The following is a 114,026-nucleotide window of genomic DNA, read 5'->3' on the forward strand; positions in this document are numbered from 1 at the left end:
TGAGCACGATCATCGCCTCGGGCCCCATCACCAGCGCCAGGGCATGCTTGAGGGTTTTCAGCGCCGCCGGGCTGAAGCGCTCGCCGAGCGGATCGAGCGCCGCGTCGATCAGCGGTGAGCGGCGGTTCTGGCGCGCCGGCAGGACGGCATCGGCCTCGCCACGCGCACTGAGTTCCAGCGACTGCGCGAGCATCATGCGCAGCGCGACCTCGTTGGCCCGGGTCATGGCATGCAACGCATCGTCGACGCGCTCCAGCCGGGCCACGGCATTGCCGGCGGGCGCACCGGCGAGGATCTGATCGGCCTGCGGCGTATCCACGTCGATCGAGGCTTCGAGGTACAGCCCCTCGATCTTGGGGAAGTAGCGGTAGGCCGTGGCGCGCGAAACCATGGCCTGCGCCGCCACTTCCTCCAGCGTCGGCCGCCCGCCCTGGCGAATCAGCTCGGCGGCGGCCTGCAGCAGCGCCTGGCGCGTCCGCTGCTTCTGCTGATGGCGCAGATTCGACTGGGTCATTGCGCGGTTCCGGACGGCGACAGCTGCTGCTGGATGGCGGCCAGGTCGACCCAGACGTTCTCACGGCTGATCTGCCCGGCGGCGGAAAACTCGATGACGTGCAACAAGCGGAACGACAGCGGCCGCCCGTGCCCCTCGATACCGAACGGGCGACCCGGCGCGCAGCCGCTCCAGAGCGCGTCGTCCACCATGAAGTTCGGCCCATAGAGACGCCGCAGCGACTTGACCTGGCCGTCCGACAAATCGGCGAACAAGGCTTCGTAGAACGGCCGGGCGCCCTCGCGGCCATGACTCGGGCCAGCCGGCCAGCCGACGATGTCGTGTTCGACGTCGGGCGCGAGGGTGGCGAGAACGCCGGCGACATCGTCGCGCGCCTCGAAGCCGAAGTGTTCGTCGATCTTGCGCGCCATTTCTTCGCGTGAGAGTGCCATGGAAAGCTCCTTTCTTGCGTTGGTGACAGACTCAACTCATGAGACAAAAATCTCATTACGATAATTTATGGTCACCAACCGAAAAAATGCAAACGCCGTCCGTCCGCGCGCCGACGCACGGTGTGACAGCCGTCCGTGGGGAAGGGAGCAGTGCGCGACAAGCGCGGCCGAGGCGACGGATGGGCCGGCGGCTAAACCAGTACCTGGCGGGTACTGGCGATCAGCGCATGGACCCGGCGCACGACCTGTTCCTCGGTGGGGGTTTCAGGTCCGCGACCGCGAGGACAAGGCAGGCTCGGCGTGGTCCCGAACAGCCGGCAGATCAGCGGGCGCTGGTCATAGACCTCGCAGCCCTTGGGACCGAGGTGCACGCAGTTCCACTCGGCCAGGGCGGCCTCATGCTCGGCGGCGCTTTTCACGGGTAATCGCGACATTTCCTCGGACGATGCGGTGACCGGGCCGCAGCAGTCGTGGCAGCCGGGTACACAGGAGAAGTTCGGAATCTCCCGGCGCAGCTGGTCGATCTTACGGCTGTTGCAGCTCATGCAGGCACCTCGCTTGTGGGGCGCGAATTATACCCGCTCGCCCCCGGCAACCCTGCACGGCAAAGGAATTTCCGTTCGCCGCTTGTCTCCGCCGGGGCGCCTGCAGGCGTTGCGCGCAGCCACTGCGTCAACCGGCCAGCGAACCTGACGCGGGGAAGACCGTATAATCCCCCGCCGATATCCGGGGAAGCGCCCCGCCCTGTCCACGCCCGAGCCTTGAAAATCGCCATGTCCAAGCCCTTGCTTCAGCCGTCGGGGACATTCCCGCCGGCCAACCTGCTGCGTCGCGGCGCCGCGATGTTCTACGACTTCCTGCTGTGCGTGGCACTGATGATGGTGGTCACGCTGCTCTATCAACAGGTGCTGCTGCGCCTGATCCTCGGCGGCGACAAGTTGCGCCAGCTCGCCGACCAGGGCGGCCTGATCGGCGATCCGCTGCTCTCCAGCCTGCTGTTCGTCAGCCTGTTCGCCTTTTTCGCCAAGTTCTGGACCCACAAGGGCCAGACCCTGGGCATGCAAGTCTGGGGCGTCCGCGTACAGAACCGCGACGGCACGCCGATCAGCCTGATGCAGGCACTGCTGCGCTTCGTCATCGCCATCGCCTCCTGGGCCTGCTGTGGCCTCGGTTTCCTGTGGATGCTCTGGGACAAGGACAAGCGCACCTGGCATGACCGCTATTCGGAAAGCGTGGTGGTGCAGATTCCCAAGGACGTGCGCAAGAACAGCCAAGGGCGGAACTGAAGCGGAACGCCTTGTCCCATGAAAAAGCCGGCTTACGCCGGCTTTTTCTTTGTAGCGCCATGAATCAACGGCGAATGTGCCTGATCCGGCTCACCCCGCCCGCTTCAGCAGCAAGGCGCCAAGCACCGCGCAGACCGCCGCGGGCACCAGCACCGCCAGCAACGGCGGGAAGTTGAACACCTGGCTGGACGGCCCGAGCAGGTCCTGGGCGATGCGGAAGGTGAAGCCCACCAGCACGCCGGTGAATACCCGCTGGCCAAGGGTCACGGTGCGCAGCGGACCGAAGATGAAGGAGATCGCCATCAGCACCAGGGCGGCGGTGACCGCCGGCTGCAGCACCTTGGTCCAGAACGCCAGCCAGTAGCGGTTGGTGCTCAGCCCCTGGTCCTTCAGGTAGTGGATGTAATCCCAGAGCCCGGTAATCGACAGGGCTTCCGGCTCCATCACCACCGTATTGAGCAGTTGCGGGCTGAGCTGGATGTTCCAGGGCTCGGTCGGCGCCGTCCGCACTTCGCTGCGCTTCTCCTCCGGGTGCAACAGCGTGGTGACCACCTCTTCCAGTTGCCACTGGTTGTCGCGGAATACCGCGCGCTTGGCGAAGCTGGAACTCTGCAGGCGGTGCTGCGCATCGAAATCGTAGCGGGTCACGCCATACAGAATGCCTTCCGGCTGTACCGCGTTGATATGGATGTATTCCTGGCCCTGGCGGTGCCACAGGCCGTTGCGCGAACTCAACGCGCCGCCACCGCTCTGCGCCAGGGCCCGATCGCTCTGCGCCGTGCTTTCGGTGTAGGGCACCACGTACTCGCCGATCAGGATGCCGACGAACATCAGCACCAGCATCGGCTTCATCACGGCCCAGACGATGCGCGACAGCGAGACGCCCGCCGCGCGCATGACGGTCAGTTCGCTGTTGGTGGCCAGGGTGCCAAGGCCGACCAGGCAGCCGATCAGCGCCGCCATCGGCAGCATGTCGTAGATCTTGCCGGGCGCGCTCAAGAGCACGAACTTGATGGCCGCCGCCAGGGTATAGCTCTGGTCGAGCGCCCCCAGCTGGTCGATGAAGTTGAACAACAGGGCCAGGCCGACGATCACGCCAAGGACCGCGAGAATGGCGACGAAAACGGTGCTGCCGATGTAACGGTCGATCTTACGCATGCTTGTGCTCCTTGCCGGAGCGCGTGCGCGACGCCGCCCACTTCAGACTCAGGGGTTCCCAGAACGCCAGCAGCAGGCCGATCGCCAGGAAGATCGCATGGACCCACCAGAGGCCGAACGCCATGGGGAGCTTGCCCTTGTCGAGCATGCCGCGCGCGGTGATCAGCAAGGCAAGGTACGCCATGTACAGCAACACTGCCGGCAACAGCTTGAGGAAGCGGCCCTGGCGCGGGTTGACCTTGGACAGCGGCACCGCCAGCAGGGTGACGACGAACACCAGCAGCGGAATCGACAGGCGCCACTGCAGCTCGGAGCGCATGCGCGGATCGCTGCTGCCGATCAGCTGGCTGGTGGGAACGGCGTCACGGTCATCAATCTCGCTGCTGACTTCCGGCTTGGGCAGCAGGACGCCATAGGTGTCGTACTTCACTTCGCGGTAGTCGGCCTGGCCCGGCGTGCCGTCATAGCGGTAGCCGTCCTTGAGGATCAGGTAGCGGCTGCCGTCCGGGTGGATCTGCTGCACGCCGCTGTCCGCGACTATCACCGAAAGCCCGCGTTCCTGGCCGTTGCGCGGCGGGTTCTTGTCGGAGATGAAGACCCCGCCGAGCTGCGTGCGGTCATTCGACAGGCGCTCGCTGTAGGTCACCCGGCTGCCATCCTTCATCGACTGGAAGCGCCCCGGCGCCAGGGTGTCGAACTCGGTCATGGCGTCCTGCTTGTTGAGGATCAACTGCATCTGCGCGATGCCGTTGGGCGCCAGCGACAGGCTCAACCAGGCCACCAGCAGCGAAACGACCAGCGCCGGCGCCATGCTGTAGGCCAGCAGGCGCTGCTGGCTCATGCCGGTGGCGGTCAGCACGGTCATCTCGCTGTCGAGATAGAGACGGCCATAGGCCAGCAGGATGCCCAGGAACAGGCCCAGCGGCAGGATCAGTTGGAGGAACCCGGGCAGGCGCACCCCCATGATCATGAACAACGACCCGGGATCGAGCATGCCTTGCGCGGCTTGCGCCAGGTACTTGATGAAGCGGCCGCTCATGATGATCACCAACAGCACGGCGCTGACTGCGCTCATGGTGACCAGAACTTCGCGGGAGAGGTAACGGAAGACAATCAAACCGGGCACTCCAGGGTTGTCACGCTCGGGCGGCTACGCTCAAACTAGCCGCCGTGAGGCACTACCGGTCCGCGAGCCTGCGGTCCGGTGAAAAATACGCGGCATTATCCTGCGATTCGCCGGGCCTGTCACTGCACAGACGCCAAGCCGTACACGCAGCCCCGCCCGCCATTCAGACCCTTCGTCCTGGGGACACCTTGCCATGGAATTCCTTGTAAAAAGCGCTAGTCCGGAAACCCTGAAGACCGCCACCCTGGTCGTCGCCGTCGGCGAAGGCCGCAAGCTCGGCGCCGCCGCCCAGGCCGTGGACAGCGCCAGCGGTGGCGCCATCGCCAGCCTGCTCAAGCGCGGCGACCTGGCCGGCAAGGTCGGCCAGACGCTGCTCCTGCAGAACCTGCCGAACCTCAAGGCCGAGCGCGTCCTGCTGGTGGGCGCCGGCAAGGAGCGCGAACTCTCCGACCGCCAATACCGCAAACTGGTTTCCGCGGTGCTCGGCAATCTGAAGAACCTGGGTGGCGGCGACGCCGTTCTGGCCCTCGGCGAACTGACCGTCAAGGGCCGCGACGCCCATGGCAAGGCGCGCCTGCTGGTGGAAACCCTGGCCGACGGCCTTTATGTGTTCGACCGCTTCAAGAGCCAGAAGGCCGATGCGCCCAAGCTGAAGAAACTCACCCTGCTCGCGACCAAGGCCGAGGCCGCCGCCGTGGAGCGCGGCGCCAAGGAAGCCCAGGCCATCGCCAACGGCATGGCGCTGACCCGCGACCTCGGCAACCTGCCGCCGAACCTCTGCCACCCGAGCTTCCTGGCCGACGAAGCCAAGGCCCTGGCCAAGGCCTACAAGGGCCTCAAGGTGGAAGTCCTCGACGAGAAAAAACTCCGCGAGCTGGGCATGGGCGCCTTCCTCGCCGTGGCCCAGGGCAGCGATCAACCGCCGCGCCTGATCGTCATGCACTACAACGGTGGCGAGAAGGACGAGGCGCCCTATGCCCTGGTCGGCAAGGGCATCACCTTCGACACTGGCGGCATCAGCCTCAAGCCGGGCCTGGGCATGGACGAGATGAAGTTCGACATGTGCGGCGCCGCCAGCGTCTTCGGCACCTTCCGCGCGGTGCTGGAACTCGGCCTGCCGATCAACCTGGTGGGCCTGCTGGCCTGCGCCGAGAACATGCCCAGCGGCGGCGCCACCCGCCCCGGCGACATCGTCACCACCATGAGCGGGCAGACCGTGGAAATCCTCAACACCGACGCCGAAGGCCGCCTGGTGCTGTGCGACACCCTGACCTACGCCGAACGCTTCAAGCCGCGCGCGGTGGTGGATATCGCCACCCTCACCGGCGCCTGCATCGTCGCCCTGGGGGCCAACACCTCGGGCCTGATGGGCAACAACGACCTGCTGGTGCGACAACTGCTCAAGGCCGGCGAAAGCGCCGACGACCGCGCCTGGCAACTGCCGCTGTTCGACGAGTACCAGGAACAACTGGACAGCCCCTTCGCCGATATCGCCAACATCGGCGGGCCGAAGGCCGGCACCATCACCGCGGGCTGCTTCCTCTCGCGCTTCGCCAAGAAGTACCACTGGGCGCACCTGGACATCGCCGGCACCGCCTGGATCAGCGGCGGCAAGGACAAGGGCGCCACCGGCCGCCCGGTGCCGCTGCTGACCCAGTACCTGCTGGACCGCGTGAAGTGATGGCATTGCGCGATCGCGCGAAGGGCACGCCGGCATGACGCGCGTGGACTTCTACGTCATCCCCAGCGCCGATCCCGACGCGCGCCTGACCATCGCCTGCCGCCTCGCCGACAAGGCCTGGCGGCAAGGCATGCGCGTCTACCTGCTGTGCGCCGACGAGGCCCAGCGGGACACCCTGGACGCCCGCCTGTGGAGTTTCCGCGGCGAGGCGTTCGTCCCGCACAACGCCGCCGAGGAGGATGCCGAGACAGCGGTGATTCTCGGCCTTGGCGCACCGCCGGCCGGACAGAACGACCTGCTGATCAACCTGACCCTGACGGTGCCGGCCTTTGCCCGCGAGTTCGCGCGCATCGCCGAGCTGGTGGTCGAAGAACCCGCGATCCGCCAGGCGGCGCGGGAGAATTTCCGCTACTACCGCGACCAGGGCTATCCTTTGCAAGACCACCGCCTGCCGCGCCTTTGAGAAGGCCTCGCCCGTAAAATGGAAAGCCGCAAGCCACCACACAACCCCGACCACCTGCTGGACGACCTGGAGTCGATCCACGACCTGCTGGGCGAAGCGGACAGCGAACCGCCGCTGCTCACCGAATCCTTCGAGCCCGACAACATCCCGCTGCTCCACGACGTGGTCAGCCCCGCGGCACGCCCACCGCAGGCCCCTGCGACGGCTGCCGCGCCGACAGCGCCAGCGGCGCAACCGGCCCGGCCGGCCGTGCCGCCGGTCAACGAGCAGGCGCGCCTGGACAGCGAACTGCGCGCCGCCGCGCAACTCATCCTGCAGGACGTCATCGACGACTTCGTGCCGCAGATCGAAGCCGAACTGCGCCGCCGCCTGGAAGCCCGCCTGCAACGCCTGCTGAGCCAGCGCAAGCCCTGACGTCAGCCGCGGGATGGCGCTGAGCGACATGATGCCCGGCGTCTCCGCCTGGCGCCGGGCGCTCGCCCAGCCGCCATTCCATGCCGCGTTGCAGCGCCTCGACGCCCGCCGGCCGTGGGCGCTTCGCGCCGGGTGGCCGGAGGGCCGCGCCAGCCGTTATACTCCCCGGTTTTCCGTCTTCTAGCCGCATTCAGGGTCCCGCCGCGCATGGACAAGACCTACCAGCCCCACGCCATCGAAACCTCCTGGTACCAGACCTGGGAGAAGAACAACTACTTCGCCCCGCAAGGTTCCGGCGAGCCGTACACCATCATGATCCCGCCGCCGAACGTCACCGGCAGCCTGCACATGGGTCACGGCTTCAACAACGCCATCATGGACGCGCTGATCCGCTACCGCCGCATGCAGGGCCGCAACACCCTGTGGCAGCCGGGCACCGACCACGCCGGCATCGCCACGCAGATGGTGGTGGAGCGCCAACTGGCCGCCCAGGGCGTGGCGCGCCACGACCTCGGCCGCGAGAAGTTCCTGGAGAAAGTCTGGGAATGGAAGGAGCAGTCCGGCGGCACCATCACCCGGCAGATCCGTCGCCTGGGCTCCTCGGTGGACTGGTCGCGCGAGCGCTTCACCATGGACGACGGCCTCTCCGACGCGGTCAAGGAAGCCTTCGTGCGCCTGCACGAGGACGGCCTGATCTACCGCGGCAAGCGCCTGGTCAACTGGGACACCAAGTTCCACACCGCCATTTCCGACCTGGAAGTGGAGAACCATGACGAGAAGGGCCACCTCTGGCACCTGCGCTACCCGCTGGCCGACGGCCACAAGACCGCCGATGGCCAGGACTACCTGGTGGTCGCCACCACCCGCCCGGAAACCATGCTCGGTGACAGCGCGGTCGCCGTGCACCCGGAAGACGAGCGCTACCAGGCCCTGATCGGCACCTTCATCGACCTGCCGCTGGTCGGCCGACGCATTCCGATCATCGCCGACGACTACGTCGACCGCGAGTTCGGCACCGGCTGCGTGAAGATCACCCCGGCCCACGACTTCAACGACTACGAAGTCGGCAAGCGTCACGACCTGCCGCTGATCAACATCTTCGACAAGGACGCGGCGATCCTCGCCAAGGCCCAGGTGTTCCACCTCGACGGCAGCGTCAACGCCGAGTTCGACGCCAGCCTGCCGGCCGCCTACGCCGGCCTCGACCGCTTCGTCGCGCGCAAGCAGATCGTCGCCGACTTCGAAGCCGCCGGCCTGCTCGAAAAGATCGACGACCACGCGCTGAAAGTGCCCAAGGGCGACCGCTCCGGCACCGTCATCGAGCCCTGGCTGACCGACCAGTGGTACGTCTCCACCAAGCCGCTGGCCGAACCGGCCATCGCCGCCGTGGAAGACGGCCGCATCCAGTTCGTGCCCAAGCAGTACGAGAACATGTACTTCAGCTGGATGCGTGACATCCAGGACTGGTGCATCAGCCGCCAGCTCTGGTGGGGCCACCGCATTCCGGCCTGGTACGACGATGCCGGCAACGTCTATGTCGGCCGCAACGAGGCGGAAGTGCGCGCCAAGCACAACCTCGGCGACATCGCCCTGCGCCAGGACGAAGACGTTCTGGACACCTGGTTCAGCTCGGGCCTGTGGACCTTCTCCACCCTCGGCTGGCCGGAACAGACCGAATACCTGAAGACCTTCCACCCGACCGACGTGCTGGTCACCGGCTTCGACATCATCTTCTTCTGGGTCGCCCGGATGATCATGCTGACCATGCACCTGATCAAGAACGCCGACGGCACCCCGCAGGTCCCGTTCAAGACCGTCTACGTGCATGGCCTGGTGCGCGACGGCCAGGGCCAGAAGATGTCCAAGTCCAAGGGCAACGTGCTCGACCCGCTGGACATCGTCGACGGCATCACCCTCGACGAGCTGCTGGAGAAACGCACCAGCGGCATGATGCAGCCCAAGCTGGCGGAGAAGATCGCCAAGCAGACCAAGGCCGAATTCCCCGAGGGCATCTCCAGCTACGGCACCGACGCCCTGCGCTTCACCTTCTGCTCGCTGGCCTCCACCGGCCGCGACATCAAGTTCGACATGGGCCGCGTCGAGGGCTACCGCAACTTCTGCAACAAGCTGTGGAACGCCGCCAACTTCGTCATCGAGAACACCGATGGCCAGGACACCGGCGTGAATGACGAGCCGGTCGAGCTGTCCTCGGTGGACCGCTGGATCATCTCGGCGCTGCAGCGCACCGAGCAGGAAGTCGCCCGCCAGCTCGACGCCTTCCGCTTCGACCTGGCCACCCAGGCCCTCTACGAGTTCATCTGGGACGAGTACTGCGCCTGGTACCTGGAACTGGTCAAGCCGGTGCTGTGGGACGAAAACGCGCCCATCGAGCGCCAGCGCGGCACCCGCCGCACGCTGATCCGCGTGCTGGAAGTGGCACTGCGCCTGGCACACCCGTTCATGCCCTTCATCACCGAAGAAATCTGGCAGCGCATCAAGGCCCAGGCCGGCAAGAGCGGCGACACCCTGATGCTGCAACCCTGGCCGGTGGCCGACCTGGCGAAGATCGACGCCGCCGCCGAAGGCGACATCGAGTGGGTCAAGGCGCTGATGCTCGGCGTGCGGCAGATCCGTGGCGAGATGAACATCTCCATGGCCAAGCGCATCGACCTGGTGCTGGCCAACGCCTCGCCGGAAGATCACCGCCGCCTGGCCGACAACGAGCCGCTGCTGATGAAGCTGGCCAAGCTGGAGTCGGTGCGCGTGCTCGACGCCGGCGAAGAGCCGCCGATGGCCGCCACCGCCCTGGTCGGCGACATGCAGGTGCTGGTGCCGATGGCCGGGCTGATCGACAAGGCCGCGGAAATGGCTCGTCTGGACAAGGAAATCCAGCGCCTGGAAGGCGAGGTCAAGCGCGTCGGCGGCAAGCTGTCCAACGAAGGCTTCGTCGCCAAGGCCCCGGCCGAGGTGATCGAGAAGGAACGCGCCAAGCTGGCCGAGGCCGAACAGGCCGTGACCAAGCTGATCGAGCAGCGCGAGAAGATCGCCAGCCTCTGAGGTTGGGTTCTGCCTCTGCAACGGCGCCTTCGGGCGCCGTTCGCTTTTCTGCGCGGTAGCATTCCGCCAGGGAATGAAGTCTGGAATAAAGGTCGCTTGGCGCGCCCCGCGCTTTGCACCGAAGATCGGCACGCCGGGCCGTCCCCGAGGCTCGTCGGCCCTCAGCGGGGGCGGCCCCGGCCAGCCAGCCACAGGAGCCTGAAGTCCATGTCCGACCTTCCCGTCCGCAACGGCGGCCAGATTCTCGTCGATGCCCTCGCGGGCAATGCGGTAGACACCGTCTACTGCATCCCCGGCGAAAGCTACCTGCCGGTGCTCGATGCCCTGCACGACGCGCCCGGCATCCGCACCATCGTCACCCGCCACGAAGGGGCCGCCTCGAACATGGCCGATGCCTACGGCAAGCTCACCGGGCGTCCGGGTATCTGCTTCGTCACCCGCGGGCCGGGCGCCACCCACGCAGCCAATGGCGTGCACACGGCGAAGCAGGATTCGACGCCGATGATCCTCTTCATCGGCCAGGTGGAAAGCGCCTTCAAGGGCCGCGAAGCCTTCCAGGAAGTCGACTACCGGCAGATGTTCGGCGGCCTGGCCAAGTGGGCCACCGAGATCGACGACATCCGGCGCATCCCGGAAATCGTCGCCCAGGCCTTCAGCGTCGCCCAATCCGGCCGCCCGGGGCCGGTGGTGATCGGCCTGCCGGAGGAGGTGCTGTTCGGCTCCGCCGCGGTCGCCGACGCAGCGCCCGCGCGCATCGCCCAGGCGGCGCCGGAAGCCAGTGCCCTGGTGGAACTGCGCGAACGCCTGCAGGCAGCGCGCAAGCCGCTGCTGATCGTCGGCGGCAGCGGCTGGAACGAGGCCGCGCGGCAGGCCCTGCAAGCCTTCGTCGAGGCCAACGGCCTGCCCGTGGCGGCGTCCTTCCGCCGCCAGGACCTGTTCGACAACCGCCATCCAAACTACGTCGGGCAACTCGGCTTCGGTGTCGCGCCCAGGCTGGCCGAGCGGGTGCGCGACAGCGACCTGCTGCTGGTGCTCGGTTCGCGCCTGAGCGAAACGCCGACCGCCGGCTACACCCTGATCCAGAGCCCGCGGCCGACGCAAAGCCTGATCCACGTCCACCCGGACAGCGAAGAACTCGGCCGGGTCTACCAGGCCGACCTGCCGATCACCGCCAGCATGCCGGCCATCGCCAGCGCCCTGGCCAGCCTGGAACCGCTCGCCGACCGCCCGTGGGACGCCTGGACGGCCGCCGCGCGCGCCGACTACCTGGCCTACTCGACGGCGCCACAGCCCAGCGCCGAACTGGCCGGGGTGGACCTGGCGGCGGTGGTCGCGCACCTCAACGAGGTGCTCCCCGACGACGCGGTGATCAGCAACGGCGCCGGCAACTACGCGGTCTGGGTGCACCGCTTCTACCGCTACCGCGCCGCCCGCAGCCAGTTGGCCCCCACCAACGGCGCCATGGGCTACGGCTTCCCCGCCGCCATCGCCGCCAAGCTGCGCCAGCCCGAGCGCAGCGTGGTCTGCTTCGCCGGCGACGGCTGCTTCATGATGTACCCGCAGGAACTGGCCACCGCCGCGCAATTCGGCGCCGCGCTGATCGTCATCGTGGTCAACAACGGCATGCTCGGCACCATCCGCATGCACCAGGAGCGCGAATACCCCGGTCGCATCTCCGCGACCGCACTGGCCAACCCGGACTTCGTCGCCCTGGCCCAGGCCTTCGGCGCCCACGGCGAACGGGTCGAGCGCAGCGAGGACTTCCCGGCGGCCTTCCGCCGCGCCCAGCAGTCGGGCAAGCCGGCGCTGATCGAACTGCGCACCGATCCACGGCAGATCACCCCGCAGGCGCGCCTGGAGTGAAATCCCCCGGCCCGTGCCAGCACGGGCCTGCTCACTGGCCACGGCTTCGCTAAGCTGCAACGGATCGAGGCGTTGCGTCCGCCCCCGGCGGGCGAATGCCCAGCGCGTCCTGGCTAGGGAAAAGCATGAATCCACAACTGCTCTGGGTCCTGTTGCTGCTCGCCGCCACGGTGAGCCTGTTCATCCTCAACCGCCCGCGCATGGACGTGGTCGCCCTGCTGGTACTGGTCGCGCTGCCGCTGAGCGGCGTGCTCAGCGTGGCGGAGTCCCTCGCCGGCTTCGCCGACCCCAGCGTGGTGCTGATCGCCGCGCTGTTCGTCATCGGCGAAGGCCTGGTGCGCACCGGCGTGGCCTTCCGCATCGGCGAATGGCTGACGCTCAAGGCCGCCAACGACGAGACCCGCCTGCTGGTGCTGCTGATGCTGGCGGTGGCCAGCCTCGGTTCGGTGATGAGTTCCACCGGCGTGGTGGCGATCTTCATCCCGGTGGTGCTCAACGTCGCCGCGCGCATGCAGGTAGCGCCGGCGCGGCTGATGATGCCGCTGAGCTTCGCCGGCCTGATCAGCGGCATGCTCACCCTGGTCGCCACGCCCCCCAACGTGGTGGTGCACAGCGAACTGGTGCGCGAGGGCGGCGCGGGCTTCGGCTTCTTCAGCTTCACCCCGATCGGCCTGGTGATCCTCGCCATGGGCGTCGCCTACATGCTGCTCGCCCGGCGCTGGCTGGGCCGGGCCGAAGAGGAGCCGGGCAATGCCGCCCAGCGCCGCTCGCTGAGCGACCTGATCCGCGACTACCGCTTGGCCGGGCGGGAACGTCGCCTGCGCATCCGCGCCGACTCCCGGCTGGTCGGCCTGAGCCTGGGCGAGGTGCAGTTGCGCAGCCAGCGCGGCACCAACGTGGTCGCCATCGAGCGCCAGGCGCGGCTGCGCGCGAAGATTCTCAGCCCCAGCGCGAACCTGCTGCTGCAAGCCGGCGACGTGCTGCTGGTCGACCTGTTCGCCCCCGGCAGCGACCTGCTCGCCCTCTACCACGAATACGGCCTGGAACCGCTGAGCCTGCAGGGCGACTACTTCAGCGAGCGCGCCCATGAGGTGGGCATGGCCGAAGTGACCCTGCCGCCGGAATCGGCGCTGCTCGGCAAGAGCGTGCTGGAACTGGGCTTCCGCAGCCAGTACGGGCTCAACGTGGTCGGCCTGCGGCGCAACCGCGAGGCGCTGGTCGAGGGCCTGCTCGACGCCAAGCTGAAAGTCGGCGACACCCTGCTGGTGGTCGGCACCTGGAAGGCCATCCGCCAGTTGCAGGGCCAGGGCCGCGACTTCCTGGTCCTGAGCCTGCCGGCCGAAGTCGACGAAGCCGCGCCAGCGGCCAGCCAGGCGCCGCATGCGCTGCTCAGCCTCGGCGTGATGGTGCTGCTGATGGTCAGCGGGGTGGTGCCCAACGTGCTGGCGGCGCTGATCGGCTGCCTGCTGATGGGCGCCTTCCGCTGCATCGACATGGACAGCGCCTACCGGGCCATCCACTGGCAGAGCCTGGTGCTGATCGTCGGCATGCTGCCCTTCGCCCTGGCCCTGCAGAAGACCGGCGGCATCGCCCTGGCGGTGCAGGGCCTGGTGGCGCTGCTCGGCGGCGCCGGCCCCTACGCGGTGCTCGCCTGCCTGTTCCTGCTCACCGCGCTGATCGGCCTGTTCATCTCCAACACCGCCACCGCCGTGCTCATGGCCCCGGTGGCCATCGCCACGGCCAAGGCCCTGGGCGCCTCGCCCTACCCTTTCGCGATGATCGTCGCGCTGGCCGCCTCGGCGGCCTTCATGACGCCCATTTCCTCGCCGGTGAACACCCTGGTGCTCGGTCCCGGTCACTATCGCTTCGGCGATTTCGTGCGCGTTGGCGTGCCTTTCACCGTTCTGGTGATGATCGTCAGCGTGTTGCTGGTACCCTGGCTGCTCCCGCTGCATTGATCCCCCGCCACAACAAGGAAGGTCCATGGACGTCAGCAAGACCAAAAGCAGTTTCTACCGTCGCCTCTATGTCGCCTGGCTGATCCACAGCGGCGCGGCGAGCAGCGTACCGGCGCTGATGGAGGCCACCGGCATGCCCCGGCGCACCGCCCAGGACACCCTGGCGGCGCTGGAAGAACTGGACATCGACTGCGTGTTCGAGCAACACGACGGCGAACGCAACAACGCCGGGCACTACCGCATCCGCGACTGGGGCGCCATCGACCCGCGCTGGATCGAAGCCCACCTCGGGCGGATCAAGGCGGCGCTGGGCTATCCCTGAAGCGCCGCAGCGCCACGGCAACGGCGGATAACGCCTCCGCCGTCATTCGCCCGCGGCAGGCGCCCTCCATGCCCTGCGAGCACGCGCCGCGACAGCGCAATCGACGCCCGCGCCTGCAGCGCAGCCCTGCGCAAATATGGGAAAATCGTCGCCCGCTCCCCTGCCCCGCCGCCCGCCATGTCCAAGCCGCCGAAACGCCCCGCTCCGAAAACCCAGCCGCTGCGCGACCCGGCGCAGAAAAAGCCGGATCTGCTACACCCGCGCAACCGCCACCAGGGACGCTACGACTTCCCCAGCCTGATCGCCGTCAGCCCCGAACTGGGTGCCTATGTGATCAGCAATCCCTACGGCAAGCCGAGCATCGACTTCGCCGACCCACAGGCGGTACGGGTGTTCAACCGCGCCCTGCTGAAGGCGCAGTACGGCATCGCCCATTGGGAGATACCCGCCGACTTCCTCTGCCCGCCGATTCCCGGCCGCGCCGATTACCTGCACTACCTCGCCGACCTGCTCGCCGAGGACAACGCCGGCAGCGTGCCGCGCGGCCCCGCCGTGCGCCTGCTGGACATCGGCGTCGGCGCCAACTGCATCTACCCGCTGATCGGCCACCGCGACTACGGCTGGCGCTTCCTCGGCTCCGACATCGAGGCGGCCGCGCTGGCCTCGGCGCACGGCATCGTCAGCGGCAACCCGGGCCTTGGCGAGGCCATCGAACTGCGCCAGCAGCACGACGCCCGGCACATCTTCCATGGCCTGCTGCACGCCGACGAACGCTTCCACGCCAGCCTGTGCAACCCGCCGTTCCATGCCTCGGCGGACGAAGCCCGCAGCGGCAGCCGGCGCAAATGGAAGAACCTCGGCAAGCTCGACCCGGCGCGCAAACTGCCGCTGCTGAACTTCGGCGGGCAGAGCAACGAACTCTGGTGCGAAGGCGGCGAGATCGCCTTCCTCAAGCGCATGGCGGCGGAGAGCAAAGACGTCGCGTCCCAGGTGCTGTGGTTCAGCTCGCTGGTATCCAAGGCCGGTAACCTCGACGACTTCCGCCGCGCCCTCAAGCAGGCCGGCGCGCGGCAGATACGCAGCGTGGACATGGCCCAGGGCCAGAAACAGAGCCGCTTCGTCGCCTGGACCTTCCACCAGCCCGAGCAACGCCGGGCCTGGTATGGCTAACGGATGAACTCGCGGCTGACCGCGCGGAACAGCTCGCTGCCGGCGCGCTCCAGCCACTCGAAGGCGACCATTTCGCGGTTGACGATCACCGCCCCGGCCTGGGCCATGCGCTGCAGCGCCAGGGCCTTGTCCTCGGCGCGCCGCGATCCGACCGCCTCGGCCACCACGAACACCTCGCGTCCCAGCGCCAGCAGGCCGAGCACCGTCTGCAACACACAGACATGCGCCTCGCTGCCGCAGACCACGAACTGCCGGCGCTCGCCGCCGGGCATCTGCAACAGGCCGGGATCGGCCAGCGCGGAAAAGGCGATCTTCTCCACAATGGCCGTGGCCGGCAGGCGCTCACGCAACGCCCCCAGCGTCGGCCCCAGGCCCTTGCTGTACTGCTCCGTGGCCAGCACCGGCACACCGATGCGCTGCGCCACCGCGAGCAGCCAGACGCTGTGCGCGAGCATCGCCTCGGCCTGGTCGATGGCCGGATAGAGGCGTTCCTGGATATCGACGATCAGCAAGGCCGAATCGTCTGCGCGGATCAACATGGCGGGCTCCCGGCGGAAAAGGCGGACCCTCACTATGCAAGCGCGACTGCCCGGCGTCCAGGCGGCACGCCGCAGCGTTCGCGGCATGGGCGTCGCTTCGCTCAGCAAGGCAGCCGCGTAGGATGGGTTGAGCCCGCGAAACCCATGCGGTCGCCCGGCTGCCAAGGTGATGGGTATCGCTGCGCTCAACGCCATCCTACGAAGCCCAGCCCACAACCATGCGGCACCCGTAGGATGGGTTGAGCGCGCAGCGCGATAGCCATGCCGCGCTTTGCCCTCGAATGCCCCGTTGCCGCTGCGTAAGAAAAAGGCCCCGCGAGGGGCCTTTCTGGTTTCCGCGGATCGTCTCAATGCCCCGTGCCATCGCCACGGCGGCTGGTTTCGAAGAGGAACCAGGTGCGCTGTTCGGTCTGGTCGATCCAGTTCTCGATCAGGCTGGCGGTGGCGATGTCGTGGTAGTCGTCGCACAGGTCGTGCACTTCGCGCATGTAGACGGTGAGGCTTTTGTTGTCCTGCTGCAGCTCGGCGAGCATGTCCAGCGGCTGCACGTACTCGGCGTCGTTGTCCGAGATGCGCTTGTCGCGAGCGATGTGGCCGATGGAGCGGATGGTGTTGCCGCCGATCTTGCGCACGCGCTCGGCGATCGGGTCGGTCATGGCGAAGAGTTCGCTGGCCTGATCGTCGAGCAGCAGGTGGTAGTCGCGGAAGTGCGGACCGCTGACGTGCCAGTGGAAGTTCTTGGTCTTCAGGTACAGGGCGAAGACGTCGGCGAGCAGGCGGCTGAGCGCGGCGCTGAGGTCACGGGTGGCGTCCTTGCTCAGGTCGGACGGGGTGGCCAGGGCCGACGCGCGGCGCGGTGCCGTTGTGGCCTTGACGGCGCTGGCCTTGCTGGCGGGTTTGGCCGCCGCCGGCTTGGCAGCGGCGGGCTTGGCGGCGGCGGTCTTGGGCGCTGCGGGCTTCTTCGGAGTCGACGCGGGTTTCTTCATGGCAGATCACCTCAACGGGTTCGGATTACCTGTCGTTGCCGCCCCTGTGGGTGCCGCTCCATGCGGCCCGGGACGAGCCGGATGCCGCTCCTGCGCTGGCGCTGGCCGGCGAAGCGTGCGCACTTGAGCCTATCTCGCCTTGCCTCCTTTTCAAGTGAGGCAAGGCGCGAGCGCTGCTTTCAGCGAGCGTCCTCGGGGCTCAGGGTTTCACCGCGTAGCGCCCATCCAGCCGGCTGTAGCCCATGCCCACGCCCTTGTGCACCTTCAGTTGCACCGGGATGCGCTCCTTCAGGGCTTCGACGTGACTGATCACACCGATGCTCTTGCCGCTGGCGTTGAGGCTGTCCAGTGCGTCGAGCGCCACTTCCAGGGTTTCGCCGTCGAGGGTGCCGAAGCCTTCGTCGAGGAACAGCGAGTCGATGCTGGTCTTGTGGCTGACCAGGTCGGACAGCGCCAAGGCCAGCGCCAGGCTGACCAGGAAGCTCTCGCCCCCGGAAAGGGTGCGGCAATCGCGGGCGACATCGCCCTGCCAGGTGTCGATGACTTCCAGCTCCAGCTCACCGTCGCTGCGCCGTGCCAGTTGGTAGCGGCCGTGCAGGCGCTGCAATTGGCGGTTGGCCAGGTGCACCAGGTGATCGAGGGTGAGGCCCTGGGCGAAACGCCGGTACTTGGCACCGTCGGCCGAGCCGATCAGGCCGTTGAGGCGCTGCCAGAGGTCGTTGACCGCCTCCTGTGCCTGGATTTCCGCGAACAGCGCCTGTTGGCTGGCACGCCGCGCGTCGTCGCTCTGCAACTGCGCGCGCAGCTCGCCCTGGCGCTGGCCGAGGGCGCGCAACTGCGCGGCCAGGGCCTGCCCCTGCGCGTCCAGTTCGGCCAGTTCCAGCGTTGTCGCCGGGGCCGCGTTCAGCGCCTGCACGGCTTGCTCGGCGGCGGCGCGCAGGGCCACGGCTTCAGTCAGCGCGGTGTCCAGCTGCGCCTTGAGCTGGCCGAGGCGCTGGCGTTCCGCCTCATCGAGCAGGGCGCCGCGGAACGCCGCCAGGTCGGCGAAGGGGCTGTCGCGCAGGGCCTGCTGCCAGGCGCCCTCGCGTTCGGCGAGTTGCTCGCGCCGTTGTTGCAGCAGTTCGCCTTGGCGCTGCGCTTGTCCGTGCAAGGCATGCTCGCGGGTCTGCGCCGCGGCCAGTTCGGCCTCGGCGGCGCTCAGGCGTTCCTGCGCATCGTCGCAGGGCGGCAGCTCGGCCAGCGCGTCCGCGCCAGTGGCCTGCCAGCGCGCCTGCCATTGCGCGGCCAGGGCGGCGGCGTCCTGCCAGGCCCGTTGCGCGTCGCGTTCGCTGACCTGCAACTGCTGGTCGCGCTGCTGGGCCTGCTGCCAGTGCCGCCATTCACGCTCGCGTTCGGCCAGCCAGGCGACGCCATCTTCGGGCAAGGCGCTGGCGAAGCCGGCGAGGCTGGCAAGCAGGGCCGCCGCCTGTTCGTCCTGCGCCTGCTGCACCTGCGTCAGGCGCTGCTGTTGTTCGCTGTGCCGTTGCTGCGCGTTGTCGCGGTCGCGTTGCAGCAATGCCAGTTGTTGTTGCGCGGCGGCCGTGGCTTTCTCCTGCGCCTCGCGGGCCTGGCTGGCGCCGTGCAACGCGGCCTTGCCGGCGTCGATGGCGGCCAGGGCGCCGTGCAGTTCGGCCAGGGCCTGTTCGTGGCGCTGGATGGCCACGGCCAGGCCGGCGCCATCGCCGATGGCCAGGTCCTGCTCGGCCACTTGCCGTTGCCAGTCCTCGGCCAACTGGCGCTGTTGCGCCTGGGCCTCGTCCAGTTGCCGCTGGGTCGCCTGGGCCTGGGCATCGAGCGCGGCCAGTTCGTCGCGCAGGGCCACGCCGTCGCTCTCCAGGCGAGCCAGGGCGGCGCGCGCGGCGTTCAGCGCCTGCTGGGTTTCCGAGACATCCAGTGCCTGGTAGGCGGCAATCGCCGGGTGCTCGTGGGAGCCGCACAGCGGACAGGCCTCGCCCGCTCGCAGGTGCGCGCGGTAGGCCTCCAGGGCCTGGATGCGCTGTTCCTGTTCGAGCAGTTTTTCCTTGTCGCTGACCTGCTGCTTGAGCGCCTTGTAGCGCTCGCGCAGCCCGCCGATCTCGCTGTCTTTCTGTGCCTTGCCGTGGATCAGCTCGGCCACCTGCGGTTGCAGACGGGCGACCTGGGCGGCGGCCTGCTCGCGTGCGCGCGCCAGTTGCTCCAGGCGGTCGAAGACGCGCCCTTGCTGTTGCAGGGCCTGCCAGCGCTGGCGCAGTTCGGCTTCGCTGGCGCCGCCGCAGAGGGCTTGCAAGGCCGCCTGCTGGCGGGCCTCGTTCTGCCCCGCGGCGTCGAGCCGGGCCTGTTCTTCGCCGACACGCTGGTGTTGCGCGGCCAGTTGAGCGTCCAGCGCGGCGATCTGCGCGGCCAGTTGCCCGGCCTGTGCCTGCGCCGCCGTGCGTTCCGCGCCGAGTTGGCGCTGCCGCGCGAACTGTGCCTGCCAGCCGCCGAGTAGTTCGCCCAGGCGCGCGTGCTGGGGATTGGCCGCCAGTTGCGCCTGGAGCTGCCGGCGTTGTTCGGCCAGTTCGCTGGCCGCGCGCTGCCGCTGGCTGGCGAGCTGCGCGCTGAGGCGGCTGGCATGCCACAGGCCGCGGCTGACCTGCGCGGCGCTGTCGCCTTGTTGCCGGTGGATATCGTCCAGCGCACGCTGCTCCTGCTGCAGGCCGTGCAGTGCGTCCTGCCAGGCGTCGTGCAGCGGTTGCAGGCGGGTCGCCGGCTCGCTGGCGGCCAGCCGCTGCAACTGCGCCGCGGCCGCGTCCAGCGCCTGGCGCGCGGCACTTTCGCGGGCACCGGCCTGCTGCCGCTGCTGCTCGGCGCGGACCAGGTCTTCGCGCCAGCGCCGCTGCACGTTCAAGGCCTGCTGGCGCTCGCCCAGCGGCGCCTCCTCGGCGAGCAGGCGCGCGGCCTCGGCCTGCAGCTCGGCGCGTTGTTCGGCGCTGAGCAGCTCGACGCCATCGGCGCGCGCGCGCAACTGGTCGAGGGCGGCCTTGGCATCGCGGCTGCGCTCGAACACCCGCTGCGAGATCAGGCCGTAGATTTCCGTGCCGGTCAGCTCCTCCAGCAGCTCGGCGCGCTGGTTGGCGCTGGCTTCGAGGAAGGCGGCGAAACCGCCCTGGGCGAGCAGCATGGACTTGGTGAAGCGCTCGAAGTCGAGGCCGGTGAGCTGCTCGGTCTGGCGCAGCTTGTCGTTGATCTTGTCGGTGAGGATTGCGCCCTCGCCGCCGGCGCTGTCGATGCGCGCCAGCTCGACCTTGGGCGCCTGCAGCGCGCCGTCGAGCTTGTCGCGGGCGCGGCGCTGGCTCCAGAAGGCGCGGTAGCGGCGGCCCTTCACCTCGAACTCGACTTCGGCCAGGCAATCGGCGGTGTGCCGGGTCATGAGTTCGTTGCCGCTCTGCGACAGCGTGCTCATGCGTGGCGTGCGGTGGTAGAGGGCCAGGCAGATGGCGTCGAGCAGGGTGGTCTTGCCGGCGCCGGTGGGCCCGGTGATGGCGAACAGGCCGTTGTCGCGGAACGGTTCGGCGCTGAAGTCGATCTTCCATTCGCCCTTCAGCGAGTTGAGGTTCTTCAGGCGCAGGCTGAGGATTCGCATCAGGCCTCTCCTTCGCGCAGTTCGGCGAGCACGTCGCGGTACAGCCCGCTGAGGGACTGGCGCAGCGCCGGTTCGAGGGTTTCCGCGTCGAGGCGCTGGGCGAAGACGTCTTCGGCGGAGAGTTCGTCGAGGGTTTCGCGGGCCTCGCTGAACAGCCCGGCCTGGACGTTGCCGCGCTCGCGGCGGGTACGCAGCACTTCCACCGGCAGGTCCGCGCAGAGCGCCTCGATGCGCACCTGCAGATCGCTCAGGTAGTCGTCGGCGCGAACCAGGACTTCGACCCACACCGGCCGTTCGGGCGTACCCAGGCGCGCCGCCTCGGCCAGTTGCGCGGGCAGGCTTTGCAGGTCGCCGGCGATGGATTGCAGGGCCTGGAAACACGGCACCGGCAAGGCCGTCACCGCGCGCAGACCGTTGTCGTCGAGATCGACCAGCAGCACTTCCTTGGCCTGCCGCGCTTCGTCGAAGCTCAGCGCGATCGGCGAGCCGCAGTAACGGATGTGCTCCAGCCCGCCGACCTTCTGCGGCCTGTGGATATGTCCGAGGGCGATGTAGTCGGCCGCCGGGAAGGCGCTGGTGGGAAAGGCTTCCAGGCTGCCGACGTAGATTTCCCGCACCGACTCGCTGGCGCTGGCGCCGACCGTGGTCAGGTGCCCGCTGGCGACGATCGGCAGGCGCCGGCCAAGCGTTTCGCGGCGCGCCTGGGCGTGGGCGAACAGCGCCTGGTAGTGCGCCTGGATGGCCTGTTGCAGGGCCAGTTGCTTGTCCTGGGCGCTCTGCCCGGCCTGGCTGGCCAGCAGGTCGCGCGGGCGCAGGAAGGGAATCGCGCAGAGCAGCGCGCCGGGCTCGCCATCGCGGCGCGGCAGTGACAGCAGCTGCGCGTCGAGGTCGGTGCTGGCGGCGGCCACCACCTGGGTGCCGAGGCAGGCCAGCAAGTCCTTGGACTCTTCCAGCACCGCCACCGAGTCGTGGTTGCCGGCCAGCACCACCAGGCTCGCGCCGGTAGCGCGCAGGTCGACGATGAAGCGGTTGTACTGCTCGCGGGCATAACTCGGCGGCGCGCCGGTATCGAACAGGTCGCCGGCGATGATCACCGCGTCCACCGCCTGCTCGCGCACCTGCCCCACCAGCCAGCGGCAGAAGGCCTGGTGCTCGGCCTCGCGGCTCTTGCCCATGAAGTGCTGGCCGAGGTGCCAGTCGGAGGTGTGGAGAATGCGCATGCGGTCGGTGCCCGGAGCCTGGAAGCAAAGGCGTCGATGATACCCGCTTCCGCGCGCCGACGAGGCACGCCGCGGCGCCGCCGGTTAGCGCCCGGCCAGGCGGCACGCGCGGCCAAGCTCGGGTAAACTGGCGGCTTTGCGCCCTGCCGCGGCGCCCCACCCTTTCCCACGCCAGAGTCCGAGATGCCGATTCGTCACGCCATCGTTCACCTGATCGACAAGAAGCCCGACGGCAACCCCGCCACGCTGCATGCGCGCGAGGCCGAGCTGGGCGATTCCCAGGCCATCGAAAACCTCATGGCCGACCTCAACGAGAGCTACAACGCCAAGCCGAACAAGGCCTGGGGGCTGTTCCAGGATGAGTCCGGCGCCTACCCGTTCAGCGGTTGGCTGAGCGAATACCTGGATGGCGGCAAGGATTTCGTCGCTTTCAGCCGCCAGGCCGTGGAGCACCTGAAGAACCTGATGGAAGAGTCCAACCTCTCCACCGGCGGCCATGTGCTGTTCTGCCACTACCAGCAAGGCATGACCGACTACCTGGCCGTGGCCCTGCTGCACCACAGCGAGGGCGTGGCGGTGACCGAGGCGCTGGAAGTGACGCCGTCGCGCCACCTCGACCTCGGCCAGTTGCACATGGCGGCGCGCATCAATATCTCCGAGTGGCGCAACAACAAGACCTCGAAGCAGTACATCTCCTTCATCAAGGGCAAGGGCGGCAAGAAGGTCTCGGATTACTTCCGCGATTTCGTCGGCTGCCAGGAAGGCGTCGATGCGCCGAGCGAAACCCGCACCCTGCTCAAGGCCTTCAGCGACTTCGTCGAAAGCGAGGACCTTCCGGAAGAGAAAGCGCGGGAGAAGACCGACACCCTGGTCGACTACGCCACCAGCCAGGCGCGCATCGGCGAGCCGATGGCCCTGGACGCGCTCTCCGAGCTGATGGACGAGCAGCAACCGCGCGCCTTCTACGACTACATCCGCAACAAGGACTACGGCCTGGCCCCGGAAATCCCCGCGGACAAGCGCACCCTCAACCAGTTCCGCCGCTTCACCGGCCGCGCCGAGGGGCTGTCGATCAGCTTCGAGGCGCACCTGCTGGGCAGCAAGGTGGAGTACGACGAAGAGCGCGACATGCTGATCATCCGCGGCCTGCCGACCCAATTGCACGACCAGCTCAAGCGCCGCAAGTAAGTGCGGGCCCTTGCGCCGCAGGATGGGCTGGGCGCACAACGGCGGATAACCGCGCGGTTATCCGCCCTGCGCCGGCGCTTCAGCGCGCCTCGATGCGGAACCCCAGGCGCGGGAAGTGCACATGCACGACGCCGGCGCGCGGGTCTTCGCGGCGCAGGATGATCTCTTCGCTGCCGACGTGCAGCAGCTCGCCCTCCACCGCATCGACACCGTAATCGGTGGCGGCGACGGCCACGCGCTGGCCGGCGCTGAAGCCGTTGGGATCGCTGAAGGTTTCTTCCGGCAGTGCCGCCGGCTGGCTGTCACGGGCCACCCGCAGCGCTTCCTCGGCGCTCATGTCGCTGTGCGCGCCGTGGCCGAAGCCGAGCACCCGGCCGAGCCAGGCCGACAGCGCCGGATAGGCGTCCACCAGCGGCGCGGTGACCGGCGTGCCACGCACGAACCACAGGCAGTGGGCCAGGGCGAAGTCAGCCAGCGACGGCTCGCCGAAGAGGAAGTCGCCCTCCTCGCGCGCCAGTTGCTGCTCGACCCGAGCCATGAACACCGGCCACTGCTGGCGGGCGATCTCCGCCGGCAGTCGGCTGGCGCTGCCGCCGCTGAACAGCTGGCTACGGTCGGCGACGAAGGACTTGACGAATTCCGGCGGCAGCTTGCCGAAGCGCACGGCGATGGATTCCGGCTGGAACACCAGGCTCACCGCGTGCTGGAAGATCACCGAATCGGCCCACTGGGCGAAGGCGGCGACAGTGAATTCCTGCCCTTCGGGGAACAGCGCCGGGGTGGCCTTTTCCTGCTCCAGGCGACGGGCGATCAGCGCGGTGTCGCAATAGACGTCGGCGCCGACCTGCAGCACCGGGGTCTTGCGGTAGCCGCCGGTGAGGGCGACCAGGTCGGGCTTGGGCATGATCGGCGGGATCTGCACCGAACGCCAGGACAGCTGTTTGAAGCCCAGCAGCAGACGCGCCTTCTCGGCGAAGGGGGAAGTCGGGTAGTGGTGCAGGATCAACTCGGACATGCGCGGGCTCCGTTGAATGGCGAGAGGGCCCTCAAGCTTACCCTTGCCGTCAGCCGCGTCCTACCCACTCAGGCGGATGACGCCTCATCCATGGCACTGATCGGCACGCTCACGGCGGCGCCTGCCAGCACCAGGCGCTCCTTGGCCGGCTTGCCCAGCGCCTTGATCGCCCGCTCACGGCGCAACGCATCGCCCTTGCCGGCACAGGCTTCGATATACACCAGCGCCTGGGCCGGGCTGGAGTGGAAGAAGCGCGCGCCGCGCCCGCTGCGATGCGCCTCGAAGCGCCGCTGCGGGTCGTCGCTGATGCCGCAGTAGAGCGCACCGTTCTCGGCGCGCACCAGGTAGACGAACCAGGGCCGGGGTTGCGCCGTGCTCATGACCAGACCCGTTGCTGCATGCGTTCGCAGTAGGCGACCAGCCGTTCGTATTCGCGCGCCATGTGGTTCAAGGGCGTTTCCAGGGTGGAGAGGATCAGGTTGGCGAGTATCCCATAGGCCGCCGCGTCGGCGCTGCAGGGCTGCGCACCGCCGAAGAAGGGCACGTCGCCGAGCAGGCCGTCGAGGGCTTCGAGGTCGCGCTGGGCGAATTCCAGCAGTTCGTCGCGGCTGTGCGCCATCAGCCCGACGCCGGCCAGCTGGCCACGGATCTTGCGCCGCACCAGGGCGCCCAGCAGCGGCCGCAGCGGCGCCGGGATGCCGCGCAGGAGCACCGGCGCGACCTGCTTCCAGCCAGGCCCGTCGATCCAGCGGAAGTACACCAGCAAGGGCGCCAGGTGCTGGTCGCAGAGGCGCGTGATGGCCACCGCCCAGCCACGCCCGCGGGCGTCCAGGCCGGCGTCGAGATCGAGGGCGTAGCGGCGCTGCAACGCCTGGATGATGACTTCGCTGTCAGCGATGACTTCGCCATCGACCTTGATGAACGGCAGCTTGCCCTTGGGCCCCTTGCGCGGGTCCATGACGTGCTGCACGTGGTACTCCAGGCCGGCCAGACGCAGGAAGGTCTCCAGCTTCAGGCAGAAGGGGCTGATATTGGGGACGTTGAAGGCGGGCGGGAACTGGAACAGGGTGATCATGGCAGTCTTCCTGACGGAGTCGCCTGTCATTTAAGCCCATGGCGCCGACCACGGCGAGCCTTAAGCGCCGCGTATCAGACGCATCCGATAGCAATCGACCGATGGTTCTCATGCGCGCTCCGCGCCAGCGGCCAAGGCTCGGCCCGTGCCTGGAGGGCCGCCAGCCCGTTCAGCGCCTGGCGCCGGCTCCGGCGCTCAGACCAGCCACTCGGCGACGGTGCGCCACAGGCAGATACCGATGAAATAGGCCGAGGAGGCGAACCACAGGCCCAGCAGCCAGGGCACGTCGCTTGGATGGTGGAGGATCAGCAGGGCGCTGCTGAGCATCCAGGCGAAGGTCACGGCGATGTTCAGCGCCATGTACTGACGCACGCGGAAGGGATGCAGGAACTTCATCCGCGTCAGGGTCAGCGCGGCCAGCGCCAGCACGGTGATCAGGCAGACCCAGGCGCCCGGTTCGAGGACGAAGAAATACACCGCCACCACGTTCCACGCCGCCGGGAAGCCGACGAAGTAGTTGTCCTGGCTCTTCATGTTGACGTTGCAGAAGCAGAACAACGACGACACCAGGATGACCCCGACGGTGAGCAGCTCGGTGTGCGCCGGCAGCGGCACGTAGCGATAGATGAAGATCGCCGGGATGAAGACGTAGGTGAGGTAGTCGATCACCAGGTCGAGGGTGGAGCCGTCGAAGTGCGGCAACACCACCTTGACGTCGAACTTGCGCGCCAGGGTGCCATCCAGCCCGTCCACCAGCAGCGCCACGCCGAGCCACAGCAGGCAGGCCTGCGGGCGGCTGTCGACCAGGGCCAGCAAGGCCAGCAGGGCCAGGATCACACCGCTGGCGGTCACCGCGTGGGCGCTCCAGGCCTTGGCTTTGCTGATGTTCAGCGGGGAAAGGGTCAGGCTCACAGGCATATCTCTTCAGTCGGACGGCGAATCGAGCTACTTCAACGTATAGCCCATCCATGGGACTCCACGGTACGAACCCCGACAGATCGGGACAAGGATCCGACGACCGAGTTCAGCCCGTGGGCGGGCGCCGATACGCCGGGTGGAGCGGGCGCGGCGGGGCGAAGGGGCAGGATACGCCGAAGCGCCGGGGGGATGGCAAATCCCGGGATGAGCGTGGCGCCGCGAAAGTCGCCGACGAACGCGCGGCGCCCTGCCCGTTCCGGGACCGGGCGCCGGAGCGCGCGACTCAGTGCAGGATCTGGCTGAGGAACAGCTTGGTGCGGTCGGACTGCGGGTTGTCGAAGAACTGGTCCGGCGCCGCCTGTTCGACGATTTCGCCCTTGTCCATGAAGATCACCCGGTTCGCCACGGTGCGCGCGAAGCCCATCTCGTGGGTCACGCAGAGCATGGTCATGCCGCTCTGCGCCAGGCCGATCATGGTGTCGAGCACTTCCTTGACCATTTCCGGGTCGAGCGCCGAGGTGGGTTCGTCGAACAGCATGATCTTCGGCTTCATGCACAGCGCGCGGGCGATGGCCACGCGCTGCTGCTGGCCGCCGGAGAGCTGGCCCGGGTACTTGTTGGCCTGCTCCGGGATGCGCACCCGCTCCAGGTAGTGCATGGCGACTTCCTCGGCCTGGCGCTTGGGCATCTTGCGCACCCACATGGGCGCCAGGGTGCAGTTCTGCAGCACGGTGAGGTGCGGGAACAGGTTGAAGTGCTGGAACACCATGCCCACCTCGCTGCGGATCGCCTCGATCTGCTTGAGGTCGTTGGTCAGCTCGGTGCCATCGACGATGATGCTACCCTGCTGGTGCTCCTCCAGGCGGTTGATGCAGCGGATGGTGGTGGACTTGCCGGAGCCGGACGGCCCGCAGAGGACGATGCGCTCGCCCTGCTGCACGGTCAGGTTGATGTCCTTGAGGACGTGGAACTGGCCGTACCACTTGTTCACCCCCTTCATCTCGATCATCACGTGATCGCCGATGGCCGGAACGCTCTTCTTGCTGGCTTCAGACATGATGACGAACTCCTAACGACGCTTGTGGCCAGTGTCCAGCTTGCGCTCCAGGTACTGGGAGTAGCGGGACATGCTGAAACAGAAAATCCAGTAGACCAGCGCGGCGAACACATAGCCCTCGGTGGACATGCCCAGCCAGGCCGGGTCCGCGGTGGCGCGCTTGATGCTGTTGAGGAAGTCGAACAGGCCGATGATGATCACCAGGCTGGTGTCCTTGAACAGCGCGATGAAGGTGTTGACGATGCCGGGGATCACCAGCTTCAGCGCCTGCGGCAGGATCACCAGGCCCATGGTCCGCCAGTAGCCCAGGCCCATGGCCGCGGCCGCTTCGTACTGGCCCTTGGGAATGGCCTGCATGCCGCCGCGCACCACCTCGGCGATGTAGGCGGCCTCGAACAGCACCACCATCACCATGGCCCGCAGCAGCTTGTCCAGGTTCAGCCCTTCGGGGAGGAACAGCGGCAGCATCACCGAGGACATGAACAGCACGGTGATCAGCGGCACGCCGCGCCAGAACTCGATGGTGGTGACGCTCAGCACCTTGATCGCCGGCAGCCTGGAGCGCCGCCCCAGCGCCAGCAATATGCCGATCGGCAAGGCCCCGGCGATGCCGACGGCGGCGATCACCACGGTCAGCATCAGGCCGCCCCACTGGCTGGTGGCTACCGTCTCCAGGCCGAGGAAGCCGCCGTGCAGCAGCCAGAAGCTCACCAGCGGCAGGGCCAGCAGGTAGGCCAGGGCGTATTTCAGCTTCTGCGGGAACTTGCGGATGAATATCGGCGCCGCGCCGACGATCACCAGCAGGACGTTGAGGTCCACGCGCCAACGCAGTTCCTCCGGGTAGAAACCGTACATGAACTGGCCGAAACGGGTGCCGATGAACACCCAGCAGGCCCCGGCCCACGTGCAATCGGCGCGGCTGGCGCCGCTCCAGTTGGCCTTGATCACCGCCCACTCCAGCAGCGGCGGGACGATCAGCCAGACGACGTAGAGCCCGACCAGGGTCAGCAGGCTGTTGAACCAGTTGGAGAACAGGTTGGCGCGCAGCCAGCCGACCAGGCCCACGCTCAACGCGGGCGGCGGCAGATCGGGCTTGAAGGTGTGGGTTGCCATGTCAGCCTCCTATCGCTCGATCAGCGCGATGCGCTTGTTGTACCAGTTCATCAGCAGCGAGATGGAAATGCTGATGGCCAGGTACACGCTCATGGTGATGGCCATGGTCTCGATGGCCTGGCCGGTCTGGTTGAGCACCGTGCCGGCGAACAGCGAGACCATGTCCGGGTAGCCGATGCCGGCGGCCAGCGAGGAGTTCTTCGCCAGGTTCAGGTATTGGCTGGTCAGCGGCGGCACTATCACCCGCAGCGCCTGCGGGATGATCACCAGGCGCAGGGTCTGCCCGGGGCGCAGGCCGAGGGAGCCGGCCGCCTCGGTCTGGCCGTGACTGACCGCCTGGATGCCGGCGCGCACGGTCTCGCCGATGAAGGCGGCGGTGTAGATGGACAGCGCCAGGACGATCGACACCAGTTCCGGGATCACCACCCAACCGCCACGGAAGTTGAAGCCCTGCAGCACCGGCACTTCCCAGTGCAGCGGCGTCCCCGCCAGCAGTATGGTCAGCGCCGGCAGCAGGATCAGCGTGGCGAAGCCGCAGAGGAACACCGGGAAGGTCTTGCCGGTGGCGTAGAAGCGCACCTTGGCCCAGCGCCAGAGCACGGCCCAGGCCACCAGCGCGAGAAGGATGGCGATGAGGAATGCCGGCAGGTCGTCGGTGGCGATCGGCGCCGGCATCTGCATGCCGCGGTTGTTGAAGAACAGCAGATCGCCGACGCTGATGCTTTGCCGCGGCCCGGGCAACTGGGCGAGCACGGCGAAGTACCAGAAGAAGATCTGCAGCAGCGGCGGGATGTTGCGGAAGGTCTCGATGTACACCGTGGCGATCTTGCGGACCAGCCAGTTCGGCGACAGTCGCGCGACCCCGAGGAGGAAGCCGATGACCGTGGCGAAGACGATGCCGATCACCGTCACCAGCAGGGTATTGAGCAGGCCGACGAAGAACACCCGGCCATAGGTGTCCGACTCGCTGTAGTCGATCAGGTGCTGGGAAATGCCGAAGCCGGCGCTGTTCTTGAGGAAGCCGAAGCCGGACTGGATACCCCGGTGGGCCAGGTTGGCCTGGGTGTTATCGAAGAGGAACCAGCCGAACGCCAGCACCGCGACGACCGCGACGATCTGGAAAGCCCAGGCGCGCACCTGCGGATCGTTGAGCGACAATCCCTTCGGGCGCCGGGCTTTGACGGAATTTTGCATGGAAGCCCTCTCGGAAGGCTCCCGCCCGCCACGGGACCACGCCCATGCCGCGCCGGGAGGCTTCGCGTCGTTCGAAACAGGGGCCGGCGCCCCGACTCCGGGCGCCGGCGCGAGGGATCAACGCACCGGCGGTGCGTACTGCAGACCACCCTTGTTCCACAGGGCATTGAGGCCGCGCTTGATCTTCAGATCGCTGCCCTCGCCAACGTTGCGCTCGAAGACTTCACCGTAGTTGCCAACCTCCTTGATGATTTTCACCGCCCAGTCCTTCGGCAGCTTCAGGTCCTTGCCATAGTCCCCTTCGGCGCCCAGCAGGCGGTTGACGTCGGGGTTCTTCGAGTTCTTCGCCATGTCCTCGACGTTCTTCGAGTCGATGCCCATTTCCTCGGCATTGAGCATGGCGAACAGGGTCCAGCGAACGATGTCGAACCACTCCTCGTCACCCTGGCGCACGGCCGGGCCGAGCGGCTCCTTGGAGATCACTTCCGGCAACACCACGTAGTCGTCCGGCTTGCCCAGCTTGATGCGCTGCGCATAGAGCTGCGACTGGTCGGAGGTGAGCACGTCGCAACGCCCGGACTCCAGCGACTTGGCGCTCTCGTCGGAGGTGTCGTAGGTGATCGGGGTGTACTTGAGGTTGTTCGAGCGGAAGTAATCCGACAGGTTGAGTTCGGTGGTGGTGCCGGCCTGGATGCACACGGTGGCGCCGTCGAGCTGCTTGGCGCTGCTCACGCCGAGCTTCTTGTTCACCAGGAAGCCCTGACCGTCGTAGTAGGTCACGCCGGTGAAGTCGAGGCCCATGGCACTGTCGCGCGAGCTGGTCCAGGTGGTGTTGCGCGAGAGCACGTCGATCTCGCCGGACTGCAGGGCGGTGAAGCGTTCCTTGGCGGTCAGCGGGGTGAACTTGACCTTGTTGGCGTCACCGAAGACCGCGGCGGCGATGCCCCGGCAAACGTCGACGTCGATGCCCTTGTACTGGCCCTTGGCGTCGGTGTAGGAGAAGCCCGGCAGACCATCGCTGATACCGCACTGCACGTAGCCTTTCTTCTGCACCGCATCCAGGGTCGCGCCCGCCTCGGCGAAGCCGCTGATGCCCAGCACGCCCAGGGCAGTCAGCATGGCCAGAGTGGATTTCACCATCTTCATCGATCACCTCCAATAGCTCTTGTAGTGGTTGGAGTCCCGGCCCACCCGCCCTCGTGAGGCGGCCGCACGGCTACCCTCGCCGCGCATCGAAGTGGAAACCTCAGGTGAGTCTAGTCGGCTCTGCGAATGCGTACCGCTCGGCGCCAACCCTCTCGCCACGCCCGCGGATCGCGCGGGCTGGACGCCTATCGGGGGCCCGCGCGCAGGCGCCGGCCAGTGCAACCGGCCGCCGCGTTCCCGCCGCCGGCACTGGTTTCCGGATGGGGGTCGGATAGAGTGTGGCGCCAGCGGGAACGGCGCGGCCTGGTGGCGGAGACAGCAAGCGCCATACCAGAATGCGTCGCCGTGCCGGTTTCCCTGCTCGTCAAGCCATGCCGCGCGGGCCAGGTGAGCGCCTTTTCGCAACCTTGTCCTCAGACTGTTCATTCACAGCGCTCCCTGGCGGAGCGCCCGCCCCATCCTGGAGCCCTCGATGACCCAGCCCTTGCTACTCGAACCCACCCAGCCCGCCGATTCGTGCGTCATTTGGTTGCACGGCCTGGGCGCCGACCGTTACGACTTCGAGCCGGTGGCGCGCCTGCTGCAACGCCTGTTGCCGGCCACCCGCTTCATCCTGCCGCAGGCGCCGACCCGCCCGGTGACGGTGTTCAACGGCATGCCGGTGCCGAGCTGGTACGACATCAAGGCCATGGCGCCGGCGCGGGCCATCGACGAAGACCAACTGGAGGCCTCGGCGGACGGCGTGAGCGCGCTGATCGAAAGCCAGCTGGCGGCCGGTATCGCTGCCCGGCGCATCATCCTGGCCGGCTTCTCCCAGGGCGGCGCGGTGGTGCTGCACAGCGCCTACCTGCATTGGCCGGGCGAACTGGGCGGGGTGATGGCACTGTCCACCTATGGGCCGACATTCAGCGCCGGCATAGCGCTGCCGGAAAGCAAAAAGCAGCTGCCGGCCCTGTGTTTGCATGGTACCTACGACGACGTGGTGGCGTTCGACATGGGCCGCGCCGCGTACGATTTCCTCCATGCCCAGGGTGTGGACGCGCAATGGCGCGACTACCCCATGGCGCACGAAGTGAGCAACGAGGAAATCGGCGACATCGGCGCCTGGCTCCGCGAACGCTTGTGAGCATCCCCCAACAAGCGAGAAGCCATGAGCATTGCCAGTCTGCGTGATATCGAAGCCCTGGAATCCGTTCCGCTGGAGCAGCGCGACCTGCCCGCCAGCACCTACGAGTTGCTGCGCCGCTCGGCGGCGCGCCACGCCGGGCACAGCGCCCTGCACTTCCTGCTGCAGGGCCGCGCCGACGAAGAGCCGGTGCGCATCAGCTACGCCGAGCTGTTCGCCCGCGTCACCCAGGCTGCCAATGCCTTTCACCGCCTGGGCGTGCGCCCGGGCACGGCGGTGTCCTTCCTGCTGCCCAACCTGCCGCAGACCCACTATGTGATCTGGGGCGGCGAAGCCGCGGGGATCGTCAACGCGATCAACCCGCTGCTCGACCCGCAACACATCGCCGAGCTGGTGCGCGCCGCCGATTCGCGGGTGCTGGTGACCCTGGCGCCCTTCCCCGGCAGCGACCTCTGGGACAAGGTCGCCGCCCTGCGCGACGAATTGCCGGAGCTGAGCGCGATCCTCTGCGTCGACCTGGCCAACTACCTGCCCGAGCCACAGCGCGCCGCGCTCAAGGCACAGCGCGGCCCGCTGCCGGCAGGCGTGCTGGACTTCGACGAGGCGCTCGCCGCCTGCCCGGACGACCACCTGGAGAGCGGCCGGGTGATCCACGGCGACGAGGTCGCCTCCTATTTCCATACCGGCGGCACCACCGGCACGCCCAAGCTGGCGCCGCACAGCCATGCCAACGAAGTGGCCATGGCCGAGATCATGGGCCTGAACGCCGATTACGCGCCGGACGACGTGCTGCTTTGCGGCCTGCCGCTGTTCCACGTCAACGGCGTCATGGTCACCGGCCTGGCGCCCTTCCATCGCGGCGCCCAGGTGCTCTTGCCGGGGCCGCAGGGCTACCGCAACCCGACGCTGATCGAACACTTCTGGAAACTGGTCGAGCGCTACCGGGTCAGCAGCTTCAGCGGCGTGCCCACTATTTATGCTGCGCTGCTGCAGGTGCCCAGCGACGGCCACGACCTCTCCAGCCTGCGCTTCGCCCTCTGCGGCGCGGCGCCCATGCCGGTGGAGCTGATCCGCCAGTTCGAGGCACGCACCGGACTGAAGATCATCGAGGGCTACGGCCTCACCGAAGGCACCTGCGGCACCAGTTGCAACCCGCGCGGCGGCGAGCGGCGGCCGGGCTCCATCGGCCTGCGCCTGCCCTACTGCCAGGTCAAGGTGGCGCTCCTCGACGGCGACGGCCGCTACCTGCGCGACGCCGCGGTGGACGAGATCGGCAACCTCTGCCTGAAAGGCCCGACGGTGTTCAAGGGCTACCTGCAGAGCGACAAGAACAAAGGCATCTGGGTCGACGGCGAGTGGTTCAACACCGGCGACCTCGGGCGCATCGACGCGGACGGCTACATCTGGCTCACCGGACGCAGCAAGGACCTGATCATCCGCGGCGGCCACAACATCGACCCACAGATGATCGAAGAAGCCCTGCACCGCCACCCGGCGGTGGCCATGGCCGCCGCGGTGGGCAAGCCGGATGCCCACGCCGGCGAACTGCCGGTCGCCTATATCCAGCTCAAGCCGGGCGCCGAGGTCAGCGTCGCCGACCTGCTGGAACATGCCGCGCGGCATGTGCCCGAACGCGCGGCGGTGCCCAAGGACATCTGGCTGCTCGACGCCCTGCCAGTGACGGCGGTGGGCAAGACCTTCAAGCCGGCGCTGCGCATGGACGCGATCCGCCGGGTGTTCGAGGAGGAAACCCGCACGCTGCAACCACGCCCGCGCATCGAGGTGGTCAGCGACGAACGCCACGGGCAGAAGGCGCAGTTGTTCGTCGGTGCCCTGGACGCCGCCACGCGCGCCGCGCTGGCGTCCCGCCTGGGTGCCTTCGCGGTGCACTTCGAACTGCTCGAAGGGTGATCGACGCGGCGGGCCGACCGCTGGTCGGTCCGCCGCGGGTAGCGAATTGCCAGCCCGCGAAAGTCAATAATACTGAGACTCCGTCTGTACGAAATGGACTACGGAGAGTCATCGTGCACAGCCTTGATTTCCATCGAAAGCCGTCGTTCTCATGAAAGCGGTGCAATGGCAGCAGGACATCCAGCAACTGCGCCAGTTGCGCCTGTTCCAGAATGTCACCGCCACGGCACTGCAACGCTTGCTGAAGGGATTCCGCGCCTGCGAGCTGGAATGCGGCGAAGTGCTGCTCTCGCCATTCAACCGCAATCACTACCTTTATCTGGTCCTACAGGGCCAGTTGAAGGTGTACCTGGGCTCCCTCGACAACTCGCCGGTATCGACCCTCGACGTTGGCGACTGTGCCGGTGAAATCAGCTTCATCGACCACGAGTACCCATCCGCCTATGTGGTGGCGACCCAGCCGAGCACGCTGCTGCGCCTGCACCGCGAGTCCCTGCTGAGGCTGTTCGAGCAATCGCCGCCAGTCATGCAGAACCTGCTGGAAGTGCTCTGCGAGCGCGTCCGCCAGGGCAACCGGATCATCCTCAACACCGAGCAGAACGCCAACATCGATACCCTCACCGGGTTGTTCAACCGCCGCTGGCTGGAGCACATCTTCGACCGCGAGAGCACCCGCTGCGCCTTCAGCGAGCAACCGCTGTCCATGCTCATGCTGGATGTCGACCACTTCAAGGAATACAACGATCGCCACGGCCACCTGGCCGGCGACTACGCCCTCTGCCTGGTCGCGCATACCCTGCGCAACCAGTTGCGGCCCAAGGACAGCATGGCGCGCTTCGGTGGCGAGGAATTCGTCATCCTGCTGCCGGAAGTGTCCAGCGACGAAGCCCGGCAGATCGGCGAACGCCTGCGCCTGAGCCTGGCGCAGATCGACTCCTTCTATTCGCCGCTCGGCGTGCTGCCCGGCGTCACCGTGTCCCTGGGCCTGGCGCAGATGGCCAGCCAGGAAAGCCTGCCGAACCTGCTGCAACGCGCCGACAGCGCCCTCTATAAGGCCAAACAGCGCGGCCGCAACCGCCTCTGCGAGTGAGCGAGCGCGCCTCGGCGCGCCCTGCGCGGGGCTTTTCCGGGCGGTGGCGAGCATAGATTTCGCCTGGCTGGCAACTTGCTTTACACTGACGGCCGTTCATTCCTTAATCACTACGAGATCACCGTGCTCAAAGCACTCAAGAAAATCTTCGGCAAGGCCGACGCCCAGCAGCCCGCGGCCACTCCGGCCACCCCCGCGCCCTCCTCCGCCGCGCCTGTCGCCAGCGACGAGCAGCGCCCGCGCAAACCGCGCACTCCCCGCCCCGAAGGCGGCAATACCGAAAAAGCCCCGCGCCCGCCCAAGGCTGAAAAGCCGCGCGCCGAGCAACAGGACAAGAGCGAACGCGCCGACAAGCCGCGCGAGAAGACCGCCAGCGACAAGCCGCGCCGCGAACGCAAGCCCAAGGCGCCGGTGGTGGACACCTGGAAACTGGAAGACTTCGCCGTCGAACCGCAGGAAGGCAAGACCCGCTTCCACGACTTCAAGCTCGACCCGCGGCTGATGCACGCCATCCACGACCTCGGCTTCCCCTACTGCACGCCGATCCAGGCGCAGGTGCTCGGCTACACCCTCAAGGGCCAGGACGCCATCGGCCGCGCCCAGACCGGCACCGGCAAGACCGCCGCCTTCCTCATCTCGATCATCACCCAGCTGCTGCAGACCCCGCCGCCGAAAGAGCGCTACATGGGCGAGCCGCGCGCGCTAATCATCGCACCGACCCGCGAGCTGGTGGTGCAGATCGCCAAGGACGCCGTGGCCCTGGCCAAGTACACCGGGCTGAACGTCATGAGCTTCGTCGGCGGCATGGACTTCGACAAACAGCTCAAGGGCCTGGAAGCGCGCTACTGCGACATCCTGGTCGCCACCCCCGGCCGCCTGCTGGACTTCAACCAGCGCGGCGAGGTGCACCTGGACATGGTCGAGGTGATGGTCCTCGACGAAGCCGACCGCATGCTCGACATGGGCTTCATCCCGCAAGTGCGGCAGATCATCCGGCAGACCCCGTACAAGGGCGAGCGCCAGACCCTGCTGTTCTCCGCGACCTTCACCGACGACGTGATGAACCTCGCCAAGCAGTGGACCGTCGACCCGGCGATCGTCGAGATCGAGCCGGAGAACGTCGCCAGCGATACCGTCGAACAGCACGTCTACGCCGTCGCCGGCAGCGACAAGTACAAGCTGCTGTACAACCTGATCGCACAGAACGACTGGACCCGCGTGATGGTCTTCGCCAACCGCAAGGACGAAGTGCGGCGCATCGAAGAACGCCTGACCAAGGACGGCATCAGTGCCGCGCAGATGTCCGGCGACGTGCCGCAGCACAAGCGCATCAAGGTCCTGGAAGGTTTCCGCGAGGGCAAGATCCGCGTCCTGGTCGCCACCGACGTCGCCGGCCGCGGCATCCACGTCGACGCCATCAGCCACGTGATCAACTTCACCCTGCCGGAAGATCCGGACGACTACGTGCACCGCATCGGCCGTACCGGCCGCGCCGGCAGCACCGGCACCTCGATCAGCTTCGCCGGCGAGGACGACGCCTTCGCCCTGCCGCCGATCGAAGAACTGCTCGGGCGCAAGATCAACTGCGAAATGCCGCCCACCGAGCTGCTCAAGCCGGTGCCGCGCAAGCACTGATCCGCCCATCCGGGTGAACGAAAAGGCGAAGCCGCAGGGCTTCGCCTTTTTTCGTTGCGGCACGACGAGCGGCGTACACTGGCCGCACGCCAAGCCGGGAAAGGAGCCCGCCGCATGTCCATCCGCATCGAAACCGAGGATCTCGCCCGCGCCGTCAGTGCCGGCGTGCTTCAGCCAGGCCAGGACCAGCGCCTGCTGGAATTCCTTCGCCAGCAACCGGAAACCCGCGCCAGCTTCCAGCTGGCCCATGTTGCCTACTACTTCGGCGCCGTGCTGATCATCGCGGCCATGGGCTGGCTGCTCAACGAGGCCTGGATGGGCATCGGCGACGTCGCCCTGCTGCTGGTCGCGGGCCTCTACATGGCCCTCTTCACCCTGGCCGGGCGCAATCTCTGGCAGCGCGGCCTGCCGATTCCCGGTGGCTTGCTCGGCGCGGTGGCGGTCAGCCTGACGCCCCTGCTGGTCTTCGCCGGCGAACGGCTCATCGGCCTCTGGCCCTTCGACGACAGCCAGGGCGACTACCACAGCTACTACCTCTGGGTGCAGAGCGGCTGGCTGGCGATGGAAGTGGCGACCCTGCTGGTCGGCCTGGCGATGCTGCGCCTGCTGCCCTTCCCCTTCATCGTCATGCCGATGGCGATCGCCCTGTGGTTCATGTCCATGGACCTCAGCGAGGCGCTCTATGGCAGCGCCTTCAGCTGGGAAGAGCGGCGCTGGGTATCGCTGTGGTTCGGCCTGCTGGTGATCCTCGCCAGCCTCTGGGTCGATGGGCGCACCCGCCGCGACTATGCGTTCTGGGGCTACCTGGCCGGGCTCGCGGCCTTCTGGGGCGGCCTGAGCCTGATGGACAGCGGCAGCGAATGGGGCAAGGCCGCCTACGGGCTGATCAACCTCGGCCTGATGGGCCTCGCCGTGCTGTTGCGGCGGCCGCTGTTCATGGTCTTCGGCGCCCTCGGCGTGGCCGGCTACCTCGGCTACCTGTCCTACGAGGTATTCCGCGACTCGCTGCTGTTCCCGGTGCTGCTGACCCTGGTCGGCCTGCTGCTGATCGCCCTGGGCATCGCCTACCAGAAGCACCGCGACAGCCTCACCGCGAGCCTGCGCGCGCGCCTACCGGAAAGCCTGCAGGCATTCCTCCCGGCGCTGCGCCGCTGACGCCGACGGCGCTTGCTGGAAAATACTTAAAAGTCCAGAATGGAAAAATTATTCCATCCTGGAGTCTCGCCATGTCCGCCAGCACACCCCGCGTCATCCACCAGGCCGAAGCCGAGCAACTGCTGCAACGCATCGACGTGCGCCAGGCCATGCGCGACATGTTCCGCGAACTGGCCAGCGGCCAGGCGCTGCAGCCGCCGCAGCAACAGGTGGAATTCCCCGCCGGCGGCGGCGACTTCATCAACTACCTCGGTGTGCTCGCCAGCCAGGGCGTGTACGGGGTGAAGACCTCGCCCTACCTGGTCCGCCAGCCGAAAGCCCTGGTCACCGCCTGGAGCCTGCTGATGTCCATGCACAGCGGCCAGCCGCTGCTGCTGTGCGACGCCGGCAGCCTGACCACCGCGCGCACCGCGGCGACCACCGCGGTGGCCGTGGACGCCCTGGCCAAGCCCGAGGCGCGCGGCCTGGCGATCATCGGCAGCGGCGCGGTGGCCCAGGCGCACCTGCGCTATGTCGCGGACCTGCGCGACTGGCGGGACATCCGCGTGTTCTCGCCGAACCTGAACGCGGCGAAGGCCGCGGCCTTCGCCGCCATCGACCGGCGCGCGCGCGCCGCCGCCAGTCTCGATGACGCCGTGGCCGAGGCCGAGGTGATCCTCCTCTGCACCGCCTCCGGCACCCCGGTGCTGGACCCGGCGCGCCTGGCCAATCCAGCGCTGATCACCTCGATCAGCACCAACGTCGCCCACGCCCACGAAGTGCCGCCGGCCACCCTGGCGCAGATGGACGTGTACTGCGACTACCGCGCCACCACCCCGGCCAGCGCCGGCGAAATGCGCCTCGCCGCCGAGCGGCACGGCTGGGACAGCGCCGCCATCCGCGGCGACCTGGCGGAACTGCTCAGCGGCGCCGCGCCGCGCCCGGACTACCGGCGCCACGCCTTCTTCCGTTCCATCGGCCTGGGCCTGGAAGATGTCGCCCTGGCCAATGCCCTCTACCATTTGTCGCAGTCCTGAGCCGTCCACGGAGCCAGTCATGATCGAAGCGGACTTCCTCATCATCGGCGCCGGCATCGCCGGCGCATCCACCGGCTACTTCCTCTCGCGCCACGGCAAGGTCGCCGTGATCGAACGCGAGTCGCACGCCGGCTACCACTCCACCGGGCGCTCGGCGGCGCTCTACACGGTGGCCTACGGCACGCCACAGGTGCGCGCGCTGACCGCCGCCAGCCGCGCCTTCTTCGACGCGCCGCCGGCGGACTTCGCCGAGCACCCGATCCTCAGCCCGCGCGGCGAGCTGACCGTGGACTTCCAGGGCGACGCCGAAGAGCTGCGCCGTCAGTTCGACAGCGCCCGCGCCAGCGTGCCGGAGATGCAGTGGCTCTCCGCCGACGAGGCCTGCGCCCTGGTGCCGGTGCTGCGCCGCGACAAGGTGCACGGCGCCATGCTCGACCCGAGCGCCGCCGACATCGATACCGACGGCCTGCTGCAAGGCTACCTGCGCGGTATCCGCCGCAACGGCGGCAGCCTCCATTTCGACAACGAAGCGCTGGCCATCGGCCGCGTCGACGGCCAGTGGGAAGTGCGTGCCGCGCAGCAGTGCTTCCGCGCCCCGCTGCTGGTCAACGCCGCCGGCGGCTGGTGCGACCAGCTCGCCGAACTCGCCGGGGTCGCTCCGCTGGGCCTGCAACCCAAGCGCCGCGCAGCCTTCCTCTTCGCCCCGCCGGAAGGCCTGGACAGCCACGCCTGGCCGGTGCTGGTGAGCCTCGACGAATCCTTCTACTTCAAGCCCGACGCCGGCATGCTGCTCGGCTCGCCGGCCAACGCCGACCCGGTCGAGCCGCACGACGTGCAGCCCGAGGAGCTGGACATCGCCCTGGGCATCTACCAGATCGAGGAGCACACCAGCCTGAGCATCCGCCGCCCCAGCCACGTCTGGGCCGGGCTGCGCTCCTTCCTCCCCGACGGCGACCTGGTGTCCGGCTACGACACCCAGACGCCCGGCTTCTACTGGGTCGCCGGCCAGGGCGGCTACGGCATCCAGACCTCGGCGGCCATGGGCGAGGCCAGCGCCGCGCTGATCACCGGCCAGCCGCTGCCCGAACACCTGACCCGCCACGGCCTGAGCGCGGCGCTGCTGTCGCCGGCGCGACTGGCCGGCTGAACCGTGACAGCCGGGCGGCGCATGCGGCACACTCGCCTGCGCCGCCCGCGCGGCGGCCCCTTGCGAGAGCCCAGCGAATGACCCGCACGCCCCACGACCCGCTCGACAACTACAAGGCCATCGCCGATGGCATCGCCACGCTGTTCTTCCCGCATGCCGAAGTGGTCATCCACGACCTCGGCACGCAGCGCGTGGCCTACATCGCCAACAACATCTCCAAGCGCGAGATCGGCGACGACTCGGCGTTGGAGGACATGCTCGAAGGCGACAGCGACGAGCGCACCATCGGCCCCTACGAAAAGCTCAACTGGGACGGGCAGAAGATCCGCTCGGTGAGCAGCGTGCTGCGCGACCCCAAGGGCAAGCCGATCGCCGTGCTGTGCATCAACCTCAACATCACCCTGTTCGAGACGGCCAAGGCCGCCCTCGACCTGTTCCTCTCCTCGAACAAAGTGATCCCGCAGCCGGACGCGCTGTTCCGCGACGACTGGCAGGAACGCATCAACACCTTCCTCCACGCCTGGCTGCGCCAGCGCCAGTTGGGCCTGAACCTGCTCACCCGCGAACACAAGCGCGAACTGGTGCTGGCCCTGCACGCCGAGGGCGCGTTCAAGGGCAAGAGCGCCGCCAACTACGTGGCCAACGTGCTGAACATGGGCCGCGCCACCGTCTACAAGCACCTCAAGGAACTCAAGCAAGAGGTCTGAGCGCCTGCCCCGTCCTAGAGCGGCGCGCGCCCTGCACTAGGGATCGAGCGCCGCGGCGCCGGACGCTTCCCACGCTGCTATGGGTGTCCACCGCATAGCCCGGTGTGCGCCGGCCAGGAAGAATCCGCCGCCTGGCACGCACCGCGCAGTTCGTCGCGGCGTGACCACGGCTGGCCGGGATTCCGGCCGCGATCTTTCATTGGGGTAACGAAGGCTCACGCATCATGACCGACATGCACGTACTGACCGCCGCGGAAATCGACCAGGTATCCGGCGCCGGCATCATCAAGGATCAACTCGCCGCACTGGGCAACAAAGTGGGCGGCGCCCTCTATGGCAAGCTCAGCAACACCTTCGCGGTGAACCTGCCGCTGATCGGCGAAGTGTCGCTGAAGAGCGTCCTGCCCGACCTGGGCGCCGGCTTCGGTTCCGCGATCGGCTCGCTGATCGGCAGCAACATCGAGAACACCCTGAAGAACATCCCGTTCCTGAACAACATCTTCGCCTCGGTGCTCAAGTAAGGCACTCGGCGACGACAGAGCCGGCCAGCGCCCTCGCGCGTCCCGAAGGGACGGCGCGGGGGCGTCGGCCGGCGCTTTTTTGTGGCGGCGCGGCTCAGTCGCCGTAGATATCGCTCTTGAAGTACTTGCCTTCGATTTCCTTGTACTTGCCGTTGGCACGCAGGGCGTCGATGGCCGCGTTGAGCTGATCGACCAGCTCGCCGTTGCCCTTGTGCACGGCGATGCCGGCGCCCTCACCGAAGAATGCCGGGTCCTTGAACGCCGGACCGACGAAGGCGAAGCCCTTGCCGCGCGGGGTGTCGAGGAAGCCGAACTGCAGCGGGATGGAATCGGCGAAGGTGCCGTCCAGGCGCCCGGCCAGCAGGTCCAGGTAGATTTCGTCCTGGCTGGTGTAACGCACCACGTTGGCGCCGGCCTTGGCCAGGACCTGGGTGGCGAAGGTGTCGGCGGTGGAGCCGCGCTGCACGCCGATGTTCTTGTCCTTGAGCTGACTGAACTGCGCGTCCAGTTGACTGCCTTCCTTCATCACCAGGCGGCCCGGGGTGAAGTAGTACTTGTGGGTGAAGTCCACCGAACGCTTGCGCTCGTCGGTGATGGTGATCGACGACAGCGCGGCGTCGATCTTCTTCACCTTCAGCGAAGGGATCAGGCCGTCGTACTCCTGCTCGACCCACTGGCACTTGCGCTGCAACTGCGCGCACAGGGCGTTGCCGATGTCGTAGTCGAAGCCGGCGATGCCGCCCTCGGGGGTCTTGAAGGCGAAGGGCGGATAGGCCGCCTCGATGCCGATGCGCAGCGGCGCCTGCTCGGCCTGGGCGGTAGCGGCCAGGGAAGCCAGGAGCAGGCTGCCCAGAAGGGATTTCAGGTTCATCGATGCAACTCCGTAACGGGGTGGTTGGACAACCTCCCGGCGCCGGCCGAGCGCGCGGCGAGCCGGGAGCAGCGGTACTTCATGGGCAGTCGAAACCTAATCCGGGGCGAGGCGGCGCGCTGCGGGCAGCGGCGCCGGACGAATGACCCTGGCAAACGGTCTTGTCGTTATAAGCCCCGCCCGTGGGTGGGGCGAGGCTGAAATGAACATAAAGTCCAATCTGGACTAAAAAGTACATAACGTCAATCACCCGAACACCCGCTCCCAATACCCGAGCCCGGCCGACCCGTCGGATGGGCCAAGCGCGCAGCGCGATACCCATGCGGGGCGGCGCGTCTCAGCCGCCGCTCATGTTCATGAAGCGCAGCACTTGCACTTCGCCATGGGGGGAAAACACGTGGCGCGCCGGTTTGTCTCGCAGGGCGCCATGGATGGCGTCGAGCAGCGGCTGGTCGTGCAGCGGGTGGCGGCGCAGCAGGGCGCGCAGGTCGAGCGCGTGCTCGTGGCCGAGGCACAGCAGCAGGCGGCCGTCGGCGCTCAGGCGCAGGCGGTTGCAGCTGGCGCAGAAGTTGTGCGTGTGCGGCGAGATGAAGCCGACGCGCGTGCCGGGATGCCGCGCCAGGCGCAGGTAGCGCGCCGGGCCACCGCTGTGCTCGGTGCTGTCGAGCAGTTCATGCCGCGCGGCGATGATGGCGCGCACCGCGTCGCTGGAGCAGACGCTTTCCCCGCGCGCGCGGCCGACCTGGCCGAGGGGCATTTCCTCGATGAAGGCGATGTCCAGGCCGTGCTCGATGGCGTAGTCCAGCAGGGCCGGCACTTCATCGTCGTTGCGCCCTTTCATCACCACGCAGTTCAGGCGAATGCGGGCGAAGCCGGCGGCCTGCGCCGCGTCGATGCCGGCCAGCACCTGGCGCAGTTCGCCGTTGCGGGTGATGGCGCGGAAGCGCGCCGGGTCGAGGCTGTCCAGGCTGATGTTGAGGCGCGCCAGGCCGGCCGCGTGGAGCCCCCTGGCATGCCGCGCCAGTTGCGCGCCGTTGCTGGTCATGCACAGTTCGCGCAGGCCGGGCAGCGCCGCCAGGCGCGCGCAAAGGTCGACGATGCCGGGGCGCACCAGCGGCTCGCCGCCGGTCAGGCGCAGCTTGCCGACGCCGCCGGCGACGAACAGCCGCGCCACCCGTTCGATTTCTTCCAGGCTCAGTACCTGCTGGCGCGGCAGGAAACGCATCTGCTCGGCCATGCAGTAGACGCAGCGGAAGTCGCAGCGGTCGGTCACCGACAGGCGCAGGTAATCGATGCGCCGGCCCTGGCCGTCGATCCACTCGGACATGCTCCGTTCTCCCAGGCAGTCGCTGCCGCTTCAAGCCACCCGGCGTTTCTGCCGGACGATCTGGTAGCGCCGCCCGAGGTACCACACCGGGGCGCTGACGATGTGCACCAGGCGGGTGAAGGGGAACAGCACGAAGAGTGTCAAACCCAGCGCCACGTGCAGCTTGTAGACCAGCGCCACCGGGGCGATGGCCTCGGCGGCGGCCAGCGGCTGCAGGGTGACGACGGACTGCGCCCAGGCGCCCAGCAGCAGCATCACCGAGCCGTCCAGGTGGTCGGTCGAGGCGACGATGGTGGACAGGCCGAGGATCAGTTGCGCATAGAGCACCAGCAGGATCATCAGGTCCGAGGCATTGCCGCTGGCGCGCACCCGCGGGTCGTTGAGGCGGCGCAGCAGCAGGCCGCTGAGGCCGATGAAGCAGAGCACGCCGAACAGGCCGCCGGAGACCATCGCCAGCAACTGCTTGTTTTCCGTGCTGATCAGCAGGTGATAGAGCGAGGGCGGGGTGAGCAGGCCGACGAAATGACCGGCGAGGATGAACAGCACGCCGACATGGAACAGGTTGCTGTACAGGCGCATGCCCTTGTGGCTGAGCATCTGGCTGGAGCCGGCCTTCCAGGTGTATTGCGCCAGGTCGAAACGCGCCCAACTGCCGACCAGGCAGATCAGCAAGGCGACGTAGGGATAGACGCCAAACATCAGTAGATCGATGGACATGATCGGACTCCTCAGCGGGTGGCCCGCGGGTGCGTCTGCGGCACCGGCTGGGCGACCCATTGCAATGGTTGCTCGACGCCTGCGGGCTGGCGCCGGGGGCTTGCCGACGGGCAGCCGGCGGCGGGATCGGTGAAGCTCACCGGGGTTTCCTCCCAGGCGCGGTCGAGGGCTTCGAGGCTGTCGTCGACCGCCTCCTGCTGCGCCTGGTAGCACTGCCCGGCCAGCTCGGGAGCGACCCCGGCGAGCGCCAGCAAGGCCTCGAACGCCTGTGCGTAGAGGCTCTCGCGCTGCGCCAGGCGTTGCGCCAACAGGGCCAGGATGTGCGCCACTTCGACCAGCCCCTGGCGCGCCGCCTCGGCGTCGCCGAGGGCGAGGAACTCCAGGTACAGCGGCAGGTAGTCGGGCAGCTCGTTGGCATCGATGGCCAGGCCGGCGGCGCTGTAGCGTTCGAGCAGGTCGACCATGGCCTGGCCACGGTCGCGGGACTCGCCGTGGACGTGCTCGAAGAGCAGCAGCGACAGCGCGCGGCCGCGCTCGAAGAGGCTGTCGTAGCGCTCCTGGACGTCCAGCAGGTCGCCCTGGCAGAGCGCGTCGAGCAGCGCGGCGAGGCCGTCGCGGCGGGCTTCCGGCAACTCGGCGGTACGGATCAGCGCGTGCAGCGCCAGGCTTTCCGCGCGCACGTCCGGGCTCGGATAGTCGAGCAGCAGGGCGATCAGCTTGAGCACTCGGGATGGGCTGGGCATGCGCGTCACTCCTGTATCTGCACGGTCTGGATGATGTCGCGCTGGTCGCTGGGCTTGCCGCCGAACAGGTTCAGCGCGGAGTTGCCGGAGCAACCGTTGCCGAAGCTGAAGCCGCAGCCGGAACGCTCGGCGAAGGCATCCGAGAGGGCTTCCTCGCGGTGCGCGCTGGGGATGACGAAGCGATCCTCGTAGTTGGCGATGGCCAGGTAGCGGTACATCTCCTCGACCTGCGCCACGCTCAGGCCGACGCGTTGCAGCACCGCCAGATCCTCGCGCCCTTCCACCTGCTGGCAGCGCTTGTAGGCGCGCATCGCCAGCAGGCGCTTGAGCGCCAGCAGCACCGGCGCGGTGTCGCCGGCGCTGAGCAGGTTGGCCAGGTATTGCACGGGGATGCGCAGCGATTCGACGTCGGGAATCATGCCGTCGCTGCCGATGTGCCCCTCGTGGGCGGCGTTCTGGATCGGCGACAGCGGCGGCACGTACCAGACCATCGGCAGGGTGCGGTATTCCGGGTGCAGCGGCAGGGCCAGTTGCCAGTCCACCGCGAGCTTGTACACCGGCGACTTCTGCGCCGCCTCGATGACGCTGTCCGCCACGCCGTCCTTGCGCGCCTGGGCGATCACCGCCGGGTCGTGCGGGTCGAGGAAGATCTCCAGTTGCTTGCGGTAGAGGTCGCCCTCCTCCGCGCAACTGGCCACGTCGTGAATGCGATCGGCGTCGTAGAGCAGCACGCCGAGGTAGCGGATGCGCCCGACGCAGGTCTCGGAACAGACCGTCGGCTGGCCGGCTTCGATGCGCGGGTAGCAGAAGATGCACTTCTCGGATTTGCCGCTCTTCCAGTTGAAGTAGATCTTTTTGTACGGGCAGCCGGAGATGCACATGCGCCAGCCCCGGCACTTGTCCTGGTCGATGAGGACGATGCCGTCTTCCTCGCGCTTGTAGATCGCGCCACTCGGGCAGGAGGCCACGCACGCCGGGTTCAGGCAGTGCTCGCAGAGGCGCGGCAGGTACATCATGAAGGTGTTTTCGTACTCACCGTAGACGTCCGCCTGGACCTGCTCGAAGTTCTTGTCCTGGCGGCGCTTGGCGAACTCGCCGCCGAGGATTTCCTCCCAGTTGGGGCCCCACTCGATCTTCTCCATGCGCTGCCCGCTGATCAGCGAGCGCGGCCGCGCCACCGGCTGGTGCGCGGCGCTCGGCGCGCTGTGCAGGTGCTGGTAGTCGAAGTCGAAGGGTTCGTAGTAGTCGTCGATCGACGGCAGGTCGGGGTTGGCGAACAGGTTGCCGAGCACCCGCAGCTTGCCGCCGATGCGCGGGCGGATGTCGCCGGCCGGCGTGCGGACCCAGCCGCCCTTCCATTTGTCCTGGTCTTCCCAGGCCTTCGGGTAGCCGATGCCGGGTTTGCTTTCGACGTTGTTGAACCAGGCGTATTCCACGCCTTCGCGGCTGGTCCAGACGTTCTTGCAGGTGATCGAGCAGGTGTGGCAACCGATGCATTTGTCGAGGTTCAGCACCATGCCGACTTGCGAACGAATTTTCATGGCGTCTCTCCTCAAATGTCCTGGGGCAGCGGGCGCGGCAGGGCGTCGCCGCCCAGGCCGCCATGCAGCGGTTCGTCGAGCCAGTCGACGCGGGCCATCTTGCGCACCACGACGAATTCGTCGCGGTTGCAGCCGACCGTGCCGTAGTAGTTGAAGCCCCACGCCTGCTGGGCGTAGCCGCCGATCATGTGGGTCGGCTTGAGGACCACGCGGGTCACCGAGTTGTGGTGGCCGCCACGGGTCTGCGTGGTCTCGCTGCCGGGCACGTTCACGATGCGCTCCTGGGCGTGGTACATCATCACCATGCCGTCCTTCACCCGCTGGCTGACCACCGCGCGGCAGGTGGCGGCGCCGTTGGCGTTGAACACCTCGACCCAGTCGTTGTCGACGATCCCGGCACGCGCCGCGTCGTGCTCGCTGAGCCAGATGATCGGGCCGCCGCGCGACAGGGTGAGCATCAGCAGGTTGTCGCTGTAGGTGGAGTGGATGCCCCACTTCTGGTGCGGGGTGATCCAGTTGAGGACGATCTCGCGGTTACCGTTGGGCCGCTTGTTCAGCAGGCTCTCGGTGGTGCGCGTATCGACCGGCGGCCGGTAGCTGACGAAGCCTTCGCCGAAGGCCTGCATCCACGGGTGGTCCTGGTAGAACTGCTGGCGGCCGGTGAGGGTGCGCCAGGGGATCAGTTCGTGGACGTTGGTGTAGCCGGCGTTGTAGCTGACGTGTTCGTCTTCCAGGCCGGACCAGGTCGGGCTGGAGATGATCTTGCGCGGCTGCGCCTGCAGGTCGCGGAAGCGGATTTTCTCGTCTTGCTTGGGCAACGCCAGGTGCGCGTGCTCGCGCCCGGTGATCGTCGACAGCGCCTGCCAGGCCTTCACCGCCACCTGGCCATTGGTTTCCGGGGCCAGCGAGAGAATCACCTCGGCGGCGTCGATGGCCGTTTCGATGCGCGGGCGGCCCTGGCTGACGCCCGGCTCGGCGACGCGCTGGTTGAGGTCGCCGAGCAGCGTCACTTCCTTCTCGGTGTTCCAGCCGATGCCCTTGCCGCCGTTGCCCAGGGTGTCCAGCAGCGGGCCGAGGGCGGTGAACTTCTTGTACAGGTTCGGGTAGTCGCGCTGCACCAGGTGCAGGCTGGGCATGCTCTTGCCCGGCAACGGCGCGCAGTCGCCGGCCTTCCAGTCGCCGCCGCCGTAGGGTTGCGCCAGTTCGCCGGGGGTGTCGTGCAACAGCGGCAGGGTGACCAGGTCCTGCTCCACGCCGAGGTGGCCGACGGCGACGGCGGAGAAGCGCTTGGCGATGGCCTTGTAGATCTCCCAGTCGCTCTTCGCTTCCCAGGCCGGGTCGGTGGCCGCCGACAGCGGGTGGATGAAGGGGTGCATGTCGGAGGTGTTGAGGTCGTCCTTCTCGTACCAGGTGGCGGTGGGCAGGACGATGTCCGAGTAGACGCAGGTGGAGGACATGCGGAAGTCCAGGGTGGTGACCAGATCGAGCTTGCCCTCGGCGCCCTGCTCCACCCAGTCGACCTCGTGCGGGCGCGGGCCGCCGGCCTTGCCGAGGTCGTCGTTCATCACCCCGTTCTTCGCACCGAGCAGGTACTTGAGCATGTACTCGTGGCCCTTACCCGAGCTGCCAAGCAGGTTGGAGCGCCAGACGAACAGGTTGCGCGGGAAGTTCTGCGGGCTGTCCGGCGCCTCGCTGGCGAAGCGCAGGCGGCCGTCCTTCAGCTCGCGGACCACGTAGTCCTGCACCGACAACCCGGCCTTCTCGGCGGCGGCGGCGAGGCGCAGCGGATTGCGGTCCAGTTGCGGCGCCGACGGCAGCCAGCCCATGCGCTCGGCGCGGACGTTGTAGTCCAGCGCGTGCTCGGGGAACTGCCTGGGGTCGGCCAGCGGCGACAGCACCTCATGCATCGAGAGCTTTTCGTGGCGCCACTGCGAGCTGTGCAGGTAGAAGAAGCTGGTGCCGTTCATCTGCCGTGGCGGACGGCTCCAGTCGAGGGCGAAGGCCAGCGGCGCCCAGCCGGTCTGCGGACGCAGCTTTTCCTGGCCGACGTAGTGCGCCCAGCCGCCGCCGCTCTGGCCGACGCAACCGCACATCATCAGCATGTTGATGACCGCGCGGTAGTTCATGTCCATGTGGTACCAGTGGTTCATCGCCGCGCCGATGATCACCATGGCCTTGCCCTGGGTCTTGTGCGCGCTGTCGGCGAACTCGCGGGCCACCTGGATCGCCCGCGCCGCCGGCACGCCGGTGATGCGCGCCTGCCAGGCCGGGGTGTAGGGCACCTCGGCGTCGTCGAAGGAGCTGGCCACGTTGCCGCCGCCGAGGCCGCGATCGAGGCTGTAGTTGGCCATCTGCAGGTCGTAGACGGTGGCCACGCGCAGGCGCTGGCCGTCGGCCCCGGCGATCTCGCGGAAGGGCACGCGGCGCAGCAGCACGGCGTCGTTGTCCACCCCCGGGAAGTGCGGATGCGCCTGCCCGGCGAAGTACGGGAAGGCCACCTCGCAGGCGTGCTCCGGACCGTCGATCAGCGACAGCCGCAAGCGCGTCTCGCGGCCCTCGCCGCCTTCGCGCTGGGCGATGTTCCACTTGCCCGCCTCGCCCCAGCGGTAGCCGATGGCGCCGGTCGGCGAGACCAGTTCGTCGTTGGCCTCATCGATGGCGATGGTCTTCCACTGCGGGTTGTTGTCCTGGCCGAGGTTGCTGTCGAGGTCGGCGGCGCGCAGGTAACGGGTCGGTTTCCAGGCTCCGTTGGCGTAGTCTTCCAGCAACACCAGCATGGGCATGTCGGTGTACTGCCGGCAGTAATCGACGAAGTAGGCGCTGGGCCGTTCGAGGTGGAATTCCTTGAGGATCACATGGCCGAAAGCCATGCCAAGGGCGGCGTCGGTGCCCTGCTTGGGGTTGAGCCAGAGGTCGGTGAGCTTGGCCACCTCGGCGTAGTCCGGGGTGATGGCGACGGTCTTGGTGCCCTTGTAACGCACCTCGGTGAAGAAGTGCGCGTCGGGGGTCCGCGTCTGCGGCACGTTGGAGCCCCAGGCGATGATGTAGCTGGCGTTGTACCAGTCGGCCGACTCCGGCACGTCGGTCTGCTCGCCCCACACTTGTGGTGACGCGGGAGGAAGGTCGCAGTACCAGTCGTAGAAGCTCAGGCACACGCCGCCGAGCAGCGACAGGTAACGCGCGCCGGCGGCGTAGCTGACCATGGACATGGCCGGGATCGGCGAGAAGCCGATGATGCGGTCCGGACCGAAGGTCTTGGCGGTGTAGACGTTGGCCGCGGCGATGATCTCGGTGACCTCGTCCCAACTGGAACGGACGAAGCCGCCGAGGCCGCGCTGGCTCTTGTAGCTGTGCGCCTTGTCGGCGTCCTCGACGATGCTCGCCCAGGCGTCCACCGGGTCGCCGTGCTCGGCGCGCGCCGCGCGCCAGAGCTTGAGCAGGGCCTTGCGCACCTTCGGGTACTTCAGCCGGTTGGCGCTGTACAGATACCAGGAATAGCTGGCCCCGCGCGGGCAGCCACGCGGCTCGTGGTTGGGCAGGTCGGCGCGGGTGCGCGGGTAGTCGGTCTGCTGGGTTTCCCAGGTGATCAGGCCGTTCTTCACGTAGATCTTCCAGGAACAGGAGCCGGTGCAGTTCACCCCGTGGGTGGAACGCACGATCTTGTCGTGCTGCCAGCGCTGGCGGTAGCCGTTTTCCCAGGCGCGGCTCTCGTTGGTGACCTCGCCATGGCCATCGGCGAATTCGCCCTGCTTCTTCTTGAAGAACTGCAGGCGGTCGAGCAGGTAACTCATGGGTCTCTCCTCACCCGGCCGCGGCCGGGCGTTCAAACGCTGATCGGGCGCAGTGGGGCGGACGGCGCCAGGCGTCGTCCGCCGACGGAATCAACAGGGGCTTTCCGCGCCCTTGCGCGCGTACCACCACCAGGTCACGACGATGCAGCTCAGGTAATAGGCGATGAACACGTAGAGGGCGCCCTCGGCGCTGCCGGTCATGGCCAGCGAGGTGCCGAACGCCTTGGGAATGAAGAAGCCGCCGAAGGCGCCGACCGCCGCCGAGAAGCCGATCACCGCCGCCGACTCCATGCTGGCGTGGCGCGCCGCGCCGGCTTCATCGACCAGGCCGCGGCGCAGGCGGGCGGCCCACTGGTTGCGGAAGATCACCGGGATCATGCGGAAGGTGGAGCCGTTGCCGATGCCGGCGAAGAAGAACAAGGCGATGAAGGCACCGAGGAAGCCGAAGAAGCTGCCCTGGCCATTGCCGCCGGGCAGGAAGGCGATCACCGCCAGCACCCCGGCGACCATGGCCACGTAGTTCCACAGGGTGATGCGCGCGCCGCCGAACTTGTCCGACAGCCAGCCGCCGAGCGGCCGGCTGAGGGCGCCCACCAGCGGTCCGAGGAAGGCGTACTGCAGCGGGTTGATGTCGGGGAACTGGGTCTTGCTGAGCATGGCGAAGCCGGCCGAGAAGCCGATGAAGGAACCGAAGGTGGCCACGTAGAGCAGGCACATCAGCCAGTTGTGCTTGCGCGTGAAGATCACCGACTGCTCGCGGAACGAGGCTTTGGCGTCGGCGATGTCGTGCATGCCGAACCAGGCCAGCAACGACACCACGGCGATGAAGGGCACCCAGATCCAGCCGGCGTTCTGCAACCACAGTTGGCTGCCGTCGGCGAGCTGCTCGGGAGCGCCGCCGAACGGGCCGAACAGGCCGGCGGTGACCGCCAGCGGTACGGCGAACTGCATCACCGAGACGCCGAGGTTGCCGAGCCCGGCGTTGAGGCCGAGGGCGGTGCCCTGCTGGCTCTTCGGGTAGAAGAAGCTGATGTTCGACATGCTCGAGGCGAAGTTGCCGCCGCCGAAACCACACAGCAGGGCGATGCAGGCGAACACCCAGTATGGCGTGTCCGGGTTCTGCACGGCGAAGCCCAGCCACAGGCAGGGAATCAGCAGCGAGGCGGTGGACAGCGCGGTCCAGCGGCGGCCGCCGACGATCGGCACCATGAACGAGTAGAACACCCGCAGGGTCGCGCCGGAGATCGACGGCAGCGCGGCGAGCAGGAACAGCTGGTCGTTGCTGAAGCTGAAGCCGACGCTGTTCAGGCGCACGGTGACGGTGCTCCAGACCATCCACACGGAGAACGCCAGGAGCAGCGCCGGAATGGATATCCACAGGTTGCGGCTGGCGATGCGCTTGCCGCTGTGCGCCCAGAACGCCGGGTCTTCCGGGCGCCAGTCGAGCAGCAAGGGCCCGCGGTTGGCGTTTTCTGGCAGGTTGACGATCGTGCCCATGACGGGACTCCCTCAGTGATGAGCGGAAAGGGTGGGGGACAGGTCGACATCGGCGACCGAGGCCTGGCCGTCGATGCGCCGTTGCTGCTTGATCGCGTAGTGCATCCAGACCATGCAGACCACGGTCAGGCCGAACAGCAACATGAAGCAGGAGGAGCGCACGCCGATGCGGTCGGCGGCGTAGCCGAAGAGGATCGGCAGGCAGAAGCCGCCGAGGCCGCCGATGACACCGACCATGCCGCCGACGGTGCCCATGTTGCGTGGGTAGTAGTCGTGGATGATCCGGTACACGCTGGCCTTGCCGAAGCCCTGGGCGATGCCGACGACGAACACCAGGAAGGTGAACAGCCAGACGTTCAGGGCGATGCCCAGGCTGAGATCGCCCTGGATGCCGTGGATGGTCATGGTGGTCGGCGGGTACGACAGGCAGAACAGGCACACCAGGCACACCCAGAACACGCCCCAGTTCACCGCGCGGGCGCCGTAGCGATCGCTGAACCAGCCGCCAAGGGCGCGGATCAGGCCGGACGGCAGGGTGAACAGCATGGTGATGAAGGAGGCGGTCTTCAGGTCCAGGCCGTACTCGGCGATGTAGTACTTGGGCAGCCACAGGGCCAGGGCGACGAAGCCGCCGAAGACGAAGAAGTAGTACAGGCCGAAGCGCCACACGCGCAGCTCGGCCAGCGGCGCCAGTTGCTGCGCCAGGCTCGGCCGCGCGGCCCGCGGCGCGTCGGCGTCGCGGGCGTGGGCCGGGTCGGTCCAGGTGCAGCACCAGAACAGCAGGGCGGTGACCAGCATGGCCAGCGAGTAGACCTGCGGCACCATGCGCCAGCCGAAGGCGACCACGATCAGCGGCGCCACCAGGTTGGTGATCGCCGCACCGGCGTTGCCGGCGCCGAAGATGCCCATGGCGGTGCCCTGGCGTTCCTTCTCGAACCAGGCCGAGGTGTAGGCGATGCCCACCGCGAAGGAGCCGCCGGCCAGGCCGACGAACAGCCCCAGGACCAGGTACTGCCAGTACTGCTGGGCGAAGGCCAGGCCGTAGATCGGAATGGCCACCAGCAGCATGTGGATGAAGAACACGATGCGCCCGCCGAAGCGGTCGCTGAGCAGACCCAGCGGCAGGCGCACCAGCGAGCCGGTGAGGATCGGCAGCGCCACCAGCAGGCCGAACTGCGCCTCGCTCAGGCCCAGCTCCGCCTTGATGCGGATACCGATGATGGAAAACATCGTCCAGACGGCGAAATTCACCGCGAACGACAAGGTACTCATACCCAGTACCACGTATTGCTTGTGCCGATTCGATCGCATGGCGCCCTCCCCTCTCTGGCCACCGTTGCCGGCACCCTAGGCAGGGCAACCCACCGCGCATTTGATGGGCGTCAATGAAGCCGAAGCCCCGGCGTGTCCTCATGCGCCGCGCTACCTCTTCCGAGGTACACCCGAGCTGAATAGACAACTCATTGTTTTAAAAGGGTTTAGTGATGAAAGCAGAGCGACTGCCAGGGGCTGCCGGCAGCGAGCGGATCTTTGGAGGTAGTCCGGCGCTGGAGCGCCATTCGCTGCGCACGTCGCTGGTGTTGCGCTTCGGCTGCTACCTCACCCTGCTGGTCTCGCTGGCCCTGATCGGCATGTTCAGCGCCCTGCTGTTCGCCGACTACGCGCACCAGGACGCGGCGGTGATCAACCAGGCCGGCTCGCTGCGCATGCTCTCCTACCGCCTGGCCCTGGAGCCGTCCGCGGCGCGCCGCCAGGCGCTGCTCGAAACCCTCGGCCAACGCCTGGCCGGCAACGACATCCAGCGCGTGCTGCAACGCGCCGGGGACGAGGCGCCGCTGCGCCGCGAGCACGCCAAGCTGCGCGCCGAGCTGGCCGCGCTGGACGCCGCCCAGGCGCCGGTGCTGGCCGACCTGGACACCTTCGTCGCGCACATCGACGCCTTCGTCGGCACCCTGCAGCACAACGCCGAGGACCGCTCGCAGTTGCTCAGCACGGTACAGGGACTGTGCCTGTTCCTCAGCCTGCTGGTGGTCTTCGTCTGCCTCTACGACCTCAGCTACCACGTGATCGGCCCGCTGCGCGAACTGACCCGCACCGCCCACCGCCTCGGCCATGGCGAGCTGGATGCGCGGGTGGCCAGCAGCGGCGAGGACGAACTGAGCCTGCTCGGCGAGCGCTTCAACCAGATGGCCGGCGAGCTGCAAGGCATGTACAGCGACCTGGAAGCACGGGTGGCGGAGAAGACCCAGGCCCTGTCGCGCAGCCACCAGCGCCTCGAACTGCTCTACGCCAGCGCCCGCCGCCTCGGCGAAGACCCCTATGACCAGCGCAGCCTGCAACCCTTGCTGAAGCAGTTGGAACAGGTGCTGCAAGCCGGCCGCGTGACCCTCTGCCTGAACAAGGATGGCGTCGAGCTGGCCTACGGCACGCTGACCACCACCGGCGTCGCCGCCGATTTCTGCCGCGCCGGCGATTGCCGCGCCTGCGTCAGCGCCTGCGGCGACGACACCCAGGACGCGCGGCCACGCCTGGTGCAACCGCTGGCCATCGGCGAGCACCGCTTCGGCGAACTCTTCATCGAACCCGGCGACGGCCGCCTGGAGGACTGGCAGCGGCAGCTGGTCGAGACCTTCTGCGACAACATCGCGCGGACCTTCGCCCTGACCCTGCAACAGGAACAGGAAAGCCGCCTGGCGCTGTTCGCCGAGCGCGGCACCATCGCCCGCGAACTGCACGACTCGCTGGCGCAGTCGCTGTCCTACCTGAAGATCCAGGTCAGCCGCCTGGGCATGCAGCTCAAGCGCGACACCCCGGCGGCGAAGCTCGACGAAACCCTGGAAGAACTGCGCGAAGGCCTCAACAGCGCCTATCGCCAGTTGCGCGAACTGCTCACCACCTTCCGCCTGAGCCTGGAGCAATCGAGCCTGCAAGCGGCGCTGGCGAACACCGTGGCCGAGTTCGCCGAGCGCGGCGCTATCGCCATCCACCTGGACGATCGCCTGGCGCACATCCCGCTCAACCCCAACGAGGAAATCCATATCCTGCAGATCGTCCGCGAGGCGCTGTCCAACGTGGTCCGCCACGCCGGCGCCGGGCAGGCCTGGGTCAGCCTGGCGCGGCAGGAAGACGGCCAGGTGGCGGTCAGCGTGGAAGACGACGGCATCGGCTTTGACCCAGCGCAGAGCCGCGACGGCCACTACGGCCTTAGCATCATCCGCGAACGCGGCCAGACCCTCGGCGCGCAGCTCGACATCGCCGCGCGCCAGCCGTGCGGCACGCGGGTCAGCCTGCGCTTCATCCCGCGCCCGCTGGCGCCGCGCACGCACAAGGAAAGCACCTGATGAACAGCCACGAGCCCGCCCGCCTGCTGCTGGTGGACGACCACCCGATGATGCGCAAGGGCGTGATCCAACTGCTGGAAATGGAGGACGACCTGCGGGTGGTCGGCGAGGCCAGCGACGGCGCGACCGCGCTGCGCCTGGCCGCCGAGCTGGAGCCGGACATGATCCTGCTCGACCTCAACATGAAAGGCATGAACGGCCTGGAAACCCTGCGCGCCCTGCGCGAGGCCGGGGTCGACGCGCGCATCGTGGTGTTCACCGTCTCCGACGACCGCGCCGACGTGATCAACGTCTTGCGCGCCGGCGCCGACGGCTACCTGCTCAAGGACATGGAGCCCGAGCGCCTGCTCGAACACATCCGCCAGGCCGCCACCGGGCAACTGAGCATCAGCCCGCAACTGACCCAGGTGCTGGCCCAGGCCCTGCGCGGCGACATGCAGCCCAAGCGCGTCGAGGAACTCACCGAGCGCGAACGGCAGATCCTCCGCCAACTGGCCCAGGGCGCCAGCAATAAGATGATCGCGCGCAAGCTGGACATCACCGAAGGCACGGTGAAGGTCCACGTCAAGCGCGTGCTGCACAAGCTGGGCATGCGCTCGCGGGTCGAAGCGGCGGTCTGGGCGGTGGAAAACCGCCTGGCCTGAAAGTCACCCGGCGGCCGCGCGCCGGCGCCGCGCCCTTGACCTGGATCAAACCACCCCGCCCCATCCACGCCGGACACTCTCGGCCATCTTCCCTGAGGTGCCACCGATGCGCCGGATGTCCAACCGCCCCCTCGTCTGCTCCTGTTCCGGCTGCTCGAACCTCGCGCAATTGGCCAACGACCTGACCCTGCGCCTGTGCCGTGAAGGGCTGGCGGACATGTACTGCACCGCCGGCATCGGCACCCTGCCCTCGCGCCTGGACGAAGCGCGCGACGGCCGCCCGCTGATCGCCCTCGACGGCTGTCCGCAACACTGCGCGGCGGCCTGCCTGGCGCGCCACGGGCTGACCCCGCACACCCACCTGACCCTCAGCGAATACGGCCTGCGCCGACGCGACAATGAACGCTGCTCGGCGCAACAGAGCGAGCTGCTCTACGAAGAGGTCGCCTACCTGCTCAAGGTCCTGGCCAGCCAGCGCGCCTGAGGGCGCCGGCGTTCGCATCAGGCCCGGCTGCCGCAGGCACAACCCTCGCCACAACCCTGGCGCGACACTTTCAGATGCGCGACGAAATTGCAGGGCCGGGTGCGGCTGTCCAACTGGCCCAGCAGAATTTCGCGCCAGGCCGTGCGGCAGGCGCCGGGCGAACCGGGCAGGCAGCAGACCAGGGTGCCGTTGCTGATCCCGGCCAGCGCCCGCGACTGCAAGGCAGAGGTGCCGATCTCCGCCCGCGACAGCTCACGGAACAACTCACCGAAGCCATCCACCCGCCGGTCCAGCAGCGGCAGCACCGCCTGCGGCGTGTTATCCCGCGCGGTGAAGCCGGTGCCGCCGGTGACCAGCACCACCTGGGTGCGCGCATCGGCGATCCAGGCACAGACCCGCGCGCGAATCTGGTGAATGTCGTCGGTCACCAGGGCGCGCTCGGCCAGCACATGCCCGGCCGCTTGCAAGGCCTCGGCCAGGCTCCGGCCGGAGTCGTCGGTGTCGAGGCTGCGGCTGTCGCTGACGGTCAGTACGGCGATGCGCAGGGCGTGGAAATCCTGGGTGGCCAGATGGCTCATGGAACGGCTCCGGGGCGTTAGGCAAAGGCCCCCAGCCTGACGCCGCGGCGACGCCCGGCCCATTCCCCGGAAGAGGTACGGGCAGGGCGCGGACGAGAGAGGCGCTCAGCGCTTCCAGCGCTCGGCGGCGGCCTGGTCGCTGCAGCGGCCTTCGACCCAGCGCGGGCCTTCGCCGGTGTCTTCCTTCTTCCAGAACGGCGCGCGGGTCTTCAGGTAGTCCATGACGAAGTTGCAGGCATCGAAGGCGGCCTGGCGATGGGCGCTGGCGGTGCCGACGAAGACGATCGGCTCGCCCGGCTCCAGGCGGCCGATGCGGTGAAGTATCTCCAGGCGCAGCAGCGGCCAGCGCTGCTCGGCCTCGGCGGCGATCTTCTCCAGGGCCTTCTCGGTCATGCCCGGATAGTGTTCGAGGAACATGCCGCCGACCTCGCGGCCATCGTTGAAATCGCGCACGTAGCCGACGAAGCCGACCACCGCGCCGACGCCGACGTTGGCCGCATGCAGGGCATTGAGTTCGGCGCCGGGATCGAAGGCGGCTTGTTGGACCCGAACGGCCATGCTCAACCTCCGGTCACGGTGGGGAAGAAGGCCACTTCGTCGCCGTCCTGCAAGGGCTCGTCGAGGCCGCAGAGTTCCTGGTTGCGCGCGCACATCAGGTTCTGCTCGGCGAGCAGCGCCCAGACGCCGCCGCGTTGCAGCAGGTGGCCGCGCAGGTCGTCGACGCGAGCGAAGGCGCCGTCCCAGGCCACTTGCTCGCCGTCGAGGCCGAGGGCTTCGCGGTAGCGGGCGAAGTACTGCACGTGGATCATTGCGGCGCCTCCGCCCGGTAGTGGCCGCTCTTGCCGCCGAGTTTTTCCAGCAGGCGCACGCTTTCGATGATCATGCCGCGATCCACCGCCTTGCACATGTCGTAGAGGGTCAGTGCGGCGACGCTGGCGGCGGTCAGCGCTTCCATTTCCACCCCGGTCTGCCCGGCCAGCTTGCAGCGCGCCTCGATGCGCACGCAGTCCTCGCCCTCGGCCTGCAGTTCGACCTTGACGCTGGTCAGCAGCAACGGGTGGCACAGCGGAATGAGTTCGTGGGTCTTCTTCGCCGCCTGGATGCCGGCGATGCGCGCCACGGCGAAAACGTCGCCCTTGGGATGGCCGCCGTCCTGGATCAGGCGCAGGGTTTCCGGGCGCATGCGCACCCGGGCTTCGGCCACCGCTTCACGGGACGTCACGGCCTTGTCGGTGACGTCGACCATGTTGGCGCGGCCTTGGGAATCGAGATGGGTGAGCAAGGACAGTCTCCGGGTATGACGGGCGATGGGGACAAGTGTACGCCCTGGGCGGCCCGCTGGAAGTCCGGCGGACGGCGCATTGGTGGATGGATTGTATACAAAAGGAGGTATCACGGAAGCCGGGCAGAAACGCACTGGCGAACCGGAAGGAGTCCATACACGGATAAGCGCCGAGGTTATCCGCCGCTCAACCGTGGCGGAGGCGATGAACAGGCTGAAGCGGCGTGCGAGCGCGAACGGCCTTCCGCCCGACGCCGGGGAGTGCCCTTGGCCGCGCGCCTCTCCCCCTCTCCCTGACGGGAGAGGGGGGCTGCAGCGACTGGCGCCTATGGCCGCCTGGCGCTATCTACAGGTGCGCCTCGGCGAACTCCGCCAGCACCGAGCGCGGCACCCCTTGCAGGGTCACGTGCACGCCGTGGGGGAAGTCCTTGAAGCGTTCGGTGAGGTAGGTCAGGCCGGAGCTGGTGGCCGACAGGTAGGGCGTGTCGATCTGCGCCAGGTTGCCCAGGCAGATCACCTTCGAGCCGTTGCCGGCGCGGGTGATGATGGTCTTCATCTGGTGCGGGGTGAGGTTCTGGCACTCGTCGATGAGGATCAGGCTCTGCTGGAAACTGCGGCCGCGGATGTAGTTCAGCGATTTGAACTGCAGCGGCACCTTGCTGAGGATGTAATCGACACTGCCGTGGGTGCATTCGTCGTCCGAATGCAGGGCCTCCAGGTTGTCGGTGATGGCGCCGAGCCAGGGTTCCATCTTCTCCGCCTCGGTGCCGGGGAGGAAGCCGATGTCTTCGTCCAGGCCCTGCACGCTGCGGGTGGCGATGATGCGCCGGTAGCGCTTGGTGACCATGGTCTGCTCGATGGCCGCGGCCAGCGCCAGGATGGTCTTGCCGGAACCGGCGGCGCCGGACAGGTTGACCAGGTGGATGTCCGGGTCGAGCAGCGCGTAGAGCGCCAGCGACTGGTACACGTCGCGCGGGCGCAGGCCCCAGGCTTCCTGGTGCAGCAGCGGCTCCTGGTGCAGGTCGAGGATCAGCAGCTCGTCCTGCTGGATGCCCTTGATCCAGCCGACGAAGCCCTGCTCGTCGACGATGAACTCATTGATGTGCACCGCCGGCAGGTTGTCGGTGAGCTGTACGCGGTGCCAGGTGCGACCGTGGTCCTGGCGGGTCTCGACCTTGCTCACGCGGTCCCAGAAGGAGCCGGTCAGCGAGTGATAGCCACGCGAGAGCATGGCCACGTCGTCGATCAACTGGTCGGTGTGGTAGTCCTCCGCCGCCACCCCGCAGGCGCGCGCCTTCAGGCGCATGTTGATGTCCTTGGTCACCAGCACCACGCGGCGCGCGCTGTTGCGGCTCTGCAGCTCGACCAGCTGGTTGATGATCTTGTTGTCGTTGAGGTGCTCCGGCAGCCAGGTGATGGGCTCGGCGCGCTTGCTCATGAGGATCGACAGGCTGCCGCAAGGGCCGCTCTTGCCGCGCTGGATCGGTACCCCCTCCTCGACCTGCTCGGGCGAGGCCTCGCCCAGCACCTGGTCGATCAGGCGAATGGCCTGGCGGCACTCGGCGGCCACCGAATGCTTGCCGGTCTTCAGCTTGTCGAGTTCTTCCAGCACCGTCATCGGGATGGCGACGTGGTGTTCCTGGAAATTCAGCAGCGCGTTTGGATCGTGAATCAGAACGTTGGTATCGAGGACGTAGAAGATGGGCTGGGTGGTGCTGGAGCGTCCGTGGTCATCCATACGCGGGTCACCTCTTCTGGGGGCGGTACGACGGAATGCCGAGACAGCGCTCCGCCGTGCGGTGAGCCACCAACTCTCGATGCAAGGCTCGAGAGGACTGCAAGAAAGGTGCGGGCCGGGGCCGCCACCTGTCTGCAGGGTTCGGCGGTCTACGACTCCACAAATACCGTAAAAATTGTGACGGTAGAAAGTCTTTTTCCTTATCACCGGTGTTTTTTTCTTCCTACGACGAAATACCTTGGCGGAGCCTCCGCATGGGGCTAGTTTTATGAGTCCAGTCATCGGCTTAGCGATGCCGAACGATTGCCCCTCGCGCCCCTCCCCCCGTCGTTTTCCTCGATCGCCCCCAGCGCTGGAGCCTGCTCCGGCAAGTCCCTACAATCGCCCGACGCTTCGAGGAGACCGCACGATGCTGATGGTGATATCCCCCGCCAAGACCCTGGACTACGAAACCGCGCCGGTCACCGACCGCCACACCCTGCCCGTGCACCTGGATGATGCACAGGCGCTGATCGGCATCCTGCGCGAACTGACCCCGGCGCAGATCGGCAGCCTGATGAGCCTGTCGGACAAGCTCGCCGGCCTGAATGCCGCGCGCTATGCCAGTTGGCACCCGGACTTCAACCCGGGCAACGCCAAGCAGGCGCTGCTGGCCTTCAAGGGCGACGTCTACACCGGCCTCAACGCCGAGGACTTCGACGCCGCCGACTTCGACTTCGCCCAGCGCCACCTGCGCATGCTCTCCGGCCTCTACGGCGTGCTGCGGCCGCTGGACCTGATGCAGCCGTACCGCCTGGAAATGGGCACCAAGCTGGCCAACCCGCGCGGCAAGGACCTGTATGCCTTCTGGGGCGAGCGCATCAGCGGCTGGCTCAACGAGGCACTGGCCGAACAGGGCGACGCCGTGCTGCTCAACCTGGCCTCCACCGAATACTTCGGCGCGGTGAAGCGCAAGGCGCTGGACGCGCGCATCATCGACACCGAGTTCAAGGACCTGAAGAACGGCCAGTACAAGATCATCAGCTTCTACGCCAAGAAGGCCCGCGGGCTGATGGCGCGCTACGTGATCAAGGAACGCCTGAGCGACCCCGAGGGGCTCAAGGACTTCGCCTACGCCGGCTATCGCTATGCCGCCGAAGAATCGTCCGCCGATCGCCTGGTGTTCCTCCGCGACCAGGCCGAGGATTGATCCGCCTCGAGAACGCGGCGCTGGGCCAGCGCCGCTGGCACCTGCCCTGTGCGCCGCCCGCCCCGGCATTGCGCGAAGAACCCCTTCACGCCCGGCCGCCGGCTGCGGGTCAGAACCGCAACTGCGGCCCCAGGTAGGCATTGACCTGGTCGATATCGTCCTCCCCCAGGGCACCGACCAGCGCGGCCAGGCGCAGGCGTGAGAGGAGGTAGCGCAACTTGGCCTCGAACAGATCGCGCTGGGCGTTGAATACCTGCTGCTCGGCGTCGAGGATGTCGGTGTTGGTGCTACTGCCGGCGAGGAAACTCTTCTTCGCCGATGCCAGCGCCTTTTCACTGGAACGCACAGCCACCTCCAGGGCATGGACGCGTACCTCGCCGTTCTGCACGCCGAGGAACTCCCGCGTGGTGTTGGACAAGACCGCTTCGCGGGTGGCGTTCAGGTCATCTTCCGCCTGCTCGCGACTGGCCGCGGTCTGGCGCACGTGGGCACTCACATAGCCGCCGCTGAACAGCGGCACATTCAACTCCACGCCGATGGAGGCGTAGCGGTTGCGCTGGTCAAGAGTGGAAAGCGACTCGCTGTCGGCGGCGGTGTAGCCCGCCACCAGATCGAGCGTCGGCCAGTGCCCAGCCCTGGCCTTGGCGACCTCCTGCTCGGCCACCGACACACCGAGTCGGCGCGCGGCGATGTTCGGGCTGTCGACGCGCGCCTTCAGCAACCACTCGGACAGGGTGGCCGGTTGCAGCCCTGGCGTCGGGAAATTCCCCTGCAAGGTGGCGATGGTATCCGGCGTTTCGCCAATCAGCTCCTGCAGCAGGCGGCGCGCCACCAGCAGATGGTCGCGGGCTTCGATCAGCTCGGCATTGGCCAGGTCACGCCGGGCGACAGCGGTGTCGATATCGGTGACGGTCCCCTCGCCCAGCTCCCGGCGGCGCGTGGTGGAAACCACCTGCAACGCGTAGGCGCGCAGTTTCGCCTCGGCCAGTTCGATGGTCTGGTGTGCCAGCAGCACGTCAAAGTAGCGCCCCGCCAACTGCACGGCGACATCCTGGGCCTTGGCGTCGAATACCGCCTCGCCCATGTCGGCCTGGTGCTTGCCCTGCCGATAGGTCGCCAGCTTCTCTTTGTTGAACAGCGGCTGGCGAACCTGCACCACGGCACTCTTGGCGTTGTAGTTGAGATCGCTGTCGTGGCTGCGGCCGTAGGCGTCCGGCTGCCGCTGCGTGCCATTGATATGGCTCTGGTAGGCGTTCAGGTTGGCCTGCGGCAGCAACCCCGCCTTGCCGAGGTTGCGGTTTTCCAGTGCGGCATCGCGCTCGTGTACTGCCGACAGATAGAGCGGCCCCTGGTACTGCAGGATGCCCCAGGCCTCGCGCAGGTCCAGCGCATGCACTGACGGAGCCAGGCTAGCGATGCACAAGGCCAGAGCGACACGGGTAGACACTCACTGCTCCTTGAAGGAATGGCTCACCCGGTCGAGCAGGGGCTTGAGCAGATAGCTCAGCAGGTTCCGCTCTCCGGTCCTGATGGTGACCGAGGCAGGCATGCCGGCACGGATGCGGTTGTCACCGAGCATCACCATGCCTGCCGGGGTGACCTGGACCTGGGCCAGATAGAACGGCTGCTTGTTCTCCTCGTTGATCATGCGATCGGCGGAGACCGTGAGCACGGTGCCGGGGATGTTGGGGGTCTGCACATGGTTGAAGGCGGGGAAAGAAATGTTCACCAGCAAGCCCGGCTCGATGCGGTCGATGGCCTGCACCGGAACCATGGCATCGACTTGCAGCGGCTCATTGAGCGGGACGACCTCCATGAGTTTGAAGCCGGGCTGGATCACCCCACCGATGGTGGTGACGCTGAGCCCCTGGACCATGCCGTCGATGGGCGAGCGGATGACGGTATGACGAACCTGGTAGTCCAGCGCCTGCAGGCGGTCGGCCAAGGTACTGCTTTCCTTCTGCACATCGGTCAGTTGCGCCTGGACCTCCTTGCGATAGTCGTAGGCCTGCTGAAGGATGCGCAACTTGAGCTCCGCCGCCTGGCCACGGACCTGAGCCATGGCGTTCAGGTTCTCCGCCTGAGAAGCATTGAGTTCGGAGGCGTTGCGCTCCAGTTCGAGCATGCGGTTGCGTGGGATATACCCTTCCTGCGCCAACTGGCGGGCACCGTCCAGCTCGGCCTGCAGATAACGCAGCTGCGCCGCGCGGGCTCCCTGCACCTGGCGCAGGCCCTGCATCTGCCGCTCGGCGGCGACCAGCGACTCGCGCAGGATGCTGACCTCGCCATCCAGGCTGGCACGACGCGCGGCGAACAGGCGCCGTTGCAGGCTGATCGACGCCGCCAGTTGCGGTGAATCCTGGAAACGCTTCAGCAATAGCGGGTCGAAAACGATCTCATCGAGACCATCGCGTTCGGCCTCCAGGCGGTTCTCCACGGCACGCGAGACGATGTACTGGGCACTGACCACGCCCTGCTCGGAGAGCGCCTGGGTGGCGTCCAGGCGGACCAGTTCCTGGTCACGCCGCACGTGATCGCCCTCGCGTACCAGGATGGCTTCGATACTTCCGCCGGTCAGATGCTGGATGACCTTGCGGTCGCTCGACACCTTCACCGTCGCCGCCGCCACCACCCCGGCGTCCAGCGGCGCCAGCCAAGCCCAGAGGAGGAATCCACCGAACGCCACGAGGATCAAGACAATGCCCCAGCGCGCCGGGCGCTGGGCATCGACGGCGATCAGCGCGCCAGCCTCCGGCGGCATGAGAGGCTTCTGCTGCACGTCGAGACGGGCCATTCACTCCCTCCCCCTGACCGCGGCCAGCGTGGGCGACGCCACGCCGCCGAGCACATTGGCCTGGCACAGACTGGCGAAAACCTCATCGCGCGGACCGAACATCTGCATGCAGCCCTCGCGCAGCATCAACAGTTTGTCGACGGTTTTCAGGGTGCTGGGGCGATGGGAAATCACCACCGTGGTGCGCTGGCGTCGCTTGAGGTCTTCGAGCACCTCGATCAGCGCCTTTTCACCCAGGTCATCGAGGTTGGAGTTGGGTTCGTCGAGCACTAGCAAACCGGGATCGCCATACAACGCCCGGGCCAGGCCGATGCGCTGTTTCTGCCCACCGGAGAGCGGGCCACCCTCGGCATCCAGGCGGGTGTCGTAGCCCTGCGGGAAACGCAGGATCATCTCGTGCACGCCGGCACGCTTGGCCGCCAGCAGCACCGCGTCGCTGTCGAGTTCTCCGAAACGGGCGATGTTCTCGGCGATGCTGCCCTCGAACAGCTCGACGTCCTGCGGCAGGTAGCCAAGCCAGGGGCCGAGTTCCTCCTTGTTCCAGGCAAACACATCGGCGCCATCCAGACGTACCTTGCCACTGTGCGCCGGCCAGATGCCCACCAGCAGACGCGCCAGCGTCGACTTGCCCGCCGCCGAGGGGCCGATGATGCCGAGGCTCTCCCCAGGTGCGAGATTGAAGTTCACCCCCTGCACGAAAGGCAGTCCGCTACCCGGTGCCCCGGCGCTGACATTCTCCACCGCCAGCAGACCTAGCGGACGCTGCAGCTTCATTGCCTGCGCTGCTTCTGGGAACTCCCGCAGCAGATCCTGCAGGCGCGCCCAGGAGCGTTGGGTGATGACCAGGTTTTTCCAGGCACCGATGAGCTGCTCGACCGGCGCCAGGGCCCGGCCACTGAGGATCGAGCAGGCGATCATCATCCCCGGCGTGATGCTGCCCTCGATGGCCAGCCAGGCGCCGGCGCCGAGAATCAGCGATTGCAGGGCGATGCGGACGAAGCGCGCCAGGCCACCGATATAGGCCGCGCGGTCGGAGGCCAGGCTCTGCATCCCGAGGATGCGCAAATGACTGGCGAACCAGCGACGGGCGATACCTGGAAACATGCCCATGGCCTGGATCACTTCGGCGTTGCGCAGGTTGTTGTTGGCGAATGTCGCCGACGCCTGGGCGGCGGCGTTGGCCTCGGCCAGGGGCTTGCGAGTGGACAGCTCGGTGAGCGCGGTCAAGGCCACCAGCACGCAGGAGCCACCAAGGGTGAGGAAACCCAGCAAGGGATGCACGAAAAAGGCGATCCCCAGGTAGACCGGTGTCCAGGGCGCATCGAAGAAAGCGAAGAGCGCATTGCCGGTGAGGAACTGGCGAACCTGGGTAAGGTCCTGCAAGGCCTGCGCCGGACTGCTGCCGGAACGCCGCAGATTACGCTGGAAGGCGGCGCTGAAGACCCGCCGGTTGAGGTCCATGTCCAGGCGATTGCCGAGACGAATGATCACCGTGCTGCGCATCACTTCGAGCAGCGAGAGCAACACATAGAGCCCGAGCATGAGCACGGTCAGCATCAACAGCGTGGTGGTGTTGCTGCTCGCCAGGGCGCGGTCGTAGACCTGCAGCATATAGACCGCCGGGGTCAGCATCAGCAGGTTGATCACGCCACTGAAGCCGGCCAGGCAATAGAACGTGTGGCGCAGGCGAAACAGTGCTTCGGCGAGTTCGGAGCGGGGTCCTGCGTTCCTGTGCGTCATGCTCGTTCACCAAGGCTGGTCCCTGGGAAGCCCTGTGCGTTGTGCCTGGCATGACGACTTCAAGTCCTTGCCCATCCCGCCGCAGCGCCACTGCCCAGTCGGTTTTCATCTTGAGACTAGGAGAGCGTGCGCGCCTGGCGAGAAGCGCGCCCCACATCTGGCCGATTATCGAACACTGCATGATTAAAGTAATCATTTATAAATCAAATGCTTACAATACTAATCGAGCGCCACGCGGATAATTCGGCATGCCTTTGACACCCTAAAATCGTGCGACCTAAGTCCAATCACGGGCCGCCCATGGTTTTGCCGATCGCCGCCGCGAACCGCCCTGGCATACGCTTTTCCGCCGTCTCCCGCTGAATTTCCGCTATCCCGGCGGTCACGCCCGCGCCGGGGAAACCGACGAGCGAACCTGTCGTTTCATCTCAAGCTGCTATTACTCATGACAATGCGGCCTACCCCGTACGCGCTTGAGCTGTGACCGAACAGCGCAGCCAGTCAAATATTTGTCGAACCACATCGTGCTCAATTTCGCGAATGCCAACTTCGCTCGATCCACCAGCACGAACAGGAACGCATCATGGACAGCGTCATACGAATAGGTATCGTCGACGATCACCCGCTATTGCGCGAAGGCGTCGCCAACGCCTTGCGCAAACGCGCCGACTTCAAGGTACTGGAACAAGGTGCCAACGCCGACGAGGCGAAATCCATCGCCATGCGCCTGCAACCGGACGTATTGCTGATGGATGTGAACATGCCGGGAGACCCGTTCTCCGCAGTGCGTTTCATTGCCACCGAACATCCGCAAGTGAAAGTCCTGATGCTCACCGTCTCCGAATCCGAGGAGGATGCTTACTGCGCCCTGGAAGCCGGCGCCAGGGGTTATCTGCTCAAGGGCATCAGCGGTCCGGATCTGGTGACCGCCATCCGCAATGTGGCGCGTGGGGATATTCATATAACCCCGGAGTTCGAGCGCAAGTTACTGAGTAACTTCAAACGCCGGGAAATAGAAATCAAGAAGATAGACCTGACACATCGCGAAGAGCAGGTCATTCGTGAAGTATCGAAGGGACTGACCAACAAGGAGGTGGCCGAGAAACTTGCCATCAGCGAAAAGACCGTGAAGTACTACATGACCTGTGTCATGCAGAAACTTCATGCGCGCAATCGCGTGGAGGCTGTGACGGCGCTACGCCGATATTGGGAAAGCGAGAACTTAGGCAGAATCGGCCCTTCGCCACAATTCAACCACCTCAAGGAGTTCTGATTGACGCCTCAGGCAACGATTCAAAAAGGACAATAAGCATTAAATCCAGCCTTGCGCGAATAGTTACCGTCGAAATTGCGCCCGCACCCGCGTGCCGACACCAAGTTCCGACTCGACAGTGAAAGAACCGCCAAAAGATTCCACGCGATAACGCAAGCCCGCCAGGCCGAGATGGCCTCGGCCGTCGGTTTCGATAGGCGTCGCAGCGACCTCGAAACCCTGCCCAGAGTCGCAGACCGTCAGAGACAAGAGTCTGTTGCGATAATCGGCGACGATCCGCTGGCCGGCGCCGCCGGCATGCATGAAGGCATTGTTCAGGCTCTCTTGAACGAAACGGTAGATGCAGATTTTCAATGGCAAAGGCAAATCCCCCGGCAACTCGCCCAACGCCAGTTCGACCTTGCTGCCGGTGCGCTGCTCATGACGTCCGGCCACCAGAGCCAGTTCTTCGCGCAGGCTCAGCTCGCTGATTTCCGGCAATGCCAGACCACGGGAGATATCCCGCACTTCGCGCAGCGCGTCCTGGGCCGCGCCACGAATGCTTTCGTAGATCTCGCGATCGCCGGGGAGCTTGGCGCAGGCCTCCAGTTGATCGGCCAGATCATCCAGGCGAATCAGGATCAAAGTGAGCAACTGCGCCGGTCCATCGTGCAGGTCGGCGCCGAGGCGCCTGAGGGTAAGCTCGTTGATCTTCCAGAACTCCTGATTGGCCTTGGCGATGCGTCGTTGCAGCATGGCGTTCTTGCTGTGCAAGCGAGCCTGTTCGATGACCCGCGAGCGCAGCGCCACTTGCTGTTGCTGGATAATGGCGTCGCCGCGCCGGACGATGAAGAAGAGCAACAGCAGCATCGCCAGGGTCGCGGTTCCCACCACGCGCCAGACCTGACCACGAACCTTGGCGATTTCCTTTTCCAGGCCATCGGCGCGTTCGTAGAACTCGCCAACCGCCACTATCTTTCCGCTCTTGCCGTCGCGCAGCGGCGCATAGATCTCATACAAGGGCACATTCAGCGCGCGTTCGAAGCGGTTCTCGTCCTGCGAGAGATCCTCCAGGTCGGTCACCACATGGCCACCCAGCGCCCCGGCGATTTCATCCGTGGCGAAGGTCTGCCGCAGGATGGATTTGTCCGTGCTGTAGACCACGGTGCCATCCGGACGCCAGATCTTCATCGACTCCACATGCCGCTTGAGCGAGGAGGTATTCAGCATTTGATCGAGCGCCGCGATACTCTCCTGGGATATTTCCGAACGCTCGTTCATTTCCTGGACATAGGGTTCCAGGAACGCCTCCATATATAAGGCTCCGGCTTCCGCGGCACTTTGCAGCGCGGCACTTTTGACACGTTCGCTGACCAAATCGCCGACAAAGAACATGGTCAATCCGAGTATGAAGGTGGCGGCGATCACGAATTGGGTGGAACGGCTCCAGCCACGCACTTTATTACGTGCGAAGTTGAACAATGATTTGTCTTTCGGCTGGACCTTGGTCTGATCATCGGACTCGACCAACGTCTCAGGTGAGTCAGCGACGATAGTCTCTGCAATTGATTGGACCTTTGAATCTTTCGCCATGCTCGTACGTCCTTGATGCTCACACATGTGAAGTAGGAACAACGACCGCGAAAAAGGACACCTGGAGATTATCATGTACGAATTGAAAGCCTTCACCCTCAACCAGAAAGATATTTTGTTCCTCCAGCAGCAGGTTGAATTCCCGACTATCCGGGTGATCGGCTACAACGCCAATGGCGATGCCCTCTACGGTTACAGCGGTTCGGATGGCGTGATTCACATGCTCGGCGTGATGGGCAGTTTCGACCCGCTGAGCATTCCCGTCGGCGAGTCGACCTGGTACAACGGCGCCCGCGACCCCATCGGCCTGCGTAACGTCTCCGGGGCCTTCAACAATCTCACCCAGGATGGCCAGGCCTGGGGCAGTTTCGGCCAGACCTTCATCCGCCTGAGCCACGCCGACTACGCGCACTACGTGCATCAGAACCTGAGCAATCACGCGCTGAGCGGACTGGGCGTGCCGGCTGGGGCGACTCCGCAGGCAGACAACAGCAGCCTGTACAGCGACCCGAGCGCATCGCTGGTCGACTACACGCCGCGCATGATCAGCCAGACCGTCGTGAGCGGCGGCGTGACCTTCGCCAAGGACGCCCAGGGCCACATCCAACACACCGCCGACGGCATTGCCATCGTCAGCGATCCGGGCCTGCTCAAGGACCTCGGCGAAGCAGACACCTCAGCCCCCGGCTCCGGCCAGTACTTCATCCGTAACCAGAACACCGTCGCCGGCGACCCCTCGACCACCGGCTGGTTCACCCTCTTCGGGCAATTCTTCGATCACGGCCTGGACTTCATCGACAAGCCCAACCAGAACGCCACCATCACCATTCCGCTGTCGCCAGACGACCCGCTCTACGGCGCCATCGGCGCGGACGGCCAGCCGGTGTACTCGATCAAGGTGCACCGCGCCAGCGTCGCCGGCACCGACGCCCAAGGGCAGGCCCAGTACGTCAACCTGGATTCCCCCTACATCGACCAGAACCAGACCTATGGCTCGAATGACGCAGTCACCCAGTTGCTGCGCAAATGGGTGGAAGACCCGAACAACCCCGGGCACTTCCGCGCGGGTGCCGAACTGTTCGATGGCAACACCCTGAGCGACGCGGCAGCCTGGACACTCAATGGCGAACTCACCCACCGCACCTTGCCGACCCTGAGCGAGCTGCGTGCCCACGTCCTCGCCACCGGCCGCGACGACCTGACCTGGGACGACATCGCCGACTTCCGCGTGCGCGACGCCTCCGGCCATGTACTGGATGCCAATGGCAACAGCGCCGACGGCATCCAGGCGGTCTACACCCACGAAGCCATCCTGCTCGACATGAACCCGCACTTCGACGATGCGCATATCGACCAGGCCAAGCTGATGGCCCTGGACGGCAATATCCAGGCGATCACCTTCAACGCCCAGAATCCTTTCGGCATGACCATCACCTATCAGGACAGCTCGGTGAAAACCCTGTTCGATCTGGTGGACTTCTCCAACTTCACGATCAAGGCCGCGCCTGGCACCGTCGAGTACAGAGTGGCCAACGAGTTGCTGCTGGAATCGGTCGGCGACCACTACATCGCCGGTGACGGCCGGGTCAACGAGAACTTCGGCCTGACCGCGATCCACCACGTCTTCCACGAAGACCACAACGTCCAGTTGATCAACCTGCAGGCGGAAATCCTCGCGCAGAATAATGCCGACATCGCGCACAAGTGGCAGGTGGGCGTCTCCGATGGCAATGGCGGCTTCTGGCATGACAACGACGGCAATTACCTGGTCGCGCAAGGCGGGGCGATTTCCTGGGACCAGGACAAACTGTTCTACGCAGCGAAACTGGCGGTCGAGATGGAATACCAGCACGTCGCCATCGACCAGTACGCGCGGCTGATCACCCCGGACCTGCCAGAGTTCGTCACCTATGACTCGGGGATCAACGCCAACATTTCCCTGGAGTACGGTGAAGCGGCCTTCCGCTTCGGCCACTCGCAGTTGCGCGAAACCATCGACGCGCTGGAGAAAAGCGCCAGCGGCAGTTACGACCTGACCGGCGCCATCACCCATTACGCACTGGAGAAGGCCTTCCTCAACCCCGCCGGCTTCGCCAAGGTTGGGCCGACCGCCATTGCCCTGGGCATGACCCGGCAGGTCAGCAACGAGATCGACGAGTTCGTCACTCCGGCCCTGCAGCAAGGTCTGCTCGGCCAGCCACTCGACCTGGCGACCATCAACCTGGCGCGCGGCCGCGACCTCGGTCTGCCGACGCTGAACCAGGCACGCCAGCAGATCCATGATGCGCTGATCGCCGAGCGCGCCCAGCCGGGCGGCTCGCTGCACCACACCAACCTGATCGTCGATGCGCTGACGCCCTATACCAGCTGGAGCGACTTCGCCAACAACATGATCCACCCCGAGTCACTGGTGAACTTCATCGCCGCCTACTCCTTCGATGGCGATGTGGCCCACGCCCAGGCGATCATCGATGCCGACAAGACCGGCTTGGCCAAGAGCTACGTGAACGGCGGCGTCACCTACCAGGTGACTGCCGAGCAGGCGGCGCTCTTCCTCTCGGGAGGCGCCGATGCCAACGGCAACCACATCGCCGGCTACGACGGCTTCAACAACATCGACCTGTGGATCGGCGGGCTGGCCGAGAAGCACGTCTACACCGGCCAGTTGGGCACCACCTTCAACGCCATCTTCGAGGACCAGATGGAGCGGCTGATGGATGGCGACCGCTTCTACTACCTGTTCCGCCTCGACCTCGGCCTGCCGGCGATGACCAACCTCAACGAGCAGGTGGTCACCGAGCAGTTCAAGGACATCATCGAACGCACCACCGATGCCCGGCACCTGGCCGGCGACGTGTTCGCCTACGCCGACAGCCATATCGAGTTGAGCGAAAAACCCGCCGATGCCACCGCCTACAAATCCGAACACAAGTACGGCAACCTGATCGATGCCAACCACGTCGGCGTCTACTCCACCGGCGGTGGCGGCGGCATCGGTGGCAACGGCATGCTGGTGAACCTGGTCAACCCGGAAACCGGCGCGACCACCACCTATATCCGCGATTACCGCCCGGACGCAGGCCTGAATCCCGATGGCACGCCTTCGGTCGGCTACAACTCCCACGAGGTGCTCGCCGGCAGCGACTACAACGACTGGATCGACGCCGGCGACGGCGACGACACCATTTACGGCGAGGGCGGCGACGATATCCTCGACGGCAAGGCCGGCGCCGATCACATCTACGGCGGCCTGGGCAACGACATCATCTACGGCGGCGATATCGACGACTTCCTCGATGGCGGCGAAGGCGATGACATCATCTACGCCGGCACCAGCGCCGGTGCCATCGACATCGTGATCGGCGGCAACGGCAACGATCACCTCTACGGCGAAGCGGGGATCGACGAGCTGTACGGCGGCGCCGGCAACGATTTCATCGACGCCGGTGGCGACACCGACCTGGTCCATGGCGGCGATGGCAGCGACGAAATCTACGGCGGCGATGGGCCGGACATTCTCTTCGGCGAAGATGGCGACGACATCATTTCCGGCGGTTCGACCGGCGACCAGGAGTTCGGCGGCGAAGGCGACGACATCCTGCTCCCCGGTCTCGGTGGAGCCCCCGGCCAAGGTGACGGTGACGAAGCGATCGGTGACGTCGGCTTCGACATTGCCGCCTTCAGCGACGTCAACATCGCCCTCGACGCAGCCGCCGACCTGAACAACCAGAACGTGGTGGCAGCGCCCGGCACCAATGTGCTGTTCCAGCCGTTCAATGCCCTGCTCACCGACATCGAAGGCCTGATCGGCTCGCGCTTCGGCGACAGCCGGGCGAACAGTGCCGACCCGGGCAAACCCAGCGCCGGGCTGATCGGCAACGCCGCGGAAAACTGGCTGATCGGTGGTAGCGGCGACGACGTGTCCCAGGGCAACGCTGGCAACGACGTGATCGTCGGCGACTCGATCCGCCTGGCCGACCTCAACCACCTGCTCGCCAGCCAGGGCTTCGCCCAGCACTTCAACGGTCTGCAGGCGGCCCGCCCGGGATTCGTCCTCGGCGACAACCATACCGCGCCGGGCACCTCCGACGGCGCGGCGGACGTGGCGGTGTACAGCGGTAACCTGGCCGACTACAGCATCGTCAAGTTCGTCGACAATGCGATCACCGGCTTCAAGATCATCGACAATCGCGTCGGCGCGGCCAACCTGGACGGTACCGACATCCTGATCGGCGTCGAGAAGGTCCGCTTCGCCGACCGCACCGTCAACCTCAACGTCAACAACAGCCTGCCCACCGGCAATATCGTGGTGAGCGGCTATGCCACCGCGCCGAGCACGCCGAGCCGACCGGTTCCGACACAGTATCGGTTGAGCGCGAATATCAGCGGTATTCAGGACGCCGACGGGCTGCCCGCCCCGAGCGGCTTCGCCTATCAGTGGCAGGCCCTGGTGGGCGCCACCTGGATCAATATCGTCGGCGCCAACGCGGCGACCTTCGCACCGACGTCCACCCAGTACGGCCAGCAGCTTCGCGTGCAGGTGACCTACACCGACAACAACGGCACGGTCGAACAGGTCAATTCGGCGCCGACCGAGGCCGTCGGGCGCTTTGTCGAAGGCAACATCTTCAGCAACAACCCGCTCAACGGCACCGACTACCAGGACATCATCCTCGGCTATGCCGGCAGCGATGTGCTCAACGGCGGCCTGGGCTCCGACCTGCTCGACGGCGGCAGCGGCAACGACACCCTGCGCGGCGGCCAGGGCAACGACACCTACGTGGTCGACAGCAACGGCGACTCGGTGGTGGAAAACACCGGGGAAGGCAACGACACGGTGCTCTCCTCGATCAACTACACGCTGGGCAACAACGTCGAGAACCTGACCCTCACCGGCAACGGCAACATCAATGGCACCGGCAACGGCCTGGACAACGTCATCACCGGCAACAACGGCAACAACCAGCTCAACGGCCTGGGCGGCAACGACAGCCTGTTCGGCGGCGCCGGCAACGATAGCTTCCTCGCCGGCATCAATGACGGCAACGACAGCTACGACGGTGGCAGCGGCACCGATACCTACGACCTCTCCGCCACCAGCGCGGCGGCGACCGTCGACCTGAGCACAGGGCAGGCCAGCAGCGCGCAGACCGGCAACGACAACCTGACCTCGGTGGAAAACATCACCGGCAGCTCCGCCTCCGACCATCTGCAGGGCGATGCTGCCGCCAACCTGCTGCAAGGCGGCGCGGGGGGCGACTGGATAGACGGCGGTGCCGGCAACGACACCCTGCGCGCCAGCATTGGCGACGGCAACGACAGCTACTTCGGCGGTGCGGACAGCGACACCTACGACCTCTCGGGCACTTCGGCCGCAGCCACCGTCAGCCTGCTCGCCGGCACCTCCAGCAGCAGCCAGACCGGCAGCGATACCCTGGCCGGTATCGAGAACCTGCTCGGCAGCACGGCCGGCGATAGCCTGACCGGCGATGGCAATGCCAACAGCCTCAGTGGCCTGGATGGCAACGACACGCTGAACGGCGGTGCCGGTGCCGATACCCTCATCGGCGGTGCCGGCCGGGATAGTCTCAGCGGCGGCGCGGACGCGGATACCTTCGTGTTCTCGGCTATCGGTGACAGCGGCACCAGTGCAACCACGCGCGACGTGATCAATGACTTCACCCAGGGCGCCGACCGCATCGACCTCTCCGCCATCGATGCCCGCACCAACGGCGCTGGCTCCAATGGAGTCCAGCACTTCACCTTCCTCGGCGAATGGAACAACGTAGGCAACGAGTTCAACAACCAGGCGCAATTGAAGTTCCACTACGTGAATGTCGGCGGCGTCGACCACACCTATGTGGAAGGTAACGTCAACAACAACAATGCGGCCGACTTCCAGATCGACCTGGTGGGTCATATCGCACTGACCAGCAACGACTTCATCGGCCTGGCCTGAGGCTTGCCCTGGCCCGCATCGACTCCGGGGGAGGCCGGTGCGGCCAGGCCGGGAATGTCCGCTGGTCGCGGCGCCTCGCCCTGGGCGCCACGCCCCCTCGCCCGACCGTCGAGGGGGATTTTTTTGCGGCCGCCCCACGCCTCCGGACCAGACGTCCTGCTACGCTGGTTAGCGTCCTGGCTCCGGAACCCGACATGCTGTTCTGCCTTCTGCTGATCGTCACCTGGGTCGTCCTGCTGCTGCGCTACCCGACGCGTGCCCTGCCGGTTTCGGCGGCGGCGCTGGTGGGGCTGGCGCTGGTGATCGCCTTGGCGATCTGGCAGGACAGCCAGGAGCAACGCCTGCTGCAACACCTCGAACTGCGCATCCGCTACGCGCCGACCTTGTGTCCGGCCGACCGGCCGCTGCGCGTGGACCTGAAGAATGGCAGCGAGGCGCCGCTGCTGGAGCTGAACTGGAAAGTCGCCGCCTACCGTCCCGGCGACACCGCCGACCTCGCGGAAAACCTCTACGAAACCCCGCGCTACAGCGGCCCCGGCGCGCTGCTCGGCGGCGAAAGCTGGGCCGACTGCCTGCCGCTGCCGACGCTGCGTCCCGGTTACCGCGCCAGCACCCTGGAATTCCGCGCCGAACACATCGAAGGACATTTCGGCGGCTGAAGGCGGCTTCCGCCCGGCCGGGGCAATCGGCTAGGGTAGGCACCTCCCGCTCCCGCCAAGGAATGCCGCATGTCCCAGCCCGTCGCCCTGATCACCGGATGCTCCAGCGGCATCGGCCGCGCCCTGGCCGAGACCTTCCAGGGCGCCGGCTACCGCGTCTGGGCCACCGCCCGGCGCGAGGAAGACGTCGCCGAGCTGAACCGGGCCGGCTTCCAGGGCGTGCGCCTGGACGTCAACGACGAAGCGGCGGTGACGAGCCTGGCCGAGCGCCTGCAACGCGAGGTCGGCGGCCTCGACCTGCTGATCAACAACGCCGGCTACGGTGCCATGGGGCCGCTGCTGGACGCCGGCAGCGAGGGCCTGCGCCGCCAGTTCGAAACCAATGTCTTCGCCGTGGTCGGCCTGACCCGCGCCCTCTTCCCGCTGCTGCGCGCGCGGCGCGGGCTGGTGGTCAACATCGGCAGCGTGTCCGGCCTGCTGGTCACCCCCTTCGCCGGCGCCTACTGCGCCTCCAAAGCGGCACTGCACGCGCTCAACGAAGCGCTGCGCCTGGAACTGGCGCCCTTCGCCATCGAGGTGCTGGAAGTGCAGCCCGGCGCCATCGCCTCGCAGTTCGGCGCCAATGCCAGCCGCGCGATGGATTCGCTGGTCGATCGAGACTCGCCCTGGTGGCCGCTGCGTCGCTTCATCCAGGCGCGCGCCGCCGCCTCCCAGGACAACCCCACCCCGGCCGCCGAACTGGCGCGCCTGTTGCTCGCCGCCGTGCAGCGCCAGCCGCGCCCGCGCCTGCTGCGGGTCGGCAACGGCAGCCGCGCCCTGCCCCTGCTGGCGCGCTGGCTGCCCAGCGCATTGCTGGATAAGGTACTGAAGAAGCGCTTCGGCCTCGACGGCCGACTCTGACCCGGAGAACCAGGATGTCGCACACGGCTCCCGTCGCCACCCGCTACTACGCCCTCGGCGGCATTCTGCTGGCCATCGTCCTCAACACCCTCCTGCGCGCGCTGCTGCGCTACAGCCTGCTGCCGGTGAACCTGCTGGTGGCGTTGGCCATCGGCTTCGCCATGGCTTGGCTGTTCGCCCGCCGCGTCGGCCGCCTGCCGAGCAGCGGCGAGCGCTGGCGCCTGCTGAGCGGCTACGCCGGCGGGCTGGCGCTACTCTACCTGGCGCTGGTGGCCCTGGCGGCCTGGCGCGACCCGCCCAGCCATGCGGCCTTGCTGCTGTACCTGCTCAACTACCTGTTCTACCCGCTGGCGGCCTGCTGGGCGTTCCGTGCGTCGATCATGCAGCGCTGGTTGCCACGCTGAGCGAGCGACACCGCCGCGCAGCGGCGGCGGGCAGCAACCTGGGTTAGGGTAGCCCTCTTCGAACACGCGACAGGCCCGTCATGACCATTTCCCGTTTCTCCGCCGTCACCCATACCCGCCTCATCGAGCACGCCGGGCTGGACGCGCTATGCGCCGACTACGACGGTTTCCTGCTCGACCTCTGGGGCGTGCTGATGGACGGCGCCGAGGTCTTTCCCGGCGCCCGTGCCTGGCTCCAGCGCCGCGCCAACGAAGGGCGTCCGGTGTGGTTCCTCAGCAACGCCTCGCGCAGCGTCGCGGAAATGGCCGATACCCTGGCCCGTCTCGGCGTGCCGCATGCGCTGTACAGCGGCATCACCACCTCCGGGCAACTGGCCATCGACGCCTTCAACCACGAGCCCGACTTCCAGCGCGGCGGCATCTACATCGCCGGCGTCGGCGACTCCCTGGACACCTGGCCGGCGGAAATCCGCGCGCGCTTCACCACGGATATCCACAGCGCTGCGCTGATCCTCGGCGTCGGCAGTTTTCCCCAGAACGAACTGGACGCGCGCTTCGCGCCGCTGCGCCAGGCGCTGGACAAGCCCTTCCTCTGTGCCAACCCGGACCGCGTGGTGGTCTCCGCCGGCAAGACGGTGTTCGGCGCCGGCCGCCTGGCCGAGGCCTTCGCCGAGGAAGGCGGCCAGGTGCACTGGTTCGGCAAGCCCGACCCGGCGCCCTTCCGCATCGTCCAGCGGCAACTGCAAGCGCGCGGTGCGCAGCGCATCCTGTTCGTCGGCGACTCCCTGGTGACCGACGTGCCCGGCGCCCTGGCGGCGCGCATCGATACCCTCTGGCTGGCGGCCACCGGCATCCACCGCCAGGCCCTGGGCGTGCCCTTCAACGGCGCCCTGGACGAGGAAAAGGTCCAGGCCTTGCTCGACGGCTACCCGGTACGCCCGCACTTCGCCGCTCCCGGCCTGGTCTGAACGCCGCGAGCGACACCCCACAGGGCCAGTGGGTTACGCGTGCCGTGGGATGACCTGGAGCGAAGCGATACCCATCGCGGGCATGGCTCGCTCTGGCAAGGGAACATAGCTGGGGGCGCCTGAAACGGAACGCTTTATCCGCCGGGAGGATTGGGCCCCAGCGCCACGCCGCCTGGCAGCCCCGCGGAAACGGAAACGGGAGCCGAAGCTCCCGTCTGTGGGTCACTGTGCCGGGGCTGTCGCGCCCTTTTCGCCGACCGGGTTCTTGCTGTCCGGGTTGACGATCACCGTGGTGGTGATGCCGGCGGCCAGCAACACGCCCTTCGGCACCTGGTCGATGTGGATGCGCACCGGCACGCGCTGGGCCAGGCGCACCCAGTTGAAGGTCGGGTTGACGTCGGCCACCAGGTCGCGGCTTTCCGGGTTGTCGCGGTCGTAGATGGCGCGGGCGATGCTTTCCACATGGCCCTTGAGGCGTTCGCCGCTCATCAGTTGCAGCTCGGCCGGGTCGCCCACGGCGATGTGCGGCAGCTTGGTCTCTTCGAAGTAGCCGTAGACCCAGTAGGAGTTCTCGTCGACCACCGCCAGCTTGGCCTCGCCGGCGCGGGCGTAGTCGCCGCGGTAGACGTTGAGGTTGGTGATGTAGCCGTCCACCGCGGAGCGCACCTGGGTACGTTCCAGGTTGAGCTTGGCGGCATCCAGCGCGGCCAGCGCCTGCTGGTAGTCGGCATCGGCGGCGGCGGCGGTGTTGCTGGCGTCGTCGAGGCTCTCGCGGGAGACCACTTCGTTGTCCATGGCGGCGCGGCGCTTGGCGTTGAGCAGGCGCATCTGCAGGGTGGCCTTGCGCGAGGCGACCAGGGCTTCGGCCTGTTTCACGGCGATCTGGTAGTGATCGGGGTCGATCTGCATCAGCAGGTCGCCTTTCTTCACCTGCTGGTTGTCACGCACCAGCACGTTGACCACCACGCCGGAGACGTCGGGGGCGACGTTGATGATCTCGGCGCGGACGCGGCCGTCGCGGGTCCAGGGGGTGTCCATGTAGTTCACCCAGAGGGTGCGGCCGATGATCACGGCGACCGTCAGGATGATCAGGGTCGCCAGCAGGCTGAAGACGGATTTCAAGGTCATGGTGGGCAAACTCTTATCGGTAGACGGTCAAGGACAGGCCGCCGAACAGGCAGGCGAACAGGCACACGCGGAACAGGGCCGGATGCCAGGTGAAGCGGTACACGCCGATGGACGCGAAGATCCGGTCGATGGCCCAGCTGATCAGCGCGGCGACGATGAACAGGACGGTCAGGGTCGGCATGTAGACCCCGTGGAAGGCCACTTCGCGTGGCAGGTCTTCAAGCAACATGGCTGGCTTTTCCTTGGCTGGCATCACGCAACGGCGATTGCGGGTCGAGCAGGGTCGTGCGAATGAAGTGCAGGTAGCTGACCACGCGCCGCAGCGGCGAACTCTCGAAGTCCGGCGCGCAGGGCTCCTCGGTGGCCTTGGTGGTGGCGATGGCCAACTCGACCGCGGCCAGGGCGCGCTCGCGGTTGGCCTCGCCGGGCTGGACGAACAGACGGATCAGCGCGCGGCCCATGCTGCGGATCGCCTTGCGCCAGGGCGCGGATTCGGCGTAGCAGGCTTCGAGCGGCAGTTTATCCTGCTCGTTGCGCAGTTCGATGATGGCGTGGCCGACTTCCAGCACCAGGAACATCCAGCGCAGCAGGCCGCGCTGCACGTCCGGGCGGCCGGCGGCGACGCCATAGGCCTGGTTGAGCAGGTCGCGGGTGCCGCTCTCGAAGGTCGCCACCAGGCCGTCGCTCTTGCCGCTGATGGCCTGCACCACGCGCATGCGCAGGTCTTTTTCCAGGCGCCGCCAGAGCCAGGCGCTGGTCGGCGGCAGGATCACCGCGGCCATCACCGCAGCAGCGCTCTGCGACAGCACCAGGGCCAGGTATTCGTTGAGTGTGCGCCCGGCGTCGTAGAGCGTCATGTTCGCCGGAACGGAGCCGAAGCTGAAGAACACCAGCAGGCCCAGGCCGTAGCCGGCATAGCCCGGCCGCAGCGAGAGGAAGGCGCCGAAGGCGAACACCGGCGCCACGGCCAGGCAGAGCATCGGGAAGCCATCCAGGTGGGGGAACACGAAGTAGGTTTCGAAGAAGCCGAGGATGGCCGCGAAGAAGGTGCCCACGGCCATCTGCGTGGCCATCTTCGACGGGTTCGGCGCGGCCGAGACCAGCGCCGCGACGGCAGCGGCGTTGAGCACGAAGGTGCTGCCGCTGGGCCAGGAGGTTTCGATCCAGAACACCCCGAACAGCAGGACCATGAGCGCCGTGCGCGTGCCCGACACCAGGGCGCCGACCAGGTTGGCCTTGGGCGAGAAACCGAACTTCCAGTTCTCCCGCTCGTGGCGCTGCTCGGTGAGGGAGGCATGGGTCAGGGCGTAGTCGTGCAGGTCGGCGACCAGGCGGTAGAGCAGCTCGGCGCCGGTGTTGAAGTCCAGGCGCTCGGACACGTCCTGGACCTTGCCGCGCAATTCCTCGCGGGCGTCGCGGATACGCTGCATCAGGCGCAGGCGGCGCGCCTCCAGTTGCTCGGCGAGGAGCGCCGCGTCGACGTCGGTGAGCGCCTTGCTCTTCCACGGCAGGAGCATTTCGCGCAGTTCGTCCAGGCACGGCTCCAGGGCAGCGAGGACGCGATCGCCGCCCTGGGTGCGCAGGCGTTCGAGCAACTGGTGCAGTGCGTGATAGCGGGTGGTGAGCACCATGAACTCGTTGTTCAGGCGCGCCAGCCGGCCGCTGCGCATGCGCATGTGCGGGTCTTCGAAGGCGGTGACGCTGCGCAAGGTCTCCAGGCCCACGGCCTGGGACACGAAGTTCACGTTGGCCGCTTCGAATCGCTGGCGCTGGCCGCCGCCGAGGTTGTCGAGAACGTACCAGGCGAAGGCGCCGAAGCGCTGGTAGAGGGCATTGCGCATGGCCGCCGAGGAGGTCTGCGGCAGCACCACGGCGCTGACCAGCATGGAGCAGAGGATGCCCAGGCTGATCTCCAGGACCCGCCAGACCGCCGACATGAAGGCGGCTTCCGGGTGCAGGGTGGCGGGCAGGCCGATCAGGGTCGCGGTGTAGCCGGCCAGCACGCAGGCGTAGGAGCGGAAGTCGCGGTAGCGCGCGGCGCCGGCGGTGCAGGCGCCGACCCAGAGCGCCACCACCAGCAGGAACAGCACGCGCTCCTGGGCGAACACGGCGATCAGCGCGACCATCACGGTCAGGCCGATGATGCTGCCGAGGATGCGGTAGAAGCTCTTGGCGAACACCTGGCCGCTCTGCGGCTGCATGACGATGAACACGGTGATGGTCGCCGTGCTCGGCTGCGGCAGTTCCAGGCGCATGGCCAGCCACAGGGTGAGCAGCGCGGCGGTCAGCACCTTGGCGATGTAGACCCAGGTGACGCCGTCGCTGCGCGCCCACTCGAACAGCGCGCGGCGCAGGTCGCCGGGCTGAGGCAGGCGGCTCAGGACTTGACTGCCGGCCATCTCAGCGCTCGCTCAGCGGGCGCACGGGGACACTGTCCGGGACCATCTTGCGTTCCTTGGGCATGTCCTTGGGGTCCATCAGGCCACCGCCGAGGGCGACCACCAGGCCGGCGTGGGTTTCCAGGCGCGCGGCATGGACCTGCTGGGCGACCAGTTGCTGCTGGAACAGGCGGGTCTGCGCGTTCAGCACGCTGAGGTAGTCGGTCAGACCGCCGCCGTAGCCCTTGGCGGCGATGTCGTAGGTCTTCTGCGCCGCGGCCACCGATTGCTCGGCCAGTTCCTGCTGCTTCTCCATCGAGTGCATGCGGATGAGCTGGTCGGAGATGCCCTTGAGGGCGTTGACCAGGGTCTGGTTGTACTGCGCCACGGCGGCGTCGTAGCCGGCCGATTCCTGGCCCAGCTGGGAGCGCCGGCGACCGCCGTCGAAGATCGGCAGGGAGACCGCCGGGCCGAAGCTGTAGGTGGATTTCTGCCCGGTGAGGAACTCCAGCATGCCGCCGCCGACGGCGCTGTAGCCGAGGCTGGCGACCAGGTCGACGTTGGGGTAGAACTCGGCGCGGGCGACGTCCACGCCCTTGGCCTGGGCGGCGACCTTCCAGCGGCTGGCGACCACGTCGGGACGGCGGCCGACCAGTTCCAGCGGCAGGGCGCTGGGCAGTCCGGGGTGAGCGGTCAGGGTCAGGCTCGGACGCTTGATCGAAGCGCCGGCGCCCGGTCCCTTGCCGGCCAGCGCGGCGATCTGGTTGCGACTCAGCGCGATCTCCTCTTCGATGGCGTCGATCTTGCGCTTGGTTTCCGGCAGCGGGACTTCCGCCTCGCTGACTTCGAAGTGAGTCCCCAGGCCGCCGGCCAGGCGCCGCTCGGCCAGGGAGAGGATGTGCTCCTGCTGTTGCAGCATGGCCTCGGCGATGTCCAGCTCGGCGTATTGCAGCGAGAGCTGGATGTAGGCGCGGACGATGTTGCTCTCCAGCTCCAGTTGGGCCATGCGCGCCTCGGCGGCGGTCATGTAGGCCACGTTCATGTAACGCTCGGTATTGCTGCGGTCACGCCCCCAGATATCCAGGGGGTAGGTGAAGCCGATGGCGGCGTTGTTGTTCCAGGTGGTGCTCTTGGCCAGGGTGCCGGGACCGTAGAAATAGTCATCCGGCCACTTGTGCCGCATCAGCGACGCGTCGGCGCTGACCTGCGGCGACTCGGCGGACTCGGCGACGCCGGCCATGGACAGCGCGATGCGCACCCGCGCCTCGGCTTCGGAGAGCGTCGGGCTGTTGTCCAGGGCGGTCTGTACCCAGGTATTCAACTGCGGGTCGCGATAGGCCCGCCACCACTGATCCGACGGCCACTTGGCGTCGCGGTTGGCGGACTGGATAGCGGCGTCGGTGGCCAATTGGTCATTGCCCAGGCGTTGTTCCTGAGGGGCAATGCCATGAGTACTGATGCAACCGGCGATTGTTGAGAAAACGACAAAGGAGCCGGCGAACGCCAGTCCTTTCACGAGGTGACGCGACACGGTTGGGAGTCCTGGAGGGGTTAGCCTGGTATTCAGCTTAGAAGATGCCGAGAGAACAATTCGGACGGCTGAATTCTAGGGAGCCGGGAGGCAACGGATAAGACGGCGAAAATGTGATTATTTATTACCGGTAATGAAACAATGCTGCCGATGGTCTCATGTGACAATCTGTCTCCCTACTGATCCGGGGCTCTGAATGGATACTTTGCAAACCATGCGCGCCTTCGCCTGCGTCGCCGAAACCGGCAGTTTCACCGCCGCGGCGCTGCAATTGGGCACGACCACCGCCTATGTCTCGCGGGCCGTGGCCAATCTGGAAACCCACCTGCGCGCCCGGCTGCTCAACCGCACCACCCGACGCATCGCCCTGACCGAAGCCGGCCAGCGTTACCTGCTGCGCTGCGAGCAGATTCTCGCCTACGTCGAAGAAGCCGAGGCCGAGGCCGGCGACGCCCACGCCCGCCCCGCCGGGCGCCTGCGCGTGCACTCGATGACCGGCATCGGCATGCATTACGTGATCCGCGCCATCGCCGGCTACCGCAAGCAGTTCCCGGAAGTCAGCTTCGAGATGACCCTGGCCAACCGCGTGCCGGACCTGCTCGACGAGGGCTTCGACGTGGCCATCGTGGTCGCTCCCGAACTGCCCGACTCCGGCCTGGTGTCGCAACGCATCGGCGAGACCTACAGCATCCTCTGCGCCTCGCCGGCCTACATCGAGGCGCGCGGCCTGCCGCGCACCCCGGCCGAGCTGATCGAGCACGACTGCCTGCGCCTGCTCAGCCCGGTGATGTCCCTGGACAAGTGGCTGTTCGACGGCCCCAACGGCCAGGAAATGGTCACCCTCGGCCCCTCGCCGTTCCAGGTCAACGTCGGCGACGCCATGACCGAGGCGATCCGCTCGGGCATGGGCATCGGCGCGCTGCCGGCCTATTCGGCCATCGAAGCGCTGCGCGACGGCAGCCTGGTGCGGGTGCTGCCGCATTACCGCCTGCAATGGCTGAACGTCTACGCGCTGTATCCGTCGCGGCAGTACCTGGACGCCAAGATCAAGACCTGGGTGGCCTACCTGCGCGAAACCCTGCCGGGCATCCTCTCCGCCGATGAGGCGGAAGTCGGCGGCGCCCAGGTGCGCCCGCGCTGAGCCGAGCGATAATCGCCCACCGCGCCCCGGCGCCTCACCCATGGCGGCGCCGGGGATGCTAGGCTCTGCCTCCTTCCCCTCCCTTGCCGACGCAACGCCATGAAAAAGAACGTTTTCGTCTTCAGCCGCCTGGCTCCGGAACACCTCGAGCGCCTGCGCGCCAACTTCAATGTCAGCGTGCTTGACCCCAAGCAGGGCGATATCGACGCGCAGTTCGCCGCCGCCCTGCCGCAGGCCCACGGCATGATCGGCGTGGGCCGCCCGCTGGGTGAGAAGCAACTCGCGCAAGCGGGCCAGCTGGAGGTGATTTCCAGTGTCTCGGTGGGCTACGACAACTACGACCTGGCCTACCTCAACGCCCGTGGCATCCCGCTGACCAACACCCCCGACGTGCTCACCGAGACCACCGCCGACCTCGCTTTCGCCCTGATCATGAGCGCCGCCCGCCGCGTCGCCGAGCTGGATGCCTGGACCAAGGCCGGGCAGTGGAAGCGCACCATCGACGCGCCCCACTTCGGTGTCGACGTGCACGGCAAGAAGCTCGGCATTCTCGGCCTCGGCCGCATCGGCGCGGCCATCGCCCGGCGCGGCCGCTTCGGCTTCAACATGGACGTGCTCTACCACGGCAACAGCCGCAAGGTGGAGCTGGAGCAGGAACTGGGCGCACGCTTCTGCGGCTTCGACGAACTGCTCGGCGAGGCTGATTTCGTCTGCGTGGTGGTGCCGCTGTCCGAGGCCACGCGCAAACTGATCGGCACGCGTGAACTGGCACTGATGAAGCCCAGCGCCATCCTGGTCAACATCGCCCGTGGCCAGGTGGTGGACGAAGCCGCGCTGGTCGAGGCACTGCAGAACAAGCGCATCCTCGCCGCCGGCCTGGACGTCTACGAGAAGGAGCCGCTGGCCGAATCGCCGCTGTTCGCCCTGCCCAACGCCGTGACCCTGCCGCATATCGGCTCGGCCACCCACGAAACCCGCCGCGCCATGGCCGAATGCGCGCTGGACAACTTCGAAGCGGCCTTGCGCGGCGAACGCCCGCGCAACCTGGTCAACCCGCAGGTGTGGAAGGCGTAGGGCGCAAGGCCGGCCGCGGCTTGCGGAACACCAGGACGTTGCCGGCCATCACCAGGCCCAGCCCGGCCAGGGCCGGCAGGCTCCAGCGGTAGCCCTCGGCGAAGGCCGAGATGTTCAGCGCCACCACCGGGAACAGCACCGTGCAGTAGGCCGCGCGTTCCGGGCCCATGCGCCCGACCAGGGTCAGGTAGGCGGTGAAGCCGATCACCGAGCCGGGGATCGCCAGGTAGAGCAGCGAACCGATGTAGCGCGGGCTGGCATCGAAGCTCAGCGGCACGCCCTGCACCAGGCAGATCGTCAACAGGATCAGCGAGCCGTAGAGCATGCCCCAGGCGTTGGTGCTCAGCGGCCGCAGGCCAGCCTTCTGCTGCAGGCTGGAGAGCAGGTTGCCGGCGGAGAAACACAGGGTGCCGAGCAAGGCCAGGCCGAGGCCATAGAGGGTTTCCCGGCTGGCCGTGTGGCCGACCAGTTGCGGCCAGAACAGCAGGGCCAGGCCGAGCAGACCGAGAGCGCCGCCGCCGAGCACGTTGGCGGCGATCCGCTGGCCGAAGAACACTCGCGCGTTCAGCGCGTTCCACAGGGTCGCGGTGGAGAACACCACGGCGATCAGGCCGCTGGGGATCCACTGGCTGGCGGTGTAGAAGCAGATGAAGTTGACGCAGAACAGGCACAGCCCCTGGGCCAGGCAGATCAGTTGGCCGCGCCGGCCGAGCGCTTGCAGGCGTCGCGAGAGCAGGAGAATGGCGAACAGCACCAGCGCCGCCAGGCTGAAGCGGTAGGCAATGGACAGCGGGATGGCCACCGCGCCCATTTGCAGCTTGATGGCGACCCAGGTGGTGCCCCAGATAAGGACGGTGAGCAGGTAGAGCGAGAGGTTCATCGGCGATCTCCGGTCGACTGCCGGGCAGTTTCCCGCCGCCGCCGCGCCGCCGCTTGCAGATTCTTGCGCTTATTGCGACCTGCGGGCTGGCAAGCTTCGCGCGCGCGGGTAGAGTGGTGACTGTCAGGAGTCGCCCATGTCTGCCATTCAGCACCTACAGGTCTTCCAGTCGATGAACAGCTCGCCGAACGCCCGCCTGGAGCGTTGCGCCGAGCTGGGCGACGGGTTGTCCGCGGCGATCTGGAGCAATCACCACGACGCCCGCGACTACCTGTCGCCGAACCACCACACGCTGTCCTGCTACCTCGACGGCGGCACCGGCACCTTCCGCCGCGGCGCTCCCGGCGCCACGGGCGCGCCGGACAAGCTGTGCATCATGCCGGCCGACCAGGAGTCCGCCTGGATCGTCAACGGCGACATCCGCCTGGCGCACCTCTACTTCAGCCCGGAGCGCTTCGCCCTCGGCTGCGTCCAATTGCTCGACCGCGAGCCACGCGAGCTGCAACTGCGCGAGAGCACCTTCCTCGACGACCCGCAGCAGGCCGCGCGCTTCCGCCGCCTGGTGCGGATGGACTGGAGCGAACCGGCGGAACGCCTGCTGACCAGCAGCCTGGCCCACGCGATGATCGACCACGCCCTGCTCACCCAGGTCGGCCGGCGCGACGGCCTCAGGCTCAAGGGTGGCCTGGCACCGGCCCTGCGCCGGCGCGTCCAGGAGTACATCGACCAGCACCTCGCCGAGCCCCTCGCCCTCGGCGAGCTGGCGGCCCTGGCGGCGCTCTCCGAATACCACTTCGCGCGGATGTTCCGTTCCAGCTTCGGCATGCCGCCGCACCAGTACCTGCTGGCCCGACGCCTGGAACAGGCCTGCCAGCTGCTGCGCGGCAGCCACCTGCCCCTCGGCGAGATCGCCCTGGCCTGCGGTTTCTCCAGCGCCAGTCACTTCGCCAACCGCTTCCGCGCCGCCCTGGGCGGCACGCCAGGCGCGTACCGCGCGGCCTTCCGCGACTAGCCGAGCGCAGCGTTCGCCCGCCGACTCAGGCAGACATGCTGCGCGCGAGAATCTCGAAGACTTTGGGCGACTGGCACTGGGCGACGTTGAAGCGCAGGAAGTCCGGCGCCGTCTGCCCGAGGCTGAAGACATTCCCCGGCGCCAGCACCATGCCCTCGGCCAGCGCCGCGCGGGAGACCGTCGCCGCCTCCAGGCCGCCCGGCAGGCGCGCCCAGACGAACACCCCGCCGCGCGGTTCCAGCCAGGGTTGCAGGCCCAGCCGGCGCAGACGCGTCAGGGTCTCGCCCATGGCCTCGGCCAGGCGCGCGCGCAGGCTGTCGAGGTGGCGGCGGTAACCGCCCTTGAGCAGCAGTTGGTGCAGCAATTCGGCGTTGAACGGGCTGTTGCCGAAGGAGGTGGCCAGCTTGAGATCGACCAGTTGCTCGCACCAGTCGGCGCGCGTCGCGATATAGCCGCAGCGCAGCGAGGCGGACAGGGTCTTGGAGAAACTGCCGACCTGGATTACCCGCGCCAGGCCATCGAAGGCCGCCAGGCGCGGCGCCTGTTCATGCTCGAAGTCGGCGAAGATGTCGTCTTCGACGATCAGCAGGTCGTGGGCCTCGGCAAGTTTCAGCAGGCGATGGGCGACGAGCGGGGAGAGCTGCGCGCCGGTCGGGTTGTGGAACGCCGAGTTGGTGATGTAGAGGCGCGGCCGGTGGCGCTGCAGGATGCCGGCCAGGGCCTCCACGTCCGGCCCGTTGGGCGTGTAGGGCACGCCGATGGCCACGGCGCGGTGGGCGCGCAACAGGGCCTGGAAGTTGAAGTAACCGGGATCATCCACCAGCACCTCGTCGCCGGGTTCGAGGAGGAAGCGGCAGACCAGGTCGATGGCGTGGGTGCCGCCGTCGGTGAGGACGATCTGCTGCACGCCGGCCTGCACGCCATGCTCGGCCAGGCGCCGCGACAGTTGCTCGCGCAGGCCCTGATGGCCGTATGGGCGGCCGTACTCCAGCAGGCTCGCGCGTGGTTCGCGGGCCAGTTGGCGCAGGGCGCGGCGCAATTCGTCTTCCGGCAACCAGCTTTGCGGCAGCCAGCCACAACCGGGCTTGAGCGAATCCTCGGCGGCTTCCAGCGCCTGCCGGGATATCCACAGCGGATCGATGCTGCGATCCAGCGCCGGGCCGATTTCAGCCAGCGACAGCGGCGGCAGGTGGCCGCAGACGTAGAAGCCGGAGCCCCGCCGGGCGGCGATCACACCCTCGGCGGCAAGGCGTTCGTAGGCCTCCACCACGGTGCTCTTGGACACCCCCAGGTGAGCGGACAGGGCGCGGATCGACGGCAGCCGCTCGCCGGGCACCAGGCTGCGCGCAGCCAGGCGCTCGCGGACCTGGTGGATCACGCTGTCGACAAGGGTCAGGCTCATGGCCGCCTCGACTGTACTGATGAAAAGTCAGGACAGTTTCATCGAATTGTACTGTTCTGTCACTGGTCGAGCGCCGCGTCGCCGCGCACCATCGTGGCTCCCCTCCCCTGTGGCGATACCCCCATGAATGGCACCCTCGGCGGCTGGTTCAGCGGCTTTCTCGGCATCCTCATCTTCAGTGGTTCGCTGCCAGCCACACGGGTGGCGGTGGGCACCTTCGAGCCGACCTTCCTGACCCTGGCCCGGGCCAGCATCGCCGGGCTGCTGGCGGCGCTCATCCTGCTCGCGCTGCGCCAGCAGCGGCCGCAGCGACATGACCTGCCGGCGCTGCTGGTGGTGGCCCTCGGCGTGGTGATCGGCTTCCCGTTGCTGACCGCCCTCGCCCTGCGCCATGTCAGCTCGGCGCATGCCATCGTGTTCGTCGGCCTGCTGCCGCTGGCGACCGCGCTGTTCGCCGTGCTGCGTGCCGGCGAGCGGCCACGCCCGGCGTTCTGGCTGTTCTCCGTGCTCGGCAGCGCAGTGGTCGCCGGCTATGCGCTGACCCAGGGCGGCGGCGCCAGCCTCCTCGGCGACCTGTTGATGCTCGCCGCCATCCTCGCCTGCGGCCTGGGCTACGCCGAGGGCGCACGCCTGTCGCGGCGCCTGGGCAGTTGGCAGGTGATCTGCTGGGTGCTGGTGCTGGCGCTGCCCCTGATGCTGCCGCTGACCCTGTGGACCTGGCCGGACAACCTGACCACGGCGACCTGGCCGGCCTGGCTGAGCCTGGGCTATGTGTCGCTGTTCAGCATGCTCATCGGCTTTTTCTTCTGGTACCACGGCCTGGCCCGTGGCGGCATCGCCGCGGTCGGTCAGTTGCAACTGCTGCAACCCTTCTTCGGCCTGGCCCTGGCCGGGTTGCTGCTGCACGAGCAGATCAGCCCGCTGATGGCCGGCGTCGCCGCCGCGGTGCTGCTCTGCGTGGCCGCGGCGCGGCGCTTCGCCCGCTGAACGCGAGCGCCTCGGGCGGGCCTCGGCATCCGCCGCCGGGCGCAGCGGCGGCGGGGATTTAGCGGTATCATCGGGCGTTTGTGTATTTCCCCGGGCCCGCCGGAAGGAAGCTCCGATGATCCCACCAGCCGAGCCGCCCGCTGCGCGCGACGAATTCGCCCCGCGCCCGCGCCTGACCCTGGGCAGCCATGTGCACAGCGGCTTCGACCTGCGCAGCGGGCGCATGCAGAACATCGCCCGGCACCGCGCCGCCCTCGCCTTCCTCTATGCCGACACGCCGGTGTCCGGACCGATCAACCCGCGGACCGGCAGCGAGCTGCGACTGTTCCGCGATGAGCGCATCGTCCGCCTCAGCCGCCAGCCGGAGCGCGAGAACCAGTTGCGCCTGCAATTGCGCCAGCTCGGTTTCAAGCCAGCGATGCGCCGCAGCGATGCCCTGGAAGACAGCGCCGGGGAAATGTTCGAGCTGCCCGACGACGGCGCCTGGCAACAGTTCATGCGCGAGGGGCTGCCGCTGCTGCGCGAGCGTGGCTGGGAAGTGGAGGTGCGCCCGGAGTTCGTCTTCGACCTGACCCCGGTCGAGAGCTGGTACGCGGAGATCGAGGAGACCGAAGACCGCCAGTGGTTCGACCTGGAGCTGGGCATCGAGATCGAGGGACGGCGCATCAGCCTGTTGCCGGCGCTGATCGAACTGATCCGCCGCAGCCCGGCCTTGCTCGACCCGCAGGCGCTGGCCCGCCACGCCGACGACGAACAACTGGTGCTGCGCCTGGACGCCGGGCGCAGCCCGGTGCACAACTGGCAGACCGCCTCCGAACGGCCGCTGCGCGTGTCCCTGCCATTCGGCAGGCTGAAACCGCTGCTCGGCACCATCTCCGAGTTCTACCTGGGCGAACAGCTGCCGGTGCGCCGCTTGCGCATGGGCGCGCCGGACGCCGCGCGGCTCAGCGAGCTGGAGGAACTGCCGCTGCACTGGCAAGGCGGCGAGCACCTGCGCGAGATCGCCCACCGCCTGCGCGACTACCGCGCCCAACCGGCGCCGCTGCCGACGGGGCTGCGCGCCGAACTACGGGCTTACCAGCACGAAGGCCTGAGCTGGATGCAGACGCTGCGCGAAGTCGGCGCCAGCGGCATCCTCGCCGACGACATGGGCCTGGGCAAGACGCTGCAATCGCTGGCCCACGTGCTCCTGGAAAAACAAGCCGGGCGCCTCAGCGCGCCGGCCCTGGTGGTGATGCCGACCAGCCTGATCCCCAACTGGCTGGACGAAGCCGAGCGCTTCACCCCGCAATTGCGCGTGCTCGCCCTGCATGGCGCCGGCCGCCGCCGCGACTTCGCGCGGATCGCCGAGCATGACCTGATCCTCACCACCTATGCGCTGCTGCCGCGCGACGCCGAGAAGCTCGGCAAACAGCAGTACCACCTGCTGATCCTCGACGAGGCGCAGAACATCAAGAACGCCGGGACCAAGGCCGCCCAGGCCGCGCGCCAATTGAACGCGCGGCACCGCCTGTGCCTGACCGGCACGCCGCTGGAAAACCACCTGGGTGAACTCTGGTCGCTGTTCCACTTCCTGCTGCCCGGCTGGCTCGGCGACGCCCGCCAGTTCGCCCAGCACTACCGCACGCCCATCGAGCGCCACGGCGACCAGGCACGCCTGGCGCACCTGGCCGCGCGCATCCGCCCCTTCCTGCTGCGCCGCACCAAGGAGCAGGTGGCCTCGGAGCTGCCGCCGAAAAGCGAATTCATCCAGCACATCGAACTCAGCGAAGCGCAGCGCGACCTCTACGAAACCGTGCGCCTGGCCCTGGACCGCAAGGTCCGCGAGGAGATCGCCCGGCGCGGCCTGGCGCGCAGCCGCATCATCATCCTCGAAGCGCTGCTCAAGCTGCGCCAGGTCTGCTGCGACATCCGCCTGGTGCAGAGCGAGGCGCCGGCCGCGGGCGGCAAGACGGCGAAGACGGTGACCTCGGGCAAGCTGGAGTACCTGCTGGACATGCTCGACGAACTGCTCGCCGAGGGCCGCCGCGTGCTGCTTTTCTCGCAGTTCACCTCGATGCTCGCGCTGATCGGCGAGGCGCTGCGCCAACGCGGCATCGACTATGCCCTGCTGACCGGCGACAGCCGCGACCGCCGCGCCCCAGTGGAGGACTTCCAGCAGGGCCGCGTGCCACTGTTCCTGATCAGCCTCAAGGCCGGCGGCGTCGGTCTCAACCTGACCGCCGCCGACACCGTGATCCACTACGACCCCTGGTGGAACCCGGCCGCCGAGAACCAAGCCAGCGACCGCGCCTACCGCATCGGCCAGGACAAGCCGGTGTTCGTCTACAAGCTGATCGCCCGCGGCACCGTGGAAGAGAAGATCCAGTTGCTGCAACGCGAGAAGGCCGCCCTCGCCGCCGGCATCCTCGAAGGCGCCGGCGCCGACTGGCAGCTCGACGACGCCGATATCGACGCGCTCTTCGCGCCGCTGCCGAAGGCGGTCTAGCGCCCACGGCTGCATGCCCTGGGCGCGGCGCTCAGTCACGGACCAGTTGGATGCTGCCGTCGCGGTTCTGCCGGTAGAGGGTGTAGGGCAAGGCGAAGGTGTCGGTAATGCCGGAGACCAGCATGTCGGCCAGCGCCCAGATCGGATCGCCGAAACTGTACCTGGCATCGCTGCGGTAGGCCCGCGCGGTCACATTGCCGGCGCTGTCGGTGGCGACCGCACCGTAGGGCGATCCGTGCAACCAGCAGAGGTCGTAGACCACGCCGCTGTACACCCGCGGGATGCTGTCGCAGTAGGTGCCATTGAGCAGCGTATGCCTCACGTCGAGCGTCTCGTCGCTGCGCACGGTGTGCAGCGAGCCGCAGCCCGCCAGCAGCACAGACATCAGAAGGGGCAGTAGTGGTTTTCCTTGCATGGCGATCTCCTTGTCGCGAAACCCTGTGGATAATCCATTTTTTTGGCGCCGCACGCGCGGTTCACCAGGACTTGGTCTGATCCCAGCGCCAGTTGCGGTACTGGTAGATCAAGGTGCCGAGCAGACCGTAGACGGCGGCCATGCCGAAGAGGATGAGGATATGGTCGGCCACTGCCGAGAGTGGCAGGTTCATCTGGTTCATTTCCACCACCGCGCGGATCGCCCAGGTCGAGGGGATGGCGTCGGCCAGCGCCTGCACCCAGCCGGGCATGGCCTGCGGCGGCCAGGTGAAGCCGGCCATGTAGAACAGCGGCAGGGTGATGAAGGTCATGGTCAGGTACACCGCCTCTTCCGACGGCAGCAGCTCGGCGAGGAACTCGCTGAGGGCGATCACCGCCAGCAGGAAGGGCAGCACCAGGCCCATGAGCATGAAGAAGGACGCGGTCTGGCGATACCCCATCAGCCACGGCCAGATCACGTAGAAGAGCATGCTCAGCACCATCCAGATCAGCAGTTGCGCGCTGTAGCGGCCGAAGCGGGTCGACGCGGGCTGGCGCAGCGAGCGCGGCGTGCCGCCGCGTAGGTTGAGATTCACCCGGGTGCAGGAGAGCAGCAGGCTGTGCTGCAGGATCAGCGTGACCATCCCCGGCAGGACGATGGCGGCGAAGCTGGTGCCGGGATTGAACAGGTCGGTGAGCTGGGCGACGGCCGGGCTCAGCAGCACGCTGGCCTGGTCCGTGCTGAAGCCGGCGCGCATTAGCTGCGCCTGGTTGTAGCGCAGCGACAGCTCGTTGTAGGTGGCGCTGATGTCCTGCTGGATCTGCCCGTTGGCCATGCGGTTGGTGGCGTCGCCGAAGATCGGGATGGTCACCGCCTCGCCGCGCAGCACGCGCTTCTCGAAGTCCACCGGCAGGATGATGATGCCGAACAGCCGGCGCCAGGCCAGGTCGCGCTGCGCCGCCGGCAGTTCGCCGTAGTGCTGCACGGCGATCTTCGGCGCCGCGTCGAGCAGGCGCGCCAACTCGCGCGAGGCGTCGCTGTGGTCCATGTCGACCAGCGCCACCGGCAGGTCGTCCATGGTCCGGTGCGCATAAGGCAAGGTGGTCAGGCACACCGAGAGCACCATCATCAGCCACAGCGGCTTGCCCAGCATGTTCTGCAGCGATTGCTTGAGGACGGCCCAGAAGTTTTCCACAGCGCTATTCCTTCAGGCCCGTCAGGCCGGACTCAGGTCGAGCCGGCGGCGCAGGCGCTGCTTGGCGATCAGGTAGGCGACCAGCGGGTAGAGCAGCAGCTTGGCGCAGGCGTACAGGCCGGACTCCGCCGGCGCCTGGCGCAGGAACTGGTCGAACAGACCGTGCAGGGTATGCGTCAGCGGTTCGGCGATGGCGATCAGGCGGGCAATCTCCGGCATCGCCAGGTCCGGCAGCAGCACCCCGGAATAGGTCTGCGCCACGCCGATCAGCAGGCCGATCAGCGAGTAGGCGCTGAAGCGGTTGGCGGTGAAGATGAACAGGATCAACCCCAGGCTCTGCGCCGCGGCGACGTAGCAGAGGGTGATGGCCAGCATCCACAACACGCTGCCGTTGATCTTCGCGCCGTTGAGGGTCACCAGCAGAAACAGCTCGACCATCAGCAAGGTACTGAACATCAGCGTGTAGGGCGCCAGCTTGCCCAGCAGGCGCACGCCCAGCGCCTTGGCCCGCAGGATGTGCGGCGAGGAAGCGCGCAGTTCCGGCGCCTCGCGGGCCAGCACGTGCACGGTGGCGACGATCACGAAGAGTTGCAGCAGGTGCACGATGGCGGCGAACTGCTGGTAGTAGATGTAGTTGCCGCTGGCGTTGAACAGGCTTTCGTAGGCCACGCTGATGCTCGCCAGGCTCGGCAGGGGCTGGCCCATGCCGGCGGCCAGGCGTGGACGCAGGTCCTGGTTGAGGGCGCTGACCAGGCCGCCGAAGTCCTGGGTCGAGTAGTAGCCGGCGGAGTAGAACAGCGAGTTGTAGTAAAGCTCGGCCTTGGGCTGGCGCCCGGCGAGGGCGTCGGCCTCGAAATCCCGCGGGATGTAAAGGAGCGCGTAATCCGCGGCGCGGCGGAGGCGTTGCAGGCCCTCCTGCAAGCCACCGCCAAGGACCTCGACCTGGGCGTGGGAACCCGCATCGAGTTCGCGCACCACGCGCCGCGAGAGGCTGCTGTGATCGGCGTCGACCACCGCCACCGGCATGTCCAGCAGGGTCCCGGCCTGGTAGATGCCACTGATCAGGGTGAACAGCAGCAGCGGCCACAGCCAGCCGAGCCAGTGGATGGTCCAGCTGCGCACGGCGAGGCGCGTCTCGGTGTTGAACGCCTGGGCGAAGCGCTGCAGGTTGCGCCTTACTGCTGCCAGTGCCACAGCGCGCTCATCCCCGGACGCAGGCCTTGCACCGGCTGCAGCGGATACAGCCGTACCTCGAAGGTCTTCAGGTCGAAATCGCCGGTGGCGCGAGTCGCGCGCTTGGTCGCGAAGTCACCGAGGGGCGCGATGTAGCGCACCTCGGCCTCGACCCTGGCATCGCCCAGCGCCGGCAGTTGCAGCGCCACCTTGTCGCCCTTGCGCACCTTGGCCAGGATGTCCTCGCGCAGGTTGAACACCAGGTAACTGTCGGACAGCCGCACCAGGGTCAGCAATGGACTGTAGGCGTTGATCAGCTCGCCCTCTTCCGCCGGAATGGGACCGACCTCGCCGTCCACCGGGGCCAGCACCCTGAGATCGTCGCTCTGCGCCTCCAGCTCGGCGAGCTGGGCATCGGCGCGGCGCACCGCGGCCGACAGCGCCTTGCGGGTTTCCTCTCGGTCGCCGCGATTTCCCTGGTCCAGATTGGCCTGGGCTTCGGCGACCTGGTTGCGCGCCACATCGTGGCCACGCCGCGACAGGTCGAGCTGGGACTGGGAGACGAAGCCGCGCGCGGCGAGTTCCTGGTTGCGCTGGTAATCGAGTTCGGCGTTGCGCAATTCGGCCTGGGCCTGCTGCAGACTGGCCTGCAAGGCGCGCAAGGTTTCCTCGCGGGTGCCATGCACGGACTCGTCGAGCTGCGCCTGGGCCTGGCTGCGCGCGGCGCGCAGGGAATCCAGCTGGGCCTGCAATTCCGGGCTGCTCAGGCTGATCAGCAGATCGCCCTTCTTCACCTCGTCGCCACGCCGCACGTGCAGGTGCTCGACCCGGCCCTTGGCCTTGGACGCGACTATCACTTCGGTGGCGTCCGCCTCGCCCTGCAACAGCAGCGGCTGGGTGTGCAGCTGCAGGTACAGGGTAATGGCGACGATCACCAGGATCAGCAGGGGTGCGAACAGCTTCCAGCCCTTCATCGTGCGGGTCTTCCCTCGGCGGCGCGATCCGCCGATGGTAGTGCATCCGCCAGTCGCTGGGGGCCGCCGCAGGCGATTAGGGAGATTTCAGCGCTCGTCGTCGGACGCCTGGCCGATCTCCCCGCCCTTGCTCGTCGGCGGCGACGGGAAGCGCGACGACGCATAGCGCACCACCAGGATCGCCAGGGCCAGCAGCAGCAGCGCCACCGAGACCAGGATGATGCCGTCGTCCGGCGTATGGTTGTGCTGGATGTCGGCGATCATCAGGCGGGTCAGCGCGGTCATCGCCACATAGATGAGGAAGCGCACCGGCATGTGGTTGGTCTTGAAGTAGATACCGACCATCGCACCCAGTTCGAGGTAGATGAACAGCAGCAGGATGTCGTCGATGCTGGCATGCCCCTTGGCCACCATGTCGACGAAGGATACCGCCGCCGACCAGAACACCGTGGCGCCGATGGCGAACAGCGCCAGGTAGTGGAAGGCCTCGACCAGCAGGTTGCCGAGCGACTCGGCGACCCCGTGCATTTGCTGCCGCAGGCGTTCGGCCCAATCCAGTTTCATTCGTCGTATCTCCCTTGCTTTCGGCGATTGTTGGCGTGGTACGTGCAAGTCACACGCCATTGACCCTCGACACGCATAGCGCGCCGAGGCTGCGGCAATATGACCGCGAACTTTTGCAGACGCCCTCCAGTCCATGAAGGGTCACGCCATGCCCCAGGCAAGGATCGAATATGAACAGCCCCTTCCAGGTACTCAGCGACGAATTCCAGGACCGCTACCGGGTCAACTTCAGCCTCGAACGGCCGGACGGCAGCATCGTCCTGACCCTCTCCAGCGACAGCGGCGTGGTCGCCAAGCGGCTGATCCGCGCCGGCCAGCTACAAGACCCGGAGCAGCTGCAGCGGCTGATCCAGAGCATCCGCTTCGGCATCGCCATCGAAGAGGGCGACAGCGCCCCGCGCCTGCTGGCGGACATGACCGAAGGCCGCGGACTGCCGATAGCCTCCTGAACACCTGGCGCCACGGACGCCAGCGGCAAGCACAGCGCCCCAGCATGGTGCGGGGCGCTGGCCGATCAGGCATCGCGCCACAGCCGCCATCGCACACACCCCGTTGCGCAACGCCAGCGCCCGGTCAACCGGGCGGCACTATCATTGCGCCAGCCGTGCGCAAAAGGCACGCATCAACGGAGTAGCCGGGACGAATTCGATACTGTATAAATAGCCAGTACTTTCAATTCCCCCCAGACTAGAAGGCATAGAGGTGATGAATGGCCGTCGAAGTGGTGTACCGCAGCAGCCGCGATCCGGAGCGCCTGTTCATGGATAAGGCAGAAGCCGACCGGCACGACAAGATGCTCGAACTGGCGGAGACGCTGGCCGATGTCCTGCAGAAGGCGGTGCCCTCGCTGAACGAAACCCAGGTCGAGGAAATCGGCATCTTCATGGCGAAGAACCGCGACGCCTTCGCCCGCGCCTTCAAGAACCAGCCGGAAGCCCTCGGCGAACTCTTCGCCACGCCCGACGCCTGACCCTCCCCCCGAGCCCCGGACAGCCCATCCGGGGCTTTCGTTTGTCCAGGCGTCAGCCCGAGGGCGCCTCCAGCGCCTCCACCAGCGCCTGGAGGAATCGCGCCGCTTCGCCGCCGGTGACCACGCGATGGTCGAAGGTCAGCGACAACGGCAGCATCGGATGGATTTCCACCCGGCCCTGCCAGGCCACCGGTTCGTCGCGGATACCGCCGGCACCGAGGATCGCCACCTGCGGCGGCAGCACCACCGGGCTGGCATAGCGGCCGAACAGGGTGCCGAAATTAGACAGGGTAAGGGTCGCGCCGAGCATTTCCTGCGGCGGGATGGAGCGCGCCTGCACGTCCGCGCGCAGGCGCGCCACGCCTTCGCGCAAGTCCTCGGCGCTGCGCTGGCCGACATTGCGCAACACCGGGACGAAGAGGCCATCGGGGGTGTCCACGGCGATGCCCAGGTCGAGCTGCGCATGCCGGCGGACGGCCAGGGCGTTGCCATCGAACCAGCTGTTCAGCACGGGTTCCACGCGACACGCATGGGCGATGGCCTGGGCCAGGCGGATCAAGGGATCGCGGGCCGCGCCCCAGCGCTGCAGGTCGGCATCGCCATGGAGGGTCACCGGCACCACTTCGGCGTGCGCGCGCGCCATGTTGAGCGCCATGCTGCGCCGCACCCCGCGCAGGCGTTCGCCGCCAAAACGCTCGCGGGCACTCTCGGCCGCGGCTTCCACGTCGGCGCGCGTGATCAGGCCCGCCGCCCCACTGCCACTGAGCGCGCCCAGTTCCACGCCGAGCTGCCGAGCCAACTGGCGCACCGCCGGCGTGGCGCGCGGCGCCAGGTGCTCACGGGTGGAGGGTGCCGCGCCGATGAAGAAAACATCGTGTCGCGCCGCTTCGCCGCCACCCTCCAGGCGCCCGACCACGGTTCCGGCATCGCTGCTCTCGCCCTCGAAGCCAACCAGCGGTTCACCGACATGCAGGACATCGCCTTCGGCACCGAACAGTTTTTCCACGACGCCCGCGTAGGGCGCCGGGATTTCCACCAGGGCCTTGGCGGTCTCCACCGACACCAGCGGCTGGTCAGCCTCGACGCGCTGTCCCTGGCTGACATGCCAGTGGGCGATCTCGGCCTCCTGCAGCCCTTCGCCGAGGTCGGGCAGCTTGAAGTGCTTCATAGGCATTCTCCGACGGCATCTGTCTGTTCATCGCGGTGGCCGCGCACAACCACCCGGCACCGACGCGCACCCCACCCTCAGGCATAGCTGAGCACTCCCTCGCAGGCTGCCAGAATGTCCGCCACGCTCGGCAGGTACAGGGTTTCCAGGCGGTACAGCGGCGGCGGGATGTCCGGCGCGGTGACGCGCTGGATCGGCGCCTGCAGGTCGAGCAACGCGCGCTCGTAAAGGCTGGCGGCGATCTCCGCGCCCAGGCCGCCGCTCTTCGGCGCCTCGTGGACGATGACGCAGCGCCCGGTCTTGCGCACCGAGGCTTCCAGGGTGTCCAGGTCGAGCGGCTTGAGGCTGGCGACGTCGATGACCTCCGCCTGCACGCCGCGCTCGCCCAGGACATCGGCTGCCTGCAGCGTCTCGTGGACACTGGCGCCCCAACTGACCAAGGTCAGATCGCCGCCTTCGCGCAGGGTGAAACAGCTGTCCAGCGGCAGGCGCCGGCCATCGTCCAGCAAGGGTTGCGGATTCATCCGGTAGAGCCGCGTCGGCTCCAGGAAAATCACCGGGTCGGGGTCGTCGATGGCCGCCAGCAGCAGGCCATAGGCCCGCGCCGGCGAGGAAGGCACCAGCACGCGAATGCCGGGGATATGCGCGAACATCGCTTCAGTGGCTTCGCTGTGATGTTCCGGCGCGCGGATACCGGCGCCCATCGGCGTGCGCAGCACCAGCGGGCAGCTCAGCCGGCCACGGGTGCGATTGCGCAGGCGGCTGGCGTGGGACACCAGTTGCTCCATGGCCGCGTAGATGAAGCCCATGAACTGGATTTCCATCACCGGCTTGAGGCCCTGGGCGGCCATGCCGATGCTCAGTCCGGCGATCATGTTCTCCGCCAGCGGCGTATCCAGCACGCGCTTGAAGCCGAAAGCGTCGCGCAGGCCGAGGGTGGCGCGGAACACCCCGCCGTTGACGCCGACGTCCTCGCCCAGCACCACCACGTCCGGGTCCTCGGCCATGGCCCGGTGCAACGCCAGGTTGACCGCTTCGAGCAGGGTCAGCGAACGCGGCTCGGGGTTGCGTTGCGGATCAGCCATCGTGCCTCCCTCCCGGCTGCGCGGGGTTCGCCGCGAGCGCGGCCTGGCGCCGCGCCAGGCGCTCGGCGAGCATCTCGCGCTGCTCCGCCAGGGCCGCCGGCCAGCGCGCGTAGAGCGAGTCGAAGAGCGCCTGCGGGCCTTGCGCCGCAGTCGCCTCGAAGCGCTCCACCGCCTGTTGCACCAAGCCCTGGCATTCGCCGACCAGCGCCTGCTCGCAGCTCTCGTTCCACACGCCGAGCGCCGCCAGGTAGGCCTGCAGGCGCTTGACCGGCTCCTCGCGCCAGGCCTGGTTGACCTCCTCGGCGGAGCGATAGCGACTGGCGTCGTCGGCGGTGGTGTGATCGCACAGGCGGTAGCTCAAGCACTCCAGCAGCAGCGGCCCCTTGCCGTGGCGGGCGCGTTCGAGGGCCTGGCGCACGCGCTCGTAGACCGCCAGCACATCGTTGCCGTCCACCTGCTCGCCGGCGATGCCGGCGCCCAGCGCCTTCTGCGCCAGGGTCGGCGCGGCGCACTGGATGCGCCGTGGCACCGAGATCGCCCACTGGTTGTTGTTGACCACGAAGACCACCGGCAACTGCCAGGCGCCAGCGACATTCAGGGCTTCGAAGAAATCGCCCTTGCTGGTGGCGCCGTCTCCACAGGTCGTCACCACGGCGCGGTGCTCGCCACGAATCTTCATCGCCGTGGCCACGCCACAGGCATGCAGGGCCTGGGTGGCGATGGGCACGCAGATGGGGAAATCCTCGGCGCAGGCCGGATCGACATAGGCACTGCCGCGCTCGTCGCCGCCCCAGTAGAGAAGGATTTCCTCCATGCGCACGCCACGCAGCAACTGCACGGCGGTGTCGCGGTAGTAAGGCACCAGCACGTCGTCGCCGTGCATGGCGCAGCCGACGCCCACGCCGATGGCCTCCTGGCCGAGGGTCGGCGCGTAGGTGCCGATCCGCCCGGTACGCTGCAAGGCCACGGCTTTCTGGTCGAACAGGCGGGTCAGCACCATCTGCCGGTAGAGTCGGGTCAACAGGCGCCGGTCATCGGCCCAGGCCGGCGGGTCGCCGACCAGTTGGCCGTCGGGCGCCAGGTAGCGCGTGTAGGGAAGGCTGGATGCGTTCGGCGCCATGACCGTCCTCCGTTTCCCACCGGGTAGGTGGAGCGCTTGTCGGGCCGCCGCGGGTAGCGGCGGCGGCGCGGTCTCGGCTCGCCCGCGCCGCTAGCCGTAGAGAATGCGTTCGGCGATCAGGTCGGCGACCCGCGCGGGCGAGCGGTGTTCGGCCTGGGCGTGGGCGTAGACCTCGGTCAGACGGTTGCCGATCTGCGCCAGGTGCGCGGTGATCGCCGGCAGGTCCTCGCCCTGATGCTGCAGGGAGACGAAGATCAGGCCACCGGAATTGATCACGTAATCGGGCGCGTAAAGGATGCCGCGCGCCTCCAGCTCATCGGCGACATCGGGATGCGCCAGTTGATTGTTGGCCGCGCCGGCCACCGCCGCGCAGCGTAGCTGGGCCACTATCTGCGAAGTCAGCACGCCGCCCAGGCCGCAGGGCGCGAGTATGTCGCAGGGGGTGGTGAGCAGTGCCTCGTTGGCGATCGGCTGGGCGCCCAGTTGCTCCACCGCCAGTTGCACCTTGCCGGTGTCGAGGTCGCTGACCAGCAGCTCGGCGCCCGCCGCCGCCAGTTGCTCGGCCAGGGCGTAGCCGACGTGACCGAGACCCTGCACGGCGATGCGCAGACCCTCCAGATCATCGCTGCCCAGGCGCGCCTGGGCGCTGGCGCGAATGCCGGCGAACACGCCCATGGCGGTGTGCGGCGACGGATCGCCGCCGCTGGTGGTGCTGGTGACATGGCGGGTGTGCTGGGCGATGCAGTCCATGTCGGTGCTCGACGTGCCGCTGTCCACCGCAGTGACATAGGCGCCGCCCAGCGAATCGATGAATCGCCCGAAGGCCTCGAACAGCGCGCCCCGGTTATCCACATGCGGCGCGCGGACGATCACCGCCTTGCCGCCGCCCTGCCGCAGGCCGGCCAGCGCGGCCTTGTAGCTCATGCCCTGGGCCAGGCGCGCGACGTCGCGCAGCGCGGCGTCATCGTCCGCGTAAGGCAGATAGCGACAGCCCCCCAGGGCTGGCCCGAGCCGGGAGCTGTGAATGGCGATGATCGCCTTGAGTCCCGTGGCCGGGTCCTGGGCGAGGTGCAACGACTCGAGCCGGGTGGCTTCCATGATGTCGAACACGGCGGCGCTCCCATGCTGATGCGGGCAGGCCCGGCGAACGGCGGGCAGCGTGAACGGGCTCCCTCAGTATAGGCAGTGGCCGGGGGGCCAGCGCTGGCGCCGACGACCGAGGAACTGGACGTTTGCCACGCGCAGTGGTTAAAAGGTTCTATCCACTGGAGATCGCCATGGACCCGCGCCAAGCCTGCTTCGCCTGCCTCGCCCTGGAGCCGCCGAACCTGTTCGAGGCGGCCTTGTGGATCGCCGTCGAGCACGAGCCGCACCTGCCGGCCGCGCAGGCGTTGCACGCCGTCGATAACCTGGCGCATCAGGTGACGGCCGGCCTGCCGCTGCTGGAGGGCGACGCCGAACGCGCCCAGGCGCTGCTGCGCCGCTTGAGCGAACTGGGTTTCGCCGAAGACGACGACTTCCCCCTACAGGCTCGCGCCGCCCTGCTGCCGCAGGTACTGCAGCGCCGTCGCGGGCAACCGCTGTCGTTGGCGCTGATCGCCCTGGAACTGGCGCGACGCGAAGGCATTCCGCTGGTCGGCGTCAACTTCCCGGGGCGCTTCCTGCTCCGCGTTCCGGGCGCCGACCACCTGCTCGATCCCACCTCTGGCCGCCGCCTTTACACCCGCGACTGCCGCGACTTGCTGGCGCGCCACCTGGGGCCGCAGGTCGAACTGAACGCCAGCCACCTGCTCACCGCCACTGCACGGGAAATGCTCCAGCGCCTGTCACGCAACCTGCGCCAGTTGCACCAGGCCGCGGGGGCGCCCCTGGCCGCGCTGAAGGATGCGCAACGGGTGCTGGAACTGGGCGAACCGAGCGTCGCCGACCACCTGGCCCGCGCCGAACTGTATCGCCAGCTGGATTGCCCGCAGGCCGAGCGCTACGACCTGGAGCGCGCCCTGCTGCTCAGCGACGACGCCGCCGAGCAGTGGCAGCTGCGCCGGCGCCTGGAAGCGTCGGCACTGCCGAAGAAAGCCCTGCACTGAGCCGGCTCAGGCCTTGAGCAGGCCGAGTTCCTTGGCCCGCGCCACCGCCTGGGTGCGGCGCTCCACCCCGAGCTTGCCGTTGATGCGCCGGGCATGGGTCTTCACCGTGTGCAGGGAGATGAACAGGCGTTCGCCGATTTCCAGGTTGGAACAGCCGCGGGCGATCAGCTCCAGCACCGACAGCTCGCGCAAGCTCAGCAACGGCGGCAGCTCGTGGCCGGTGGCCTGGGCGAACAGTTCCGGCTGCCGCTGGCGGGCATCGAGCAGCGCCGCCTCCAGGCCGAAACGCTGCACCAGTTCGAGCCCTTCGGCGCGCGCCAGTTGGGCCTGCTCGGGCTGGCCGGCGAGGGCATAGGTCTCGGCCAGCGCCAACCAGACTTCGCAGACCAGCGCCATGCGCCCCTGCTGTTCGAGGACCGGGAGCATCCCGGACAACCGGGCCAGGGCCGCGCCGGGCTGGCCATCGTAGCTTTCCGCCAGGGCCAGCTGGCACTCCACCCGGAACACCAGGTCGGGGGTCGCCGCCGGCGCGCTGAGGCCGTCGCAGCGATAGCGCGCGAGCACCCGCCCGAGCACTTCCCGCGCCTGCGCCGGGCGCCCACGGCGCAGGCTCAGGGCGCCGCTGGCGAGCAGCAGGGTGCCGCGATAAAGGGTTTCGGGGACATGGCGCAGCTGCATCTGCCGTTCCGCGTCGAGCAGGCGGTTGAAGGCGCTATCGAAGTCGTCGTCGCGCGCATCGAGCATGGCCAGGCCGATGTAACCATAGATGGCGCAGGGGTCGAGGCTGCGCCGCGCCTCGCGCAGGCCGGCCTGCAACAGCGCGCGTGCTTCGCCTTCGCGGCCCTGGCGCAGGCAGAGCCAGCCGCGCCGCAATTGCACCCGGCCGGTCATGGCGCAACCGCCCTGGCGCAGCTCCAGCAACGACTCTTGCACGCGGCGCAGCAGGGTCTCGGCACGCGACAGCTCGCCACGCTGCTCGAGCCAATAGGCGCGGTCGATCTCCAGGTAGGCCTCGAACAACCGGCTGCCCTGCTCGCGGGCCAGCTTGAGCGCTTCGCGGTTGATCAGCCGCGCCTCTTCCAGCTGACCGTCGGCCAGCGCCAATTGGCTCAGCGCCGACAGGCAGATCAGGGTCTGCGCCCAGGCTTCCTGCGGCAGCTCGTCGAGGGCGCCCTGTAGCAACTCGCGGGCGCCGGGACGGCCACGGGCATGGGCGAGCATGCCGGCCAGCCCCTGCCATTGCGCGAGCATGGCGCGCTGGCGCGCTTCGTTGGGCATTGGCAGGAAGCGCGCGAAGTGTTCGAGCAGCGCTTCGGCTTCATCCAGGCGGCCGACGAAGAGCAGCGCCCAGGCGTTGAGAATGAGCAGGCGCGGCGTGCTGTGCAGCAGGTCCGCGGGCAGCTCCTCGCGCAAGCGCAGCACACGCTCGACGCTGTGGCCCTGCAACAGTTGCTCCTCGGTCAGTCGCTGCAACAGGCTGGCGGCGACATCGGGCTGCTCGGCGCGCAGGGAATGCTCGAAGGCGGCATGCATGTCGCCGGCCTGGCTGTACCACTGGCAGGCACGCCGATGCAGGCTGCTGGCCGGGGTCCGGCCCATCTCGGCCAACTGCGCGGCGAGCATCGGGGTGACTCGATACCATCCGCTGGCGCCCTCTTCCGCCTGGAAACAGGCGCCACGGGCCAGCAACTCGCTCAGCGCCCCCGGCGCGTCCTCGAACAGGTAGCCGGCCAGCGCCGCGCAGCAGCGGTTGAGCCGGGCCAGGCCGCAGAGGACATCGGCCAGCGGTTCGGGCAATTCGTCGAGTACCTCCCGCTGCAGGTACTCCTGCAACAGCGCACGGCCAGCCTCGGCGAGCTGCGCCGGCAACGGCGGGTCGCTTTCGATGGGCAAGCCGAGCAGGCGCAGGCGCACCCCGGCGCACCAGCCGCCCGTGTGTTCCAGCAAGGCATGCTGCAACTCCGCGGACCAGTGCCGACCGGCCCGTTCGAGCAACTCGCCCAGTTCCTGCGCATCCATGCCGAGGGCGGCGGCATCCAGTTCGAGCAATTCGCCCTCCAGCAGCAGGCGCGCCAGGTTGCACGCCGGCCGCCGGCGACTGGCCAGCCACCAGCCGACCTGCGGCGAGGCGAGCGCCAACAGCCGGTCGAGGCTGGCATCCAGCCCGCTGTCGGGCTCCCGCGGGTAGTCATCGAGCATGATCCACAGCGGCTGCTGGATATCGCGCAGGTGCGCATGCAGGCTGGCTTCGTCGCTATGCGCCAGGCCCAGGGCCTCGGCCAGACGCCGGCACAGCGCCTCGCCGGTCAGCGCCCGGCCGCCGAGCGCCAGCCAGACCACCGCGGTACCGGCGGGAGCGACGCGCGCGCATTCACCCATGAGCACGGTCTTGCCGCTGCCCAGCGGGGCCAGCAACAGGCGCAGGCGATGGTCATCGCGCAGCAAGGCATCGCGCAGGCGCGGGCGCGGCACGTGTTGGGGGGGTAAGCGAGGCAGAAAGGACAGGCTTCTGGCGGAGGTGAACATGGGCAGGCGTCTCGACCGATCCTGACCCTTGAGCCTAGGCAGGCGAGCGCTCCGGGAAAAGCATTATCAACCGGACGCATGTCACGCTATAGGACACAGTCCGTGTGCGATTCCGTACACGACCGGCGACGCCCGTTGCGGGCGCCGCCGGCCGGCAGGATCAGCGAACGCCTTCGTTGCGCAGGGCGGCCGGGGTGAAGTCGGCCATGGTTGCCTTGGCGCCGAAGCGATAGCCGCTCTTCTCTTCGTTGAACAGGCCCAGAGCCAGGTAGCGGCCGGCGATCACGTCATACAGGACTTCCGGCACGTAGCCGCCAGCCTGGTGCGCGTAGTTGAACATGTAATGCCCCTCGGCGACGCGCCAGAGCTGGCCGCGACCGTCGTAGTGGTCGACCTCGGCGATCTGCCAACTGTCCTCGTCGATGTACATGTGGCGCTTGGCGTAGATGTGCCGCTCGCTGGGCTTGACGGTGCCGACCACTTCCCACACGCGGTGCAATTCGTAGCGGGTCAGGTCCTGGTTGAGGTGTCCGGCCTTGACGATGTCGTCGTACTTCTCGGTCGGCAGGGCCAGCTTGTAGCTGTTGTAGGGGATGTACATCTCCTTCTTGCCGACCAGTTTCCAATCGTAACGATCAGGCGCACCGGAGAACATGTCGAAGTTGTCCGAGGTACGCAGGCCGTCGGCCGCGGTGCCCGGACCATCGTAGGCCACCTGCGGCGCACGGCGCACGCGGCGCTGGCCGGCGTTGTAGATCCACGCCAGGCGCGGTTCCTTGACCTGGTCGAGGGTCTCGTGGACCAGCAGTACGTTACCGGCCAGGCGCGCCGGCGCGGTGACCTCCTGCTTGAAGTACAGGAGGATGTTGCCGGTCTTGCTGCTGTCCACATCGCTCATGCTCTGCGGGAAGGCGACCGTTTCCTCGAAGCGGATCGGCGTGTAGCTGCCGTTGGTCTGCGGGGTGACCTGGACCACGGTGCGCGCCAGGTTGCCGCCACGGTAACGGGTGATGTGGTTCCACAGCACCTCGACGCCGTTCTTCGGAATCGGGAAGGCGTAGTAGCGGCTCTTCTCGAAATTGGCCAGGCCGTTGCCGTCGTTGATCGGCTGCACGTTGAGCGCGCTGGCCTTGGCCGCGGCGTAGATCTCCGGCGGCAGCGAGAAGGTGCGATGGGTCTTGTAGACCGGGATCTTGTAGGTGTCCGGGTAGCGCTTGAACATCGCCACCTGGCCTTCGGACAGTTTGTCCTTGTACTTGTCGACGTTCTGCGCAGTGATCACGAACAGCGGCTTTTCAGCGGCGAACGGATCGCTGAGGAAGCCACGCGCGTCCTCGCTGCCGGCACTCTTGTCGATGCCACCGGTCCAGGCCGGGATGCTGCCATCGGCATTGCCTTCTTTCTGCGCGCCAACGGGGGTGAGCGTATTGCCCAGCTTGGCCGCCTCATCCGCCGATACCGCCGCCATCACCGCGCAGGAGAGCAGGCTGAGAGCCAGGGCGCCACACTGCAGAATTCGTTTCGTTCTCATGTTTCCTTCCTTCAATGACCGATCAGAAGTTCACGCCAAAGCTCAGGGCGATGAAATCACGATCGTTGACCGGGTTGTAATCGCCACCGAAGAAATCGGTATAGCTGAGGCTGGCGGTGTAGGTGTTCTGATAATCGGCGTCCACACCGACGCTGACCGCCTTGGCGCCTTCGCTGAAGTTCGGGCCGTAGCCCTGGACGTCGTGGGACCAGGCCACGTTGGGCTTGAAGTTGATGCCGGCGATCACGTTCGGATAATCGAGGATGCCGCGTACGCGATAGCCCCAGGAGTTGCTGGTGTAGAAGCCGTTGTTGTTGCACTCGCTGGGATTGGCGGCGTTCAGCAGCCCGGTGCACAGCGAGTTGCTGGGCAGTTTGCCCATGCCGTAGATCGAGTCGCGGCCGTAGCGCAGGTCGCTGTCGTCGATGCCACTGATGTGGTTGTAGCCGACCTCGCCCACCACGGTCAGACGCTCGGCCGCGAGGACCTGGTCGAAGAACTGGGTGACGGTCATCTGCGCCTGGGTGACCGGCTTGCGGACGTAGCCATGGATGACGTCGCCCGCCACCGGGCTGGCCTGGCCGCTGGTGTAGATCGGGTTGCCGAACAGCGTGGTCGGGTAGAGCGCGGCGACGGTGAGGTCGGTGCTGTTGAGCTGCAGCGGCATGTTCGGCCGGTAGCTCACTTCACCGGCCACCGAGGTGCTGCCGAGGTTGGTCTGGAAGCTCAGGCCGTAGAGGCGAATGTCCTCCGGGTACTCGATGAAGTACTGCGCGGTGGCCGCGCCGGTGTTGGCGTTGGCGGTGGCCAGGCCCTTGCCGGCGATGGTGCTGAAGATCGGGTTGCGGCTGTGGTAGTTCATCATGTAGGCGCCGAACTCGGTGTCGTTCAGCTGTGATGCGTACCAGCGCAGGGCCAGGCCCCACTGGCCACTGTCGCGCGGGTCCTTGTCGCCGGAGCGCGGCAGGTAGCGGTAGCCATGCGCCGGGTTCGGGTCGAAGTCGCTACCGGCGTAGGCCAGCTTGTTACAGCCGTTGGCCGCGACGTCGGTGGTCGAGAAGAAGGTGCCGCAGTTGTCCAGCACGGTCTTCTCCCAGTCGAGCTGGTAGAAGCCCTCGGCGGTGAGGCTGTCGGTCAGGCCCTGAGACATGTAGAGCATGCTGACCGGGATCAGGCCTTCCTTGATCTCGGCGCCCGGACGGCGGAACGCGGCCACGTCGACCGGGTTGATGCTGTTGATCGAGTTCTGGATGAAGGTGCTCTCGCCCCAGCTCACCACCTGCTTGCCCAGGCGCACGGTGCCCGGCAGGTCGGCAACGCTGTACTTGTGATAGACGAAGGCGTCGAGCAGCTCGGCGCCGGACGACCTGGCGGCCTGATCGCGGCCATCGTCGCTGATGTCGTAGAGCTGGCGGTGCTCGTCCTTCAGCTCGAAGTCGTACCAGTACTTGCCGCGGACGAACACGCCGCTGTCGCCGTACTTCAGCTCCAGGTCATGGATACCCTTGAAGATTTTCGAGAAGGTCTCGCCCTTCTTGAAGTTCAGCCGGCCGTCATCGGAGGTCTGCGACGAAGCCGTGCCTCCATTGCGGGTCCCGACGTATTTGGAATCGGCGTCGCGCAGTCCCCAACTGGCCCCCACCGATAGCGACGAATCGAATTGCCCCTCGATCTCCCCGACGTTGAACGAAACGGCCTGAGCCTGGGCGGCGCATCCCAGGGCAACAGCAGCGGCCAGCAATTGAGGCTTGAAGATCGCGCGCCTTGTTTTTCTTGTCATTCGGCACTCCTGACGGTGTCTAGGTGGATACACGCTACTCAGCCAGGGGCCTGCCCACCAAGCGCACCAAGGTGGTATTTCACCCTTCATCCAAAAGAGTGAATACCCCCTCTAGCACGGGCATTCCCTGGCCATATTGGCGGTGAGCATAGTACGCCATCCAATACCTGGATAATGCATCGCCGACACCTCTATCGCTGGCGCCGCGTCTGCGGCAGACTGTGCCACCCATGCAGCCCCCAATCCCTACCCCGGCGGACAGCCAACTGACGGAGATCACCCGCGCGGTGGTCCTGCGCTACCACAACAGCTGGAAGCGCCGCGATCTCGACGCGGCGCTGGCGCTCTATCACCCCGAGGTCGAATACAACGACTTCTTCCAGAACCGCTGCATGCGCCTGGGCGAGTTGCGCGACTACGTCAGCCAGACCATGCCGAGCCGCCCGGACGAGTTCCTCGACCATATCGATCGCATCCGCGTCGACGGCGATACCGCCTTCCTCCAGTACCGCACCGCCATCACCCTCAGCGGCCGCCTGGCGGTGTTCCACTCCAGCGAAGCCATCTGCGTGCGCGACGGGCTGATCTGGCGGATCAACGAGTACGCCATCCTGGTCCGCGACAGCCACGCGGACGAACAGCGCAGCGCCGGCGACCCGCGCCCGCCGGCCAGTCGCCTGGGCCTCTCGCCGCGCCAGTTGAGCCAGCTCGCCAACGACCTCGAAGAGTACTTCCACAAGGCCCAGCCCTACCTCGCCCCGGACCTCGACCTGTCCCAGGTGGCCAGCGCCACCGGCTACACCCGCAACCAGATTTCCTACCTGCTCAATCAGGTGATGGGGCTGACCTTCTACCAGTACGTCAACCAGAAGCGCCTGCAGCACCTGATGGCGCAACTGCGTCCGGCGCTGTCCACGCGCATCGACGAACTGGCCTTCTCCGCCGGCTTCAACTCGCTCTCGGCCTTCTACCGCTGCTTCCGTCAGCACACCGGCCTGTCGCCGCGCGAATACCTGCGCCAGCTCGACACCCAGGGCTGAGCGCCACGGACTTTTCTCCGCGTACCCGCGCGCACGACAGCAAGCGCGCGCGCTTCTAGGCTTGCCTGCATTCCCCGCTCAGCCCTTCTCGGAGTCGTCTATGTCGGCATGGCGCCATATCAGTCTGTGGATGAATCAACTGGATGACGACTTCATTCCGCGTCCGGCCCTGGAAGGCACGCTGGAAGTCGACGTGGCCATCGCCGGCGCCGGCTACACCGGGCTGTGGACCGCCTATTACCTGAAGACCCGCGCACCGCACCTGAAGATCGCCATCGTCGAAGCCGAGACCGCCGGTTTCGGTGCCTCCGGGCGCAACGGCGGCTGGCTGATGGGCAACCTGCTCGGCGAGGATCGCCTGGTCGGCGCCCTGCCCGAGGCGCAGCGGCGCGAAACCTGGGACCTGCTGCACGGCATCCCCGACGAAGTCGGCCGCGTGCTGCGGCAGGAAGGCATCGACTGCGACTACCGCAAGGGCGGCGTGCTGTATTGCGCGGCGCGCTACCCGGAACAGGAGCGCCGCCTGCGCGAACACCTGGGCGAACTGCGTCGCCTGGGCCTGGGCGAGGAGGACTACCGCTGGCTGTCCGCCGCCGAACTGAACCAGCAACTGCGCATCGCCGGCCCGCTGGGCGCCATCCATACCCCGCACTGCGCGACCATCCAGCCGGCCAAGCTGGCCCGTGGCCTGGCCCGCGCGGTCGAGCGCCTCGGCGTGCAACTGTTCGAGAAGAGCCGCGTGAGCGGCTGGCAGCCCGGCGTGCTGCGCACCGACCGGGGCGAACTCAAGGCGTCCTGGGTAGTGCCGGCGGTGGAGGGCTACGCCGCCGCCCTGCCGCCCCTGGGCAACTTCCAGCTACCGGTGCAGAGCATGCTGGTGGCCACCGAGCCGCTGGACGAAGCGGTCTGGGCCGAGATCGGCCTGGAGCGCGGCCAGGCCTTCAGCGAGAACAGCCGCCAGGTCACCTACGGCCAGCGCACCCTGGACAACCGCCTGGCCTTCGGCGCGCGCGGCGGCTATCGCTTCGGCGGCAAGCTGCGCAGCGACTTCAGCCTCACCGACGCCGAGGTCGGCCTGCGCCGCTACCTGTTCGGCGAGCTGTTCCCGCAACTCAAGGACGTGCGCATCAGCCACACCTGGGGCGGCAATCTGGGCATGTCGCGGCGCTTCCACCCACACATGCTGATCGACCGCCGCAACGGCATCGCCCTTTCCGGCGGCTACGGCGGCGAAGGGGTCGGCGCGACCAACCTCGGCGGACGCACCCTGGCCGACCTCATCCTCGGCCGCGACAGCCTGGAAACCCGCCAGCCCTGGGTGATCCACGAGCGCAGTATGCAGGACAGCCTGCGCGCCTGGGAGCCCGAGCCCTGCCGCTGGCTGGGCTACAACGCGATCATCCGCAGCTTCGTCTTCGAGGACGAGGTGCTGGCCAACCCCCACAGCCCGGCCTGGCGCCGGCGCCTGGCGGAGAAGCTCGCCGCCGGCATGGAAAGCCTGATGACCTGGAAGGTCGGCTGAACGGCCGGCCTCTCCGCCAACCTCCCCGAACCCACCCGGAGTCCCGATGCAGATCACCCACCTGAAGAACACCGCCCATGCCCCTCTCGGCGAAGCCAGCCCGGTCGCCGTTCCGCTCGGCGAGCCGGTCTCGCAGACCCGCGTCGACGCGCTGGAACGCCCCGACCAGGTCGAAACCGGTATCTGGGAGTGCAGCCCCGGACGCTGGCGCCGGCAGATCGTCGAGCAGGAGTTCTGCCACTTCATCGCCGGTCGCGGCAGCTTCACGCCGGATGGCGGCGAGCCGATCGCGTTCCAGGCTGGCGACGCCTTCCTGCTGCCGGAAAACAGCCTGGGCGTGTGGGACATCCAGGAAACCGTGCGCAAAACCTACGTGATCATCCAGCGCGGCTGACGCCGCGCCTCCCCCGCACAAGCCCGCCCTGCACGCGCATCGCTGGCAGGGCCCGCTTGTCGGCGCAGGCGCTCACTCAGAACTTGCCGTGGCGCCCCTCGCCCCCGGCGAAGCGCTCGGCCCCGGCCTGGGTTTCGCCACTGTCGATCACCGCCATGCCACCCTGGAATTCATTGGCCAGGGCCACGTCGAAGGACAGTTCCCATTGCGCGTAGACGCTGGCGCGGTCGGCCAGCATGCAATGCTGCGGAAAGCCGGCGATGTCCCGCGCCAGCGCCTCGGCGGCGGCGCGCGCGTCGCCCGTCGCCACCACGCGGTTGGCCAGGCCCATGGCCAGGGCTTCGGCGGCGGACACCGCACGGCCGGTGAGGATCAGATCCAGCGCCCGGCCCTGGCCGACGATACGCGGCAGGCGCACGGTGCCGCCGTCGATCAGCGGCACGCCGAAGCGGCGGCAGAACACGCCGCAGACGGCATCCTCGGCCATCACCCGCAAATCGGCGAGCAACGCCAGTTCCAGGCCACCGGCCACGGCGTAGCCCTCGATGGCGGCGATCAAGGGTTTGCTCAACTGCATGCGGCTCGGCCCCATGGGCGCATCGCCTTCCGTCTCCAGGCGGTTGCGCCGCTCGGCGCCCTCGGCCAGCGCGGTCAGGTCGGCGCCGGCGCAGAAGGTGCCGCCGGCGCCGGTGAGCACCGCGACCCGCGCCTGCTCGTCGGCCTCGAAGGCGCGCAGGGCCTCGACCAGGGCATCGGCGGTGGGGCGATCGACCGCATTGCGCGCGGCTGGACGATCGATGATCAGGGTGGTTACCGGGCCAGTCTTGTCGACGATCACACTCACGGCGGATCTCCTCGCGGCGCGCCGCCGCGGCGGAAATGAAAAAGGCCGGCATCGGAGCCGGCCTTTCACCTTACTGCATTCCGCCGCGGGGATCAGCCCACGTATTTCTGCAGGTTGGCCATCATTTCGCGCAGCGCTTCGAGGTTGTCCGCCGGGTGCGCGGCGCCCTCGAAACTGCTGATCTGCTGCCAGTGCGCGGCCACGTCCTCGACATCGAACCCGGCGCGCGGATCGAAACCGCAACCCAGGCTGCGCTCCCAGCGCACCTTGCCCATCCAGCCGCCGCCGACTTCATAGAGGCCGGCGGTGTCCTGGCAGGCCGCGCTGCCCAGGTAGACCACCAACGGGCTGACCAGCTCGGGCTTGAGCTGCTCGAACACCTGCGGCGGGATCAGCCCTTCGGTCATGCGGGTGCCGCCGGTGGGCGCGATGGCGTTGACCAGGATGCCGCTCTTGAGCCCTTCGATGGCCAGGGTGCGGGTCAGACCGTAGAGGCCGAGCTTGGCCATGCCGTAGTTGCTCTGGCCGAAGTTGCCGTAGATGCCGGAGGTGGACGAGGTGAAGATCACCCGTCCGAAGCCCTGCTCGCGCATCAGCGGCCAGGCGGCGCGGGTCACCTTGTAGGCGCCTTCGACGTGGACCTTGTAGACCAGGTCCCAGTCGGCGTCTTCCATCTTGTGGAAGGTCTTGTCGCGCAGGATGCCGGCGTTGTTGACCAGCACATCGACGCGCCCGAAGGCCTCCACCGCGGTGCGCACGATCTTGTCGCCGTCGGTCACCGAGTCATGGTTGGCTACGGCGGTGCCGCCGGCTTCGCGGATTTCCGCCACCACGCGGTCGGCGGCCGAGGCATTGGCGCCTTCGCCGTGGGTGCTGCCACCGAGGTCGTTCACCACCACCTTGGCGCCATGCTTGGCGAACAGCAGGGCGTGGGCACGGCCGAGGCCGCCGCCGGCACCGGTAACGATCACGACCTTGTCGTCGAAACGCAGGGCATCACTCATGCTTGGAGACTCCGTGGCAGGTAAGTATTCGCGGAGTGTCGATCAGCCGGGTGGCGGTCACAACCAAGACCGCCGAGGCTGAATGGTGCCCGATAAGGTCAGGGGATGATGCCTACTCCAGCGGCCACTCCAGGCTGTCGCTGGGGCCCAGCTTGAACAACCACCAGTCGTACTCCGAGCAAAGCACCGCCACCGATCCGGCACCGAGCCACGCCAGCACGGCGCCCACGCCGTACAGCGGCGCCTCCGTCAGCCAGGCCTGATAGAGACCCAGGCAGCCCAGGCCGAACAGGGCCATGCCGAGCAGCGGACCGGCCAGGAGGAACAGCGGGCGCCCGCGCAGCAGCAGGCGGAACAGCCAGGACCCCTGCGGACGGCGCTCGGGAAGGATGGGATGCAAGGACATGGCAAAGCCTCGAAGACAGGAGATGCGCCACCCTAGCCTGCTCCCCTCGGCTTATCCGTCAGGCATTTCTGATAGCGTCGGCAGATGCCCCCGAAACTGTCCCGTCCAGCCGCGCACGGAACGCCAGGTAATGCGCCAGTACCTGCTCCGGCGCCTCGCACTGTGGATAGTGGCCGATGCCATCGAGCAGCACGGTGTCGGCATCGGCGATCAGCTCGCGATAGCGCTGCACCATGTGCGCCCCGGAAATCGGGTCCAGCGGACCGTCGATCAGGCGCAGCGGCACACCGCTGTGCTGCATGGCGCCGACCCAGCGTTCGCGGTGCTCGCGGCGGTCGCGGATGTAATGGATCAGCCGGTGCATCACCGCCGGCCCGTCGTGCCGGGCGATCAGGCTCCAGAAGGCATCCAGCTCCTCGGCGCTCGGTTGCGTGCGAGGGCCGAACACCTTGGCGAAATTGGCCGCCAGCCGGGCGCGGTTGAACAGGCGCCCGAACAGCGCGCCCAGCGGACTGAGCAGAAGCTTCTGCGATAGCACCGGGCGATGGGTCTCCGGAAACAGCCCGCCATTGAGGAACACGCAGGACGCCAGGCGAATGCGCCCTTCGCGATGCCGCGCCAGCAGTTCCTGGGCGACGCTGTTGCCGTAGTCGTGGACCAGCAGGTGCAACGGCTCGCGAATCTCCAGGCGAGCCAGCAGCGCCTGCTGCAGATCGGCCTGTTCGAGGATGCGGTAGGCGTGCCCGCGCGGCTTGGCCGAATCGCCGAAACCGAGCATGTCGCAGGCGATCACCCGGTAGCGCGCGGCCAGCGGCCACCACAGGTAATGCCAGTCCCAGGCGGCGGTGGGAAAACCGTGGATCAGCAACAGCGGCTCGCCTTTGCCGGCGTCCCAGTAGCGAATCGCGTGGCCATTGAAATCCAGATCGTTGCCCTGGGCGCGCCACTCGCCCAGGGAAATCCCCGGCAAGGCCATCAGACGGCGTATCCCGGGTTCCGCTGATCCAGCGTGCGCAGCAGCGCCGGCCAGGCCAGTTGCCCGCCCAGGCCCTGCTTGTTGCGGGTGACGCCGGCGGCCATGGCCTTGGCCCCGGCGAGAATCTGCGACGGGATCATGATCAGTTCGGCGCCGCCGCCCTGGGCCAGCACCTGGATTTCGCAGGCGCGCTGCAGGGTGAACATCATCAGGAAGGTGTCGGCGATGGTCGCCGCGCAGGTCAGCAGCCCGTGGTTGGGCAGAATCATGAAGCCGTTTTCGCCGAGGTCGGCCTGCAGCCGGGCCTTCTCCTCGTGGTTCAGCGCCACGCCCTCGTAGGCGTGGTAGGCCAGGCCGGAGAGGACGAACAGCGATTG

Annotated in this window: 97 protein-coding genes (2 of these 97 only partly in view); 40 read left to right on the forward strand and 57 right to left on the reverse strand. The window is 67.5% G+C overall.

Annotated elements, in window-relative coordinates:
* From BLQ74_RS05205 to BLQ74_RS05215, 3 genes are all read right to left on the reverse strand, one after another.
* Positions 1 to 514: the 5' portion of a TetR/AcrR family transcriptional regulator gene (locus BLQ74_RS05205; RefSeq protein ID WP_090261476.1), read on the reverse strand. Its footprint begins 95 nt before the window's first position; only the first 514 of its 609 coding nucleotides appear in the window; the start codon lies at positions 512 to 514; its stop codon lies beyond the left edge, outside the window.
* Positions 511 to 945, reverse strand: coding sequence for an ester cyclase (locus BLQ74_RS05210; RefSeq protein WP_090261477.1), 435 nt, complete (start codon positions 943 to 945; stop codon positions 511 to 513). Before BLQ74_RS05210 ends, BLQ74_RS05205 begins: the two co-directional genes overlap by 4 nt.
* Before the next feature lie 191 nt (positions 946 to 1,136).
* Positions 1,137 to 1,490 carry a YkgJ family cysteine cluster protein gene (locus BLQ74_RS05215; RefSeq protein WP_090261478.1) on the reverse strand — a complete coding sequence of 118 codons (354 nt, stop codon included), beginning with the start codon at positions 1,488 to 1,490 and terminating at the stop codon, positions 1,137 to 1,139.
* 228 nt (positions 1,491 to 1,718) lie between these two features.
* Between BLQ74_RS05215 and BLQ74_RS05220 the strand changes: the two genes are divergently transcribed.
* Positions 1,719 to 2,231, forward strand: a complete 513-nt coding sequence (locus tag BLQ74_RS05220) for an RDD family protein (RefSeq protein ID WP_090261479.1) — start codon at positions 1,719 to 1,721, stop codon at positions 2,229 to 2,231.
* 90 nt (positions 2,232 to 2,321) lie between these two features.
* On the opposite strand, the gene lptG is transcribed toward BLQ74_RS05220, so the two are convergent.
* Both lptG and lptF read right to left on the reverse strand, forming a co-directional pair.
* Entirely contained in the window at positions 2,322 to 3,389 is a 1,068-nt protein-coding gene (gene lptG, locus BLQ74_RS05225) for an LPS export ABC transporter permease LptG (RefSeq protein WP_090261480.1), read from the reverse strand.
* Entirely contained in the window at positions 3,382 to 4,506 is a 1,125-nt protein-coding gene (gene lptF / locus BLQ74_RS05230; RefSeq protein ID WP_090261481.1) for an LPS export ABC transporter permease LptF, read from the reverse strand. The genes lptG and lptF overlap by 8 nt, the downstream gene beginning before the upstream one ends.
* Positions 4,507 to 4,708: 202 nt before the next feature.
* On the opposite strand from lptF, the gene BLQ74_RS05235 reads away from it, so the two are divergent.
* The 8 genes from BLQ74_RS05235 (at position 4,709) to rlmF (ending at position 15,443) form a co-directional block, all read left to right on the forward strand.
* Positions 4,709 to 6,196, forward strand: a complete 1,488-nt coding sequence (locus BLQ74_RS05235) for a leucyl aminopeptidase (RefSeq protein WP_090261482.1) — start codon at positions 4,709 to 4,711, stop codon at positions 6,194 to 6,196.
* Between the two features lie 34 nt (positions 6,197 to 6,230).
* The gene (locus BLQ74_RS05240; RefSeq protein WP_090261483.1) at positions 6,231 to 6,659 is read left to right on the forward strand and encodes a DNA polymerase III subunit chi; all 429 of its coding nucleotides are present in this window, start codon (positions 6,231 to 6,233) and stop codon (positions 6,657 to 6,659) included.
* An 18-nt stretch (positions 6,660 to 6,677) separates the two neighbouring features.
* Positions 6,678 to 7,073 carry a DNA polymerase III subunit chi gene (locus BLQ74_RS05245; RefSeq protein WP_090261484.1) on the forward strand — a complete coding sequence of 132 codons (396 nt, stop codon included), beginning with the start codon at positions 6,678 to 6,680 and terminating at the stop codon, positions 7,071 to 7,073.
* A gap of 207 nt (positions 7,074 to 7,280) precedes the next feature.
* Positions 7,281 to 10,130 (forward strand): valine--tRNA ligase, encoded by a 2,850-nt coding sequence (locus BLQ74_RS05250; protein WP_090261485.1) that lies wholly within the window; start codon positions 7,281 to 7,283, stop codon positions 10,128 to 10,130.
* A gap of 207 nt (positions 10,131 to 10,337) precedes the next feature.
* Entirely contained in the window at positions 10,338 to 11,993 is a 1,656-nt protein-coding gene (locus BLQ74_RS05255) for a thiamine pyrophosphate-binding protein (protein WP_090261486.1), read from the forward strand.
* 125 nt (positions 11,994 to 12,118) lie between these two features.
* Positions 12,119 to 13,951 carry an SLC13 family permease gene (locus tag BLQ74_RS05260; protein WP_090261487.1) on the forward strand — a complete coding sequence of 611 codons (1,833 nt, stop codon included), beginning with the start codon at positions 12,119 to 12,121 and terminating at the stop codon, positions 13,949 to 13,951.
* 25 nt (positions 13,952 to 13,976) lie between these two features.
* A complete protein-coding gene (locus BLQ74_RS05265) occupies positions 13,977 to 14,273 on the forward strand; it encodes a winged helix-turn-helix domain-containing protein (protein ID WP_090261488.1) in 297 nt (98 codons plus the stop codon).
* Positions 14,274 to 14,450: 177 nt separating this feature from the next.
* Entirely contained in the window at positions 14,451 to 15,443 is a 993-nt protein-coding gene (gene rlmF, locus BLQ74_RS05270) for a 23S rRNA (adenine(1618)-N(6))-methyltransferase RlmF (protein ID WP_090261489.1), read from the forward strand.
* Here rlmF and BLQ74_RS05275 read toward each other — a convergent pair.
* The 4 genes from BLQ74_RS05275 to sbcD all read right to left on the reverse strand — a co-directional run bounded on the left by BLQ74_RS05275 (position 15,440) and on the right by sbcD (position 21,828).
* Positions 15,440 to 15,982, reverse strand: coding sequence for a hydrolase (locus BLQ74_RS05275; protein ID WP_090261490.1), 543 nt, complete (start codon positions 15,980 to 15,982; stop codon positions 15,440 to 15,442). The genes rlmF and BLQ74_RS05275 overlap by 4 nt on opposite strands.
* A 347-nt stretch (positions 15,983 to 16,329) precedes the next feature.
* Positions 16,330 to 16,968, reverse strand: a complete 639-nt coding sequence (locus BLQ74_RS05280) for a Dps family protein (RefSeq protein WP_212633127.1) — start codon at positions 16,966 to 16,968, stop codon at positions 16,330 to 16,332.
* A 199-nt stretch (positions 16,969 to 17,167) separates the two neighbouring features.
* A complete protein-coding gene (locus BLQ74_RS05285; RefSeq protein WP_090261491.1) occupies positions 17,168 to 20,608 on the reverse strand; it encodes an AAA family ATPase in 3,441 nt (1,146 codons plus the stop codon).
* Positions 20,608 to 21,828 carry an exonuclease subunit SbcD gene (gene sbcD, locus BLQ74_RS05290; protein ID WP_090261492.1) on the reverse strand — a complete coding sequence of 407 codons (1,221 nt, stop codon included), beginning with the start codon at positions 21,826 to 21,828 and terminating at the stop codon, positions 20,608 to 20,610. The genes BLQ74_RS05285 and sbcD overlap by 1 nt, the downstream gene beginning before the upstream one ends.
* Positions 21,829 to 22,011: 183 nt before the next feature.
* On the opposite strand from sbcD, the gene yejK reads away from it, so the two are divergent.
* The gene (yejK, locus tag BLQ74_RS05295; protein ID WP_090261493.1) at positions 22,012 to 23,016 is read left to right on the forward strand and encodes a nucleoid-associated protein YejK; all 1,005 of its coding nucleotides are present in this window, start codon (positions 22,012 to 22,014) and stop codon (positions 23,014 to 23,016) included.
* Between the two features lie 79 nt (positions 23,017 to 23,095).
* Here the strand turns inward: yejK and BLQ74_RS05300 are convergent, their stop codons facing one another.
* From BLQ74_RS05300 to BLQ74_RS05335, 8 genes are all read right to left on the reverse strand, one after another.
* Positions 23,096 to 24,031 (reverse strand): glutathione S-transferase family protein, encoded by a 936-nt coding sequence (locus BLQ74_RS05300; RefSeq protein WP_090261494.1) that lies wholly within the window; start codon positions 24,029 to 24,031, stop codon positions 23,096 to 23,098.
* Between the two features lie 68 nt (positions 24,032 to 24,099).
* Positions 24,100 to 24,411 (reverse strand): GIY-YIG nuclease family protein, encoded by a 312-nt coding sequence (locus BLQ74_RS05305; protein WP_090261495.1) that lies wholly within the window; start codon positions 24,409 to 24,411, stop codon positions 24,100 to 24,102.
* Positions 24,408 to 25,106, reverse strand: coding sequence for a glutathione S-transferase C-terminal domain-containing protein (locus BLQ74_RS05310; protein ID WP_090261496.1), 699 nt, complete (start codon positions 25,104 to 25,106; stop codon positions 24,408 to 24,410). Before BLQ74_RS05310 ends, BLQ74_RS05305 begins: the two co-directional genes overlap by 4 nt.
* 195 nt (positions 25,107 to 25,301) lie before the next feature.
* Entirely contained in the window at positions 25,302 to 26,024 is a 723-nt protein-coding gene (pcsA, locus tag BLQ74_RS05315) for a phosphatidylcholine synthase (RefSeq protein ID WP_090261497.1), read from the reverse strand.
* Between the two features lie 283 nt (positions 26,025 to 26,307).
* A complete protein-coding gene (locus BLQ74_RS05320; protein ID WP_090261498.1) occupies positions 26,308 to 27,081 on the reverse strand; it encodes an amino acid ABC transporter ATP-binding protein in 774 nt (257 codons plus the stop codon).
* Positions 27,082 to 27,093: 12 nt separating this feature from the next.
* Positions 27,094 to 28,194 (reverse strand): amino acid ABC transporter permease, encoded by a 1,101-nt coding sequence (locus tag BLQ74_RS05325; RefSeq protein WP_090261499.1) that lies wholly within the window; start codon positions 28,192 to 28,194, stop codon positions 27,094 to 27,096.
* Positions 28,195 to 28,203: 9 nt separating this feature from the next.
* On the reverse strand, positions 28,204 to 29,388 hold the full coding sequence (locus tag BLQ74_RS05330) for an amino acid ABC transporter permease (RefSeq protein WP_090261500.1): 1,185 nt from the start codon (positions 29,386 to 29,388) through the stop codon (positions 28,204 to 28,206).
* A gap of 117 nt (positions 29,389 to 29,505) precedes the next feature.
* Positions 29,506 to 30,534: an amino acid ABC transporter substrate-binding protein gene (locus BLQ74_RS05335; RefSeq protein ID WP_090261501.1), complete on the reverse strand. Its 1,029-nt coding sequence runs from the start codon at positions 30,532 to 30,534 to the stop codon at positions 29,506 to 29,508.
* 472 nt (positions 30,535 to 31,006) lie between these two features.
* Between BLQ74_RS05335 and BLQ74_RS05340 the strand changes: the two genes are divergently transcribed.
* The 9 genes from BLQ74_RS05340 to BLQ74_RS05380 all read left to right on the forward strand — a co-directional run bounded on the left by BLQ74_RS05340 (position 31,007) and on the right by BLQ74_RS05380 (position 40,842).
* A complete protein-coding gene (locus BLQ74_RS05340) occupies positions 31,007 to 31,660 on the forward strand; it encodes an alpha/beta hydrolase (RefSeq protein WP_090261502.1) in 654 nt (217 codons plus the stop codon).
* A 24-nt stretch (positions 31,661 to 31,684) separates the two neighbouring features.
* A complete protein-coding gene (locus BLQ74_RS05345) occupies positions 31,685 to 33,571 on the forward strand; it encodes an acyl-CoA synthetase (RefSeq protein ID WP_090261503.1) in 1,887 nt (628 codons plus the stop codon).
* Positions 33,572 to 33,722: 151 nt separating this feature from the next.
* On the forward strand, positions 33,723 to 34,661 hold the full coding sequence (locus BLQ74_RS05350) for a GGDEF domain-containing protein (protein ID WP_090261504.1): 939 nt from the start codon (positions 33,723 to 33,725) through the stop codon (positions 34,659 to 34,661).
* A gap of 123 nt (positions 34,662 to 34,784) precedes the next feature.
* Positions 34,785 to 36,296, forward strand: a complete 1,512-nt coding sequence (gene rhlB / locus BLQ74_RS05355; RefSeq protein ID WP_090261505.1) for an ATP-dependent RNA helicase RhlB — start codon at positions 34,785 to 34,787, stop codon at positions 36,294 to 36,296.
* 114 nt (positions 36,297 to 36,410) lie between these two features.
* Positions 36,411 to 37,451, forward strand: coding sequence for a DUF2157 domain-containing protein (locus tag BLQ74_RS05360; RefSeq protein ID WP_090261506.1), 1,041 nt, complete (start codon positions 36,411 to 36,413; stop codon positions 37,449 to 37,451).
* 71 nt (positions 37,452 to 37,522) lie between these two features.
* Positions 37,523 to 38,467, forward strand: a complete 945-nt coding sequence (locus BLQ74_RS05365; RefSeq protein ID WP_090261507.1) for an ornithine cyclodeaminase family protein — start codon at positions 37,523 to 37,525, stop codon at positions 38,465 to 38,467.
* A gap of 19 nt (positions 38,468 to 38,486) precedes the next feature.
* Complete coding sequence (locus BLQ74_RS05370) at positions 38,487 to 39,614, forward strand: NAD(P)/FAD-dependent oxidoreductase (protein ID WP_090261508.1); 1,128 nt, start codon at positions 38,487 to 38,489, stop codon at positions 39,612 to 39,614.
* 77 nt (positions 39,615 to 39,691) lie between these two features.
* Complete coding sequence (locus BLQ74_RS05375; RefSeq protein ID WP_090261509.1) at positions 39,692 to 40,321, forward strand: helix-turn-helix transcriptional regulator; 630 nt, start codon at positions 39,692 to 39,694, stop codon at positions 40,319 to 40,321.
* 224 nt (positions 40,322 to 40,545) lie between these two features.
* Positions 40,546 to 40,842 carry a hypothetical protein gene (locus BLQ74_RS05380; RefSeq protein WP_090261510.1) on the forward strand — a complete coding sequence of 99 codons (297 nt, stop codon included), beginning with the start codon at positions 40,546 to 40,548 and terminating at the stop codon, positions 40,840 to 40,842.
* Positions 40,843 to 40,936: 94 nt separating this feature from the next.
* Here the strand turns inward: BLQ74_RS05380 and BLQ74_RS05385 are convergent, their stop codons facing one another.
* The 8 genes from BLQ74_RS05385 to BLQ74_RS05420 all read right to left on the reverse strand — a co-directional run bounded on the left by BLQ74_RS05385 (position 40,937) and on the right by BLQ74_RS05420 (position 52,640).
* Positions 40,937 to 41,713 (reverse strand): ABC transporter substrate-binding protein, encoded by a 777-nt coding sequence (locus BLQ74_RS05385; protein ID WP_090261511.1) that lies wholly within the window; start codon positions 41,711 to 41,713, stop codon positions 40,937 to 40,939.
* A gap of 337 nt (positions 41,714 to 42,050) precedes the next feature.
* Complete coding sequence (gene moaA / locus BLQ74_RS05390; RefSeq protein ID WP_090261512.1) at positions 42,051 to 43,040, reverse strand: GTP 3',8-cyclase MoaA; 990 nt, start codon at positions 43,038 to 43,040, stop codon at positions 42,051 to 42,053.
* A 30-nt stretch (positions 43,041 to 43,070) separates the two neighbouring features.
* Positions 43,071 to 43,757 carry a respiratory nitrate reductase subunit gamma gene (narI, locus tag BLQ74_RS05395; RefSeq protein WP_090261513.1) on the reverse strand — a complete coding sequence of 229 codons (687 nt, stop codon included), beginning with the start codon at positions 43,755 to 43,757 and terminating at the stop codon, positions 43,071 to 43,073.
* A gap of 11 nt (positions 43,758 to 43,768) precedes the next feature.
* Positions 43,769 to 44,500, reverse strand: a complete 732-nt coding sequence (narJ, locus tag BLQ74_RS05400; protein ID WP_090261514.1) for a nitrate reductase molybdenum cofactor assembly chaperone — start codon at positions 44,498 to 44,500, stop codon at positions 43,769 to 43,771.
* A 5-nt stretch (positions 44,501 to 44,505) separates the two neighbouring features.
* Complete coding sequence (gene narH, locus BLQ74_RS05405; RefSeq protein WP_090261515.1) at positions 44,506 to 46,041, reverse strand: nitrate reductase subunit beta; 1,536 nt, start codon at positions 46,039 to 46,041, stop codon at positions 44,506 to 44,508.
* An 11-nt stretch (positions 46,042 to 46,052) separates the two neighbouring features.
* Entirely contained in the window at positions 46,053 to 49,832 is a 3,780-nt protein-coding gene (locus BLQ74_RS05410) for a nitrate reductase subunit alpha (RefSeq protein WP_090261516.1), read from the reverse strand.
* A gap of 90 nt (positions 49,833 to 49,922) precedes the next feature.
* Positions 49,923 to 51,329, reverse strand: a complete 1,407-nt coding sequence (locus BLQ74_RS05415) for a NarK family nitrate/nitrite MFS transporter (RefSeq protein WP_090261517.1) — start codon at positions 51,327 to 51,329, stop codon at positions 49,923 to 49,925.
* 12 nt (positions 51,330 to 51,341) lie between these two features.
* On the reverse strand, positions 51,342 to 52,640 hold the full coding sequence (locus BLQ74_RS05420) for a nitrate/nitrite transporter (RefSeq protein ID WP_090261518.1): 1,299 nt from the start codon (positions 52,638 to 52,640) through the stop codon (positions 51,342 to 51,344).
* Positions 52,641 to 52,813: 173 nt separating this feature from the next.
* Here BLQ74_RS05420 and BLQ74_RS05425 point away from each other — a divergent pair, with 173 nt between their 5' ends.
* The 3 genes from BLQ74_RS05425 to BLQ74_RS05435 all read left to right on the forward strand — a co-directional run bounded on the left by BLQ74_RS05425 (position 52,814) and on the right by BLQ74_RS05435 (position 55,798).
* Entirely contained in the window at positions 52,814 to 54,670 is a 1,857-nt protein-coding gene (locus BLQ74_RS05425; RefSeq protein WP_090261519.1) for a histidine kinase, read from the forward strand.
* Positions 54,670 to 55,314 carry a two-component system response regulator NarL gene (gene narL / locus BLQ74_RS05430; RefSeq protein ID WP_090261520.1) on the forward strand — a complete coding sequence of 215 codons (645 nt, stop codon included), beginning with the start codon at positions 54,670 to 54,672 and terminating at the stop codon, positions 55,312 to 55,314. Before BLQ74_RS05425 ends, narL begins: the two co-directional genes overlap by 1 nt.
* A 106-nt stretch (positions 55,315 to 55,420) precedes the next feature.
* Positions 55,421 to 55,798 carry a putative zinc-binding protein gene (locus BLQ74_RS05435; RefSeq protein WP_090261521.1) on the forward strand — a complete coding sequence of 126 codons (378 nt, stop codon included), beginning with the start codon at positions 55,421 to 55,423 and terminating at the stop codon, positions 55,796 to 55,798.
* Positions 55,799 to 55,815: 17 nt separating this feature from the next.
* Here BLQ74_RS05435 and moaB read toward each other — a convergent pair whose 3' ends face one another.
* From moaB to BLQ74_RS05460, 5 genes are all read right to left on the reverse strand, one after another.
* Positions 55,816 to 56,376 (reverse strand): molybdenum cofactor biosynthesis protein B, encoded by a 561-nt coding sequence (moaB, locus tag BLQ74_RS05440; RefSeq protein ID WP_090261522.1) that lies wholly within the window; start codon positions 56,374 to 56,376, stop codon positions 55,816 to 55,818.
* 105 nt (positions 56,377 to 56,481) lie between these two features.
* Positions 56,482 to 56,934, reverse strand: a complete 453-nt coding sequence (gene moaE, locus BLQ74_RS05445; protein ID WP_090261523.1) for a molybdopterin synthase catalytic subunit MoaE — start codon at positions 56,932 to 56,934, stop codon at positions 56,482 to 56,484.
* Positions 56,935 to 56,936: 2 nt separating this feature from the next.
* Positions 56,937 to 57,185: a MoaD/ThiS family protein gene (locus tag BLQ74_RS05450; protein WP_090261524.1), complete on the reverse strand. Its 249-nt coding sequence runs from the start codon at positions 57,183 to 57,185 to the stop codon at positions 56,937 to 56,939.
* Positions 57,182 to 57,658, reverse strand: coding sequence for a cyclic pyranopterin monophosphate synthase MoaC (gene moaC, locus BLQ74_RS05455; RefSeq protein WP_090261525.1), 477 nt, complete (start codon positions 57,656 to 57,658; stop codon positions 57,182 to 57,184). Before moaC ends, BLQ74_RS05450 begins: the two co-directional genes overlap by 4 nt.
* A gap of 346 nt (positions 57,659 to 58,004) precedes the next feature.
* Complete coding sequence (locus BLQ74_RS05460) at positions 58,005 to 59,396, reverse strand: PhoH family protein (protein WP_090261526.1); 1,392 nt, start codon at positions 59,394 to 59,396, stop codon at positions 58,005 to 58,007.
* A 409-nt stretch (positions 59,397 to 59,805) separates the two neighbouring features.
* Between BLQ74_RS05460 and yaaA the strand changes: the two genes are divergently transcribed.
* Positions 59,806 to 60,585 (forward strand): peroxide stress protein YaaA, encoded by a 780-nt coding sequence (yaaA, locus tag BLQ74_RS05465; RefSeq protein WP_090261527.1) that lies wholly within the window; start codon positions 59,806 to 59,808, stop codon positions 60,583 to 60,585.
* Between the two features lie 109 nt (positions 60,586 to 60,694).
* Here yaaA and BLQ74_RS05470 read toward each other — a convergent pair whose 3' ends face one another.
* The 3 genes from BLQ74_RS05470 to BLQ74_RS05480 are packed head-to-tail and all read right to left on the reverse strand — an operon-like array spanning position 60,695 to position 65,119.
* Positions 60,695 to 62,032, reverse strand: a complete 1,338-nt coding sequence (locus BLQ74_RS05470; protein ID WP_090261528.1) for a TolC family outer membrane protein — start codon at positions 62,030 to 62,032, stop codon at positions 60,695 to 60,697.
* Positions 62,033 to 63,379 carry an HlyD family type I secretion periplasmic adaptor subunit gene (locus BLQ74_RS05475; RefSeq protein ID WP_090261529.1) on the reverse strand — a complete coding sequence of 449 codons (1,347 nt, stop codon included), beginning with the start codon at positions 63,377 to 63,379 and terminating at the stop codon, positions 62,033 to 62,035.
* Positions 63,380 to 65,119 carry a type I secretion system permease/ATPase gene (locus tag BLQ74_RS05480; RefSeq protein WP_090261530.1) on the reverse strand — a complete coding sequence of 580 codons (1,740 nt, stop codon included), beginning with the start codon at positions 65,117 to 65,119 and terminating at the stop codon, positions 63,380 to 63,382.
* 583 nt (positions 65,120 to 65,702) lie between these two features.
* On the opposite strand from BLQ74_RS05480, the gene BLQ74_RS05485 reads away from it, so the two are divergent.
* Positions 65,703 to 66,392, forward strand: coding sequence for a response regulator (locus BLQ74_RS05485; protein WP_090261531.1), 690 nt, complete (start codon positions 65,703 to 65,705; stop codon positions 66,390 to 66,392).
* A gap of 63 nt (positions 66,393 to 66,455) precedes the next feature.
* Here BLQ74_RS05485 and BLQ74_RS05490 read toward each other — a convergent pair whose 3' ends face one another.
* Positions 66,456 to 67,964 carry a sensor histidine kinase gene (locus BLQ74_RS05490; protein ID WP_090261532.1) on the reverse strand — a complete coding sequence of 503 codons (1,509 nt, stop codon included), beginning with the start codon at positions 67,962 to 67,964 and terminating at the stop codon, positions 66,456 to 66,458.
* Positions 67,965 to 68,037: 73 nt separating this feature from the next.
* On the opposite strand from BLQ74_RS05490, the gene BLQ74_RS05495 reads away from it, so the two are divergent.
* From BLQ74_RS05495 to BLQ74_RS05515, 5 genes are all read left to right on the forward strand, one after another.
* A complete protein-coding gene (locus tag BLQ74_RS05495) occupies positions 68,038 to 73,923 on the forward strand; it encodes a peroxidase family protein (protein ID WP_090261533.1) in 5,886 nt (1,961 codons plus the stop codon).
* 194 nt (positions 73,924 to 74,117) lie between these two features.
* Positions 74,118 to 74,582, forward strand: a complete 465-nt coding sequence (locus tag BLQ74_RS05500; protein WP_090261534.1) for a multidrug transporter — start codon at positions 74,118 to 74,120, stop codon at positions 74,580 to 74,582.
* A 69-nt stretch (positions 74,583 to 74,651) separates the two neighbouring features.
* The gene (locus tag BLQ74_RS05505) at positions 74,652 to 75,482 is read left to right on the forward strand and encodes an SDR family oxidoreductase (RefSeq protein ID WP_090261535.1); all 831 of its coding nucleotides are present in this window, start codon (positions 74,652 to 74,654) and stop codon (positions 75,480 to 75,482) included.
* Between the two features lie 14 nt (positions 75,483 to 75,496).
* Positions 75,497 to 75,886: a hypothetical protein gene (locus BLQ74_RS05510; protein WP_090261536.1), complete on the forward strand. Its 390-nt coding sequence runs from the start codon at positions 75,497 to 75,499 to the stop codon at positions 75,884 to 75,886.
* 80 nt (positions 75,887 to 75,966) lie between these two features.
* Entirely contained in the window at positions 75,967 to 76,854 is an 888-nt protein-coding gene (locus tag BLQ74_RS05515) for a TIGR01459 family HAD-type hydrolase (RefSeq protein WP_090261537.1), read from the forward strand.
* A 222-nt stretch (positions 76,855 to 77,076) separates the two neighbouring features.
* Here BLQ74_RS05515 and BLQ74_RS05520 read toward each other — a convergent pair whose 3' ends face one another.
* The 4 genes from BLQ74_RS05520 to BLQ74_RS05535 are packed head-to-tail and all read right to left on the reverse strand — an operon-like array spanning position 77,077 to position 81,891.
* A complete protein-coding gene (locus BLQ74_RS05520; RefSeq protein ID WP_090261538.1) occupies positions 77,077 to 77,982 on the reverse strand; it encodes an efflux RND transporter periplasmic adaptor subunit in 906 nt (301 codons plus the stop codon).
* A gap of 13 nt (positions 77,983 to 77,995) precedes the next feature.
* On the reverse strand, positions 77,996 to 78,196 hold the full coding sequence (locus BLQ74_RS05525; protein ID WP_090261984.1) for a DUF1656 domain-containing protein: 201 nt from the start codon (positions 78,194 to 78,196) through the stop codon (positions 77,996 to 77,998).
* A 4-nt stretch (positions 78,197 to 78,200) separates the two neighbouring features.
* A complete protein-coding gene (locus BLQ74_RS05530; protein ID WP_090261539.1) occupies positions 78,201 to 80,381 on the reverse strand; it encodes an FUSC family protein in 2,181 nt (726 codons plus the stop codon).
* Position 80,382: 1 nt separating this feature from the next.
* Positions 80,383 to 81,891 carry an efflux transporter outer membrane subunit gene (locus BLQ74_RS05535; protein WP_090261540.1) on the reverse strand — a complete coding sequence of 503 codons (1,509 nt, stop codon included), beginning with the start codon at positions 81,889 to 81,891 and terminating at the stop codon, positions 80,383 to 80,385.
* A gap of 196 nt (positions 81,892 to 82,087) precedes the next feature.
* Here BLQ74_RS05535 and BLQ74_RS05540 point away from each other — a divergent pair, with 196 nt between their 5' ends.
* Positions 82,088 to 83,032, forward strand: a complete 945-nt coding sequence (locus BLQ74_RS05540; RefSeq protein WP_090261541.1) for a LysR family transcriptional regulator — start codon at positions 82,088 to 82,090, stop codon at positions 83,030 to 83,032.
* Between the two features lie 99 nt (positions 83,033 to 83,131).
* Entirely contained in the window at positions 83,132 to 84,106 is a 975-nt protein-coding gene (locus BLQ74_RS05545; RefSeq protein WP_090261542.1) for a 2-hydroxyacid dehydrogenase, read from the forward strand.
* Here the strand turns inward: BLQ74_RS05545 and BLQ74_RS05550 are convergent.
* Positions 84,081 to 84,986, reverse strand: a complete 906-nt coding sequence (locus tag BLQ74_RS05550; protein WP_090261543.1) for a DMT family transporter — start codon at positions 84,984 to 84,986, stop codon at positions 84,081 to 84,083. The genes BLQ74_RS05545 and BLQ74_RS05550 overlap by 26 nt on opposite strands.
* Before the next feature lie 136 nt (positions 84,987 to 85,122).
* Here BLQ74_RS05550 and BLQ74_RS05555 point away from each other — a divergent pair, with 136 nt between their 5' ends.
* Positions 85,123 to 85,998, forward strand: a complete 876-nt coding sequence (locus BLQ74_RS05555; protein ID WP_090261544.1) for a helix-turn-helix domain-containing protein — start codon at positions 85,123 to 85,125, stop codon at positions 85,996 to 85,998.
* Positions 85,999 to 86,023: 25 nt separating this feature from the next.
* On the opposite strand, the gene BLQ74_RS05560 is transcribed toward BLQ74_RS05555, so the two are convergent.
* Complete coding sequence (locus BLQ74_RS05560; RefSeq protein ID WP_090261545.1) at positions 86,024 to 87,400, reverse strand: aminotransferase-like domain-containing protein; 1,377 nt, start codon at positions 87,398 to 87,400, stop codon at positions 86,024 to 86,026.
* A 123-nt stretch (positions 87,401 to 87,523) separates the two neighbouring features.
* Here BLQ74_RS05560 and BLQ74_RS05565 point away from each other — a divergent pair, with 123 nt between their 5' ends.
* Both BLQ74_RS05565 and BLQ74_RS05570 read left to right on the forward strand, forming a co-directional pair.
* A complete protein-coding gene (locus tag BLQ74_RS05565) occupies positions 87,524 to 88,387 on the forward strand; it encodes a DMT family transporter (RefSeq protein WP_090261546.1) in 864 nt (287 codons plus the stop codon).
* A gap of 115 nt (positions 88,388 to 88,502) precedes the next feature.
* Complete coding sequence (locus tag BLQ74_RS05570) at positions 88,503 to 90,875, forward strand: DEAD/DEAH box helicase (protein WP_483153924.1); 2,373 nt, start codon at positions 88,503 to 88,505, stop codon at positions 90,873 to 90,875.
* A 31-nt stretch (positions 90,876 to 90,906) separates the two neighbouring features.
* Here BLQ74_RS05570 and BLQ74_RS05575 read toward each other — a convergent pair whose 3' ends face one another.
* The 5 genes from BLQ74_RS05575 to BLQ74_RS05595 all read right to left on the reverse strand — a co-directional run bounded on the left by BLQ74_RS05575 (position 90,907) and on the right by BLQ74_RS05595 (position 95,196).
* Positions 90,907 to 91,290: a YceK/YidQ family lipoprotein gene (locus tag BLQ74_RS05575; RefSeq protein ID WP_090261547.1), complete on the reverse strand. Its 384-nt coding sequence runs from the start codon at positions 91,288 to 91,290 to the stop codon at positions 90,907 to 90,909.
* Positions 91,291 to 91,351: 61 nt separating this feature from the next.
* Positions 91,352 to 92,443, reverse strand: a complete 1,092-nt coding sequence (locus BLQ74_RS05580) for an ABC transporter permease (protein ID WP_425287482.1) — start codon at positions 92,441 to 92,443, stop codon at positions 91,352 to 91,354.
* A gap of 63 nt (positions 92,444 to 92,506) precedes the next feature.
* On the reverse strand, positions 92,507 to 93,679 hold the full coding sequence (locus BLQ74_RS05585) for an ABC transporter permease (RefSeq protein WP_090261549.1): 1,173 nt from the start codon (positions 93,677 to 93,679) through the stop codon (positions 92,507 to 92,509).
* Positions 93,661 to 94,632, reverse strand: a complete 972-nt coding sequence (locus BLQ74_RS05590; protein ID WP_090261550.1) for an HlyD family secretion protein — start codon at positions 94,630 to 94,632, stop codon at positions 93,661 to 93,663. The genes BLQ74_RS05585 and BLQ74_RS05590 overlap by 19 nt, the downstream gene beginning before the upstream one ends.
* Positions 94,633 to 94,719: 87 nt before the next feature.
* Positions 94,720 to 95,196, reverse strand: a complete 477-nt coding sequence (locus tag BLQ74_RS05595) for a phosphate-starvation-inducible protein PsiE (protein WP_090261551.1) — start codon at positions 95,194 to 95,196, stop codon at positions 94,720 to 94,722.
* A gap of 170 nt (positions 95,197 to 95,366) precedes the next feature.
* Here BLQ74_RS05595 and BLQ74_RS05600 point away from each other — a divergent pair, with 170 nt between their 5' ends.
* Both BLQ74_RS05600 and BLQ74_RS05605 read left to right on the forward strand, forming a co-directional pair.
* A complete protein-coding gene (locus tag BLQ74_RS05600) occupies positions 95,367 to 95,645 on the forward strand; it encodes a DUF3509 domain-containing protein (protein ID WP_090261552.1) in 279 nt (92 codons plus the stop codon).
* Between the two features lie 260 nt (positions 95,646 to 95,905).
* The gene (locus BLQ74_RS05605; RefSeq protein WP_090261553.1) at positions 95,906 to 96,166 is read left to right on the forward strand and encodes a YebG family protein; all 261 of its coding nucleotides are present in this window, start codon (positions 95,906 to 95,908) and stop codon (positions 96,164 to 96,166) included.
* A 52-nt stretch (positions 96,167 to 96,218) separates the two neighbouring features.
* On the opposite strand, the gene BLQ74_RS05610 is transcribed toward BLQ74_RS05605, so the two are convergent.
* The 4 genes from BLQ74_RS05610 to BLQ74_RS05625 all read right to left on the reverse strand — a co-directional run bounded on the left by BLQ74_RS05610 (position 96,219) and on the right by BLQ74_RS05625 (position 100,649).
* Positions 96,219 to 97,334, reverse strand: coding sequence for a dihydrolipoamide acetyltransferase family protein (locus BLQ74_RS05610; protein ID WP_090261554.1), 1,116 nt, complete (start codon positions 97,332 to 97,334; stop codon positions 96,219 to 96,221).
* Between the two features lie 77 nt (positions 97,335 to 97,411).
* Positions 97,412 to 98,419 carry an alpha-ketoacid dehydrogenase subunit beta gene (locus BLQ74_RS05615; RefSeq protein ID WP_090261555.1) on the reverse strand — a complete coding sequence of 336 codons (1,008 nt, stop codon included), beginning with the start codon at positions 98,417 to 98,419 and terminating at the stop codon, positions 97,412 to 97,414.
* Positions 98,412 to 99,539 (reverse strand): pyruvate dehydrogenase (acetyl-transferring) E1 component subunit alpha, encoded by a 1,128-nt coding sequence (pdhA, locus tag BLQ74_RS05620; RefSeq protein WP_090261556.1) that lies wholly within the window; start codon positions 99,537 to 99,539, stop codon positions 98,412 to 98,414. Before pdhA ends, BLQ74_RS05615 begins: the two co-directional genes overlap by 8 nt.
* Before the next feature lie 90 nt (positions 99,540 to 99,629).
* Positions 99,630 to 100,649, reverse strand: a complete 1,020-nt coding sequence (locus BLQ74_RS05625; protein WP_090261557.1) for a Leu/Phe/Val dehydrogenase — start codon at positions 100,647 to 100,649, stop codon at positions 99,630 to 99,632.
* Between the two features lie 167 nt (positions 100,650 to 100,816).
* On the opposite strand from BLQ74_RS05625, the gene BLQ74_RS05630 reads away from it, so the two are divergent.
* On the forward strand, positions 100,817 to 101,626 hold the full coding sequence (locus BLQ74_RS05630) for a SirB1 family protein (protein WP_090261558.1): 810 nt from the start codon (positions 100,817 to 100,819) through the stop codon (positions 101,624 to 101,626).
* Between the two features lie 6 nt (positions 101,627 to 101,632).
* Here BLQ74_RS05630 and BLQ74_RS05635 read toward each other — a convergent pair whose 3' ends face one another.
* The 3 genes from BLQ74_RS05635 to BLQ74_RS05645 all read right to left on the reverse strand — a co-directional run bounded on the left by BLQ74_RS05635 (position 101,633) and on the right by BLQ74_RS05645 (position 107,463).
* Complete coding sequence (locus tag BLQ74_RS05635) at positions 101,633 to 104,152, reverse strand: LuxR C-terminal-related transcriptional regulator (protein ID WP_090261559.1); 2,520 nt, start codon at positions 104,150 to 104,152, stop codon at positions 101,633 to 101,635.
* 160 nt (positions 104,153 to 104,312) lie between these two features.
* Positions 104,313 to 105,683, reverse strand: a complete 1,371-nt coding sequence (locus tag BLQ74_RS05640) for a DUF1329 domain-containing protein (protein WP_090261560.1) — start codon at positions 105,681 to 105,683, stop codon at positions 104,313 to 104,315.
* A gap of 22 nt (positions 105,684 to 105,705) precedes the next feature.
* Entirely contained in the window at positions 105,706 to 107,463 is a 1,758-nt protein-coding gene (locus tag BLQ74_RS05645; protein WP_090261561.1) for a DUF1302 domain-containing protein, read from the reverse strand.
* A 230-nt stretch (positions 107,464 to 107,693) separates the two neighbouring features.
* Here BLQ74_RS05645 and BLQ74_RS05650 point away from each other — a divergent pair, with 230 nt between their 5' ends.
* From BLQ74_RS05650 to BLQ74_RS05660, 3 genes are all read left to right on the forward strand, one after another.
* Complete coding sequence (locus BLQ74_RS05650; protein ID WP_090261562.1) at positions 107,694 to 108,503, forward strand: AraC family transcriptional regulator; 810 nt, start codon at positions 107,694 to 107,696, stop codon at positions 108,501 to 108,503.
* A 100-nt stretch (positions 108,504 to 108,603) separates the two neighbouring features.
* Positions 108,604 to 110,025 (forward strand): NAD(P)/FAD-dependent oxidoreductase, encoded by a 1,422-nt coding sequence (locus tag BLQ74_RS05655; RefSeq protein ID WP_090261563.1) that lies wholly within the window; start codon positions 108,604 to 108,606, stop codon positions 110,023 to 110,025.
* Between the two features lie 46 nt (positions 110,026 to 110,071).
* A complete protein-coding gene (locus tag BLQ74_RS05660) occupies positions 110,072 to 110,419 on the forward strand; it encodes a cupin domain-containing protein (RefSeq protein ID WP_090261564.1) in 348 nt (115 codons plus the stop codon).
* A 76-nt stretch (positions 110,420 to 110,495) separates the two neighbouring features.
* On the opposite strand, the gene BLQ74_RS05665 is transcribed toward BLQ74_RS05660, so the two are convergent.
* The 5 genes from BLQ74_RS05665 to BLQ74_RS05685 all read right to left on the reverse strand — a co-directional run.
* Positions 110,496 to 111,263, reverse strand: a complete 768-nt coding sequence (locus BLQ74_RS05665; protein WP_090261565.1) for a crotonase/enoyl-CoA hydratase family protein — start codon at positions 111,261 to 111,263, stop codon at positions 110,496 to 110,498.
* Between the two features lie 92 nt (positions 111,264 to 111,355).
* The gene (locus BLQ74_RS05670) at positions 111,356 to 112,267 is read right to left on the reverse strand and encodes an SDR family oxidoreductase (RefSeq protein WP_090261566.1); all 912 of its coding nucleotides are present in this window, start codon (positions 112,265 to 112,267) and stop codon (positions 111,356 to 111,358) included.
* Between the two features lie 112 nt (positions 112,268 to 112,379).
* Positions 112,380 to 112,673, reverse strand: a complete 294-nt coding sequence (locus BLQ74_RS05675; RefSeq protein ID WP_090261567.1) for a hypothetical protein — start codon at positions 112,671 to 112,673, stop codon at positions 112,380 to 112,382.
* Positions 112,674 to 112,731: 58 nt separating this feature from the next.
* Positions 112,732 to 113,649: an alpha/beta fold hydrolase gene (locus tag BLQ74_RS05680; protein WP_090261568.1), complete on the reverse strand. Its 918-nt coding sequence runs from the start codon at positions 113,647 to 113,649 to the stop codon at positions 112,732 to 112,734.
* A protein-coding gene (locus BLQ74_RS05685; protein WP_090261569.1) for a class II aldolase/adducin family protein crosses the window boundary here: on the reverse strand, positions 113,649 to 114,026 show its end. It continues 405 nt past the right edge of the window; only the last 378 of its 783 coding nucleotides appear in the window; its start codon lies beyond the right edge, outside the window — the gene reads right to left on this strand; it ends in the stop codon at positions 113,649 to 113,651. The genes BLQ74_RS05680 and BLQ74_RS05685 overlap by 1 nt, the downstream gene beginning before the upstream one ends.

The sequence above is a fragment of the Pseudomonas panipatensis genome (genome assembly GCF_900099785.1).
GTDB lineage: Bacteria > Pseudomonadota > Gammaproteobacteria > Pseudomonadales > Pseudomonadaceae > Pseudomonas > Pseudomonas panipatensis.

Bases quoted from the DNA above. Each gene is read 5' to 3' on its own strand.
- BLQ74_RS05210 (WP_090261477.1), bottom strand. From the start codon at position 945: ATGGCACTCTCACGCGAAGAAATGGCGCGCAAGATCGACGAACACTTC.
- BLQ74_RS05215 (WP_090261478.1), bottom strand. From the start codon at position 1,490: ATGAGCTGCAACAGCCGTAAGATCGACCAGCTGCGCCGGGAGATTCCG.
- BLQ74_RS05220 (WP_090261479.1), top strand. From the start codon at position 1,719: ATGTCCAAGCCCTTGCTTCAGCCGTCGGGGACATTCCCGCCGGCCAAC.
- lptG (WP_090261480.1), bottom strand. From the start codon at position 3,389: ATGCGTAAGATCGACCGTTACATCGGCAGCACCGTTTTCGTCGCCATT.
- BLQ74_RS05235 (WP_090261482.1), top strand. From the start codon at position 4,709: ATGGAATTCCTTGTAAAAAGCGCTAGTCCGGAAACCCTGAAGACCGCC.
- BLQ74_RS05240 (WP_090261483.1), top strand. From the start codon at position 6,231: ATGACGCGCGTGGACTTCTACGTCATCCCCAGCGCCGATCCCGACGCG.
- BLQ74_RS05245 (WP_090261484.1), top strand. From the start codon at position 6,678: ATGGAAAGCCGCAAGCCACCACACAACCCCGACCACCTGCTGGACGAC.
- BLQ74_RS05250 (WP_090261485.1), top strand. From the start codon at position 7,281: ATGGACAAGACCTACCAGCCCCACGCCATCGAAACCTCCTGGTACCAG.
- BLQ74_RS05255 (WP_090261486.1), top strand. From the start codon at position 10,338: ATGTCCGACCTTCCCGTCCGCAACGGCGGCCAGATTCTCGTCGATGCC.
- BLQ74_RS05260 (WP_090261487.1), top strand. From the start codon at position 12,119: ATGAATCCACAACTGCTCTGGGTCCTGTTGCTGCTCGCCGCCACGGTG.
- BLQ74_RS05265 (WP_090261488.1), top strand. From the start codon at position 13,977: ATGGACGTCAGCAAGACCAAAAGCAGTTTCTACCGTCGCCTCTATGTC.
- rlmF (WP_090261489.1), top strand. From the start codon at position 14,451: ATGTCCAAGCCGCCGAAACGCCCCGCTCCGAAAACCCAGCCGCTGCGC.
- BLQ74_RS05275 (WP_090261490.1), bottom strand. From the start codon at position 15,982: ATGTTGATCCGCGCAGACGATTCGGCCTTGCTGATCGTCGATATCCAG.
- BLQ74_RS05280 (WP_212633127.1), bottom strand. From the start codon at position 16,968: ATGAAGAAACCCGCGTCGACTCCGAAGAAGCCCGCAGCGCCCAAGACC.
- BLQ74_RS05285 (WP_090261491.1), bottom strand. From the start codon at position 20,608: ATGCGAATCCTCAGCCTGCGCCTGAAGAACCTCAACTCGCTGAAGGGC.
- sbcD (WP_090261492.1), bottom strand. From the start codon at position 21,828: ATGCGCATTCTCCACACCTCCGACTGGCACCTCGGCCAGCACTTCATG.
- yejK (WP_090261493.1), top strand. From the start codon at position 22,012: ATGCCGATTCGTCACGCCATCGTTCACCTGATCGACAAGAAGCCCGAC.
- BLQ74_RS05300 (WP_090261494.1), bottom strand. From the start codon at position 24,031: ATGTCCGAGTTGATCCTGCACCACTACCCGACTTCCCCCTTCGCCGAG.
- BLQ74_RS05305 (WP_090261495.1), bottom strand. From the start codon at position 24,411: ATGAGCACGGCGCAACCCCGGCCCTGGTTCGTCTACCTGGTGCGCGCC.
- BLQ74_RS05310 (WP_090261496.1), bottom strand. From the start codon at position 25,106: ATGATCACCCTGTTCCAGTTCCCGCCCGCCTTCAACGTCCCCAATATC.
- pcsA (WP_090261497.1), bottom strand. From the start codon at position 26,024: ATGCCTGTGAGCCTGACCCTTTCCCCGCTGAACATCAGCAAAGCCAAG.
- BLQ74_RS05320 (WP_090261498.1), bottom strand. From the start codon at position 27,081: ATGTCTGAAGCCAGCAAGAAGAGCGTTCCGGCCATCGGCGATCACGTG.
- BLQ74_RS05325 (WP_090261499.1), bottom strand. From the start codon at position 28,194: ATGGCAACCCACACCTTCAAGCCCGATCTGCCGCCGCCCGCGTTGAGC.
- BLQ74_RS05330 (WP_090261500.1), bottom strand. From the start codon at position 29,388: ATGCAAAATTCCGTCAAAGCCCGGCGCCCGAAGGGATTGTCGCTCAAC.
- BLQ74_RS05335 (WP_090261501.1), bottom strand. From the start codon at position 30,534: ATGAAGATGGTGAAATCCACTCTGGCCATGCTGACTGCCCTGGGCGTG.
- BLQ74_RS05340 (WP_090261502.1), top strand. From the start codon at position 31,007: ATGACCCAGCCCTTGCTACTCGAACCCACCCAGCCCGCCGATTCGTGC.
- BLQ74_RS05345 (WP_090261503.1), top strand. From the start codon at position 31,685: ATGAGCATTGCCAGTCTGCGTGATATCGAAGCCCTGGAATCCGTTCCG.
- BLQ74_RS05350 (WP_090261504.1), top strand. From the start codon at position 33,723: ATGAAAGCGGTGCAATGGCAGCAGGACATCCAGCAACTGCGCCAGTTG.
- BLQ74_RS05360 (WP_090261506.1), top strand. From the start codon at position 36,411: ATGTCCATCCGCATCGAAACCGAGGATCTCGCCCGCGCCGTCAGTGCC.
- BLQ74_RS05365 (WP_090261507.1), top strand. From the start codon at position 37,523: ATGTCCGCCAGCACACCCCGCGTCATCCACCAGGCCGAAGCCGAGCAA.
- BLQ74_RS05370 (WP_090261508.1), top strand. From the start codon at position 38,487: ATGATCGAAGCGGACTTCCTCATCATCGGCGCCGGCATCGCCGGCGCA.
- BLQ74_RS05375 (WP_090261509.1), top strand. From the start codon at position 39,692: ATGACCCGCACGCCCCACGACCCGCTCGACAACTACAAGGCCATCGCC.
- BLQ74_RS05380 (WP_090261510.1), top strand. From the start codon at position 40,546: ATGACCGACATGCACGTACTGACCGCCGCGGAAATCGACCAGGTATCC.
- BLQ74_RS05385 (WP_090261511.1), bottom strand. From the start codon at position 41,713: ATGAACCTGAAATCCCTTCTGGGCAGCCTGCTCCTGGCTTCCCTGGCC.
- moaA (WP_090261512.1), bottom strand. From the start codon at position 43,040: ATGTCCGAGTGGATCGACGGCCAGGGCCGGCGCATCGATTACCTGCGC.
- narI (WP_090261513.1), bottom strand. From the start codon at position 43,757: ATGTCCATCGATCTACTGATGTTTGGCGTCTATCCCTACGTCGCCTTG.
- narJ (WP_090261514.1), bottom strand. From the start codon at position 44,500: ATGCCCAGCCCATCCCGAGTGCTCAAGCTGATCGCCCTGCTGCTCGAC.
- narH (WP_090261515.1), bottom strand. From the start codon at position 46,041: ATGAAAATTCGTTCGCAAGTCGGCATGGTGCTGAACCTCGACAAATGC.
- BLQ74_RS05410 (WP_090261516.1), bottom strand. From the start codon at position 49,832: ATGAGTTACCTGCTCGACCGCCTGCAGTTCTTCAAGAAGAAGCAGGGC.
- BLQ74_RS05415 (WP_090261517.1), bottom strand. From the start codon at position 51,329: ATGGGCACGATCGTCAACCTGCCAGAAAACGCCAACCGCGGGCCCTTG.
- BLQ74_RS05420 (WP_090261518.1), bottom strand. From the start codon at position 52,640: ATGCGATCGAATCGGCACAAGCAATACGTGGTACTGGGTATGAGTACC.
- BLQ74_RS05425 (WP_090261519.1), top strand. From the start codon at position 52,814: ATGAAAGCAGAGCGACTGCCAGGGGCTGCCGGCAGCGAGCGGATCTTT.
- narL (WP_090261520.1), top strand. From the start codon at position 54,670: ATGAACAGCCACGAGCCCGCCCGCCTGCTGCTGGTGGACGACCACCCG.
- BLQ74_RS05435 (WP_090261521.1), top strand. From the start codon at position 55,421: ATGCGCCGGATGTCCAACCGCCCCCTCGTCTGCTCCTGTTCCGGCTGC.
- moaB (WP_090261522.1), bottom strand. From the start codon at position 56,376: ATGAGCCATCTGGCCACCCAGGATTTCCACGCCCTGCGCATCGCCGTA.
- moaE (WP_090261523.1), bottom strand. From the start codon at position 56,934: ATGGCCGTTCGGGTCCAACAAGCCGCCTTCGATCCCGGCGCCGAACTC.
- BLQ74_RS05450 (WP_090261524.1), bottom strand. From the start codon at position 57,185: ATGATCCACGTGCAGTACTTCGCCCGCTACCGCGAAGCCCTCGGCCTC.
- BLQ74_RS05460 (WP_090261526.1), bottom strand. From the start codon at position 59,396: ATGGATGACCACGGACGCTCCAGCACCACCCAGCCCATCTTCTACGTC.
- yaaA (WP_090261527.1), top strand. From the start codon at position 59,806: ATGCTGATGGTGATATCCCCCGCCAAGACCCTGGACTACGAAACCGCG.
- BLQ74_RS05475 (WP_090261529.1), bottom strand. From the start codon at position 63,379: ATGGCCCGTCTCGACGTGCAGCAGAAGCCTCTCATGCCGCCGGAGGCT.
- BLQ74_RS05480 (WP_090261530.1), bottom strand. From the start codon at position 65,119: ATGACGCACAGGAACGCAGGACCCCGCTCCGAACTCGCCGAAGCACTG.
- BLQ74_RS05485 (WP_090261531.1), top strand. From the start codon at position 65,703: ATGGACAGCGTCATACGAATAGGTATCGTCGACGATCACCCGCTATTG.
- BLQ74_RS05490 (WP_090261532.1), bottom strand. From the start codon at position 67,964: ATGGCGAAAGATTCAAAGGTCCAATCAATTGCAGAGACTATCGTCGCT.
- BLQ74_RS05495 (WP_090261533.1), top strand. From the start codon at position 68,038: ATGTACGAATTGAAAGCCTTCACCCTCAACCAGAAAGATATTTTGTTC.
- BLQ74_RS05500 (WP_090261534.1), top strand. From the start codon at position 74,118: ATGCTGTTCTGCCTTCTGCTGATCGTCACCTGGGTCGTCCTGCTGCTG.
- BLQ74_RS05505 (WP_090261535.1), top strand. From the start codon at position 74,652: ATGTCCCAGCCCGTCGCCCTGATCACCGGATGCTCCAGCGGCATCGGC.
- BLQ74_RS05510 (WP_090261536.1), top strand. From the start codon at position 75,497: ATGTCGCACACGGCTCCCGTCGCCACCCGCTACTACGCCCTCGGCGGC.
- BLQ74_RS05515 (WP_090261537.1), top strand. From the start codon at position 75,967: ATGACCATTTCCCGTTTCTCCGCCGTCACCCATACCCGCCTCATCGAG.
- BLQ74_RS05520 (WP_090261538.1), bottom strand. From the start codon at position 77,982: ATGACCTTGAAATCCGTCTTCAGCCTGCTGGCGACCCTGATCATCCTG.
- BLQ74_RS05530 (WP_090261539.1), bottom strand. From the start codon at position 80,381: ATGGCCGGCAGTCAAGTCCTGAGCCGCCTGCCTCAGCCCGGCGACCTG.
- BLQ74_RS05540 (WP_090261541.1), top strand. From the start codon at position 82,088: ATGGATACTTTGCAAACCATGCGCGCCTTCGCCTGCGTCGCCGAAACC.
- BLQ74_RS05545 (WP_090261542.1), top strand. From the start codon at position 83,132: ATGAAAAAGAACGTTTTCGTCTTCAGCCGCCTGGCTCCGGAACACCTC.
- BLQ74_RS05550 (WP_090261543.1), bottom strand. From the start codon at position 84,986: ATGAACCTCTCGCTCTACCTGCTCACCGTCCTTATCTGGGGCACCACC.
- BLQ74_RS05555 (WP_090261544.1), top strand. From the start codon at position 85,123: ATGTCTGCCATTCAGCACCTACAGGTCTTCCAGTCGATGAACAGCTCG.
- BLQ74_RS05560 (WP_090261545.1), bottom strand. From the start codon at position 87,400: ATGAGCCTGACCCTTGTCGACAGCGTGATCCACCAGGTCCGCGAGCGC.
- BLQ74_RS05565 (WP_090261546.1), top strand. From the start codon at position 87,524: ATGAATGGCACCCTCGGCGGCTGGTTCAGCGGCTTTCTCGGCATCCTC.
- BLQ74_RS05570 (WP_483153924.1), top strand. From the start codon at position 88,503: ATGATCCCACCAGCCGAGCCGCCCGCTGCGCGCGACGAATTCGCCCCG.
- BLQ74_RS05575 (WP_090261547.1), bottom strand. From the start codon at position 91,290: ATGCAAGGAAAACCACTACTGCCCCTTCTGATGTCTGTGCTGCTGGCG.
- BLQ74_RS05580 (WP_425287482.1), bottom strand. From the start codon at position 92,443: ATGCTGGGCAAGCCGCTGTGGCTGATGATGGTGCTCTCGGTGTGCCTG.
- BLQ74_RS05590 (WP_090261550.1), bottom strand. From the start codon at position 94,632: ATGAAGGGCTGGAAGCTGTTCGCACCCCTGCTGATCCTGGTGATCGTC.
- BLQ74_RS05595 (WP_090261551.1), bottom strand. From the start codon at position 95,196: ATGAAACTGGATTGGGCCGAACGCCTGCGGCAGCAAATGCACGGGGTC.
- BLQ74_RS05600 (WP_090261552.1), top strand. From the start codon at position 95,367: ATGAACAGCCCCTTCCAGGTACTCAGCGACGAATTCCAGGACCGCTAC.
- BLQ74_RS05605 (WP_090261553.1), top strand. From the start codon at position 95,906: ATGGCCGTCGAAGTGGTGTACCGCAGCAGCCGCGATCCGGAGCGCCTG.
- BLQ74_RS05610 (WP_090261554.1), bottom strand. From the start codon at position 97,334: ATGAAGCACTTCAAGCTGCCCGACCTCGGCGAAGGGCTGCAGGAGGCC.
- BLQ74_RS05615 (WP_090261555.1), bottom strand. From the start codon at position 98,419: ATGGCTGATCCGCAACGCAACCCCGAGCCGCGTTCGCTGACCCTGCTC.
- pdhA (WP_090261556.1), bottom strand. From the start codon at position 99,539: ATGGCGCCGAACGCATCCAGCCTTCCCTACACGCGCTACCTGGCGCCC.
- BLQ74_RS05630 (WP_090261558.1), top strand. From the start codon at position 100,817: ATGGACCCGCGCCAAGCCTGCTTCGCCTGCCTCGCCCTGGAGCCGCCG.
- BLQ74_RS05635 (WP_090261559.1), bottom strand. From the start codon at position 104,152: ATGTTCACCTCCGCCAGAAGCCTGTCCTTTCTGCCTCGCTTACCCCCC.
- BLQ74_RS05640 (WP_090261560.1), bottom strand. From the start codon at position 105,683: ATGAGAACGAAACGAATTCTGCAGTGTGGCGCCCTGGCTCTCAGCCTG.
- BLQ74_RS05645 (WP_090261561.1), bottom strand. From the start codon at position 107,463: ATGACAAGAAAAACAAGGCGCGCGATCTTCAAGCCTCAATTGCTGGCC.
- BLQ74_RS05650 (WP_090261562.1), top strand. From the start codon at position 107,694: ATGCAGCCCCCAATCCCTACCCCGGCGGACAGCCAACTGACGGAGATC.
- BLQ74_RS05655 (WP_090261563.1), top strand. From the start codon at position 108,604: ATGTCGGCATGGCGCCATATCAGTCTGTGGATGAATCAACTGGATGAC.
- BLQ74_RS05660 (WP_090261564.1), top strand. From the start codon at position 110,072: ATGCAGATCACCCACCTGAAGAACACCGCCCATGCCCCTCTCGGCGAA.
- BLQ74_RS05670 (WP_090261566.1), bottom strand. From the start codon at position 112,267: ATGAGTGATGCCCTGCGTTTCGACGACAAGGTCGTGATCGTTACCGGT.
- BLQ74_RS05675 (WP_090261567.1), bottom strand. From the start codon at position 112,673: ATGTCCTTGCATCCCATCCTTCCCGAGCGCCGTCCGCAGGGGTCCTGG.
- BLQ74_RS05680 (WP_090261568.1), bottom strand. From the start codon at position 113,649: ATGGCCTTGCCGGGGATTTCCCTGGGCGAGTGGCGCGCCCAGGGCAAC.